Origin of the sequence: Paenibacillus sp. S25 (genome assembly GCF_019454085.1) — a bacterium.
In the GTDB taxonomy this organism is placed as follows: Bacteria; Bacillota; Bacilli; order Paenibacillales; family Paenibacillaceae; genus Paenibacillus; species Paenibacillus polymyxa_B.
In genome coordinates this window covers 418,187-533,529 of sequence record NZ_CP073683.1, presented here as the reverse complement: position 1 = coordinate 533,529, position 115,343 = coordinate 418,187, and the positions used below count along the sequence as shown (strand labels likewise).

88 protein-coding genes, 21 tRNA genes, 6 rRNA genes, 1 pseudogene and 3 riboswitches (2 of these 119 running past the window's edge) are annotated in these 115,343 nt (G+C 47.9%); of the genes and pseudogenes, 34 read left to right on the top strand and 82 right to left on the bottom strand.

Annotated features, from left to right (window positions below; genetic code table 11):
* Positions 1-766 carry the 5' portion of a MerR family transcriptional regulator gene (locus KAI37_RS02360; RefSeq protein ID WP_220030651.1) on the bottom strand. The gene continues 56 nt to the left of window position 1, outside the view, so the window shows 766 of its 822 coding nt (coding positions 1-766); it begins with the start codon at positions 764-766; its stop codon lies off the left edge, out of view.
* 535 nt (positions 767-1,301) lie between these two features.
* Here KAI37_RS02360 and KAI37_RS02355 point away from each other — a divergent pair.
* Positions 1,302-2,258: an L-lactate dehydrogenase gene (locus KAI37_RS02355; protein ID WP_028541197.1), complete on the top strand. Its 957-nt coding sequence runs from the start codon at positions 1,302-1,304 to the stop codon at positions 2,256-2,258.
* A 61-nt stretch (positions 2,259-2,319) separates the two neighbouring features.
* Here the strand turns inward: KAI37_RS02355 and KAI37_RS02350 are convergent, their stop codons facing one another.
* The 5 genes from KAI37_RS02350 to KAI37_RS02330 are packed head-to-tail and all read right to left on the bottom strand — an operon-like array spanning position 2,320 to position 6,842.
* On the bottom strand, positions 2,320-3,048 hold the full coding sequence (locus KAI37_RS02350) for an ABC transporter permease (protein WP_220030650.1): 729 nt from the start codon (positions 3,046-3,048) through the stop codon (positions 2,320-2,322).
* A complete protein-coding gene (locus KAI37_RS02345; protein WP_220030649.1) occupies positions 3,048-3,764 on the bottom strand; it encodes an ABC transporter permease in 717 nt (238 codons plus the stop codon). Before KAI37_RS02345 ends, KAI37_RS02350 begins: the two co-directional genes overlap by 1 nt.
* Entirely contained in the window at positions 3,761-4,678 is a 918-nt protein-coding gene (locus KAI37_RS02340; protein ID WP_220030648.1) for an ABC transporter ATP-binding protein, read from the bottom strand. Before KAI37_RS02340 ends, KAI37_RS02345 begins: the two co-directional genes overlap by 4 nt.
* Before the next feature lie 59 nt (positions 4,679-4,737).
* Complete coding sequence (locus KAI37_RS02335) at positions 4,738-6,168, bottom strand: sensor histidine kinase (protein ID WP_220030647.1); 1,431 nt, start codon at positions 6,166-6,168, stop codon at positions 4,738-4,740.
* The gene (locus KAI37_RS02330) at positions 6,168-6,842 is read right to left on the bottom strand and encodes a response regulator transcription factor (protein WP_071639334.1); all 675 of its coding nucleotides are present in this window, start codon (positions 6,840-6,842) and stop codon (positions 6,168-6,170) included. Before KAI37_RS02330 ends, KAI37_RS02335 begins: the two co-directional genes overlap by 1 nt.
* A gap of 151 nt (positions 6,843-6,993) precedes the next feature.
* Between KAI37_RS02330 and KAI37_RS02325 the strand changes: the two genes are divergently transcribed.
* Positions 6,994-8,760 (top strand): alpha-glycosidase, encoded by a 1,767-nt coding sequence (locus tag KAI37_RS02325; protein ID WP_220030646.1) that lies wholly within the window; start codon positions 6,994-6,996, stop codon positions 8,758-8,760.
* 129 nt (positions 8,761-8,889) lie between these two features.
* Here the strand turns inward: KAI37_RS02325 and KAI37_RS02320 are convergent, their stop codons facing one another.
* Positions 8,890-9,042: a hypothetical protein gene (locus KAI37_RS02320; protein ID WP_179085964.1), complete on the bottom strand. Its 153-nt coding sequence runs from the start codon at positions 9,040-9,042 to the stop codon at positions 8,890-8,892.
* A gap of 219 nt (positions 9,043-9,261) precedes the next feature.
* Between KAI37_RS02320 and KAI37_RS02315 the strand changes: the two genes are divergently transcribed.
* Together KAI37_RS02315 and KAI37_RS02310 are read left to right on the top strand one after the other, a co-directional pair.
* Complete coding sequence (locus tag KAI37_RS02315; protein WP_220030645.1) at positions 9,262-10,719, top strand: alpha/beta hydrolase family protein; 1,458 nt, start codon at positions 9,262-9,264, stop codon at positions 10,717-10,719.
* Positions 10,720-10,758: 39 nt separating this feature from the next.
* Positions 10,759-11,151: a MerR family transcriptional regulator gene (locus KAI37_RS02310; RefSeq protein ID WP_220030644.1), complete on the top strand. Its 393-nt coding sequence runs from the start codon at positions 10,759-10,761 to the stop codon at positions 11,149-11,151.
* A 97-nt stretch (positions 11,152-11,248) separates the two neighbouring features.
* On the opposite strand, the gene KAI37_RS02305 is transcribed toward KAI37_RS02310, so the two are convergent.
* From KAI37_RS02305 to KAI37_RS02295, 3 genes are all read right to left on the bottom strand, one after another.
* On the bottom strand, positions 11,249-12,400 hold the full coding sequence (locus tag KAI37_RS02305; protein WP_071639330.1) for a response regulator: 1,152 nt from the start codon (positions 12,398-12,400) through the stop codon (positions 11,249-11,251).
* A gap of 156 nt (positions 12,401-12,556) precedes the next feature.
* Positions 12,557-15,700 carry an ATP-binding protein gene (locus KAI37_RS02300; protein WP_071639329.1) on the bottom strand — a complete coding sequence of 1,048 codons (3,144 nt, stop codon included), beginning with the start codon at positions 15,698-15,700 and terminating at the stop codon, positions 12,557-12,559.
* 162 nt (positions 15,701-15,862) lie between these two features.
* On the bottom strand, positions 15,863-19,279 hold the full coding sequence (locus tag KAI37_RS02295; protein WP_220030643.1) for an S-layer homology domain-containing protein: 3,417 nt from the start codon (positions 19,277-19,279) through the stop codon (positions 15,863-15,865).
* 275 nt (positions 19,280-19,554) lie between these two features.
* On the opposite strand from KAI37_RS02295, the gene KAI37_RS02290 reads away from it, so the two are divergent.
* A complete protein-coding gene (locus tag KAI37_RS02290; RefSeq protein ID WP_028541203.1) occupies positions 19,555-20,535 on the top strand; it encodes an aldo/keto reductase in 981 nt (326 codons plus the stop codon).
* A gap of 99 nt (positions 20,536-20,634) precedes the next feature.
* Positions 20,635-21,009, top strand: a complete 375-nt coding sequence (locus tag KAI37_RS02285) for a MerR family transcriptional regulator (RefSeq protein ID WP_025722906.1) — start codon at positions 20,635-20,637, stop codon at positions 21,007-21,009.
* On the opposite strand, the gene KAI37_RS02280 is transcribed toward KAI37_RS02285, so the two are convergent.
* Positions 21,006-21,671, bottom strand: a complete 666-nt coding sequence (locus tag KAI37_RS02280) for a methionine ABC transporter permease (protein ID WP_023986716.1) — start codon at positions 21,669-21,671, stop codon at positions 21,006-21,008. The genes KAI37_RS02285 and KAI37_RS02280 overlap by 4 nt on opposite strands.
* Positions 21,668-22,690, bottom strand: coding sequence for a methionine ABC transporter ATP-binding protein (locus KAI37_RS02275; RefSeq protein WP_220030642.1), 1,023 nt, complete (start codon positions 22,688-22,690; stop codon positions 21,668-21,670). The genes KAI37_RS02280 and KAI37_RS02275 overlap by 4 nt, the downstream gene beginning before the upstream one ends.
* A 262-nt stretch (positions 22,691-22,952) precedes the next feature.
* Between KAI37_RS02275 and pdaA the strand changes: the two genes are divergently transcribed.
* Both pdaA and KAI37_RS02265 read left to right on the top strand, forming a co-directional pair.
* Positions 22,953-23,750 carry a delta-lactam-biosynthetic de-N-acetylase gene (gene pdaA, locus KAI37_RS02270; RefSeq protein ID WP_071639324.1) on the top strand — a complete coding sequence of 266 codons (798 nt, stop codon included), beginning with the start codon at positions 22,953-22,955 and terminating at the stop codon, positions 23,748-23,750.
* Between the two features lie 163 nt (positions 23,751-23,913).
* On the top strand, positions 23,914-24,672 hold the full coding sequence (locus tag KAI37_RS02265; RefSeq protein ID WP_071639322.1) for an HAD-IIB family hydrolase: 759 nt from the start codon (positions 23,914-23,916) through the stop codon (positions 24,670-24,672).
* 69 nt (positions 24,673-24,741) lie between these two features.
* Here the strand turns inward: KAI37_RS02265 and KAI37_RS02260 are convergent, their stop codons facing one another.
* Entirely contained in the window at positions 24,742-26,439 is a 1,698-nt protein-coding gene (locus tag KAI37_RS02260; RefSeq protein ID WP_076294510.1) for a glycoside hydrolase family 13 protein, read from the bottom strand.
* A gap of 271 nt (positions 26,440-26,710) precedes the next feature.
* Here KAI37_RS02260 and KAI37_RS02255 point away from each other — a divergent pair, with 271 nt between their 5' ends.
* Positions 26,711-27,802, top strand: a complete 1,092-nt coding sequence (locus KAI37_RS02255; RefSeq protein WP_076294511.1) for a hypothetical protein — start codon at positions 26,711-26,713, stop codon at positions 27,800-27,802.
* A 223-nt stretch (positions 27,803-28,025) separates the two neighbouring features.
* Here KAI37_RS02255 and KAI37_RS02250 read toward each other — a convergent pair whose 3' ends face one another.
* From KAI37_RS02250 to KAI37_RS02225, 6 genes are all read right to left on the bottom strand, one after another.
* Complete coding sequence (locus KAI37_RS02250) at positions 28,026-28,814, bottom strand: SDR family oxidoreductase (RefSeq protein ID WP_076294512.1); 789 nt, start codon at positions 28,812-28,814, stop codon at positions 28,026-28,028.
* Between the two features lie 18 nt (positions 28,815-28,832).
* Complete coding sequence (locus KAI37_RS02245) at positions 28,833-29,990, bottom strand: SMP-30/gluconolactonase/LRE family protein (RefSeq protein WP_220030641.1); 1,158 nt, start codon at positions 29,988-29,990, stop codon at positions 28,833-28,835.
* A gap of 153 nt (positions 29,991-30,143) precedes the next feature.
* Positions 30,144-31,157, bottom strand: a complete 1,014-nt coding sequence (locus KAI37_RS02240; RefSeq protein WP_220030640.1) for a zinc-dependent alcohol dehydrogenase family protein — start codon at positions 31,155-31,157, stop codon at positions 30,144-30,146.
* 396 nt (positions 31,158-31,553) lie between these two features.
* Positions 31,554-32,615, bottom strand: coding sequence for an EAL domain-containing protein (locus tag KAI37_RS02235; RefSeq protein WP_071639313.1), 1,062 nt, complete (start codon positions 32,613-32,615; stop codon positions 31,554-31,556).
* A 275-nt stretch (positions 32,616-32,890) separates the two neighbouring features.
* Positions 32,891-34,993, bottom strand: a complete 2,103-nt coding sequence (locus KAI37_RS02230) for a bifunctional 2',3'-cyclic-nucleotide 2'-phosphodiesterase/3'-nucleotidase (RefSeq protein WP_220030639.1) — start codon at positions 34,991-34,993, stop codon at positions 32,891-32,893.
* A 220-nt stretch (positions 34,994-35,213) separates the two neighbouring features.
* Positions 35,214-35,648: a pyridoxamine 5'-phosphate oxidase family protein gene (locus KAI37_RS02225; protein WP_076294517.1), complete on the bottom strand. Its 435-nt coding sequence runs from the start codon at positions 35,646-35,648 to the stop codon at positions 35,214-35,216.
* 270 nt (positions 35,649-35,918) lie between these two features.
* Positions 35,919-36,028, top strand: a riboswitch (TPP riboswitch).
* Between the two features lie 191 nt (positions 36,029-36,219).
* On the opposite strand from KAI37_RS02225, the gene KAI37_RS02220 reads away from it, so the two are divergent.
* The 5 genes from KAI37_RS02220 to KAI37_RS02200 all read left to right on the top strand — a co-directional run bounded on the left by KAI37_RS02220 (position 36,220) and on the right by KAI37_RS02200 (position 40,656).
* Entirely contained in the window at positions 36,220-37,263 is a 1,044-nt protein-coding gene (locus KAI37_RS02220) for an ABC transporter substrate-binding protein (RefSeq protein WP_220030638.1), read from the top strand.
* A 496-nt stretch (positions 37,264-37,759) separates the two neighbouring features.
* Positions 37,760-38,053 (top strand): MTH1187 family thiamine-binding protein, encoded by a 294-nt coding sequence (locus KAI37_RS02215; protein WP_016818835.1) that lies wholly within the window; start codon positions 37,760-37,762, stop codon positions 38,051-38,053.
* Entirely contained in the window at positions 38,050-38,826 is a 777-nt protein-coding gene (locus KAI37_RS02210) for an ABC transporter permease (RefSeq protein WP_071639306.1), read from the top strand. Before KAI37_RS02215 ends, KAI37_RS02210 begins: the two co-directional genes overlap by 4 nt.
* Positions 38,827-38,870: 44 nt before the next feature.
* Positions 38,871-39,821, top strand: a complete 951-nt coding sequence (locus tag KAI37_RS02205) for an ABC transporter ATP-binding protein (RefSeq protein WP_220030637.1) — start codon at positions 38,871-38,873, stop codon at positions 39,819-39,821.
* Positions 39,814-40,656, top strand: coding sequence for a TatD family hydrolase (locus KAI37_RS02200; RefSeq protein ID WP_220030636.1), 843 nt, complete (start codon positions 39,814-39,816; stop codon positions 40,654-40,656). The genes KAI37_RS02205 and KAI37_RS02200 overlap by 8 nt, the downstream gene beginning before the upstream one ends.
* Before the next feature lie 103 nt (positions 40,657-40,759).
* Here the strand turns inward: KAI37_RS02200 and nfsA are convergent, their stop codons facing one another.
* The 5 genes from nfsA to KAI37_RS02175 form a co-directional block, all read right to left on the bottom strand.
* Complete coding sequence (gene nfsA, locus KAI37_RS02195) at positions 40,760-41,503, bottom strand: oxygen-insensitive NADPH nitroreductase (protein WP_220030635.1); 744 nt, start codon at positions 41,501-41,503, stop codon at positions 40,760-40,762.
* A gap of 285 nt (positions 41,504-41,788) precedes the next feature.
* Positions 41,789-44,245, bottom strand: a complete 2,457-nt coding sequence (locus tag KAI37_RS02190; RefSeq protein ID WP_220030634.1) for a heavy metal translocating P-type ATPase — start codon at positions 44,243-44,245, stop codon at positions 41,789-41,791.
* A gap of 112 nt (positions 44,246-44,357) precedes the next feature.
* Complete coding sequence (locus tag KAI37_RS02185; protein ID WP_013308457.1) at positions 44,358-44,558, bottom strand: copper ion binding protein; 201 nt, start codon at positions 44,556-44,558, stop codon at positions 44,358-44,360.
* A 55-nt stretch (positions 44,559-44,613) separates the two neighbouring features.
* Complete coding sequence (locus KAI37_RS02180) at positions 44,614-44,964, bottom strand: metal-sensitive transcriptional regulator (protein WP_220030633.1); 351 nt, start codon at positions 44,962-44,964, stop codon at positions 44,614-44,616.
* A 116-nt stretch (positions 44,965-45,080) separates the two neighbouring features.
* Positions 45,081-46,310 (bottom strand): multidrug effflux MFS transporter, encoded by a 1,230-nt coding sequence (locus tag KAI37_RS02175; RefSeq protein WP_071639294.1) that lies wholly within the window; start codon positions 46,308-46,310, stop codon positions 45,081-45,083.
* Between the two features lie 202 nt (positions 46,311-46,512).
* On the opposite strand from KAI37_RS02175, the gene KAI37_RS02170 reads away from it, so the two are divergent.
* The 5 genes from KAI37_RS02170 (at position 46,513) to KAI37_RS02150 (ending at position 53,600) form a co-directional block, all read left to right on the top strand.
* Positions 46,513-47,106, top strand: a complete 594-nt coding sequence (locus KAI37_RS02170) for a DUF5317 domain-containing protein (protein ID WP_220030632.1) — start codon at positions 46,513-46,515, stop codon at positions 47,104-47,106.
* A gap of 282 nt (positions 47,107-47,388) precedes the next feature.
* Complete coding sequence (locus tag KAI37_RS02165) at positions 47,389-49,239, top strand: bifunctional diguanylate cyclase/phosphohydrolase (RefSeq protein WP_071639290.1); 1,851 nt, start codon at positions 47,389-47,391, stop codon at positions 49,237-49,239.
* A 376-nt stretch (positions 49,240-49,615) separates the two neighbouring features.
* On the top strand, positions 49,616-51,334 hold the full coding sequence (locus KAI37_RS02160; RefSeq protein WP_220030631.1) for a copper resistance CopC/CopD family protein: 1,719 nt from the start codon (positions 49,616-49,618) through the stop codon (positions 51,332-51,334).
* 31 nt (positions 51,335-51,365) lie between these two features.
* The gene (locus KAI37_RS02155) at positions 51,366-52,115 is read left to right on the top strand and encodes a YcnI family copper-binding membrane protein (RefSeq protein WP_220030630.1); all 750 of its coding nucleotides are present in this window, start codon (positions 51,366-51,368) and stop codon (positions 52,113-52,115) included.
* Between the two features lie 237 nt (positions 52,116-52,352).
* The gene (locus KAI37_RS02150) at positions 52,353-53,600 is read left to right on the top strand and encodes a stalk domain-containing protein (RefSeq protein ID WP_220030629.1); all 1,248 of its coding nucleotides are present in this window, start codon (positions 52,353-52,355) and stop codon (positions 53,598-53,600) included.
* A gap of 81 nt (positions 53,601-53,681) precedes the next feature.
* Here KAI37_RS02150 and KAI37_RS02145 read toward each other — a convergent pair whose 3' ends face one another.
* A complete protein-coding gene (locus KAI37_RS02145) occupies positions 53,682-54,065 on the bottom strand; it encodes a winged helix-turn-helix transcriptional regulator (RefSeq protein ID WP_076294527.1) in 384 nt (127 codons plus the stop codon).
* A 189-nt stretch (positions 54,066-54,254) separates the two neighbouring features.
* On the opposite strand from KAI37_RS02145, the gene KAI37_RS02140 reads away from it, so the two are divergent.
* Positions 54,255-54,929, top strand: coding sequence for an NAD(P)H-dependent oxidoreductase (locus KAI37_RS02140; protein WP_220030628.1), 675 nt, complete (start codon positions 54,255-54,257; stop codon positions 54,927-54,929).
* Positions 54,930-55,033: 104 nt separating this feature from the next.
* Here KAI37_RS02140 and KAI37_RS02135 read toward each other — a convergent pair whose 3' ends face one another.
* Together KAI37_RS02135 and KAI37_RS02130 are read right to left on the bottom strand one after the other, a co-directional pair.
* The gene (locus tag KAI37_RS02135; RefSeq protein WP_029514679.1) at positions 55,034-55,414 is read right to left on the bottom strand and encodes a TIGR02328 family protein; all 381 of its coding nucleotides are present in this window, start codon (positions 55,412-55,414) and stop codon (positions 55,034-55,036) included.
* A 33-nt stretch (positions 55,415-55,447) separates the two neighbouring features.
* On the bottom strand, positions 55,448-56,704 hold the full coding sequence (locus KAI37_RS02130; RefSeq protein ID WP_220030627.1) for a DUF445 domain-containing protein: 1,257 nt from the start codon (positions 56,702-56,704) through the stop codon (positions 55,448-55,450).
* Between the two features lie 593 nt (positions 56,705-57,297).
* Here KAI37_RS02130 and KAI37_RS02125 point away from each other — a divergent pair.
* The 3 genes from KAI37_RS02125 to KAI37_RS02115 all read left to right on the top strand — a co-directional run bounded on the left by KAI37_RS02125 (position 57,298) and on the right by KAI37_RS02115 (position 62,771).
* Positions 57,298-58,179, top strand: a complete 882-nt coding sequence (locus KAI37_RS02125; RefSeq protein ID WP_071639278.1) for an AraC family transcriptional regulator — start codon at positions 57,298-57,300, stop codon at positions 58,177-58,179.
* 50 nt (positions 58,180-58,229) lie between these two features.
* A riboswitch (cyclic di-GMP riboswitch) is annotated at positions 58,230-58,310 on the top strand.
* Between the two features lie 190 nt (positions 58,311-58,500).
* On the top strand, positions 58,501-61,995 hold the full coding sequence (locus tag KAI37_RS02120; RefSeq protein WP_220030626.1) for an LPXTG cell wall anchor domain-containing protein: 3,495 nt from the start codon (positions 58,501-58,503) through the stop codon (positions 61,993-61,995).
* A 110-nt stretch (positions 61,996-62,105) separates the two neighbouring features.
* Positions 62,106-62,771: a class D sortase gene (locus KAI37_RS02115; protein WP_071639275.1), complete on the top strand. Its 666-nt coding sequence runs from the start codon at positions 62,106-62,108 to the stop codon at positions 62,769-62,771.
* 90 nt (positions 62,772-62,861) lie between these two features.
* On the opposite strand, the gene KAI37_RS02110 is transcribed toward KAI37_RS02115, so the two are convergent.
* A complete protein-coding gene (locus KAI37_RS02110) occupies positions 62,862-63,329 on the bottom strand; it encodes a cupin domain-containing protein (protein WP_220030625.1) in 468 nt (155 codons plus the stop codon).
* A 327-nt stretch (positions 63,330-63,656) separates the two neighbouring features.
* Here KAI37_RS02110 and KAI37_RS02105 point away from each other — a divergent pair, with 327 nt between their 5' ends.
* The 4 genes from KAI37_RS02105 to KAI37_RS02090 all read left to right on the top strand — a co-directional run bounded on the left by KAI37_RS02105 (position 63,657) and on the right by KAI37_RS02090 (position 66,663).
* Entirely contained in the window at positions 63,657-64,394 is a 738-nt protein-coding gene (locus KAI37_RS02105; RefSeq protein ID WP_275955751.1) for an amino acid ABC transporter ATP-binding protein, read from the top strand.
* A gap of 42 nt (positions 64,395-64,436) precedes the next feature.
* A complete protein-coding gene (locus KAI37_RS02100) occupies positions 64,437-65,267 on the top strand; it encodes a transporter substrate-binding domain-containing protein (RefSeq protein ID WP_220030624.1) in 831 nt (276 codons plus the stop codon).
* Between the two features lie 71 nt (positions 65,268-65,338).
* Entirely contained in the window at positions 65,339-65,998 is a 660-nt protein-coding gene (locus KAI37_RS02095; protein WP_023986681.1) for an amino acid ABC transporter permease, read from the top strand.
* A 14-nt stretch (positions 65,999-66,012) separates the two neighbouring features.
* Positions 66,013-66,663, top strand: coding sequence for an amino acid ABC transporter permease (locus KAI37_RS02090; protein WP_071639273.1), 651 nt, complete (start codon positions 66,013-66,015; stop codon positions 66,661-66,663).
* Positions 66,664-66,690: 27 nt separating this feature from the next.
* Here KAI37_RS02090 and KAI37_RS02085 read toward each other — a convergent pair whose 3' ends face one another.
* The 8 genes and pseudogenes from KAI37_RS02085 to KAI37_RS02055 form a co-directional block, all read right to left on the bottom strand.
* Entirely contained in the window at positions 66,691-67,446 is a 756-nt protein-coding gene (locus KAI37_RS02085) for a LysR family transcriptional regulator substrate-binding protein (protein ID WP_258383034.1), read from the bottom strand.
* A gap of 6 nt (positions 67,447-67,452) precedes the next feature.
* A pseudogene (locus tag KAI37_RS26240) lies at positions 67,453-67,533 on the bottom strand (LysR family transcriptional regulator); the annotation flags it as partial.
* A 161-nt stretch (positions 67,534-67,694) separates the two neighbouring features.
* The gene (opp4A, locus tag KAI37_RS02080; RefSeq protein WP_220030623.1) at positions 67,695-69,515 is read right to left on the bottom strand and encodes an oligopeptide ABC transporter substrate-binding protein; all 1,821 of its coding nucleotides are present in this window, start codon (positions 69,513-69,515) and stop codon (positions 67,695-67,697) included.
* 42 nt (positions 69,516-69,557) lie between these two features.
* Positions 69,558-70,466: an ABC transporter permease gene (locus KAI37_RS02075; protein ID WP_220030622.1), complete on the bottom strand. Its 909-nt coding sequence runs from the start codon at positions 70,464-70,466 to the stop codon at positions 69,558-69,560.
* A 28-nt stretch (positions 70,467-70,494) separates the two neighbouring features.
* Positions 70,495-71,463: an oligopeptide ABC transporter permease gene (gene opp4B / locus KAI37_RS02070; protein WP_104497429.1), complete on the bottom strand. Its 969-nt coding sequence runs from the start codon at positions 71,461-71,463 to the stop codon at positions 70,495-70,497.
* 12 nt (positions 71,464-71,475) lie between these two features.
* Complete coding sequence (locus KAI37_RS02065) at positions 71,476-72,402, bottom strand: ABC transporter ATP-binding protein (RefSeq protein ID WP_220030621.1); 927 nt, start codon at positions 72,400-72,402, stop codon at positions 71,476-71,478.
* Positions 72,380-73,411, bottom strand: coding sequence for an ABC transporter ATP-binding protein (locus KAI37_RS02060; protein WP_071639262.1), 1,032 nt, complete (start codon positions 73,409-73,411; stop codon positions 72,380-72,382). Before KAI37_RS02060 ends, KAI37_RS02065 begins: the two co-directional genes overlap by 23 nt.
* Positions 73,412-73,736: 325 nt before the next feature.
* The gene (locus tag KAI37_RS02055; protein ID WP_220030620.1) at positions 73,737-75,326 is read right to left on the bottom strand and encodes a DUF6359 domain-containing protein; all 1,590 of its coding nucleotides are present in this window, start codon (positions 75,324-75,326) and stop codon (positions 73,737-73,739) included.
* A gap of 214 nt (positions 75,327-75,540) precedes the next feature.
* Positions 75,541-75,656: riboswitch (glycine riboswitch) on the top strand.
* 212 nt (positions 75,657-75,868) lie between these two features.
* On the opposite strand from KAI37_RS02055, the gene sdaAB reads away from it, so the two are divergent.
* Positions 75,869-76,558, top strand: coding sequence for an L-serine ammonia-lyase, iron-sulfur-dependent subunit beta (gene sdaAB, locus KAI37_RS02050; RefSeq protein WP_013308430.1), 690 nt, complete (start codon positions 75,869-75,871; stop codon positions 76,556-76,558).
* A complete protein-coding gene (sdaAA, locus tag KAI37_RS02045) occupies positions 76,548-77,447 on the top strand; it encodes an L-serine ammonia-lyase, iron-sulfur-dependent, subunit alpha (RefSeq protein WP_071639258.1) in 900 nt (299 codons plus the stop codon). The genes sdaAB and sdaAA overlap by 11 nt, the downstream gene beginning before the upstream one ends.
* A gap of 72 nt (positions 77,448-77,519) precedes the next feature.
* Here the strand turns inward: sdaAA and KAI37_RS02040 are convergent, their stop codons facing one another.
* From KAI37_RS02040 to KAI37_RS02015, 6 genes are all read right to left on the bottom strand, one after another.
* On the bottom strand, positions 77,520-79,856 hold the full coding sequence (locus KAI37_RS02040) for an Ig-like domain-containing protein (protein ID WP_220030619.1): 2,337 nt from the start codon (positions 79,854-79,856) through the stop codon (positions 77,520-77,522).
* Between the two features lie 215 nt (positions 79,857-80,071).
* Complete coding sequence (locus tag KAI37_RS02035; RefSeq protein WP_071639254.1) at positions 80,072-81,232, bottom strand: serine hydrolase domain-containing protein; 1,161 nt, start codon at positions 81,230-81,232, stop codon at positions 80,072-80,074.
* Positions 81,233-81,396: 164 nt separating this feature from the next.
* Positions 81,397-81,858 carry a pyridoxamine 5'-phosphate oxidase family protein gene (locus KAI37_RS02030; RefSeq protein WP_220030618.1) on the bottom strand — a complete coding sequence of 154 codons (462 nt, stop codon included), beginning with the start codon at positions 81,856-81,858 and terminating at the stop codon, positions 81,397-81,399.
* A 55-nt stretch (positions 81,859-81,913) separates the two neighbouring features.
* Positions 81,914-82,153, bottom strand: a complete 240-nt coding sequence (locus KAI37_RS02025; RefSeq protein ID WP_220030617.1) for a non-oxidative hydroxyarylic acid decarboxylases subunit D — start codon at positions 82,151-82,153, stop codon at positions 81,914-81,916.
* A gap of 40 nt (positions 82,154-82,193) precedes the next feature.
* Positions 82,194-83,612, bottom strand: a complete 1,419-nt coding sequence (locus tag KAI37_RS02020; protein WP_071639249.1) for a non-oxidative hydroxyarylic acid decarboxylases subunit C — start codon at positions 83,610-83,612, stop codon at positions 82,194-82,196.
* 28 nt (positions 83,613-83,640) lie between these two features.
* Positions 83,641-84,231, bottom strand: a complete 591-nt coding sequence (locus KAI37_RS02015; RefSeq protein ID WP_025723836.1) for a flavin prenyltransferase UbiX — start codon at positions 84,229-84,231, stop codon at positions 83,641-83,643.
* Positions 84,232-84,391: 160 nt separating this feature from the next.
* Between KAI37_RS02015 and KAI37_RS02010 the strand changes: the two genes are divergently transcribed.
* Positions 84,392-85,321, top strand: a complete 930-nt coding sequence (locus KAI37_RS02010) for a LysR family transcriptional regulator (RefSeq protein WP_220030616.1) — start codon at positions 84,392-84,394, stop codon at positions 85,319-85,321.
* Positions 85,322-85,370: 49 nt separating this feature from the next.
* On the opposite strand, the gene KAI37_RS02005 is transcribed toward KAI37_RS02010, so the two are convergent.
* The 5 genes from KAI37_RS02005 to KAI37_RS01985 form a co-directional block, all read right to left on the bottom strand.
* Entirely contained in the window at positions 85,371-86,555 is a 1,185-nt protein-coding gene (locus tag KAI37_RS02005; protein WP_071639245.1) for a response regulator, read from the bottom strand.
* Complete coding sequence (locus KAI37_RS02000) at positions 86,536-88,332, bottom strand: sensor histidine kinase (RefSeq protein WP_076294530.1); 1,797 nt, start codon at positions 88,330-88,332, stop codon at positions 86,536-86,538. The genes KAI37_RS02005 and KAI37_RS02000 overlap by 20 nt, the downstream gene beginning before the upstream one ends.
* Before the next feature lie 30 nt (positions 88,333-88,362).
* Positions 88,363-89,196 (bottom strand): carbohydrate ABC transporter permease, encoded by an 834-nt coding sequence (locus KAI37_RS01995; RefSeq protein ID WP_372238716.1) that lies wholly within the window; start codon positions 89,194-89,196, stop codon positions 88,363-88,365.
* 5 nt (positions 89,197-89,201) lie between these two features.
* A complete protein-coding gene (locus tag KAI37_RS01990) occupies positions 89,202-90,092 on the bottom strand; it encodes a carbohydrate ABC transporter permease (RefSeq protein WP_076294531.1) in 891 nt (296 codons plus the stop codon).
* A gap of 228 nt (positions 90,093-90,320) precedes the next feature.
* Positions 90,321-91,652, bottom strand: a complete 1,332-nt coding sequence (locus KAI37_RS01985) for an extracellular solute-binding protein (protein WP_076294532.1) — start codon at positions 91,650-91,652, stop codon at positions 90,321-90,323.
* A 294-nt stretch (positions 91,653-91,946) separates the two neighbouring features.
* On the opposite strand from KAI37_RS01985, the gene KAI37_RS01980 reads away from it, so the two are divergent.
* On the top strand, positions 91,947-92,105 hold the full coding sequence (locus tag KAI37_RS01980) for a hypothetical protein (protein WP_179085965.1): 159 nt from the start codon (positions 91,947-91,949) through the stop codon (positions 92,103-92,105).
* A gap of 175 nt (positions 92,106-92,280) precedes the next feature.
* Here the strand turns inward: KAI37_RS01980 and rrf (KAI37_RS01975) are convergent.
* From rrf (KAI37_RS01975) to KAI37_RS01955, 5 genes are all read right to left on the bottom strand, one after another.
* Positions 92,281-92,397, bottom strand: a 5S ribosomal RNA gene (rrf, locus tag KAI37_RS01975).
* Between the two features lie 151 nt (positions 92,398-92,548).
* Positions 92,549-95,479: ribosomal RNA gene (locus tag KAI37_RS01970) — 23S ribosomal RNA — on the bottom strand.
* Positions 95,480-95,832: 353 nt separating this feature from the next.
* A 16S ribosomal RNA gene (locus tag KAI37_RS01965) occupies positions 95,833-97,388 on the bottom strand.
* Together the 16S, 23S and 5S rRNA genes form the textbook arrangement of a ribosomal RNA operon.
* 167 nt (positions 97,389-97,555) lie before the next feature.
* A complete protein-coding gene (locus KAI37_RS01960) occupies positions 97,556-97,717 on the bottom strand; it encodes a hypothetical protein (protein ID WP_220030615.1) in 162 nt (53 codons plus the stop codon).
* A 244-nt stretch (positions 97,718-97,961) separates the two neighbouring features.
* Positions 97,962-98,702, bottom strand: coding sequence for a Crp/Fnr family transcriptional regulator (locus KAI37_RS01955; protein WP_025718906.1), 741 nt, complete (start codon positions 98,700-98,702; stop codon positions 97,962-97,964).
* 299 nt (positions 98,703-99,001) lie between these two features.
* Here KAI37_RS01955 and KAI37_RS01950 point away from each other — a divergent pair, with 299 nt between their 5' ends.
* The 3 genes from KAI37_RS01950 (at position 99,002) to KAI37_RS01940 (ending at position 101,344) form a co-directional block, all read left to right on the top strand.
* Positions 99,002-99,451, top strand: a complete 450-nt coding sequence (locus KAI37_RS01950; protein ID WP_071639239.1) for a GAF domain-containing protein — start codon at positions 99,002-99,004, stop codon at positions 99,449-99,451.
* Positions 99,452-99,594: 143 nt separating this feature from the next.
* Complete coding sequence (locus KAI37_RS01945) at positions 99,595-100,248, top strand: response regulator (protein WP_016818376.1); 654 nt, start codon at positions 99,595-99,597, stop codon at positions 100,246-100,248.
* On the top strand, positions 100,241-101,344 hold the full coding sequence (locus KAI37_RS01940; protein ID WP_076294821.1) for a PAS domain-containing sensor histidine kinase: 1,104 nt from the start codon (positions 100,241-100,243) through the stop codon (positions 101,342-101,344). The genes KAI37_RS01945 and KAI37_RS01940 overlap by 8 nt, the downstream gene beginning before the upstream one ends.
* A gap of 201 nt (positions 101,345-101,545) precedes the next feature.
* Here the strand turns inward: KAI37_RS01940 and KAI37_RS01935 are convergent.
* The 30 genes from KAI37_RS01935 to KAI37_RS01790 all read right to left on the bottom strand — a co-directional run.
* Positions 101,546-101,616: transfer RNA gene (locus KAI37_RS01935), tRNA-Gly, on the bottom strand.
* A gap of 9 nt (positions 101,617-101,625) precedes the next feature.
* Positions 101,626-101,699: transfer RNA gene (locus KAI37_RS01930), tRNA-Pro, on the bottom strand.
* Between the two features lie 22 nt (positions 101,700-101,721).
* Positions 101,722-101,798 (bottom strand) — tRNA-Arg (locus tag KAI37_RS01925).
* Between the two features lie 26 nt (positions 101,799-101,824).
* A tRNA-Cys gene (locus KAI37_RS01920) sits at positions 101,825-101,896 on the bottom strand.
* A gap of 10 nt (positions 101,897-101,906) precedes the next feature.
* A tRNA-Gly gene (locus KAI37_RS01915) sits at positions 101,907-101,981 on the bottom strand.
* Between the two features lie 6 nt (positions 101,982-101,987).
* Positions 101,988-102,075, bottom strand: a tRNA-Leu gene (locus KAI37_RS01910).
* A gap of 14 nt (positions 102,076-102,089) precedes the next feature.
* Positions 102,090-102,165 (bottom strand) — tRNA-Lys (locus KAI37_RS01905).
* A gap of 4 nt (positions 102,166-102,169) precedes the next feature.
* Positions 102,170-102,244 (bottom strand) — tRNA-Gln (locus KAI37_RS01900).
* A 17-nt stretch (positions 102,245-102,261) separates the two neighbouring features.
* Positions 102,262-102,334: transfer RNA gene (locus tag KAI37_RS01895), tRNA-His, on the bottom strand.
* A 19-nt stretch (positions 102,335-102,353) separates the two neighbouring features.
* A tRNA-Tyr gene (locus tag KAI37_RS01890) sits at positions 102,354-102,439 on the bottom strand.
* 4 nt (positions 102,440-102,443) lie between these two features.
* Positions 102,444-102,519: transfer RNA gene (locus KAI37_RS01885), tRNA-Thr, on the bottom strand.
* Positions 102,520-102,545: 26 nt separating this feature from the next.
* Positions 102,546-102,618: transfer RNA gene (locus KAI37_RS01880), tRNA-Phe, on the bottom strand.
* A gap of 66 nt (positions 102,619-102,684) precedes the next feature.
* A tRNA-Asp gene (locus KAI37_RS01875) sits at positions 102,685-102,761 on the bottom strand.
* Between the two features lie 25 nt (positions 102,762-102,786).
* Positions 102,787-102,860 (bottom strand) — tRNA-Met (locus KAI37_RS01870).
* A 30-nt stretch (positions 102,861-102,890) separates the two neighbouring features.
* Positions 102,891-102,966 (bottom strand) — tRNA-Val (locus KAI37_RS01865).
* Between the two features lie 6 nt (positions 102,967-102,972).
* Positions 102,973-103,044: transfer RNA gene (locus KAI37_RS01860), tRNA-Glu, on the bottom strand.
* Positions 103,045-103,076: 32 nt separating this feature from the next.
* A tRNA-Ser gene (locus KAI37_RS01855) sits at positions 103,077-103,168 on the bottom strand.
* Positions 103,169-103,171: 3 nt separating this feature from the next.
* Positions 103,172-103,245 (bottom strand) — tRNA-Met (locus tag KAI37_RS01850).
* 34 nt (positions 103,246-103,279) lie between these two features.
* Positions 103,280-103,355 (bottom strand) — tRNA-Asn (locus KAI37_RS01845).
* Positions 103,356-103,359: 4 nt separating this feature from the next.
* Positions 103,360-103,435 (bottom strand) — tRNA-Ala (locus KAI37_RS01840).
* A 22-nt stretch (positions 103,436-103,457) separates the two neighbouring features.
* Positions 103,458-103,534: transfer RNA gene (locus tag KAI37_RS01835), tRNA-Ile, on the bottom strand.
* A gap of 36 nt (positions 103,535-103,570) precedes the next feature.
* Positions 103,571-103,687 (bottom strand): 5S ribosomal RNA (rrf, locus tag KAI37_RS01830).
* 152 nt (positions 103,688-103,839) lie between these two features.
* Positions 103,840-106,770: ribosomal RNA gene (locus KAI37_RS01825) — 23S ribosomal RNA — on the bottom strand.
* Positions 106,771-107,123: 353 nt separating this feature from the next.
* Positions 107,124-108,679: ribosomal RNA gene (locus tag KAI37_RS01820) — 16S ribosomal RNA — on the bottom strand.
* A 393-nt stretch (positions 108,680-109,072) separates the two neighbouring features.
* On the bottom strand, positions 109,073-110,683 hold the full coding sequence (locus KAI37_RS01815; protein WP_076293886.1) for an FAD-dependent oxidoreductase: 1,611 nt from the start codon (positions 110,681-110,683) through the stop codon (positions 109,073-109,075).
* Between the two features lie 25 nt (positions 110,684-110,708).
* Positions 110,709-111,671, bottom strand: a complete 963-nt coding sequence (locus tag KAI37_RS01810; RefSeq protein WP_104496347.1) for an ROK family protein — start codon at positions 111,669-111,671, stop codon at positions 110,709-110,711.
* 129 nt (positions 111,672-111,800) lie between these two features.
* Positions 111,801-112,640: a MurR/RpiR family transcriptional regulator gene (locus tag KAI37_RS01805; RefSeq protein ID WP_071639232.1), complete on the bottom strand. Its 840-nt coding sequence runs from the start codon at positions 112,638-112,640 to the stop codon at positions 111,801-111,803.
* On the bottom strand, positions 112,618-113,337 hold the full coding sequence (locus KAI37_RS01800) for an N-acetylmannosamine-6-phosphate 2-epimerase (protein ID WP_076293883.1): 720 nt from the start codon (positions 113,335-113,337) through the stop codon (positions 112,618-112,620). The genes KAI37_RS01805 and KAI37_RS01800 overlap by 23 nt, the downstream gene beginning before the upstream one ends.
* A 5-nt stretch (positions 113,338-113,342) precedes the next feature.
* Positions 113,343-114,881 (bottom strand): DUF4127 family protein, encoded by a 1,539-nt coding sequence (locus tag KAI37_RS01795; protein WP_220030614.1) that lies wholly within the window; start codon positions 114,879-114,881, stop codon positions 113,343-113,345.
* A gap of 100 nt (positions 114,882-114,981) precedes the next feature.
* Positions 114,982-115,343: the final stretch of a protein O-GlcNAcase gene (locus KAI37_RS01790; RefSeq protein WP_076293881.1), read on the bottom strand. The gene runs 1,465 nt beyond the window's last position; only the last 362 of its 1,827 coding nucleotides appear in the window; the start codon falls outside the window, past its right edge; its stop codon occupies positions 114,982-114,984.

Below are 115,343 nucleotides of genomic sequence, written 5' to 3'. Positions count from 1 at the left end.
GCGATTTTCGTTGCCTGCCCTGGTAGGTACGCAAATTCGTAATTAACTGCCGGTCCCGTTCCTCGTCGATCCTTTCTTTCATCCAGCGTTTTTGGTCCTCCAGTTGGTTAGACAGATTGATATTCTTTTCCACCAAACGGCTGTGCTCTGCTTCCAGCTCCTCCAAACGGCTCCGCATTTCCAACAAAGCGTTTTGCACCATGTCCTGCATCTGTGCCAGTTCTTGCGGCTCTACGGACTCCTGCGATTGTACGGATACAGGCGCTTGTTCCAATCTATACTCAATGGTAGATTCCAAAGTCTGGAACTCCTCCTGCGACTGTAGCTGCATGGGTTCCTCTGACAGTTCCTGAGCATTCATTTCACCCTGTAACTCTGTCAGTTCAACCGTAGCAGCAGCTTGCGCCTGCATGACCGTCTCTCCCCTACCCTCAGCTGCCGCCATTATTTCTTCCCAAGTTGCGGTCAGTGACTCCGCATCCGAGATGGGTGGCAAGCGGAATTCCTCACCCTCCATTTGAAAGGGGGCGGTCACTCTCTCAAGCACCACCTGAACCGCCTGCTCCATCGTCATATGCTGCTCACGCAATGCCCTCCGCATCACTTTCAAGCACTCAACATCCTCAGCACTGAACATTCTCGATTGATTCGCGGAACGCTGAAACACATACCCTTGCTCCTCCAGCGCCGCTGCATATTTACGAAGGGTACTCGCCCCGATTCCCAACTGCTTTGCTGCTTCCGTCGTCGATTTGCTTTCTTCCATTTAATCATTACCTCCCCGGATGGTATGGAAAGAAATTAGCTTGTATATGTAGAATTCGCGAAAACCATTGGAAACCCTTTGGCAAAAATGTTCTAATATTGCAGACTACTAAGAACCTTTGTCATAACGGAATTTTGTAGAAATACAAGAAACGACATTGCAGAGAATACTTCTGTTTCATGTACCCTTCAGACTCTTTAAAGAGCGTCACATAAATGTCACACTTTTATGATTTCTATGGCACCATTCCTTCCATCAACATAGTCCATGTTATAATTTATACAGCGGTCACCTTAAATATAAATTGAAATGTCCTCTCCTACCTTCCAGTAAAAGTATTGATAATTTACGTTCATTCTACAATTAATCCTAGAAAGACACCTCTATTCACAGTTCATTTTTAATTTTCCAGAATGGAGACAAAAAAATGGATATTTTCAAAAGATCAGCAATATGTTATGTTATGTAACGTAAAATGGATTTCAGGCATAATTTGTAGCATATTAACGTTCGCTGGAACGAGGAGGCAACATAGATGAAGGGGAAGGCAAGGAAAGTAGCTATTGTCGGCGCGGGAATGGTCGGTTCGAGCTGTGCCTACTCAATGGTTAATCAGTCCATTTGTGATGAGATCATGATGATTGACCGCACGTATGATCGGGCTTTGGCCCATGCACTGGATCTGTCCCATTGTATGGATTTTACGTCCACACGTACCAAGGTACGTGCAGGCACGTATGCAGACTGTACGGATATGGACGTTGTGATTATAACGGCTGGAGCCAACCCTAAACCGGGTCAAGACCGCCTATCTGTGCTGGATGACGCAGTGCTTATTACCAGAGAGATTGTAACAGCGATTATGGAGGGTGGTTTCGACGGTATATTCGTCATTGCCGCTAATCCTGTCGACATTGTAACGTATATGGTACAAAGTATATCCGGTCTGCCGCGCAACAAGGTGATCGGCACGGGCACCTCCATTGACTCATCCCGACTCAAGACGTTGCTTTCTGAAGTATTTTCCATAGATCCACGTAGCGTACAAGGGTATGCTCTTGGGGAGCATGGCGAGTCCCAATTCGTCGCTTGGTCACACGTCACGATTGGTGGTAAGCCGCTCTTGCACATTTTGCGTCAGCACAAGGAACGATTCAGCCACGTCGATCTGGATGACATTGCCCGTAAGACCAGGGATGCAGGCTGGGAGATCTTCACCCGCAAAGGCGCCACTTATTTTGGTATTGCCAATGCGCTGGCGTATATTACACGTTCCATTTTAAATGATGATGGTAAAATTATAGCGGTCTCTGCTGTATTGGACGGCGAGTACGGGCACACCGATGTCTGCACGGGCGTTCCGGCGATTATCGGCAGCAGAGGAATTCAAGAGGTCATCGAACTGGAGCTAAGTCCGGAAGAACAAGCGAAGTTCGACGCCTCTTGCCACTTTATCAGCAATAATATCCGTGCCATTTCAGGCTTAGTGTAAACCAATAAAACTCCTTACCCTCATTGAGGATAAGGAGTTTTTGCAATCCCGGTATTTCGCCCTATATCTCTTTATAACGAAATACTGTCAGTCCCGCCAACGTAAATACGAGAAAGCTACCCATTATAACCGTCAACAGTGTGTCCGTTGGCACCATGAACGCCCCGAAGTTGTCTCTTCCACTCGGCATCATCGCCAATAAAGGCTGTGTCCATGGATAGTACGGACCGTAGGTTTGAGAATTGGCGACCAGAATATTCGGCACGGTGAAGACGAAATTCAACGCAAGCGGTGCGGCAAAGCTGGACCACAGGAAGGACACCATCAACTGCAACGCAGCCAGCGGCAGGCAGGCTACCCAACCGGCGAGCAAACTTTGAGCGATCACGGCCCATGGAATCGGTCCGTTCATGTCCTGCACAACTCCAACACCCAGCAACGCTCCTCCGAACAGTAGCTGGGTCAATCCGACCAAGGCCATAATGATTGTCAGCTTGGCCGCATACAGACTCGTGCGGGACAATGGCAATGACATCAGCTGCTTCCAACCGCCGCCCCCATGCTCGAATCGGCAGACCAGAGATGCAAATACGGCGGTCAGCATCGGCATGAACAGCAGCGCCTGAACTGTAAGCATGGCAGACAACAACACCTGCCAATTCCCTCCCGGGTTTGCCAGCAAACCAATCAAGACGGCAATCGCCGGGCTGACGAGCGCAAGGAGCCAGACGGGCGATTTCGCCATTTTCATACGTTCAACAGAAAGCAGCCGTACATATCCTCCGAACATTACGCCCCATCCTTTCGGCTAAAATGGGCCGCTGTCAGCAGGCTGAGAAGCACACCCGTTCCGCACCCGACGGACGCAAACATCCACGCTTGAGGTGCAACCCATGCGAATTGAGGCCAGGCCAACGGAAACCATTCGGACAGCTGTGAAGCAAACAAGCTGCCGATGCCTAACGTAATGCCCAGTGTTACAGGCAGAGCCTGATTATGGAACGTGACCGTTAACCACAACAATAATACGAGCATAGGCAGCGTGCCGCCTAAAGGCCAAAATCCAAGCCGCAGTAATTCTCCAATCGGCGCCGGCTCTCCCCCGAAGCCGAGTAGCATGCCCAGTCCCCACGTCCCTACCGTCAGGAGTACACAGGACACACACAGCATCCCGATCGCCAGCGTCAGCTTGGCCATATAGACGCTAAATTTGGAAATCGGCAAGGCCAATAGCTGCTTCCAGGAATTAGACATATGCTCCACATTCGCCAACATGGAAGCGACCATGGTGGCTCCTAACACCAGCGCAAGGGGGACAAACATAGCGATGTTATCCATCAAGGATTCCCACAAATGGCCCTTGTATCGCGGAATCAGATAGTCATAGCGGAGTCCAAAGTTCAGCGCTTGCATCGCCACCAGCCCAAGGGGACCGAGAAACACCAGGAACCAGATTCCCTTTCTGCGTGCTTTGAGCAGATCCGCCGTGAGCGCCCGCAGCATCATAAGGAAGTTCCTCCTTTGCCCACCACTTGCATGAACATATCCTCCAGCGATTTGCGGCGTTCCTCTACACGGTATACGGCATGCGTATTTTCGACCAATCTTCTGACCAGCAGTGCAACAGCCGCATCATTCATGTTCTCGAAATCCAGCGCCGAGCCGTCCTTCACCGAATGATACCCCTGCTCACGCGCAATCAATTGGGCTGCTTCCGGTTCCGACACTACGATCCGAATTCCGCCGGCGGATTCCTGACGGAGATTATGAATTGTGTTTTGAAAGACCAGCTCTCCTTCACGGATAATACCCACAGTATTCGCCATATGCTCTACCTCGCTCAACAGATGGCTGGATACCAGCACGGTGATCCCCCGTTGCTTGGGCATCACCTGAATCAATGTGCGCATTTCCTGAATACCCTCCGGGTCCAAACCATTCGTAGGCTCATCCAAAATGAGCACTTCGGGATTCCCAAGCAGGGCTGCTGCAATACCCAGTCTCTGCTTCATGCCCAGGGAGTAGCCTTTGACTGGACGTTTGGCATGCTTGGTCAGTCGGACGACCTCCAACACTTCCGCAATGTTTTGCTTGGGTACATTCAAAATACGGCGAATGGCCTCCAGATTTTCAATTGCGTTCAAATGACCATAATACGAAGGATACTCCACCAACGAGCCGACTTTACGCAAGATATCGAGCCTATGTCTGCGAATATCTTTGCCGAATATACGGATCGTTCCTCGAGTTGGGCGAATAAGTCCAAGCAGCATGCGGATCGTTGTCGTTTTCCCCGCTCCATTGGGACCCAGAAATCCGTAAATATCTCCCCGAGCTATTTTCAGGTCCAGCTGATTAACCGCCGCGCGGCCTTTGTATATTTTGCTGAGACTGTTCGTTTCAATAATGTATTCGTTCAAGTTCCTCACCTCGACACCTATCGTAACGTGCCAAGTTTAAAGCCAAGGGAACTCTGAGTTTAAGTTTTGTTTAAAAAACGGATTCGGGTCCCGGCTGATGAACTGAAAATCTCCCTCTCCAAATTCATTTCGCGAGCCAGCAGTTCTGTAATCGCCAAACCGATCCCGGCCCCTTTTTCACTGGAATGTTGCTCCATACCGGGCCCTTTATCTGTGATAACCAATGCCTCTGTCCCATTATCTTTCTGTACTTGAACACCGATAAATCGGCCTGAGGCAGCATGGCGAACTACATTTTGAAAGAGATTGTCCAGCAGACGACGGAAGCCTTGCTCATCGACATTCCACACCATACTATGTTCGGGCAGGTCAATATCCACTTCAAAGCCCTCCTTTTCCCACACCGGATACCAGCTGGCTACACACTCCCGCACTAGCCGCAGGATATCACGCGGTGTGTTATTCATAGTGTATTTCCCACTAGCTAGCAGATTATAGGTGAGCAGATTATCGATCAGACTCCCAAGGTCTTTTAGCTTGTTTTCCATCAGTGTAATCGACTGTTTCCCTCTGCTGCTCAGATTTTCACCATCTAGTGTATACAGATGGCTACGCACGACCGTAAGCGGTGTCCGAATATCGTGTGACAGATCCGCGACCAGTCTCTTCCGCAGCTCTTCCTCCTGACGCTCACGTCCCCGACTCTCTGCCAACTGCTCGACCATCTGATTAAATGCTTCTTCCAGCTTGCCAATTTCATCCGGGCGTCCAGTGGCAACAAGAATAGGCAAGCCATCCTCTCCTCGCTGCGACATGGCGGCCTGAAGCTGCAACAGTCTACGCCGAATGCCTCCAAAAAACAGAAGAGATACGAATATAAAAGCGCCCAGAATCAATACGATAAAAAAGAGATAGTACATGAACATGCTACTATCTGTAGGTGGCTGTTCAAAGAACGAGCGAGGTACTTTTAATACCATATAGCCCTGATTCACGTCATTTTTGCCCCCGCCAATAAAGGCTACTACCGTAAACGGCCCCTCATAGCTTGCTTGCTTCATAAAAGCTATAGCCTGCGCAGCGTTCCATTGTTTTGGCATGTTAGGTTGTGTCGGTAGCTCCAACCTTGTTTTACCTGCGGCATCCACCCAAAACATTTGTGAGTTAGGGAACATATCTTGTTGTATTTTGCGCAGATGGGCTGAGATTTGCTCTGGTGTGGCTCCCTTCAAAGCTACAGCTTCGCGATGCCAGCTATTTTCGGTATGGGTAGTAGAGGGATAGTAAGTGTTTTTAGGCTTGAGCTCCGTCCCCCAATTCAATAACACGCTATATATCAAGGCTGTAGCAGGCAACACAATGGGCAACAGCATCATAGCAACCACAATAATGACCAGATAACGGAACAACAGTGAACTGCGAAACCGACCTCCCTGACCCGGCCTAGAGCTGGGGTGTAGCCTCCTCCAATCCTTGCGCGTCCTGCTCATTATGCTTTCACCCGATATCCTACACCACGGATCGTCTCAATGATGCGGGGTGTCGCGGGATCAATCTCCAGCTTTTCGCGAAGGTGTCGGATGTGAACCATTAAAGTTTTGTCTCCGTCGATATATGGATCTCCCCACACCGCTTCATACATTTGCTCTTTTGTCATAATTTGGCCCAAATGCCGCAGCAAATAAGCAAAAATGTGATATTGCTTGCCTGTCAGTGTAATTTCCTCCCCGGTATCACGGTTCACAATACGGTTATCAGGAGAGAACACAGAGAGATGCCCCAGTTGTAAGGATTCTTCGGGCACGGTTCCCGATCGGCGCAGCAAAATCTCCATACGTGCTATGAGCTCGTCCGGGTGAAAGGGCTTGGTTACATAATCGTCGGCGAAATCCAGTCCTTGCAGCTTATCGTCAATGGATGTACGGGCAGACAACATGAGAATGGGAAGCTCCGGGTACTCCTTCTTGAGCCGCTTACCCATGGTAAATCCATCCAGACCGGGTAACATCACATCCAAAATCACAAGTTGGCACGTACGGGCTGCCTCCACAGCCCCATCCCCGCTGCGAAGCCATACTACAGCGTAATTCCGCTCTTCCAAATACTGATGCGTCCAAGCACCAATATCCTGGTCATCTTCGATGTATAACACATTTGTTTTCATCATGGGCACCTACTTATCGTTTTTCTTTTATGTAATGGGCATTATAGCATTTATGGTACATGACCCACTTAAAAAGGTTAATAACTACCTTATACGACATACGCTTCACATTTTCAAATTTGAATGCTCGTGAAAAAAGGAGGCCTACCCGATGCTGCTGGAAGCGATATACCATCACCCGAAACGCAATTGGGCTTTTGGTTATAATGATGAAACGATATTTCTACGGCTACGTGCGAAGAAAAATGACCTGAATACCGTTCATGCTCTCACCGGAGATAAATACGATTGGGACCGCACCCGACAACTTGTCCCGATGTCCAAATTCGCTACCGATGGCAGGTTTGATTACTATGAATGCAGCGTAAAACCTACTCACCGTCGGCTGAAATATGGATTTTTGCTAGAAGACGGTGAGGAACGTATTTGGATGAACGAGGACGACTTCACCACCCAGGAACCCCAGAACGCAGACAGTCTGTTCCAATATCCGTTTTTGAACCCGATTGATATTCTGAAGCCACCTGCATGGGTGAAGGATGCTGTATTTTATCAGATTTTCCCGGAACGTTTTGCGAACGGTGACCCCTCCATCAGCCCAGAAAGTGCAGAGACATGGGGCGGAACGCCACAAAGAGACAATTTTTTCGGTGGCGATCTACAGGGGATTCTGGATCACCTGGATCACTTGAACGAGCTAGGGATTAACGCCATATATATGACCCCTGTGTTCAAGGCAACGACCAATCATAAATATGATACCGAGGATTATATGGAGGTGGACCCGCATTTCGGTGACAAAAAGACATTGAAAAAACTGGTCGATGCCTGCCACGAACGAGGAATTCGGGTGCTGCTTGATGCGGTGTTCAACCATTCAGGCCGTACTTTTAAACCGTTCGTTGACGTGCAGGAAAAAGGCGAAGCCTCGCCTTACAGGGACTGGTTCCATGTACATAGCTTTCCCTTGGAAGTGGCGGATGACATACCGACCTACGATACATTCGGGCTGGAACCGATGATGCCCAAGCTGAACACCGAACATCCTGAGGTGAAAAAGTACCTGCTGGAGGTGGCAAAGCATTGGATCGAAGAAATCCGCATCGACGGTTGGCGGTTGGATGTGGCAGACGAGGTGGATCACGCCTTTTGGCGGGAATTCCGCACTACGGTCAAGCAGGCCAATCCGGATGCGTACATTTTGGGTGAAATGTGGAATGAATCGTCTGAATGGCTTCAGGGGGACCAATTCGATGCAACGATGAATTATCCGTTCACCTACGCGGTGAATGATTTTTTCGTCAAGAAAGTGACCGATGCCCAAAGCTTTGCCTTCGCCATCGGACGACAGCTGGCCCGCTATCCGCAGCAAGCATCCGAGGTTGCCTTCAATCTGCTGGATAGCCACGACACACCACGCCTGCTGACACTGTGCGGGGATGACAAGCGGCTGATGCGACTGGCCGCCCTGTTCCAGTTCACGTACATGGGCGCACCCTGCATCTATTACGGCGATGAGATCGGTCTGGATGGAGATGCCGATCCAGGCTGCCGCAAGTGCATGGAGTGGGACACCGACAAGCAGGACCGCGAGCTGTTCGACTTTTACCGCGAGCTGATTGCGCTTCGTAAGGGGCACCCTGTCCTCCGTGATCAGGGAAGCATCACCTTTCTGGATGCACAGCCAGAGGGCACCTCACTTGCCTACGAGCGCCGCAGCGAGGAAGAAGTAATGCTCGTGCTGCTCAATCGTTCCGATGAGGATCACGTTTTTGAACTGGACATTCCTGAGCAGGAATGGGAATTAGCCTTTGGCGAAAGCCAGTGGTCCATAGGAGCAAAGGGGTTGCATGCCAAGCTTCCACCCTACGGATACGCTGTGCTAAAGGCAGCCCTGCTCAGTAGAAGAAAGGCATAAGCCTCTATAGGCGGATGCTGATGAAAGTACCTGTTGAATACGGTAAAAAAGCGAGACCACCAGGAACAAGATAGTTAACTTGTTCCCGGTGGTCTTTTTACGTCGAATATGAGCTTCTATTCAAATCGATTATTTGTTTTTAATATCTGTTCTTACTACCCCAACATCCGAAGCATTGATCGAAATGGGGTTACCGCCTTGTCCTGTCTGAGCTGAAGAAGATTGTCTGACGACCACCGAAATTCTTTTATTCTTAAAGCCAGTTCGTCTCGTTCTTCCCAATGCAATACCTCCTTAAATATATACGTGAGTTCCTTAAACCTCTCAATTACGTCTCAAATGCGAAGAGATATGCTATATGAATATGCCGCTGTAGAAAATAAGTATCGGCGAATATCAGATCTTAGAGTAAAGAGGCTGTGGTTTGGAGAATGCTTATGCTTGACCTTGTAGTATACTTCAACGTTTATGCTTGATCTAAAGGATGGAGGATCTTACATCATGAGGACAATAGAGATTGCGTTACTACTGGTCAGCTTGGCTGCCGCAGGCGTTATGATTTTCGAAAAAAAAGAAAGGCGACTCGATATAGCGATACTGTCATCTCTCGTATTCGTCGTGCTGCTGCTTGGAACGATGGATCATTTTCGTATGCAGATGCTTCCAACCTATCTTGTTGCTTTGATACTCAGCATTGGATTCATGCTCAGAATGATCAAGCCCCAATCTAAAGTACGTCTCCAAACACTATTTAAAAAATATGTTGAAAAGGGGTTGCTAGCCATGGTTGTAATGGCTTTGACTGCTGGATCTATGATTTTGACGCATGTATTGCCTACTTTCTCGCTCCCTGAACCGACGGGGAAATATGCCATCGGCACAATTTCAAGGCATTTGACCGATCCAAGCCGCGACGAAATCCTCAGTGAAGCACCGGGCGACAAACGTGAATTGATGGTGAATGTCTGGTACCCCGTCGATCCCGATGTGGCAAAGCAAAAACCCAAAGAGTCTTACCCTGCTGAACTGGGAGAAGCCATCAGTCTTGTGTTCGGGATACCGAAGCAACTGTTCAGTTACCTCACAAAGATTCCTACACATGTCGTTCAAGGTGCAGAGATATCAACAACTGAAGCAAAATATCCGGTGCTGCTGTTTTCGCCCGGTGTTCGATCTACCCGTTTTCAGAGCATGACGGCTGTAGAAGAGCTGGTGAGCCATGGCTATATTGTAGTGGGCATGGATCATCCCTACTCTTCAGCCAACGTTTCCTTTCCAGATGGACGTAACATCTCCTACACGCCGGAGCCTGAATTCACGACATCGGCTGAACTGTATGAGAATAACGTAAAAGGTGTCGGCATTCGCGCAGCGGATTCCCGATTTGTACTTGACACGCTTACGAGATGGAATACACAAGATCCTAACCAATTGTTCGAAGGTAGGCTGGATCTGGAGCATGTCGGTATATTCGGACATTCCTATGGGGGCGCGACGACAGCGGAAACTCTGGCGCAGGACAAACGTTTTAAAGCTGGCGTTAGTCTGGAAGGCGGCTTCTGGGGTACAGTGGCTCATAGCGGGTTGCAGCAGCCCTTCATGTATATGATGACAGGGACCACGGCCGAGAGTTTAAAACCCTCGGTTACTCAAAAAGATAAAGTCTTTTATTCAGAGTTTGCTCCCGATCTCAACGCTGTCATGACGAAAAGCCAAAATGATACCTACTATTTGACGGTAGATCAATTTTTTCATCAAAGCTTTACAGACTTAGCCCTCATTTCTCCGTCCCTTTTTGCTAAACATATAGACCCTGTGCATAATATTGATATTACAAGATCGTATGTACGAGCTTTTTTTGATCAATATATTAAAGGTAAGCAGCAGCCCCTTCTGAATGGCCCCTCACCGGAATACCCCGAGGTGTCGTTCGATCCAAACTATACAAAAAGGAAATGATCTTTTCGCAGAAATATGAAGAATACCGGAGGTTGAAGTATGGAGGGAATGACGCGTGGTGAGCTGTCCAAACGAACCGGATTGAGTATGGCGACCATTCGCTATTACGAGAGTAGTGGTATTTTACCAGCGCCCCAGCGGGCTACAAATGGGTATCGCACATATACAGAGGATTATTTGGTGAAAATTAAGTTTATTAAAGATGCCAAATCGCTGGGGTATTCTCTCAAGGAAATACAAGAAACTCTCCAACTACTCAGTCAGGAGATGGATGCAGACACATTAAAGAAAATTGTTTACGATAAGATCGTTGAGATTGAGGCCCAAATAAGCACCCTGCATACTCTGCAAACGATGCTAAGGGGTTTACTCCAAACCGATCAGGAAGATATCCAGAATTACTTAAAATCATTTCATATTAACGGTAAATAAATATACGTGCCCCTTCTCTTCATTTTATAAAAAAAATGCTCCAAGAGGATATTCCCTTGAAGCAGTTTCTGAGCGCTACCTGAGCCAGTACAGCAGTTTACGCAGGTAGCGTCTGTGTTTTCAATTGCACGTACAACTGGTGCGTCACCTGCTGCGGCTCAATACCCAACTCATCTTCCAGTATACGGACGAAGCTTTCATAATGCTTTTGAGCAGCGGTATAATCGCCCAGTTGGGCATAGGCGGTCAGCAGCAGACCGCAGATATCGTCTGAGTACGGCTCCCGTTGCTGTAGGCTGAGTAAGCGCTGAACAGACTGCCGGGTACGACCTGAGCGAAGCTCTTCTCTCGCCAACTCAGAAGCACATGCCAGATACATACTGCGCAGCTTCTCCCTTTTTGCATACGCCCACGGGTAATCGTGCTCTTCCAGATAGTTGCCACGGTATAGAGCCAACAGGCTCTCAATACGCGGCGTACCGCCGCTACCGGATGCAGCCCATTCGGATATTCCTCGCTCGAATAGCTCCGCATCTGTAATCCAGCCATTGCGGTTCAAGCGGTAGCGATCCAGATTATATTCCAGCTTCGTATCTTGCATCCGTTCTTTCAACGCCTTGCGGATTTGATAAACGGACGTGTGCAGGTGAACAACAGCCTTGTCCAAATGATACTCAGGCCACAGCGCATCTAGCAATTGTTCTTTGCTCACCCATTCCCCTTCATGGTGTAGTAAAAAAGAAAATAGCTCCTGTGACTTTAATGTGCGCCATTTGAATGGTTTCGCTCCTACGGCTTTCTGTCCATCCTCCAAAATTTCAAGCTTTTGAAAACAACGTACCTTGGGGGATTGCTCTGCTGTAACTCCCAAGCTGGAAGAACGGGGATCAGCCAGCGTGGCTGCAATCCGATCTAACGTTTTGGATAGCCGCCGGGCATGAACGGGCTTTAACAAGTAATCCAGTGCTTGCAGCTCGAACGCTTCAATAGCATATTCCGAGTACGCGGTCACAAAGACGATATGAATCTGGGAATCCAGCTGTTGAATCCACTCGGCGGCCTCCAGACCGTTCATCTCTGGCATTCCGATATCTATAAAAACAATATCCGCACGTTCTGCCGCCAGATGATCCAGCCCCGCTTGTGCAGACGTATATTTGCCCATTACCGTTAACCGTCCATCCGCCTCCAGCAAACGTTCCAAGTAGGTTAATGCCGACCTCTCATCATCAATCAAAATCGCCTTCATTTGTGTCCGTACTCCCTTCCTGCTGCACCCATCCATCATGATGCTCTATTTACATGCTATCTGCTTTATCCTTACGATTTTTAATTCCTTATATTTTATATATCGTATCATCGCGGACGGGACATTAGCTTTTCCGACAAATGTACTGTACTTTTTTTATTCATCGGTATTCCGGGGTGAGATCGTTTCCGGCACACGGAAGCTTACCGTCGTCCCTTGCATAGGATTACTTTCAATCCGCAATCCTTCTCCATACATATGGATAAGACGGCGATGGATATTCCGCAGTCCCACGCTGGAAGATACATGATCCTCCGACAACAACTGTTCCAGTCGCTCGGACGGAATCCCTACGCCGTCATCGGTCACGCTGACTACAAAATCGGTTCCATCCTCCTGCACAATCACTCGCACGGTTCCACCTGTTGCCCGTTGCATTACACCATGTCGTATCGCATTTTCCACGATGGGCTGAATGCTTAATGGCGGGATAAGCGACCGGATGTTCCTTCCTACCTCTACGGTCACCTGCAAACGTTCTTCAAATCGTGCTTTTTCCAGTGCCACATACGATTCTACCAATTCCAGCTCCTTGGATAACGGCACCGTATTCTCCCTGTTCTGAAAATCAAAACTGCCCCGCAAATACTGACTCAGCTCCATGAGCAGCTCCGCTGCTTTATCCGGGTCTACGGCTACGGTCGATACAATAACATTCAATGCATTGTACAGAAAATGCGGCTTGATTTGTGCCTGTAAAAAGGCCATTTCCGAACGCACCGCTTCCTCCGCCGAATGACGCATGTTCAACAGCGTGCGCACACGCGCCTTTAATTCCTCAGCATCAACAGGCTTACGTAGAAAATCATTCGCTCCCGCCATAAAACCTGCGCGGATATCGCCGGGCAGGTCGCGTGCCGTCAGCAGCAACACTGGTAGCTCGGACAGGGAATATCGTTCCCGTATCCGTCGGCACAGCTCAATACCGGACATTTCCGGCATCATCCAATCCGTAATGACCAAGTCAAATCGAGTACGGCCATTCAGTATGTGAAGTGCCTCCTCGGCATGATCCACAGCCACTACGCTACAACCTGTGGTATATAATAGCTCCTCCAGCACCCGAAGATTGACCTCATCATCATCCACAGCCAGCACTTTGTAAGGAACAGTCTGAACTTGCTCTTGGGCATCCTCTTCATGCGGAATCACATTCTGACCCGACGTCACGCCCGGCTGCAATATAACCGCAGACGAAACATCTTTTTGAGCTTCATGTGCCAACGTTCCGGTCTGCGCTAATGGCAGTGTAAAATAAAAGGTCGAACCCTTACCCAATCTAGATTCTATCCGAATATGACCACCATGCAGCTCCACCAGACGACGGACTATGCCTAATCCAAGCCCTGTTCCACTGTATCCTTCATCCTCAGCATTCGCCCCTCGGTTAAAAGGTTCAAATATATGCGAAAGATGCTCTTGGGCAATACCGGACCCGGTGTCCTTCACACTGATTTCCATTTCGCGGTTCCCCGCTTTGGCAGAGATTACGATTTCGCCTTCCTCCGTAAATTTCACCGCATTACCCAACAAATTGTACAAAATTTGAATCAACCGATCCTCATCCGCATCCACCTTGGGCAACGAACTGGGCCATTCTTTGACAAATTGAAGCTTTTTCTTACCCACCGTATGACCCAATACCTCCAGCACGGAATTTACAGCTGCCTGTACATTAACAGGCCGACGATTTAAGGCTAATCTGCCATTTTTCAAATTAGAAAAATCCAGAATATCGTTAATTAAATAAGAAAGTCTGCGTCCTACATTCGCAATCAAGACCAAGTTGTGCTTTTGCGGCTCATTGAATTGTGTCCCATAGCGGTCTAGCATGGATTGAGCGATATTAATAATTCCATGCAGAGGAGTGCGCAGCTCATGTGACGTGTTGGCCAGAAATTCGTCTTTTAACCCATCCAGTGTTAGCAACCGTCGTGACAGGTTCTCAACCTCCATAAACGAATGTACAAAACGTTTGGCCAGCAGAAGCGTTTGAGCCAATACGAATATGAGCATTTCATAGGCTGTCACCCCACGTACATCTCCCCAGCCCAAAATATACACAAAACTAGTCACTACAATCATAAGAATGCTCATAATACTAATGACTAGCAGTGCAGCGTCATCCGTCCGTTGAAGAAGTCCTCGAATCAAGATCAGTAATACATATCCCACACTGACTACACCAAAAAGAAGAATAAACGCTTCAAAGGATGAGAGTATCAGTGTAGGCAACAACAGCCCCATACCCAACATCAGTGCGGTTGTAATATTATAGAGGCGCAGCACGATCCGATTCATAACAATCTGCGTCGAAAGATGAACATAGCGGATCAAAAAATAGTAGAACAGCGTTGAAGAGAACGACTGTATTTTCAGTATCCATTCATAAGGTAAATCCGGTATTCCCCAAACCAGCAGCTTTTCTCCATGAGTCAGAATATAAAATAAAGCCGCGATGCAAAAACATCCTAAGTAAAGCAATGCCTTCTCCTTTTTACGTAAAAGGTATAGCATGATAAAAAATACGGTAGGAATAAAAAATCCAGCTACCAGTACGGTGTCCTCTGCCATCGCAACTTCCCGGCTATGCGCAATACTCTCGTAATCCCCAAATAACAGTGGATAAATGATTCCACCGGAGGAATAGCTATAATTAGCCACATGCACGGTAATATCAGCTGAATGTCCATCTACCGCTGCAAATCCAACATAGGGGGCATTGCCCTGCTTGCCCTTGTCGGCAGAAACAGAGGGAATGCCACTTGCTCCCACGTTTTCTCCATCAATCCATACTTGACTGGCGTTGCGAATGTTTTGCATATAGATGCCATACAGATTTTCCGCTTTTTCAGGCAACAGCACACGAATATGATAGGTTCCATATCCGGTCGCCTGTCCCTCAGGCATCCACTGATTCCATCTACCAGGCACATCTACAATCTTGGTAGAAGATCCCTTTTCCATCCCCAACTCTGAAGAACTCTGATGATTTACCCAATCCTTATCTTGCATTTCACGAAAGGATGAAGGTTGCACAAGCTGATTGGGGTAAAATTCCCACTCCCCTCCCAGCTGTACAGGGCCTTCCTTTTCGGGGTTCCAATTACGCAAATCAATAACACCGTTGTGAGCTTTCCAATGACTGTTCCCGGATAAAACACCCGACACTAACGGATACACCGGCAACGCAACCGCAAGCAGAAGTATAATAAAAAATAAAACCCCCTGTTTTTTCATAAATCCTCCGCTCTTTTCAATATCGTCTATCTTTTAGTATCGGTTATTCTAACCAGCTGTATTAGAAGCGCTGCCCATGCAAAAAGGGACGCCCGCCGCAGACAAAAATCTGTGCGGAATCGTCCCCTTCTAGACACCCTTTTACTCCCTATATTCCCCTTATTAAGGAATCATACCTTCATCATTACCACCGCCAGGAATCGAGCCTGAATCGTCTCCGCTGTTATCGCTCGGTGGCGTTGCTCCACCACTGCTGTCGCCACTTCCTGTTCCGCTGCTGTCGCTTGGCGGCGTTGCTCCACCGTTGCTGTCGCCGCTTCCTGTTCCGCTGCTATCGCTTGGTGGCGTTGCTCCACCGTTACTGTCGCCGCTTCCTGTTCCGCTGCTATCGCTTGGCGGCGTTGCTTCACCACTGCTGTCGCTGCTTCCTGTTCCGCCGCTATCGCTTGGTGGTGTTTCTCGACCGTTGCTGTCACTGCTTCCTGTTCCGCTGTTTTGTTGCTGGCTGGCTACAAAATCTTTATACTCCTGAATCGCATCTTCCAGATTCATATAATTTTTCTTAATTTCCGGCATAGGATAATACTGGTCCAGACGATTGAATGCATCCACTACTCTGTGAAAGTAGACCGTCGTAGGATCTGTACCATTTGCTGTGAGCAGATTGTTCGCAATTGTCTTGAGCTCATTGATATCATAATCAGTTACTATCCATTTGGATTGGTAGTTCGAAAACGCTGTAATCAAATCCGTGTTAGCCTGGTCTACCTGCAGCTGTGTGCTATCCGGAGTATTAAGCACAAGGTTTGCCTGATTAATTTGCCCTTGAAGTTCTTCGTTATCTTGTTCGGTATAATGACGACCGAACGTCTGAACTTCATTATTAGCTAAATTTATGTTGAAATTTAACAACGTGGTATCCACCGCTATTGGTACAGCATACTGGCTCTTTACCTGTTGCAATTCCTCGTATACGGGAACAACGTCTTGTAATTTAAAGCTGGACAAACCCAAGAAGATGGAGGCATGCTCTGAAGCAGAAGACAAGGCTTGCTGGGCTTCAGCGCTTAATGCGCCTGAATTTTGCACCAAAACTTCATTGATCGATGTCTGCATTTCAATGATTTCGTGTCTCAATTGTAGCCTTTTCTCGTTATACTTTTCAATATAGGTCCCTTTAGCCTGGCTTAATTGATTATAAGAGATCACCAATTGCTCCTCAGGGGTAAACGGCATCATGAGTGCAAAGTGCGCTTGTACTGTTTGTTGATCTAAAAGCTGCATTTCCGTATTCAAGTAATTACGAGCCACAGGGTCAGACAGCAGTTTAAGTTGAACATCTTGAAGCAGCTGCTGCAGTTTTTCCCGAGTTGTAGCAGGCACTGGCGCAGTGAATTCCGCAAGTCTTTGACTCAGTTCCATGTTCAAGTTCAATACATCCAGCTGCGTCATAGCGGTGTGCATCTTCTCTGTATATTCCTGAATGAGGTTGTCTAGTTCAGCATTTTGAGAACCACTCTGATCGTAGATAACCTGCGCTTCTTGTAAAGTATTTTTAAGCACTGAGAAGTCCGCTGCTTGCAGTGCCAAGAATGATTCTGTGGCACCTTCTATTTTTTGTGTCCATTCGTCCAACTGCTCAGTTGTAGATAATGGATTCACATATACATTTAATCCTTCTCTCACTAAGGACTTGTAACGTGCTTTGTCTGTTTTCAAATTCTCCACGCGATCCGTTACATCAAGAAAATGCACATAGGCATCTCTGAGTTTTACTGATGCATTGTAGACTTCAATTACTCGACGCAAGCTTTTTACTTCCCGATCCACAATATTTTGAGGCGCATTCCCTTCCAACACATTGTTGCCAAATTGAATAGCTTGACTTAGTGATTCATCCCAAAGAGGCGGGAATTCGTCGCCAACCATTCGGTTTTGTTCAAGGGTAGTCGAAGCTACCTGAATCAGTCTAACTAATTCCTGTGTTCCAATCACCGGTTCTGTGACTGAAGCTGTGTACACAGAAACATTCTGTTTCAATGTGCTGAGCGCTTGATCTACTTCTGACTGTGTAGCTGCTGTATTGTTCAGTACCAGCGTAGCTTGATTGATTGCTATGGACAGGCTTTCCTTCGCTACGGCCGTGTAAAGCGCCTGATCCGGTCCACCCTCACCTGCACGCTCCAGCAGTTCTTTGGCTGCATGGACTTCTGTCTCCAGCTGACTGCGGTCTACGCTAACAATGTCGCTGTCGTGTTTTTTCTTATCTTTGCTATCTGTGTCTGTGACAACCGATCCAGCAGAGGTTGAGTTCTTCGTACCATTTACGAGACTAACAGCCTCTTTCATCGCATCATAGTTAATGATAACATCCTGCGGCTGTTTTTGTTCCGGCAGGTTAAGCTGGTTGATTGTAGCTCCCTTAGTCAGCGTAATAAAGGGAACGCCCACATATTGTGATGCATCCAGCAAACCAATACTACCGCTAACCAACAGCTTGCCCAGTCCCTGTTGCAATGAAACACGGCTAATCGCGGCACTTCCCTCGGTCACGATCGATGCATCATTTTTCAGCGTCAGGTTGTCGATCTTCGTCGTCCCGGTTGCGGTCAGCTTGGCATCCTTGGAGCCAAGCTCCACACCGGACCATGCCGTATTTTCCAAAATGGCCGATACAGGCTGAGTTCCTGAGCCTTTGATTTCCAGGACGCCTGTGGAGGACATGTTCTTCAAGGTTACTGAGCCATTAACGATTAGGCGTCCCTCAAAAGATACACCCTTACCGTCAAAAACGCCGCCGTCTGCGTTAATTTCCAGCTTATTTACACCTGTCAGTGTACGCAAATTACGGTTAAGGTCGAATTTTGCCCCTTTTAATACAGCTTTGTTATTTTCACCGAACAAACCTTGCAAAGACCCTTCTAACTGGTAAGGGATATTTCCGATTCGAACGGTATTGCCCTCTGATTTCACTTCTCCTACCGGATGATCCAGCAGGCTGACGAATACTTCTGCACCACTCTCCCGGTTCAATGGATTTTTCAAATCCGTTGCAGAAGCATCCTCTGATAACAGACCGTAAGAGCGGGCAACCTGAACTGCATTTTGCTGTGCATTCGCTGTGCTGGCATCCTGTAAGTCCATTGCACGTACTAGTGACACGATCAGTTCTTCCTTGGTAATGGCATCCCCCGGACGGAACAGTTCCCCGTTGCCTGTCATATACCCGGCTGCACGTACAGCCTCAATATAGGGAGCACCCCATGCATCGGACGATACATCCATAAAAGAAGTCTGCGGCTGATTGTTAACTTCCAACTGGAACAGACTGCACAAAATTTTAGCCGCTTCTGCGCGGGTCAAATTCTTTTGTGCCATAAAATCGCCCTGCTTACCGCCTGTCATCAAACCCAAGGTGCGGGCTTGTGCTACAAATCCAGTTTCGCTTTGCGTATCTGCTGTCGCTGCATAAGCAGTCTGGACGCCGCCCACCCAAGGCAGAGATACGATGGAGCCTGAAGCAATACCCAATACCATCGCAGATGCAATCCATTTATTTCGATTTACAAGTTTCAACATTTCCACTCCTAGACGCTATTTATTGGCATATATCCTGTTTCATCAAAGTCTTTAGTCATGTTTAGTTCTACGGATTATGCAACCAAGGAACTATGCTAAGAGAATTATACGAAACGTCACTGAACCGATTCTGAACAATTAGACCTATACGAAGGAATCACGCAACAAAATCGCTTGACTTGGAGTGAACTCCAAATGTAATAATATCCGGTGTAAGTAGCTGGAGTAGACTACATTTGAAGAAAACAATATCTAGGAAAGCGAGGTATAATCAAATGGACTATGTGAAACTTGGAAATACCGGCTTGGATGTATCCCGGCTTTGTCTTGGGTGTATGGGCTTTGGGGTTGCAGAACGGTGGATTCACCCATGGATACTAGATGAAGAGCGCAGTCGTCCCATTATAAAAAATGCCCTGGAGCTAGGTATTAATTTTTTTGATACCGCGAATGTATATTCAGATGGAACTAGCGAAGAAATTGTTGGACGGGCTTTAAAGGATTATGCAAATCGAGATGAAATTGTCCTCGCGACAAAGGTTCATTTCCGTATGCATCAAGGCCCGAATGGTGCGGGACTTTCCCGAAAGGCTATCATGAGTGAAATAGATAAGAGCCTTAAGCGACTGGGGACAGATTATGTGGATCTGTACCAAATCCATCGCTGGGATTACAATACCCCTATTGAAGAGACGATGGAAGCATTACATGATGTTGTGAAGGCCGGGAAGGCAAGATATATTGGTGCTTCTGCCATGTACGCATGGCAGTTTCTAAAGGCGTTACATGTCGCTGAAAAGAATGGATGGACCCGATTTGTATCAATGCAGAATCATTTAAATCTCTTATATCGCGAAGAGGAGAGAGAGATGCTGCCGCTTTGTAAGGAAGAAAAAATCGGTGTGATTCCATACAGCCCGCTTGCAGGTGGGAGATTGACACGTGATGTGCAAGAAACAACACATCGTTCCGAAACCGATCAAGTTGCGAAATCTAAATACGATGCGACTGCAGATACCGATCGATTGATCGTGGAGCAGGTTGCGGCAATCGCGGAAAAACGTGGAGTTCCCCGCGTTCAAATCGCACTTGCCTGGTTGCTACAGAAAGAACCGGTAACAGCTCCCATTATCGGTGCTACGAAAACGTCTCATCTTGAAGATGCAGTAGCTGCTCTTTCGATTACATTAACACCTGAAGAAATTGCATTACTGGAAGAGCCGTATGTTCCTCATCCGGTAGTTGGCGCTCAGTAAATATGGATGAAATGACAGTTTCGAAATAAGAAACGACAAGAACGCCCTATCCATTTACATAGGGCGTTTCTTGATCAGAAATCAGGAGGTGAAGTCTGCATGTTGATCGCAGAAGTAAGCAAAAAATTTGAACTATCTCAGGATACACTCCGCTATTATGAACGCATCGGACTTATTCCGCGTGTGAACCGTAATAAAAGTGGCATCAGGGATTACACGGAAGAAGATTGCAGATGGGTTGAATATATTAAATGTATGCGAGGCGTAGGACTTCCCATTGAAATTTTGATTGAGTATGTTAGGTTATTCCAACAGGGTGATGAAACGATGAATGCTAGAAAAGAACTCTTAATAGAGCAGCGCAAGCAGCTCATCGCAAAAATGAAAGATATGGAAAATGTGTTGGAACGCATGGATTATAAAATTACAAGCTATGAACAGACAATAGGTGAAAAAGAAAAACATCTAATTTAGCCCCTGCGTGCTTTACGAGACAATAGGTTGCCCAAGGACTGAACACCTTGTACAAACAAGACTAGAATGATGACGGTAATCAGCATAACCAGCGTATCGAAACGTTGATAGCCATACGCGATCGCCAGATCGCCAATTCCGCCTCCGCCGACCGCACCAGCCATAGCAGTAGCACCAATCAGACCAATAGATGCCGTCGTTAACGACAAAATTAGAGAACTGAATGCCTCAGGAAGCAAAAAGTATCGAATGACCTGGAATGGAGTCGCCCCCATCGCATCTGCTGCCTCCAGTATCCCCGGATTTACCTCCAACAGCGAGTTTTCGACCAGCCTGCCGATATATGGCGCAATATATACAATCAAGGGGACAATTGCCGCACTGGTCCCAATGGATGTATTTACAATCAGACGAGTTAACGGAATGATCGCAATCAGCAAGATAATAAAGGGTAAGGAACGAACAATGTTTATGATTGGATTCAAAATATTGTGCAGCCATTTGTTCTCGAGAATTCCGCCCGGACGGGTGATGACGAGTAAAATACCGATAGGGATACCGATCAGGGCGCCAATGAATAATGATATGCTGACCATGAGCACGGATTCATACAAAGCTTCCCACAGTTGATCCCAGGTTATCGTGGTTCCTGTAATCATCATAGACTCTCTACCTCCTGAATATGGACTCCTTTGCTCTTGATAAAATCAACAGCCTGCTGAACGGCATGCTGCTCACCGCGCAGCTGGAGTGTCATATAGCCAATCGTCGTTTCTTGAATTTCCGTCATGTTGGCAAACAAAATGTTCACATGGATATCATGCTTTCGAATCAATTCATGAACCACTGGGTCGGAAGCTGCCTGTCCGATAAATTCCAGCTTGTAGATGCGTTGCGACTCTTGTTGCTCGAACGTCTGCAGTACACTGTCCGGCACTTGATCGTGAATAACTGTGCGTACAAAGCTTTGCGTCGTCGGGTGCTGCGGCTGCCCGAATACCTCCAGGACATTGCCCTGCTCGATGATTTCCCCTTTTTCCATTACGGCTACCTTGTTGCATATTCGCTGAATTACCGACATCTCATGGGTGATAATCAAAATGGTGATCTTGTATTCCTTGTTGATTTTGCGAAGCAAGTCGAGAATAGACTGTGTGGTCTGCGGATCAAGCGCCGAGGTTGCCTCATCACAGAGCAAAATGGATGGGTTGCTCGCAAGCGCCCGTGCAATCCCGACACGCTGCTTTTGTCCGCCGGAAAGCTCGTTGGGATAGCTGTTCGCCTTGTCCGACAATCCTATGAACGCCAAAAGCTCTTTTACACGCCCCTCTATTTCCCGTTTGTTGCGCTTAAGCAGCACCAACGGAATTGCAATGTTGTCGAACACCGTTTTTGATTCCAGCAGATTAAAATGCTGAAAAATCATTCCGATCTTCTTCCTTACCTTCCGCAGCCCAGAGGTCGAATAGGTATTTAACTGCTCCCCCTCAACAAGAACCTCTCCGCTGGTTACTTTCTCGAGACGATTGACCAAACGAATCAGCGTACTTTTCCCTGCACCACTGAATCCGATAAACCCGAAGATATCTCCTTTATCCACTTTGATATTTATATTTTTTAACGCTTCAATACTTAGGCCTTTTCTCACGTAGGTTTTGGATACATTCCTAAGTTCAATCATGAGTCCTAACTCCTTCCGTTCTCACAAGTATGTAAGATGTTCTGAGCTGATTGCTTTTCTTTGGCATGAACGATCGAATTAAATCCGAGTATTCTAGTAAGTTTTATAAAGTATACTACTTCGATTTAATATTCATGTCAATATGTGTTTTGAGTCTGGTTAGTTCATGTCCTTGCATAAATCAGCATGATATTGCAGATGGTATGAAATATGCCGAAGCATACACACCTTACCCGAACGGGACGGAAGCGGAGGAACATAGATGAAGCGAATATTTACCTTGTGGCTATGCGTTGCAGTTATGGGGATGTTGGCAGTTACGGCGGAACCCGCATGGGCCACTCAGACTGTTGACGGACAGCCTTATCATTTTGGGTTTAAAAAAAGTAAGGGAGGGGAGCTACCTTCTATCGCACAAGAAGGCTTTATGCACCTGATCGAAAGACAAGGTGGCATCTTTCTGGGAGATACGACTAAAAAAGAATTATTTCTCACTTTCGACAACGGCTATGAGAATGGATATACTCCGAAAGTGCTGGATGTATTGAAGGCCAAAAAGGTCCCAGCCGCCTTTTTTGTGACAGGGCATTTTGTAAAAGACCAGCCTGCTTTGATGCGACGCATGTCAAGTGAGGGTCATATTATCGGAAACCATTCATGGAGCCATCCTGATATGAGCACCATTTCTTCGGCAGAGATCCGGTCTGAGCTGGATCGGGTACGAAATGCATCGGCAGAGCTAACCGGGCAAAAAGAAATGAAATATGTCCGGCCGCCTCGCGGCATTTTTAGTGAAAAAGCATTAGCTTCCTGTCGAGAGGCCGGATATACGAGCGTATTCTGGTCTGTAGCTTATAAGGACTGGGACACAAATATTCAGCAAGGAACAGACTATGCCTATCGCCAAGTCATGAGCCAGCTCCACCCTGGTGCGGTCATTCTGCTCCATTCCGTATCCAAGGACAATGCCGAGGCGCTTGCTTCTATCATCGACGAGGCTCGCAAGCAAGGGTATGAGTTTAAAAGTCTAGACGACCTTAAGGTGAAACATTATCACTAAATAGTAACTGAATTTAATGAGAGCCGATACGTTATCAGCCCGATCTCACACCTGCCCATGGTAGCCAGTGTGAATCGGGCTTTTTAGTTTACGACCAAGGAAGGTAATGGATATAATGACTGTAAGAAATGAATTGGAAAGCACTATTTTTTGGAGGTACATCATGCATTTTGTATTTGATCTGGATGGAACGATTTGCTTCAAGGGGCAGTGTGTGTCGGATAAGATCGCAAGCTGTCTGGAACAATTGTCCCAAGCGGGACATGAAGTCATTTTTGCCTCGGCACGGCCGATTCGCGACATGTTACCCGTACTTCCTAAACGCTTTCACACCTATGCTCTGATTGGTGGCAACGGCTCTATGATCTCCCAACAAGGCAATATAACTCACGTGGAATCCTTTTTACCGGAAGTGAAGAATGCCCTGCTCGCAATACTGGAGGAACACCAAACCACCTACCTGATTGACAGCGAGTGGGATTATGCATATACGGGTGCAGCTGATCATCCTATACTCAACAATGTGGATATCAGCAAGTTGGCGCAAAAGCTGCCTTTGGCTTCCCTGAAATCCATCGTAAAAATGCTCATTTTAACTGCTGACGATATGGATGAGCTGGCCGCCAAGCTTCTGCCGCTCGGCGTAGTCATCCATCAACACCGTAATGAACAAGTGCTGGACATCAGCCCGCAAAATATCCATAAATGGAACGCGCTTCAGAAGCTTGGTGTGCAGCCCCGTCAATTTATCGCCTTCGGCAATGATGCGAATGATATTCCGATGTTCAGGGAGGCACACCATGCCGTCATGATTCATCACCATGCTGAACTGGCTGCCTTCGCGACTGAATCGATCCCTAATGAGGGAAAAAATCTAGAAGACCGGATTATCGACAAAATACTTGAGTTGGCTGCAATTTAGCCAAACGCCAAGAAAGGGAAGGTCTCTATGAGCCGTTCCTTCCCTTTACCATTCTACAGATAGCAACGCCTATTGCACGCTTAGCTTATACACTCTAGCTTCATATGGGCGCAGCTTCAAGGCATGCAGTTGTTCCCCTTGTACCGGCTCGTAGTTGGACAGCAGCAGCTCCGCCTTAGCGACAGGAAAGTCCTCCTCGGGCCAGTGGTACACCGGATCACGATCAAAGAAATTCAAAATGACCAGCAAACGCTCTTTTCCCAACATACGAGTGAATACATACAGCTCCGTATCTAGTGGCAACAGTAGCTTGTATTCGCCATAGACTATGACCTCATGTTGTTTGCGCAGAGCAATTAACTTGCGATAATAATGGAAAACCGAGTCCGGATTATTTCTTTCTGCCTCTGCATTAATGTGTGTGTAGTTATCGTTAATCTTCATCCACGGCTCTCCATCGGTAAATCCGGCCGCAGGACCAGCATCCCACTGCATAGGAGTGCGTGCATTATCCCGGCTTTTTCGCCAGATCGCCGCCATAATCTGTTCCTCCGGTTCACCGATCTTCCGTTGCTGCTCATAATAATTCAACGTTTCCACATCCCGGTAATCATCAATTGACGGGAATGCGATATTCGTCATGCCAATTTCCTCACCTTGATAAATATAAGGTGTACCCTCTAACATATGTGTGAAGGTTGCCAGCATTTTGGCTGACTCCACGCGATATTGTCCATCATTAGCAAATCGCGAGAGGGCCCGCGGCTGATCATGATTGTTCAGATAATTGGCATTCCATCCTTCCTCATGAAGCACTGTCTGCCAGCTGCTCATTATTTTTTTCAGCTCCACCAATGTCCACGGCTTTGATTTCCATTTTTCCGTCCCTAGCCCTTGTGCATCAATAAACATGTGTTCAAACTGGAAAACCATATTCAGCTCATGCCGTTGGTCACCCACATAATCAAGCGCCTGTTCCGGTCCTAAACCGGACGTTTCGCCGACCGTCATTAAGGGATAACGCTCCAGCACCTTTTCATTCAGTACCCTAAGAAGCACATGTACCTGCTCCAAATTGGAAAAAAGCTGATATGCCCTCACCAAGGTTCGTTTGTCAGGATTATCGGCATCCGGCAGCCCTTCGGCTTTGACAATATGGGCAATGGCGTCAAAGCGGAAGCCATCGACTCCCTTTTTCAACCACCATTCCACCATGCGGTAGAGTTCGCCCACCATCTCTTCATTTTCCCAGTTCAGATCCGGCTGATGCTCGGAATACAGATGCATGTAATATTCGTCTGTAAGCTTGTCATATTTCCACACTGAACCGGAAAAATACGATTCCCAGTTGTTCGGATATCCGCCATTTTTGCCTGTTCGCCATATGTAGTAGTCCCGCTTCGGATTATCCTTGGACGAGCGTGACTCCGTAAACCACGGATGCTCATCCGATGTATGGTTTAATACCAAATCCATCATGATTTTGATGCCTCGTTCATGCGCCTGGTGAAGCAGTTCGTCAAAATCCTCCATTGTTCCAAACTCATCCATAATGGCATAATAATCACTAATATCATATCCGTTATCGTGATTGGGCGATTTATATACCGGACAAATCCAGATTACATCAATCCCCAGTTCACACAAATAATCCAGCCTGGACAAAATACCTCGCAAGTCTCCTTTACCGTCTCCGTCAGAATCCTGAAAACTGATCGGGTAAATCTGATATACAACGGCTTCCTTCCACCATATTTTTCTAGGCATGTTTCCCTCCTGTAGCTTCTCTGTACATCCAATAGCTTATGCTCTTAACATACACGCAATACCTGTTTGCGAATCGTTGGTGAAGGGGAACAACAGTCTTGTAAGCTTGCTTCCGCGCATTAACAGAGCCGCTATAACCTATGGAGATTTATTTTAAAAAATATTTTGCAAAACAGGTTGTATAAGTGAACCTGGCGTTACCTATATTTATGAACTGCCCATATACATGTACTCAAAACGGTGCCACTTTTGAATAAAAGGAGGAATTTACATGAACCATCGACCCAAGGAGCCAAAGGATCTGATTGTGGAAACTGCTGTGATCCCGCCCAACATCCATGTGGATGTGGAGTCAGCCACTGAGGGGGGAACACGCCGCCTGATGCTTAGCGATAACCCGGAGACGCTTACCCATGTGACGGTACCTACCGAGCAAGCCACCCTGTGGCATGATGTGGTTCGCACCACAACGCGGACGGTCAAGCATCGCATTTTCGGCTGGCATTATAACAAACTCGACAGCGCTGCTAAACTGGGCATCACCGTAGAGAACAGAAGCGCTGCTGGACTGGAAGTACGTCATATTGAACGTGCCCTTAAGATTGTGCCTGAGGACGGCAACTGGATTATAGATGTCGGGCAGTCTATTGCCAAAAGTTGTTTGGCGGGTACGATGGAACGTCTGAAGCCAGCAGACCGTCATAAATTCGGCAAAGGCACCGCCCTGCTGGAGGAATTTGAGCTGCCCGAAGGATCGCTGGCCGGATTCATCTATGACCTCACAGTAGAATTTGCTGAAGGTCACGGCACGCTGGATTATGTGATTCGCACCGTGATCAGCAAGGATACGCAGACCGATCTGCGCCAGATTCATACGGATGCGCTTCCTCCCGTACCTCCACCACAGGCGCATCCACGAGGGGTGTGGTCCTTTTGCGAAACGAATGCGCGGATGCCAGAGTACGTGGTGGGGCAGAGCGCCAACTATCGGGCGTGTGCCACCAAAAAGCTGAACGGCGAGACTCCTGCCGATCTGCTGTTTACCGGGGAACGCAGCGAGCTGGGGCCTGCGCTAGATAATCGCGGACAATTCGGAACCATATACAACGCGACGATTCCCATCATTAATGACAGTGACGAGGACCGTACGGTCCGCATCTACGCCAATCCGCGTGGGGGCGCGTTCGCCGGGTCTGTGCGTGTGGATGATCGTGTTTATGGTATCCCTCTGCTACGAGATAATACCAAGGTATGCCGATTGGCTGATATCAGCGTCCCTCCCGGCAGATCCAGCTATGATTTCAGCTTCATGGTCGCCGGCAGTGCAACTACGCCGCTAGGTCTGTACGTCATCACACTATAGCTGTGCTCACGATGACTGAATGAGCGAACGTGGAGCCAAAATTTTCACAGGGTATGGTCTGCTCTATAGTAAATGGAGCTGTCCCAAAGCTGGTTTTAAACTTTATTGGACAGTCATGCTTCTTCATTAGTATAAAAAAAGCGCGAGTGCAAGGGTTATTTCCCCCTGTAGCTCGCGCTTTTTGGTTCATGCTTACCCGGTTTGTGTCAGAATAAATATCGCTCTATTTGAACCGCTGGACCTGCCTCGAAGGCATAATGGTCAACTCTGGAATATTGACATGCTCCGGCTGCTCTAGTGCATAAAGGGCAGCTTCTGCAACATCATCGGGATGCAGCGGCAAAACGCTCGAAGCAAACGCCCGAATTTCCTGCTCGGGATATCCGGCCACCTGCGAAAATTCCGTCGCCACCGCCCCGGGGTGAATCGCAGTTACACGAATTCCTTGTGTACTGGTCTCCAAACGCAATGCAGAGGCTATGGCGCTAACGCCGTACTTGGTAGCGCTGTATAGTCCCCCTCCGGCAACCACTTCCTTCGCTGCAATAGAGGAGACAATGACAACATCCCCCTTGGCCTGTTCCCTCATTGGCTGAAGTCCGTACTTCAGTGTCAGGACAAGACCGTGCACATTCGTCTTGTAAAGCTCCTCCCATCTTTCCAGTTCCACTTCTGCCAGTGGGCTTCGATACCCGAAGCCGGCATTCGCAACGATAATGTCAAGCCGCCCCCAGCGTTCAAGAATGGCGTGGACCGCCTGCTGTACGTCTTCAGCTTTTTGGATATCGGCAGGTATTGCCATGACCTCGTACAATTCCTCTTGGTGCAAGTCACGAACCAATTCATCCAATCGCTCCTGACGGCGTGCCAATACAGCTACATACGCGCCTCGCTTTGCCAGTTTTTTTGCAATCGATGCCCCAATGCCGCTGCTTGCGCCTGTTACCAAAGCTACTTTCCCGGCCAGGCTTTCCTTCGCTTTCCAGGATAATTTCAACTCATCCAATATCATGTTAAACCCTCCCCAAGCTTATTTGGTTAAAAGCACGCGATGAACACCCTGGCTGCCTCCAGGAGCTGTACCTATATATAAATATCCGTCATGGTTTACAGCCGTGGTTACCCCATAAAGCGAGCCTTCAGGATCATGCCAGCTTCCGATGAGTTTACCCTGCGTATTAAGCTCCACAGCAAGCCCATGCTTCACAGGTGCGCTTGCACCGCTGAGCAGCGATTGAGGCAATTTGGCCATCATTCCAGCCAGCCACGGGCTTCCATGCATCTGATCTACAAAGGGAATACGTGTGGTGAAGAGACCGACCCAGAAATGGCCTTGATCATCACGCGTAATGTTATCTGGAAAACCGGCGAGATTATCCGCAAAAATATCCGAAGTCCCCTTCTTCGGCCCTTTGAGCCAGTATCGGGTCAATTGGTAGTGATACGACTCTGCCACAAGTACAAAATCTTCGTCCGCAGACAAGGCAACTCCGTTCGCAAAATAAAGGCCTTCCAACAGAACTGTCGTCTGCTTGGTCGCCGGATCATATTTCAGCAAACGTCCATGCGGCTTGTTCTCGGCGATTTCTTTGAAGACTACACTGCCATAATTCGAGGTGTCAGAAAAATAAACGGTACCATCTTTGGCAATATCCAGCTCGTTGGCCAAATAGATCGGTGTGCCGTCGACTTGATTGGTCAACACCGTCACGTTTCCGGAAGGATCTACCGACAGCAGCCCCTTCTTAACATCCGTAACGATCAGATCTCCACTTGCGTCAAACATAAGTCCATTGGGCGTTCCTTTGGTATCTGCATATAGCTGGGCCTTTTGCGGATTGCCCTTAGTATCAAAGGCAACCTTATAAATTTTCCCGTCGGAGTCTCCCGTATATAAATTTCCTTTCATGTCAAAGGTGATAAATTCCGGAAACTTAGGGGCATCTGTAACAAGCTCTGCGGAGCTGAGTTTGTTGTTTTGTTGCCATGGACCCGCTTGTTCAAAAGAGGGGGCCGAAGGTGCAAGCCATTTTGCAGGCTGGACAGGGGAAGGGATGAGCATAAAAATAAACACTCCCAGAAGGATTACCGCCAGCAGCGATAATCCGGTTCTGCGTACCCATTTACGGGGTTTCTTAGTCTTTCTTCCTTGAGAATCTTTGACAGATAAATCAGGTTTACTGGGCATTAGAGTGCCTCCTATGTGATGTGAATAATATTTCAGCATTTTGCATAATTCGATTCCCAACGCTCGAAAGTACACTATATAGACGAACTAAACCGTTTCGATCTATATATTGCTGATTTGAAATCGCTCTTGGGATTTATGCAAAATGCTCATTTATATTTGAACGACGATTTTACCGAAATACTGTTTTCCTTCAGCCAAAAGTGCGAAGGCTTCGCCAATTCGGCTGAGCGGGAATACCCGGTCGATGACAGGATGTAAACGATGGCGGGAAATGGCACGATTCATGTTTTCGAAATGTTCCCGGTTACCGACTTGGCTGCCGCGAATCGTCGCAGCCTTCTGCAAAATGCTGGTGACATCGAACTCAGGAATGGTCAAGCCCGATAAGAATCCGACCATGCTCACAGTCCCTCCGGTACGAAGTACATTGATGGATTGCGCCATTGTTGCCGCTCCCCCTACATCCAGGACATGGTCGACTCCGCCGCCTGTCAGCTCCAGAGCCACCTTATCCCACTCGGGAACTTCCGAATAGTTGATTGTCTGCCATGCGCCGAGAGCCTTTGCCCGTTCCAGCTTGTCATTGCTGCTCGATGTGATAATTACCCGTGCTCCTGCCATCAGAGAGAATTGAAGCCCAAAGATGGAAACACCGCCTGTTCCTTGCAAGAGCACCGTATCCCCCGCTCGCAGCCCGCCGGATTCCATCAGCATGCTCCATGCGGTTAATGCCGCAATCGGCAAGGTGGAAGCCTCCTCCCAAGAAAGGTGATCCGGAATAGCGACGACCCCTTCTTCATGCAGAACGATATATTCAGCCGCCACTCCACTGAGCGGGCCTCCCAGACTGTCCTTTAAGACCTCCGCTCTCGTGCTCCCGCCAATGAATTTCTGTTGTAAATTTGCCGCTACCCTTTGTCCAACCTGAAATTTTGTCACCCCTTCGCCCACAGCTACAATTTCACCCGCTCCATCGGATAACGGAATGAAGGGAAATTGAATGCCGATCGGCATTACTCCGTTAATAATTACCAAATCCCGGTAATTCAGAGATGCTGCCCTTATGCGGATCAGAACTTCCAGCCGTCCCGGCACCGGTATGTCAAGTTCCGTCAAGGTTAACTCTTCAAAGCCAAAACCGTTTTTCAGTTGCACTGCTTTCATTTGGGTTGTCCTCCCTGTAATGTTAGACTTTTTACCTAGTATGGATACGATGTATTATGAAAGAAACACTGTTTCTTATACAATACACTGTATCCAATTGTCTTCAAGACGTCAATCTTTACTTTAAAAATAAAACGGTCATAAACTGCTTCCGGGCTTTTAACGTTTCTTACCAAGTAAAATTGGAGACTGGGTGGCTTCGATTGTCCAGAACTTGCTCAGGTGGGCAAGCATGACCAAAAAACGCGAGTTGCAGGGGTGAAATAACCTCTGCAACTCGCGTTTTTTACATTAATGGTGATAAAGCGCTGTCCAATAGAATTGAAATTTGCTTATGCCACAGCCTTATTTAAGCTCCAATTTTTATAAACTACGTCTACTTAAATTTGTTCCTGACTATATTACACTACTAAGTATAAAATTGGAGGGCGGACCAGGCTCCGGCTTGCCAAACAAATAACCCTGAGCCAGTGATACACCTGCTTCACGACAAAATTGAAAATCCTCCATCCGCTCTACTCCTTCAGCTAACACTTGGCCTCCAAAACGAAAAGCCGATTCTACAATCCCTGTAATTTGCCGCTTCTGATCACTATTACTATGACAGCCGTCAATTATACTGCGGTCAATTTTAACATAATCCGGCTGAAGGCAATTCATAAGTTCGGTCGTAGAATAACCTGCCCCCACATCGTCCAGGGCTACCGAAACTCCTCGATTGCGATATTGATCAAAGATATGATGCAGAAAATTAAGGTCGTCTATCTCTTCCGTTTCTACGACCTCAAATACAAAATCCTTCGTACTCATGGATAACCGATCAATCGTCTCAAAGGTGTGATTCAAGCAATAAGCCGGATTATAAATGGTGGAAGGAAGAAAGTTAATAAAACGTTTAATTCCCGCCGGAAGGCATGTTGCACTTTTTTCAATAGCGGAAATACGAGCCGAGCGATCCAGATGAGCATGCAAGCCAGCTTCACGGGCGATTTCAAACAGCCGGAAAGGCTGAAAAGGTCTCTCTGCATGTGACGGACGCAGCAAAAACTCAAACCCGATAATATCCAGCTTGTGGTCAACAATAGGCTGCATATGGCTGGAAAAACTTTGATCCTTAATAATACTCACGATATCTGGATGTTGCAGTCTGGCTTGCAATTGACTAAATAAAAGCCAGTCCTCATATCCTTCGATATGATGCAAACCCGTTACCACAACTTGCATATGGTTCAGGTATTCCTGCGGCAGACGAGCCAGTCCGTTAACCAGCTGTTCCAGCTCTGAACGGCTGTCAAAGCGAAACTCTATGCTGCCCTCACGCCCATGTTCCTGCTTCAGTTGTTCCGATAGCATACCCAAACCATCTAATGCTGGAGTAAGCGACACCCTGGAATGCCTAATTATGAGCAATCCTTGATCCTTAATAGGTAATATGATGCTGCAATTGCTGCATGCCATAATGGTCCTCCTCGGAACAATTTTCCGGTTTTTTCACCATTATATCACAAATAACTAGAACAAAAGCACTATATAATTACGTGTTTTTACAAAAAAGTAGCTTATTCTTAACGACAACTTAGGACTTAAGTACATATTCGACAAAAATCAGAAAACTTTTTACAATCATGATAAATTCGGGGCTGTTGTTTTTGGCATCAAAAAAAGCAGCAAATCTCTTGGTTAAAGAGACTTGCTGCTTCATTCTGATATTGAGTGGAAACTAAAATCCGAAGTTATTTGGACGCCTTCGGCTTCGTTGTTTTAGCTGGTTTAACAGCTGCAGGTTTGGTCGTTTTAACAGCTGGTTTTGCTGTCGCTTTCGCGGGAGCCACAGCTTCCTTTACAGGAGTCGTTGTTGCACTAGGCTTAGCGCCAGCTTTTAAACTGTATTTGGCAAAGCCGTCTGCCGCGCTGCTCAAGTATGAAATTTGTTGATTTCCTGCCAGCACGTCTTTGGCATCAGGAGAGGACTCGAAAGTAACCTTTGCCTGACCAAAAGGAGCAAGAGACCAATTGCCATCCGCCGATGGATTAATCGTTCCGTTCGTACGGATATAGTCAATAATGACCTGGCGACTTTCATCCGGTGCTGCCATCACAATTCGTTTGCCATCTGGGTTGGCCAGTTTGGATGAGGAAGCACGATAGTTATTGGTGGCTACGATAAATTTCTGCGCAGGATCAATAGCCTTCCCATTGTATTGCAGATCCTTGATACGATGAGCTGAAGAATCAATAATAGTTCCCTTGGCATCATATCGTGCAGGCTGGGTTACATCAATCTGGTAATTCACACCGTCAATGACATCAAAATTGTAGGTTGGGAAATCTTTGTTGATCAGCGATTGCTCCTCAGTTTGCTTTGGATCAATGCGGTTGAACTGACCTGCAGACCACTCCAGCCACTCCTGAATTTCAGCACCGGTCACTTCTACAGCATGAACCGTGTTCGGATACACATACAGATCGGACACGTTTTTAATCGCTATCGTACCTTCAGGAATGTTGGTGTAATACTCGGCTCCGTTTCGACCACCGGCCTTGAATGGAGCGCCTGCCGACAATACGGGAAGTTTTTCGTATTCAGTTCCTTTAAGATGGTTTTGAACATACCATTTCTGTGCATTCGTTACGATTTGAATAGAAGGGTCGTCCTGCACTAATGCAAAATAACTGTTAATCGGTGCAGTCGTTGTTCCAACAGGTTGACGAATATAGTCCAGTGTTCCTTTATGCTCTTCCCTGATCGAATCTGTCAGTTTGTAGTCAGGAGTAAACTGCACAGCCTGGTTTGTGGTACTCACAACCGGACGCACTTGAGACTGGGAGTTGATTACGTTCCACTCGTTTTTTTTCTTTTCCAGGCTCAGATCAATAATCCCCAGATCCTTGCCCCATGAAGAAGCTTCCACGGCCGGTACGCCATTAATGGTTCCCTTATCCAGATCTACACCCTTCATATCTTTAAAATCAGGGCCAGGGAAAGATTTATGAGCATGCCCAAACAGAATAGCGTTAATTCCGTCCACCTGGCTCAAATATTTAACGGCATTCTCCATCATTGGCGTTTGTGGCACATCCTCATAACCTGTATGCGCAAGAACGACAATAATGTCGGCACCTTCCGTTTTCATTTGAGGAATAAACTTTTTCGCCGTTTCAACAATATCCTTCGTAACGACTTTATCCTTTAAATTGGCTTCATCCCACTGCATAATTTGAGGTGTGACCAAGCCGATTACGCCCACTCTAAGGATATGCTCTTGGCCCTTCTCGTCCGTTACCGTTTTATCAAGAATTCGATAAGGGGTAAAATAATTTTTAGTAGCTTGCCCCCCCTTATCAACATAAACATTCGCATTTACGTAAGGAAAATCGGCTCCCTTGAGCGACTTCTCCAGAAAGTCGAGGCCGTAGTTGAATTCGTGGTTGCCCACTGTCGCCGCATCATAGCCCATCAGGTTCATCATCTTGTAGACCGGATGGACACCGCCTTCTTTCTCGAAGGTTTTATTTCTGGCCATATAATCGCCTAATGGATTGCCCTGTAACAAATCACCGTTATCGAACAGCATGCTGTTTCTCGTTTCACTACGCGCCTGTTGGATCAAACCGGCTGTGCTAATCAGGCCATATTCGTTGGTTTCTTTGTCCGAATAGTAATCATAGTTCATCAGGGACGCATGAATATCCGTTGTTTCCATAATCCGCAAATTCACTGTAGCGCTATCGCGAGAATTGCTAGCTGCCCAGGATGGAGCGGCTGAAAACACCAGCATACTACAAGCTACAACTGCTGCTGTAAACCCTTTAAACCAATTTTTACGAAATAACAAAATATACCCCTCCTCATTAAGGTGTATGCCTCATATACATACTTTTGCACATATATGTAAGCCTTGAACCCACCATTTCTATTTTAATCCAACGCCAGGCAAAAGAGTAGTCATTTACTTAAATTATTTATGAAAAAATAATTAATTTTCTCAAAAAATAAAAACCAGCAAACCTCCTTAAAAACTCGGAGATTCACTGGTTTGTCGATTTATATTCTTATTATTTATTCCACACTTGGCGCTCAGTTTGCTGACCCACATACTCAATGCGTGTCGGATTCACGTCCAGAATGACATAATCGGGATCATCCGGTCCGGAAAACCATTCCTTCAAGGAATCGTTCCACACTTGTTTGCGCAGCCCCTCATCAGCTGTAATCTGGACGGTAGCCTCCACTTCTACGACTTCCTTCGTACCGCCAACTTCATAACCCAGCAGCAGATAAGCATTCGGATTGTTTTTTAGCTCATCCACTTTATGTGTTTTTCGATCTGTCGCCAGATGAATGTTCATTCCATCGTTAAAAAGGGCCATATAGCGTACTTTCGGTTTGCCACCCTCTACCGTACCTAACGAGCAAAATTTGTTGTTATCCAAAGCCTTCACAATGGCTTGTTCCAGTTGGTTGCGATCCAATGTTTCCGTTTTACCCACAGTACAACAACTCCTTTTCACGAATTAGAATTCTCTACGGCCACGCCATTGGGCACCAGCCCATCTGAACCTACTTGCGTAGCTGTTCTGAAAATAACATGACCCGATCGAATCGGATTGATTCATGCTCATTTTCAGATCAAAGCTCACAGTAAAAGTGTACCCTGTCGTTCGGCAAATGAACCGTCATCTCTCCCTTCATGCTGGACAGACCCGCATTCAAGGCATATAATCGTCGTAGTAAACCCGAATAAATGAACCCATTAAACCATACAATGCCAGGGGTGCTGGAATCGGCCGGCTGAGAGTGTGTCCCAAGACACTGACCCTTACAACCTGATCTGGGTAATGCCAGCGTAGGAATGCTTAAGCAAGATGTGCCTTTTTTACATAGGACCATCCCTTACTTTGGTATATACAAGCGCAAGCGTCCCGGAAACTCGGGGCGCTTTTTTTATTGAAGATTATGTTGTTGGAAAGATCGCGTCCGGCAGATGTTATTTTTAGAAAATGGGGAACTTAAGCTGTCTGATTGGACGGATAACGGGTAATTAAAGGAGAGAACACAACGATGAAGCGCATGAAAATGTTAAGCCTGGGACTGATCAGTCTGTGGCTCATGGCCCTGACCCTGACCGCTTGCGGTGGAAGTGCCCCCACATCCCAAGAAGCGGCTCCCGCTACCGACACCCAAACGTCTACTCCGGCAAAGGGGCTCAAAGATGTTAAAGTCGTGCTCGACTGGACACCCAATACGAATCATACGGGACTCTATGTCGCTAAGGACAAAGGATTTTACGAAAAAGCGGGTTTGAATGTCCAAATTGTTCAACCTGGTTCAGGCGGAGCCGATCAAATGGTTGCTTCTAATGCTGCACCTTTTGGTATTAGCTACCAAGAAGGCGTCACACAAGCTCGTACGCAAGGTGTGCCGCTTGTATCCATCGCTGCGGTGATTCAGCATAATACCTCAGGCTTCGCAGCCCCAGTAGATCGCGGAATTAAGAGCCCGAAAGATTTTGAAGGTAAAAAATACGGCGGTTGGGGCTCTCCCGTAGAAGAAGCGGTCATGAAATCCATCATGGATTCAAACAAAGGCGATGTGAGCAAAGTGAAGATCGTCAACATGGGCAATGCAGACTATTTTACAGCCGTGAAGCGGGATATTGACTTTGCTTGGATTTTCTATGCATGGACCGGAATCGAAGCCGAGCTTCGAGGTGAGCCATTGGATATGCTGTATGTAAAAGATTATTCCAAAAGCCTTGATTACTATACGCCTGTAATTGTAAGCAACGAACAGACGATAAAAAATGATCCAGAGCTGGTCAAAGCGTTCATGGACGCTACCGCACAAGGCTATGAATACACTATCGCCCATCCAGAAGAAGCCGCGGACATCTTAAGCAAAGCTGTACCAGAGCTGGATAAAAAACTGGTGCTCGCCAGCCAAAAATGGCTAAGCCCGCGTTATCAGGACGATGCCGCGCAATGGGGCGTGCAAAAAGCAGAGGTATGGCAAAACTATTCGGACTGGATGTACGAACGCAAGCTGCTCAGCAAGCCTTTGGAAGTCGATAAAGCCTTCACAAATGACTTCTTGCCCAAGCGCTGACCATTTGTTAAAACGCAAAATAAGACCGAACTAGAGAAGTGAACGAAGCGCCACTAGGCAGTCGGATGGTGCCTCCCATCGCTGTTGTACCCAGAATTCTTTTATGAATATCCAGAGGTTGAAATCTGGGTACAAAGGCGAACGCTAACGCTTGTACAGCACCATTCCGCCCACTTCGTTCTCGTTCCACTTGGTTTATTCTTTAGTTTTTCATATTATCTAAGCGCTAAGTAGGTGCGCTTGTGTGTTAATAATGCCACACAAACCAGCTTTAAAAACAGGGTGCTTTTAAGGCGGTTGGCAGCGGAGCGGTTCATTTGAATCTGGAGAAGCGCAGCGTTCGCCTTTGCCGTTGGATTCTTAACTTTTAAAATTTATTCAAAGAATCCCATGGCAACAGCGATCGTAAGATCAAATGAAACGCGGAGCGGTCTCAAACGCCTTAAACCACCCTATGTTCTCTAAAACACTCCAAATAAAGGACAGGTGAATTTGCATGGCTAACACACTGCTCAGTATTCAAGTAATCCCTAAAACTCCTAATAATGAGGACTCTTACCCGTATGTAGATAAGGCGATTGAGGTCATTCAGCGCTCCGGCGTCAAACATCAAGTGAATCCATTGGATACGACCATGGAGGGCGAGCTCGACGAGTTGCTGAAAGTGGTCAAAGAAATGCACGAGGCTTTGACGGAAGCGGGCAGTCCCAGCGTCATTTCACAGATCAAAATCGCACATAACCCACAAGGCATCAGCATGAACAAGCTGACCGAGAAATATCGCCCATGAATCCGAAAGGCAAGAACGCATCCTGGTGGAAAAGCGTATGGCCGCCCCTTGTGGCGGTCCTCTTCTTTTTAGCGGCCTGGCAGGGGGCGGTTTCCTATTTGCATGTTGAATCCTGGCTGCTGCCTGCTCCATCCCTCATCGTACAAGAGGGCATGGCACAAACGGCGCTGCTTGGTGCCCATACATGGGCTACGATTCGTCTGACACTTGCGGGATTCGCTATAGGGACAGCAACGGGACTGTTGATCGCCATCGTTCTTCATACAATTCCTTTTCTCAAATCCGCCCTGTATCCGCTGCTTATTCTGAGTCAAAACATTCCGATCATCGCTCTAGGGCCGCTGCTCATGGTGTGGTTTGGTTTTGGCGTGCTGCCCAAGCTGATGGTCATTACCCTAGTATGCTTTTTTCCCGTGGCTGTAGCGGCCATGGACGGGCTGACTCGAACAGACCGTACGATGATGAACTATATGCGGATGTCGGGTGCAAGCCGCATGGCTATTTTTATGAAGCTGGAGCTGCCACATTCCCTGCCGCAAGTCTTTTCTGGCGTTAAAATTGCTGCTACCTATAGTGTGATGGGTGCGATCATTGCGGAATGGATCGGAGCTAGTGAAGGAATTGGATATTATATGCTGCTGCAAAAATCAGCCTATCGCACGGACCTCATTTTTGCCGCCATCGGCATTATTGTTGCACTCAGCTTACTCATGTTTGTGGTTATTTTACTACTGGAGAAATGGCTGGTTCGCTGGAAACCCGATCAAGAGTAGCTTCCTCCTTGAATTACATACAGCAAAGAAAGGACGTGGCGCGTATGAGTCTGCATCCGATTGAATTATCATCACACAACGTGGCTAATGAACAACGAACCGGGGAACAGCAGAGACGATCAACTGCTCCTCCTGCTTTGGAATTGGACGGGATCAGCCTCGCCTTCCGCGAAAAGCGAAGCTTACTGCCCGTACTGCAGGATGTATCCCTCACAGTCAAGCCAGGAGAATTCGTTTCCCTCATCGGTCCGTCAGGCAGCGGCAAAAGCACGCTGTTTCACATCATCGGCGGGCTACTCAAACCACAGCAGGGACATATCCGTATGCACGGACGGGACATGACTGGTGAACGTGGGCATATCAGCTATATGCCGCAGCAGCCCGCCCTTTTCCCGTGGCGTACCACGCTGGACAACGTACTGCTTGGGCAGGAAAATGCTCCACGTAAAAATACAGCAGTACCCCCTCAGTACGCCAGTGAACGCGAGCGTCGTAAAGAAGCCTTGCAATGGCTCGAACAGGTTGGACTTGGTAAGTTCGTCAAGGCGTATCCACATACGCTGTCTGGTGGAATGCAACAGCGCGCAGCCTTTCTTCGCGCACTGCTCAGCCCGCAGGAATTAATGCTGCTGGATGAGCCGTTCAGCGCACTCGATGCGCTGACACGTGCAGACATGCAGCAATGGTTATTACGGATGTGGGAAAAGAACCGCCGTTCTGTGCTGTTTATTACCCACAGCATTGAAGAAGCGTTGCTGCTCTCCGACCGCATCTATGTGCTGTCGGCGCGACCCGCTTCAGTGGTGCATGTCGTAGATGTTCCTTTTCCCCGCCCGCGTAGGGAAGAAATCACCCTCGATCCGCTCTTTATTGAATGGAAGCGGACCATGACCAGCTGGATGCGCGAGGAAAAACATAAACTGGACGGCGACATGGACACCACTGAAAGTGTCCGTAAAACTACCTCAGACGACGGGGTAAATCATTATGAATAATCTAAATAGGCTCTCTGCATTGAAATTGAACGCTTCCGCAACCGCTCCATTGATCGACGCGCATATTCATTTAGACAGCTACCCGCCCGAACAACAGGAATTACTGCTCGCTTCACTTGCCAATAGCAGCGTCCAAGCCGTGATAGCCGTGTCGATGCATCTGGGCTCCAGCCGAGCCAATCTGCAGTTAGCCAAGCGTTACCCCGGGCTGGTACGACCAGCCTTTGGCTTTCATCCCGAACAGGCTCTCCCACCGCAAGCTGAGCTTAACCTCTTGTTCGACTGGATGGGCGAACATGTACAGCAAATGGTCGCCGTGGGTGAAGTCGGCTTGCCCTATTACAATCGGCTGGAAGCCTCACAGAGCGGTTCACCTTTTGACCTCGCTCCCTACATAGTGCTACTAGAGCGCTTTATCCAGTTTGCAAGCAAGCATAACAAACCCATTGTCCTGCACGCCGTTTATGAGGACGCAGACATCGCCTGTGAACTTTTGGAACGTCATGGCATCACACAGGCGCATTTTCACTGGTTCAAGGGCTCTGCCGCCACGACCGAACGTATGGCCCGGAACGGCTATTATGTCTCCTTCACACCGGATCTCCTGTACGAAGAAGATATCTGCAGTTTGGCAAGACAGTATCCGTCTGATCAGATCATGGCAGAGACAGATGGTCCCTGGCCGTTCGAGGGACCTTTTACTGGACAAGAGACACATCCCCGGATGACTGCCGACGTCATTCGTGCGTACAGCAAGCTGACCCATCAAGATGAATCTGCCGTCCGTCAATTATTTTATGAAAACACGAGACGCTTTTACTCACTATCTGATTGATAAAGGCATACCAGCAAAGAACCTCCTTATTTACGCGGGACTTCATCATGCGTAAATAAGGAGGTTCTTTTATTTTGCAGATTTTTTTGTCACTTCTCAGCTTTTATTGCTTCAAGAAACCCTTATGTTCCAAAAATGGCTTCAACTGCAAGCGTGCTGGCTCGGTCAGTCTCGCAGCCATTTGCTCAGACCATGGCGTAGAACGTTGACCGCCTGTACGTTCCTTCAAATATTCCGCAGATGTGTGATCGTATACCTCTACAGCTTTCATCGTCTGGTTTTTATCGTAACCGTTCATATGCATAACACCGGACAGTGGAAGACGTGGACGCAAGCCCGTTTCCTGATCCGGTACACCAATACACATACCGAACACTGGATACACCAGCTCTGGCAACCCTAACAACTCAGATACCTCTGCTATTTTAGTACGAATACCGCCGATGTAGACGATGCCCAGGCCCAGTGATTCAGCGGCTACCGCTGCATTTTGTGCAGCTAACGCGGCATCAATGGTCGCAACCGTATAATTTTCGACGGAACCTTCATAGGAAGGCTGACCTGGCTGATGGTGGAGCGTGACCTGCTTCAAACGATACAGGTCTGCGCACCATACCAGAAACGCAGGGCATTGCTCAACGTAAGCCTGCCCTCCTGCCAACTCGGCAAGTTTTGTCTTTAAAGAAGGCTCGGTAACGGCAATAACGGTATATGCCTGCACATTGCTGGACGAGGATGCCATTTGGCCAGCTGCCACAATAGCTGCGAGCTGCTCGTCGGTAATGGGGTCTGACTTGAATTTTCGCACAGACCGGTGGTTCATCAACAAGGAAATCGTATCATTCATGACTGCTTCACTCCTAATCCATAATATAAGCTCTTTATCTACTTCAAGCTGTGAGTATACGAAGAAGTTCTTGCATGCTTGCATGGCACTCCTACAAATATTATGGAACTTTCGCGAATGATAAGCAACCTGACGTGATGAAAGTTGAATGGTCTAAAAAAACAAACGCAACAAAAAGCAAGCACGCAGAAAACCAATTGTGCGTACTTGCTCTATACTCTGATAATAACTTTATCTCGCAACAGATGTCCGACAGTACGCTATCCTGCTAATACCTCCATACATTTACAGCTTCACCCGTTGGAGACGCAGTGCATTCAGCACAACCGAAACAGAGCTAAATGCCATGGCTGCTCCCGCCAACCATGGGGCAAGGAAGCCCAAAGCGGCAATCGGAATACCGATCACGTTATAGCCGAGCGCCCAAAACAGATTTTGCCGTATGTTTGTCATGGTCCGGCGGCTCATCTCGATCGCATCAGGAATGCTGTTCAGGTTGCCACGCATGAGGGTAATATCCGCCGCCTCCATTGCCACATCCGTTCCCGTGCCCATCGCCATCCCAATATTAGCGGTAGCCAGCGCAGGCGCATCGTTAATACCATCCCCAACCATAGCTACGATCATGCCCTGCTCCTGAAGCCGTTTCACTTCTTCAGCCTTTCCTTCAGGCAGCACCTCCGCTAGCACTCGTTCAATTCCAGCCTCGGCGGCAACAGCCCGCGCAGTCCGTTCATTGTCACCCGTAATCATGATGACTTCAATGTTCATCCCGCGCAGACGGGTAACTGCCTCCCGTGACGTTTCTTTAATCGTATCCGCCACGGCCACCAGTCCTGCATAGGCACCATCCACAGCAACAAGCATCGCAGTTTTCCCTGCGCTTTCCAGCTCATTCATATGCTGCTCAGCTGAGTCATCTATCGCGATACCTTCCCTGCTCATCAATCGGCGTGTACCCGCCAATACCTGCTTACCTTCCACATGCGCTTTCACGCCATAACCCGGAATATTTTCAAAATCTGTCGGTCCTACCAGCTCAATGCCTCGATCTGCAATCCCCTTTACAATGGCTTCCGCCAGCGGATGCTCCGATCTTTTTTCTGCCGCACCGAGCAACCGCAGCAAATCCTTTTCAGCCAAGCCGCTTGCTCCAACCATAACATCCGTCAGCTCTGGCTTGCCATTCGTAACTGTACCTGTCTTATCCAACACCACTGCGTTGACTGAACGGGTCATCTCCAAATGCTCGCCGCCCTTGAACAGAATACCGTATTCAGCCGCACGTCCCGATCCTGCCATAATGGACGTTGGGGTTGCCAATCCGAGCGCACAAGGGCAAGCAATGACGAGAACTGCAATCATTTTCTCCAGTGAGCCTGCAAAATCAGTCGGCGTCACAAGGAAAAACCAGACGATAAAGGCCAACACAGCGATAGCAACAACAATGGGGACAAAAATACCGGAAATCTGATCTGCAATCCGCTGAATCGGGGCCTTGGAGTTTTGCGCATCTTCCACGACCTTAATAATGCGGGACAACGCCGTATCACCACCTACACGCTCAGCCTGAATACGTAGTACCCCGTTTTTATTGAGCGTCGCCCCTGTAACTGCGGAACCCGCTTCTTTTTCAACCGGAAGACTCTCACCACTTAACATGGATTCGTCCACTGCCGAACGTCCGTCCACGACCACACCATCGACAGGAATTTTCTCGCCGGGCCGTACAATAAAGATATCCTTCACACGTACCTGTTCGATCGGTATATCAAGCTCTTGTCCATCACGTACTACACGTGCCGTCGTAGCCTGTAGACTCATCAGGCTCTTGATCGCCTCGGACGAACGCCCTTTGGCTACCGCTTCAAACCATTTACCAACTAAAATAAGCGTAATTAGCACCGCGCTTGTCTCGTAATACAGCTCTGGCATGGTCATAACAGGCATTCCCGCCATTCCCTCCATGACATCAGACGGACGCAGAGTAAGGTACAAGCTGTAAAAATAAGCCGCAGACGTACCCAGTGCAACTAACACATCCATATTCGAACTGCCGTTACGAAGCGCTTTGTACGCGCCCACATAAAACTGCCAACCAATGACGAACTGAATCGGCGTTGTCAGCACTAGTTGGAACCATGGATTCAAAAACAGTTCTGGCACATAAATCCATGATGTAAAGGAAAAATGAGCCACCATCGCCCACAACAACGGAAATGACAGCACTGCGGACACAATCCACTTCCATTTTTTACGATGGATATCCTTACTGCGCACATCGGCGATATTGTCCTCAGCGCTCTGCGGGATCGCTCCGTAGCCTAGCTGTTCAATCTTGCTCACCAGATCACCAACCGCAATACTCCCCGCTGCATATTCCACATGAGCTGTTTCCAGCGCCAAATTTACCGTGGCACCTGTTACACCAGGCATCCGATTCAATCCCTTTTCAATCCGGGTTGCACAGGCCGCGCAAGTCATGCCCGTTACATTCAGATTGGCTTCTTCACTTACAGTTCCAAACCCAAGAGAAGCAATTTTATCGCGAAACTCAGGGATCTCCACCTGCTTGGGATCATAGGATATCGACGCCTGCTCCAAAGCCAAATTTACATTAGCCTGTGCTACACCGTCTATTCGATTTAAACCTTTCTCAATACGGCTTGCGCAAGCGGCACAGGACATCCCCGTAATATGAAGCGTTGTCTGCTTGTCACCGTCGGTCGCACGGTTTTCCATGGTAACCCTCCTCCTATACCCCAGTGGGGTATATCATATCCAAAAAGAAAAAGCTTCTAATATGGAAGCTTCTCCTTCGAAACAAGTCTGTCACACATAAAGCATCTTCAGCTTAAACAACATCATAGCCTTGGTCTTCAATGGCTGTTTTCAGAGCTTCAACGTTCAGCTTGGACTCGTCATATTCTACATTCACTTGTTTCGTTTCGAGGCTGACCTTGCCGGTAGCGCCCACTTTCTCCAAAGCCCCTTCTACTGCTTTCACGCAATGATTGCAGCTCATGCCTTCTACGTTCAATGTAACTTGTGCCATTTTCTTTTCCTCCTCAGGGGTACTTCCATACCCATAATGTGTATGAATACTACTCTTAACGGATTAGCTTCTTGACCGTAACCAGCAGCTCGTCAATCACTTCCTGCTCTCCTGCCTGCATGCGCTCAATGACACAGCTTTTCATGTGCCCTTCCAGCAGCAGCTTACCGACACCATTCAGCGCGGACTGGACAGCCGCAATCTGGTTCAGTACATCGTCACAGTAGGTATCCTTGTCAATCAAGCCCTTAATTCCGCGAACCTGACCTTCAATACGGTTCAACCGGGATACGAGGCTGTTCTTGAACTCTGCCGAATGATGACTTTTTCTAACTGTCTTTTCCCCGTCTGTTCCACAGTGATTCTCATGGACTTCAGTGTGGGAAACAGGTTGCTCCTCAGCCATACATCAGCCTCCTGTGTGGTGTATATATGCATTTATGCATTTGTTATATCCCTATCATAATATACCCCCATGGGGTATGTCAACATTCTGGAAAAATGTCACTTTTTCGCCCTATTTTAAGCCTTAGCGCGTGCTTCCTTAGCAAGTACAACAAAGCTTAATAGCGCACCAACCTCGGCTATAGCTATAACGACAGCCATCGGTACGGGGGTTGTTCCACTCCCCAAGCCTACTAGCGGTGAAGCGATGGAGCCAAGTAATAGAGGCAGCAAACCAAGCATGGCGGACGCACTGCCTGCGGAGCGCTGTTGACTCTGCATTGCCAATGAAGTCGTCGTTGTACTCACAATCCCTACGCAGGAAACGACAAAAAACAGAGGAACTAAAACAGCAAACAATTGGCCCCCGGTAAAAGCTACAGTAAGCAAGCTGATTCCGGCTACAGCCGCAATTACCAGACCCGACAAGAGTAACTGTCGTTCGCTGAAGCGACCCACGAGTCTACCCGTCAACTGCGAAAACAGTACAATCCCCAAACCATTCACTGCAAAAATGATGCTATACGTCTGAGGAGAAACCCCGAAAATATCCTGAAGCACAAATGGTGAGCCAGCGATATACGCGAACATCGCTCCTGTAATCAGCGCCTGCGAGAAGGCATAGCCCATAAAGCGTCGATCGGCAAACAAGTGACCGAGTGTTCCTAGCGTCTGCTTCAAGCCACCGGATGAGCGGCGATTAGTCGGCAACGTTTCAGGCAAACCCAATACGACGGCAATCAGCATAGCCACGCCGACTACACAAAGCACCATGAATACACCACGCCAGGAAACAAAGTTCAAAATGACACCGCCCAGTACTGGTGCAGCAATGGGGGCCACGCCGTTCACCAGCATAAGTAGTGAGAAAAAACGTGTCAACTCTTTGCCCGAGTATAGATCACGGGCTACAGCTCTGGAAATCACGATCCCCGCCGACCCCGTAAGCCCTTGAATAAAGCGAAGCGCAATGAGCATACCGATATTCGGCGCAAACACGCATAACAGCGAAGCAGCAGCGTACAGAATGAGCGAGATCACCAGCGGTCCTCTGCGACCCCTTACATCGCTAAGCGGACCAGCAACGATCTGGCCAACAGCCAGTCCCAACAGACAGGCGGTCAAACTAAGCTGCGCCAGCGAAGTGGTCGTATGCAAATTGTCGGCTAATGTAGGCAGCGACGGCAAATACATATCTATGGACAACGGCCCGAAAGCACTCAATGCACCCAGGACAAAGGCGATCCATAATATTCGCGATTTGGTCATATCTGCGGCAACCATAACAGTATTCGATAACCGGTTCATAATAATAATCATCCTTTTCACAAAAATATAAACAATTACTTCAGTACATCATAATATCACTCATTTCGTCTGGCTTCGAATAATTACACGCTAATCCGCAATTTTTTTTCAAAACTGCTATATATCAGGCAGGAATTTACCAATTTCAGGTCGAATTATACGGTAACCAAAACAAAAAATTTGTGGAATCTGGAGAATGATAATGGTCTATGATGGAGTGCTATTAGGTCTCATTGTAGGTCTGTTCAGAGGAGGCTGGCGGCAAGGTCTGATCCGTTTCAGTCAAATTCGCCTTATAGCCGGCTGGATGTTCCCCGTGCTGCTGCTGGTGCAATTCATTATTTTTTATTTCCAGGAAAAGTGGGCTTGGTTGGCAGCCATTAACGGGTATCTATTTATGGGAGTCTACGTGGTTGGATTGATATTTCTCTGGTTGAACAGACATCATAAGGGATTCAAGCTTATTATAATCGGCGTAGTGATGAATTTTATCGTTATGGCGGTGAATGGCGGCAGGATGCCGGTCTCGTTGAGCGCTTCGGAGGTGCTGGGTCCCTATTATACAAATATGCTTAAATCCGGAAGTGTCATCTCGAAACATTACATGATGGATGCGAGCACGCGTCTATCATTGCTTGGTGACATTATTCCTCTCTCCAAGCCCTATCCCCGCACGCAGGTAATTAGTATTGGAGATGTTGTCATGAACTTCGGGATGTTCCTGTTTATCCAAAGCATTATGGTCGTGAAGAGAACTAAGGATAAGCAGCAAGAAACCAATCCCCGCCACGCTTAGTGCACACCTTATTCCAAGGAAGGGAGGGAACCCTATGAAAAACTTGAAATACTCCCGTGTGATTATCAATGCTATTATCGTAGCTTCTGTCATAATTGCTTTGACTTCCGGTTACAAAATCGGGGGCTAGTCACCGATAAGAAAAAAAGGAAGCACAGGCTCAACAAAACAGGCTGGACTCCGGCCTGTTTTTTCATGTGAAATTTTCGATTACAAAATTGTAAATTATCCCATTCACCCCTGGTAGCTTTGACATCAAGATACGACAAGGCAGGAGAAGAAATGATGAGTATAATAAAAAAGCTGCAAGAACGGGTTACCGCGACGGGAATATATGTGTTTTTCATATGTTTGGCAGGCGTGATCGTCCTCCTGTATACGAACCAATGGTCCTTTTTGCAGTATACGACAACAGAGTGGGTCACGATCTATTCCCTGTTGGGAGCAGTTCTGATTCTGGAGCATTTTACATTCCAGCTACCACCGGCCAGTAACAAACAGTCCATGGATTCCTCCGTGTATCTGGCTTGTATTTTTGTGCATAGCACCGAAATTGCTATTCTGATTTTGTTGTTAAATGTAATCATTGCCATGTTCCGGCACACAGAGCTGTCCTGGTGGAAGCATACCGTCAATTTTTCCATTTACGCCCTTTCCATTTTCCTGTCTTCAACAGTATTTGAACTAAGCGGCGGAACGCAGGGAGCTTTAAACCAAGATCATTTCGCTTCCTACCTGCTGGCGTTGATTTGCTACTTTGCGGTGAATACCATCACACTGGGCATCTACTTTTATATCGCATACAAAGGGTCCTTCAATGAGCTTAAACAGGCTTTTTTGGCCGAATCCCTGCTCGTATACTTATGTACACTCATTCTGTCTTTGGTATTGACTACACTGATTTATAACAACGGCATTTTAGGACTTTTGCTGTTCCTTGGGCTAAGCATGCTCCTGTCTCACGCATTCAAGCAAATGTTCACGCTGTATCGGGAAATCGAAGAAAAAGCGAACATGGATCGCAGAACAGGGCTATACAATCACAGCTACTTTGAAAATACACTTGAAGCTGAATTGAATATATCCCGATCCGAGAATACTCCTCTCAGTCTGGCGCTGATTGATATTGATGATTTCAAAAAATACAATGATCATTTCGGTCATCTTAAAGGCGATCAGCTACTGGGATTTCTCGGTGAGTTTCTTAAGAAGGAAACCTCCGGCACCCACATCACCGTATCCCGCTACGGTGGAGAAGAATTTACTCTGCTTATGCCCGATCATACCGCTGAACAAGCATATGAAACAGTCAATGCTATTCGAAAAAGATTAAATGATTCTCGTTATGAGGGTGTTGAAATTTTTCCACACGGCTGTCTGTCCTTCTCCGCAGGTATTGCACAAAGCCGCATTGATATCTACGACAAATCACAGCTGGTCGATCTGGCGGATAAAGCCCTGTACTACGCCAAGAAACAGGGCAAAAACATCGTTCATACGCACGGAAGTTTAAATGAAGTGGAGCGCGAGGTCGATCTGGGGCAGGATATTCGTGATCTTGAGCAGCAGCTTAATTTGTTCTTGTACAAGGATATTAACACTTTCAAGCATTCCAAGCGGGTATTCAGATATGCAGCAGACATGAGCGATGTGCTTCAGCTCGGACCGGAGGATAAGCGGCGTTTCATACTAGGTGCCCTCATTCATGACATTGGTAAACTGGAGATCCCCTGGAATATCCTCAATAAAAAAGAGAAGCTGTCCGGTGAGGAATGGCAGATGGTGCAAGCGCATGTCATGTGGGGCAAACGTATTGTCGAAGCCAACGAACGATTCATAGATTTGGTTCCTTTTGTGGAGCTGCATCATGAACGTTATGACGGAGGAGGCTATCCGTTTGGCTTTAAGGGCGAGCAAATTCCACGTTTATGTCGGATGCTGACGATCATCGACTCTTTTGACGCGATGACAACTGAGCGCCCCTATCAACCCACCAAAACGTTCGAGGAGGCCATTGAAGAACTACGTGCTTGCTCGGGTAGCCAATTCGATCCCAAACTAACGGCTATTTTTATCCATTATATTCAACATAAGCAATCTGCTTTCACGGATCTCATGGAAACAGGGCTCTAGTTCCTTCATAGGCTCTTCCTCTTTGCCCCTAGCGTGGTTGAAATCGTCCTGAATTCAACCACGCTAGGGGTTTTCATATGATTGGCATTTTGTATAATGCTTATTATTTCAAATTTCATATAAATGTCATATTTCGCTCCATCTATTCACGCTATATGCACTATGATTAAGGTAGGAATGGGTTTGTCCGTCAGGATTTTGCAAAATTCGATTCCAGTCGCTCCAAAGTGCAATATCTAGACGAACTAGGCCATTTCGATCTATATATTGTTCATTGGAAGTCGCTTATTGGATTTTTGCAAAATCCTCCTGTATAAAATGTTACAAATGGGGATATCCTCGCTTCAAGTAATCGAGAGAAGGTGACTTCACAGGCATGTTGTACCTGTCCAGACCAGCCCGCGTGGCTTGTCTTTTATTGCTGTGTCTCCCCCTTCTGATCCTGTTTCCTCACTCTTCGTGGGCTCATGCATTTGTCATTGAATCCAGTCCGACCGAAAATCAGGTTTTGGACAAGTCGCCTTCTCAGGTGACCATCACCTTCAATGAAGATTTGCAATCTGCCTTCATGTCGATCAAAGTGACCGACGAAACAGGCAAGCGGGTCGATACAGGAAAAGCACAGCTTGACCCGAATCACAAAGCCACCATGGAAATCCAATTGATTCCAGGGATGAAAAATGGAATTTACTCTGTCAATTGGAGAGCTTTATCCGCAGATGGACATCCGGTTAATGGAGTCATTCCATTTCAAGTAGGCAGCAGTTCCAATGCGCCTACCCATCAAGCTACCGCACCTGAAGGCTCAGGGACATCACGAATCGACTTAATCGCTGTCCGTTGGTTTCTTTACATAGGACTATCGCTGCTTTTTGGAGCAATTTGTTTCCGGCTGTTCATCTTACCGAGCATAGACCAAGACAAGAATCGAAGTGAACAGCATAAGCAAAATCAGCGGCCCTTTGAAACATTGCCTCGCTGGACTAAGCTGCTATGGAGCGGCTACGGCATAACGTCTGCCGCCATTCTGTTCAGCCTGCCCCTTCAGGCTTCATGGGATGCCGGGGTTTCCATCAGAGAGGGCTTCTCACTCCCGATTCTGGGAGAAGCTCTCCAGTTTACTGGAGCCGGGCAAATCTGGTTTATCCAGATGATTCTCGTGCTGCTCCTAAGCGTAACGCTGATTTACGCGCTGGATTATAGCATTTCGAATCGTCAGCGCCGTCTTTGGGGCTACAGCTCAGCTCTCTTAACGCTATGCCTCATGCTGTCCAAAGCCTTTGTCGGCCATCCGGCAGCGGCTACGCATCCAGCTCCAGCCATTGCGGCGGACTTCGTCCATCTCGCGGCAGCAACCTTTTGGATCGGCTCACTTGCCGTCATGGTCGTGTGCCTGCCGGTTGCCGGAGCAGAGTTGCCCGTATCCGAGCGGGCAACTCTGCGACAAGCCACCTTGCGCCGCTTCGCCGGCTGGGGCATTGCGATGGTGGCAGCGTTACTCGCCACCGGTATATATGGAGCCGTGCTGTACATTCCGGCTCCCTCCATGCTGCTGAACACGTCCTATGGACTCGTTCTGCTCGGCAAAGCAGCGCTGCTGCTAGTCATGCTGGCCTTCGCGGCCAGCCAATTCCGCAGCGCACGGCAAGCGGCGCCCAGCAAGCAAGCCGCCCGGGGATTGCGTGCTGAAGTGTCCGTCGGCATGCTCGTGATGCTGTTGACCGCGGTGCTCACTCACCTGTCACCCGGCCAGGCACCTGCTGTACCGTTTGAGGAGACTCGCACTACGGGCGGATACAACGTTACGCTCGCAGTCAGTCCCAATGCTGTGGGCAGCAATGAATTTAAGGTATCCGTTCAGGATAGCAAGGGTGCTGCCGCTTCAGGAATCCAGCAGGTCACATTAACGCTCACTCCAGCAGACCCTGACCAAGATCAACAGGAGTTTGTTCTGCCCGTGAAGCAGCAACAGCCATTCCGCAGTCAGGAATTGATAACCTCCGAAGGAACATGGACGGTAAAAGTACATGCTCTGACGGCTTCACTCGATGCCGTTGATGCTGAATTCACCCTGCATGTAGGCGGTAAAAAATAATTATTTTATACTTAAAAGGAGCGAAATGAATATGAATACAACGATTCAAACAGCAAAATCCAGATTTTCCAGGTTTGCAACCTCTGTGGGTCTAATTGCGGCGGGTGCCTTACTTTTTGCAGGCATGGCCAGTGCACATGTGACAGTTAAGCCTTCTATTTCACAACCTAATGCGTGGGAAACGTACACATTGAAAGTACCCGTGGAAAAAGACATTCCAACCATCAAAGTCGCCTTGAAAATTCCGAAAGAGGTCGTTTTCAAACAATACGAGCCTGTACCGGACTGGAAGGTAGCCACCGAAAAAGACAGCTCTGGCAAAGTAACCACCGTAACCTGGACGACTGAAAAAGACGGCATTCAAGCGGGTCAGTATCAGCGTTTCAGCTTTGTAGCGCAAAATGCAGACCAGAATACCGCAGCAGCCTGGGATGCCTTCCAATATTATAGCGACGGAAGTATCGTGGAATGGACAGGCGACGAAGGAAGTAACAACCCTCATTCCATTACCGAAATCACGGCGGATGCCACGTCCGCAATTCCTGCCCCTGCCGCAGACAACGGACACGATTCGGCAGGTACGGCAGCAGGTCACGCGAGCACAGATACGACTAAAGATAGCAGCAGCCCCACACCTGCTTCGAACAATGCTGTAGAAGCTGCACCTGCCGCTTCTGTTCCAGCCAGCTCTGCTGCACAAACGACAGCACTCATCCTCTCTATCATTGCAGTCGTTCTTGGTGCCGCAGCTGTCGGCATTGCACTCAAGCGTCGCAAGTAATCTGGGTTACGTATAAAGTTAAGATCGTTTTAAAAAGAAAAAGCTGACACCTAGTTAAAGGGGTCAGCTTTTTTTGTATGAAAGAAAACGATTAATATTCAGCTTTAATACATACTCAGATTCATCTCATCCTATTATTTCACATTCACCTTTCTATCTTTTTTTTGGTAAAATGGTAGATACCTCACGATTCTAACATGATAGCATTGCAATCTATTGAGCATAGGAGATCATAGGATGAAAATCGTAAATAAGGCTCTGTTATCTAGTGCTATTTTTCTGAGTACCGCAGCGGGCTTCTATAGCCCTTTGGCACAAGCCGAGACCGGTAAGATCAGCATTATGCTGGACGGATATCCATTACCGTTCCCCGTACAACCTGCCATGATGAACGGCACGACCATGGTTCCCTTTCGCGCTATTTCTGAGGCTCTTGGCATTACAGTGAAATGGGATCAAGCCAGCCAAAGCATCACTGCTACCAAGGCGCAAGGCTCTGCTACCAAGCAGGTGGTTCTAAAGATGGGTAGCCGCAATGCCACAGTGGACGGACAAACGGTTCAACTAACAGCCGCTCCGCAAACCGTGCACGGCAGCACCATGATTCCGCTGGGCTTTTTCGGGCAGCAGTTTGGAGCCACGGTGAACTGGAACCAGGGAACACGGACGGTCTCCATTACATCGCCACGTGAAGCTATGTATACAGTAGGCTTCTATGCGCTTTCTTCCTTTGACCAAAAATCCAAAATACCGGATTTTAACGCAGTTGCCTTCGGCTGGAGTCGAATTGATACGAACGGACAATTTACGACAAACGGCAAGGAATACAAATGGCCTCAAGCCGCTGGAACCGTAACACCGGAGTCCATTGTACAAGAGGCAGATAGCCAGGGGACTTCCCCTTACCTGATGGTCTATTCCGGAGATGGCAATCACGAGCTGACCAAGGTTTTGGAAAATGCGCAGCTTCAAGAACAAACCATTTCCCAAATCGTCAGCACCGCCACCGACAAACAATTTAAAGGCATTACGCTAGACCTGGAAGGATTGGGCTGGAGCGGCGATAAAGCCAAAGCGCGTTCAGACTACAACACCTTTATTAAAAAGCTATCGGCCAAAGCGCATCAGGCCGGGCTCAAGCTCACCGTCGTTCTGCATCCGCTGAACAGCTCTTACTCTGGCTATGACTACAAAACGCTGGGCAATCTGGCGGACGATCTGATCATCATGGCCTATGATTACGGACAAAAGGCTACGCCTGAGCCTTTGGATAAAGTGGATGAAGCCATACAACTGGCCTTGAAGGAAACCTCGCGGGACAAGCTCATTTTGGGGATTTCGATGGGTAGTGAAAAAGATAGCACCGTTAACGCCAAGATCGGTTTAGCCAAACGTTATGACCTCAAAGGAATCGCTATCTGGCGCTTGGGCATCATTGGAGAAACGGCTTGGGCGCAGATGAACGAAGCCATCGAGTTTAAATAAGTGTATCAGACCTTATTCTGCCCGCTAATGATTTCTTATGCGTCTTCTATGAAATCATGTGGCGGGCTTTCTTCATGCCCTTTAACAAAAGTGCTTGCCTGATTTGGAAGTTGTCGTCACAGGCTCGCAACCCTGTTCTCCATAGAAGATCCCCCAGTCTCTCATAAAATCCAGCAACGGCCTTAACGTATCTCCCAACGGGGTAAGCGAGTATTCCACACGCGGTGGGTTCTCATTATAAATTTCACGGTGCACAATTCCATCTTTCTCCAGTTCGCGCAACTGCAAGGTTAGCATCCGCTGGGTAATATTAGGCAAGGTCCGTCGAATTTCGTTATAGCGCCGCGGTCCTGTGGTCAAATGATACAAGATGACTCCCTTCCATTTGCCGCCTATAACCCCGACGGTTTTCGCTACCGGACATCCAAAATTAACGCTAACTGCATGCTCCATCTCCTGTGCCATGTATACCCCTTCTTTCTGTAGAATGTGTAGACCAATAGCCCCAGATGTATGACAAGGAACAAATATGTGCGTACTTGTTCCCTGCAAAAACTTTCTATATGATAACTATATATTCGATATTAGCTCTCATTATAGTAGCAGAAAACCCATAGAGTACCAACTAAACCCATACCAAAAGGAGTACATTTTATGTCTAATACATCAGCTAAAAAACAAGAAATTCTGGACGCCTTTCTGTTCAGGCACGCCACGAAAGAATTCGATCCCAATCGCATCATATCAGAAGAGGATTTTCAGTTCATTCTCGAAACCGGGCGACTTTCTCCAAGCTCCGTTGGTTTTGAACCATGGCAGTTTGTAGTTGTACAAAATCAGGCATTGAGAGAAAAGTTGGCTGCAGTTTCCAGCGGCGGTCAAAAGCAGATTCCTGCGGCTAGCCACGTCGTCCTGATTTTGGCGCGCAAGGATGTTCGTTATGATTCTCCTTACGTGGAGTATATGTATAAAGAGGTTAAAGGTATGTCTGAGGAGGACTTTGCTTCACTGCCAGGCCGCTATAAGATTTTCCAGGGTGAAAATCAACGCTTACTGGAAAACGAACGTACGTTATTTGACTGGGCTTCCAAGCAAACCTACATTGCCTTAGGCAATATGATGACAGCGGCGGCTCAGATCGGTATTGATTCCTGTCCAATTGAGGGCTTTAACTACGATCAGGTGCATGCCATTTTGGAGGAAGAAGGACTGCTGGAGAACGGGCTGCTCGATATTTCAGTCATTGCTGCCTTCGGTTATCGCGTTCATGAACCCAAACGGGAAAAATCCAGACAACCGCTGGAAAAGGTCACCCGCTGGATTCTATAATCTAATTTCCCGAGTCTCTTCCCAAACACTGAACATTGAAGCATCAAAAAAGCGGGCTTGCGGTATGTTCATCTGAATGATGAACATACCGCAGCCCGTCTTTTTTAGGTCACTTCAATCTCTATCAAAATACCCTTGGAAGCCAGGTTATCCAGGCACTCCTTCATATACTCATCGTCATGTTCCACATATGCACCCGCGCCTGCCAGTTCCTCACCCAACTCCGCCTCCCAAGGCTCACACTGCTTACCGCGATACAACGGCTGTTCCCATAGTGGATCAACGTTATACCCTCTGCTTTTCATTTCGTCCATAATGAGCCTATGATAGCGCACCAGCAGCATTGGGTGATAATCGAACACATAATTCACGGTGGCGTGTGGCTTGCCCCACCCATTCCCGCGCAGGGCACAGCACTCGCGATGTTGCCCCAGCAGTTGCGGACGGGGTAATTTGTCGATTAAATGTTCATGCCAAAGCCTCATGCTTCCACAACCCTATCTGTAGCTTTTTCTGGTCTATTGGATTAGCATACGGATACCTGTCAGCACAATGCCGATCAGGAAGCCTGTAACTGCGCCGTTAATACGTATCCACTGCAAATCCTGTCCCAGTTTGTCCTCCATCAGTGCAATCAGGGATTTGTTATCCATTTTGTCTACATTTTCGCGTACCAAGTTACCAATTCGACTATGGTTGGCTTCCACCAGTCCAGTAATACCTTCCACAATTCGCACATTGATCTTGTCCAGCAGCTCGGTATTCCCTCTTAAATCAGTCAGCATCCGATCCAATAGCGGTAAAATATAGGTCTGCACATAGCTTCCGTCTTCCATGTAGTCCAATAAGCGTATACGCAGTTCTTCCATTTTGCCCAGCACTGACGCATCGCCTTCCCAGGCTTCAACAAGGCTATCCTTCCAGCCGTTCAACCCTTCCTGAACCGTTTCTTTCGTCGCCAATCGGGTCACCTGTGTTCTCAAACCATCCAGCACAGCCTGACGGCGCGGGTGCTCTTCTCTTTGCAGTTCTGCTACCTGATCCAGCAGGAAATGACGAATCATTTCACCCATACGCTCTTCGTTCAGATAGCCGAGGAATGCGTTCAAGGCAAACTGCATCAGCCCGCTCACCTGCAAACCGCTAACAGCCTGCATCCCTAAGGTGCCCAGCGTATAACCCGTTTCGGGTCGCAAAAGCCAGGACTCGGCTTGCTCCAGCGTGTAATCCAGTGCGCGGCGATCATAGCCCTTCTCGCTGGTTTGACGAGCAAGTGCCTCCAGCAGCGGTCCGGCGTCAAAGTCAGTCACCTGCCGCTTGAGCTCTGCCACGATGACCGGAGCCAATTCCGCGAGTGGGAGCGACTGGACGAGACGCTTGGCAAGAACATCTATGGATGCCGCCGCCTCTGGGGTGCGCATTCCTTTTTCCACACCGCCCAGCACCAAATCGGCCAAACGAATATCTGCAATTTTAGACGCAATGCTGTCTTTGTTTAGCAGGTTATTTTCCACGGTACTCACCAATGCATTCGTGAGCTTGTCCCTATTTTTAGGAAGCAGCGCCGTATGTGGTATCGGAATGCCTAGCGGATGACGGAACAAAGCAGTGACAGCGAACCAGTCTGCCAGTCCACCTACAAGTCCTGCCTCAAAAGCTCCGGCTAACAAACGAGCCCAGCCATATTGCTGGAAGGGCAATGTGGCTGCAAAGCCTGCCCCTAGAATAACGAGCGACCAAGCCGCTGCGGTTTTCGTATTTTTTGGTTTTCCCATCCTGTAATCCTCCAAACTGACTATCGAGTAAGTAAAGCACTATACCTGTATTACCCATCATATCATTGCCCGTGTCATTTCCAAAGTTGAAAGCACTTTTGATGAAACGCGCAAGGGCACTTTTTGCGTAATTTTTTATGCATATATCTCTCTTTTTTACATTCATGTTTGTGAACAAAATCACAGTGGTGGGCCCAAACTCTTATTTTCAATAATAAGCCTTACGAACCATTTTATCAGAACCAAGTCCCATTTTTTTTAAACCGAAAGGAGAAGTGAACAAGAAAGTTGAATGGGCATAAGATACCTTTTTTCAGTACCATTTTGGTATTTGACCTCAGAAAGGATTTGAATCCATGATAACCCCAGATTCTTTCAACAGCATTCGACTTTTTCATATGGATTATCAGGTTAAATATCCATAAAAAGCGAGACTCCCATAAAGCTCACACACATAATTTGATATATAGACATATTTGTTGTGATAAAATAAACTTTTATAAATAGGAAATCATGTTTAATCAGCCATTATATATTGGTAAATCAAACCAAGATATGCTAGATAAAATTGCTTTTTTGTAAAGGAATTGAATATGACAACAGACCAAAAAAACAACTTGGGCCTCTGGAATAGCGATCCGGTCGTAATTGTACGTACTCCCTCCGCTTTTGCCAAGCAATCCCTTTTATATATTCAGGAATTAGGCTACTTCCAAAAAACCTCTGCTTTTACGATGGAAAGGAAAGAACTTGCCTCTTTTTTGCTTGTCTTTACGTTGTCTGGTAAGGGAGAATTACTGTACCGGGACAAGAAATATATCTTAAAACCTCAAGATTTGTTCTTTATTAATTGCGAGGAATATGTTCAATACAGTACCTCCGGTCATGAATCCTGGGAGTTTATCAGCCTGTACCTGTATGGCAACCTGATCGAAAATTTTTACGAACAATTTGCCAAGCATAATAAACCGGTCATTTCCATGCATAATCCGTATATTATATTGGATAAGCTCCATGCCCTGATTTGCGGGCAGTCTGACAGAAGTCTTTCCGCTGAGCTACTAACGTCCAGGCTCATTGGTGAAATACTGACGTTCATTTTGCAGCATCCCTATGATCATCCACATGTGAATGCTGAAACCCTCAGCGAAGTACGCCGGGTACAGCAATATTTGGATCAGTCCTACTGTGAGCGAATAACACTGGACTCGCTGGCAGATATGTTTGAATTAAACAAGTTTAATCTGGCTAAAAATTTCAAAAAGCAGATCGGTTTCTCTCCGATTGATTATCTCATTAATGTCCGTATCACAGCCGCTCAAAGCTGGCTTAAAACCAGTGACATGTCCATTGTGGATATCGCAAGGTACGTAGGGATTCCCAATACGAGCCATTTTATTAACCTATTCAAGGAGCATGTAGGAGAAACACCTCATTCCTTCCGCAAAAAATGGGGAAACCGTTCCAAGTTGTAAATGAGAGGTTACATGAAATCAGTTTGATAGATGATAGACGCACAAGCTATTCAAGTTAATGGCAAAACTGTCGAAAGGCAGTGACGCAAAACTATAGGGCCTTCCTATCCAGATGGCAGCCAGCTACCAGATGAACGAGCTTTTTATTATGTCTTTTTTACATAGATCCATCACAAATTGCTATGCCTCTCTCGAAGAAAGCCCTGATCACTATGATCAGGGCTTTTTTTCTATTGGGATAGTCATGTCAGCCTAGCATGCTGAATATACTAATTTCAAAGCATTACCCATATTACGATGAATAGGAGAATCACTTGGAGCATGAGAACAAAAATAAATGTAATGATCATTGCCTTATTGCTCATTGTCCAAAGCTTTTTCAGCGCAACTCTGGCTTACGCAGATGCTCCAGCTACAGAACTGCCGCAGAGTGCTGTATCTGATCCTACACATACCGTTACAGATGCTGTATACGTTGTCCCAAACCTTGAACCTCCTGGGGAGATTCCTTCAAACACGGTCCCCTTCGTTCAAGGAGCAGTCAGTTCAAAATCTCAACATGATGCAGCTCCACAGAGCATACTAACGAAGTTGAGTCTGACCGACGAAACAGGTCGTGTCATTGATGCGGTATATAGCCCCGGCAGCCAATTCGACATCGGATCAGCCATCCAACTAGGATATGAATGGGAGCTTCCTGACAATACCTATAAGTCAGGGGACACCTTCACCTTTCATTTACCAGAACAGTTTGTCATCTACTCTGATATCTCATCTCCGTTAGTCACTACCGACGGAACCGTGGGATACTTCACAGTAGATCGTCAGGGCAAGGTTATCATGACCTTTAACCAATATGTAGAGAATCACTCCAATGTCAGCGGTAAACTACAAGTTAAAACCGAGTTTACAAAAGAAACGGTGAAAGGCAGTACAGAAATCATCATTGCGATTCCGATCAAAGGCGGGGTGCAAACGGTCATCGTGAATGTCAAACCCCAGTCAGGGCCGCCCCTAAGCAAACAAGGGAAAATAGCTGGCACAAACCAGATCGACTGGACCATTGATGTGAATAAACAGCTAAACACCGTAAAACATGCCCTCATCTCCGATCCCATTCCTTCAGGGCTGGAACTCAGAAGAGACTCTATCCGGCTCTATCATCTACAAATCAATATCGACGGCTCAACCGTTGTTCGAGACCTAGTAAATGCGAGTGAATATGCCATTGAAGCAGATCAAGCCGGGACAGGGTTTGTGATTCGTTTTCAAGACGATAGCATGAACACGGCCTATCAGATTCAATATTCCACGCGTATTATTGGCGACGAAACACGTTTTTCCAACACAGCGACACTTTCAGGAGATGCAATAGAGAACGTTGCTGCTACCGCTACTGTTCAGGTAGAACGTGGTGAAGAATTCTTGTCCAAAAAGGTTGAAAAATATGATCATGCCACACAAACACTCTCGTGGGCCATAAGATATAACTTCGGCGAGACAAAAATCCCCGAAGCCAAAGCTCTTTTAATTGATCATTTCAACAAAACTCAAGAGTTGCTGCCCGGTTCTTTGAAAGTATTTAAGGGAAACACACTGGAGGAACTCCCATCGTGGGCGTATACTGTCATCCCAGTTGATTATCCGGACCGCAACGGCTTCAAACTTCAATTCAACTTCGACGTAGATTCAGCCTATACCATCCGATACCAGACTCAAGCCAGAGGCCGTGTCTATGAAAATGAAAAAGTTATAAACATCATAACCTCAGATGGAACCCAGAAGATCGTATCGACGGAAATCATAAGTGGAGTTATGACTAAAATGTATGACACACCCAATTACAACACCAAAATCATACCTTGGGTGATTACCATCAATACGGACTTGTACACCATGAAAAATATTGTCATTCAGGATGTGTTTCCAAACGGGGGCTTGGCCTTGTTACCGGACACCATGAAAATTCAAAGTGTTGACGGAACAACGGAGCTACGTGCGCCCACGGATTATGAGCTGGTTCCGCTATCACAGGACTATAAACAAGGATTTACGCTCATTTTTCATAAAACCATTCAGAAAGCTTATACGATCAAGTATTCAACCACCTATAATAATGACTGGAAAACGGATACGACGAAGCCTGAGTTTCGTAATAAATCCCTTATAGAATACCAGTTTGAAAACGGAGAAAGATCATCGCAAGACGTGGAGTGCCCAATCTGGCCGGACTTTATGACACAACGAAACGGTGCCAAGCAAGGAAGCTATAATGCGACCTTCAAGCTCATTACCTGGGACATTAAAGCTAACTACAATCGCAAGATTCTGAATCACGCGGAAGTGAGAGACCCCTTGTTGCAAGGTCAGAAGTTACTGCCCGCCTCCGTAAAGGTATACGATATGACCCTGCTGGGATGGTGGGATGGCGTACAAAAAGGGGCTGAAATCCCGGCAGATCAATACACCATTATTCCCCCCTCCGAGCAAAATGGTAATGAATTGCGTATCCAGTTCAAAAATAAGATACAGACTCCCTACTGGATTACCTTTCAAACTTCATTGGAAGGAGAACTGATTGAAAAGGAAATCCATAATCAAGCCCTTCTACTGGATGGACAAAAAACAGTCTCCGAATGGGCAGCGCAAGTCACGGTACCTCATGGCGGAGAATATGTCTCTAAAGTCGGTACACAAAATGGAAATAAGATCGATTGGAGCATCCGCATCAATGAAGGACAGTCCCATGTATCCAACGCTAAAATTATAGATCAGCCTAGCAACAATCAAATCCTAATTGAGGATTCCTTTCATTTGTACTCTACAATCATCGCTGCCAACGGAAATACCACCAAAGGCACCGAGTTGATTAGAAACCAAGATTACAAGCTGTATATCAAGACAGACGCTCAAGGCCAGCAAACTTTTGAAGTTTCTTTTGCCAAGGATATTTCCACTGCTTTTATACTTGAATACCAATCATTCATTCATGCTGAAGACAAAGCCAAGGTGAGTAATAAGGTTGCCTTTGAGGGGGAGCGCTTGACGACAGAGATGCGGGAAACCAGCCAGGAAATCATCGTGCGAACGTCTTCCGGCTCCGGTTCTGGCGGAGGTGTGACCGAAAGTCTTGAGCTGACCAAGGTAGATCAAGATATGCCTGACAAGGTACTGCCTGGCGCACAGTTTGCGCTCTATGATAAAGGTCAAAAAAGAGCCCCGCTCATTCAGACTACCAATGCGGAAGGCAAAATCATCTTTTCCTCCTTGCTTCATGACGATTACATCTTGGAAGAATTGGCAGCACCGGAGGGCTATAAAGTCACCGAGGGCAAGCTCGAGATCAAAATAGACGCAACACTGCGACAAAGTTCTGGTGTAAAGAGGGTTGTGATCACCAATCGTAAAGAAAAGAAAAACGACCCTTCACCCCCGTCCGGAGGCTCAGGTAAAAAACATGACAAAGATCCAGAAATACCCGATAATCCGTCTATAACCGTTCCTCCGTCATTGCCAAAGTCTCCGGAGGACATAGTCCCTCCACAGGAGGAACCTGCGCCTATACCGCCGGAGCCGGAGCCACCAGCCGTCATACCTCATCAAGATCCTCCTCCTCCGGTGAATTCGAAAGACGATCCCGAACCTAAGATCCGTCTCAAGGTTCCGGGAAAAGAACCTGAAGAGCCAGAGGATACACCTGCGTTACATCAATTGCCCCAAACAGGTGAAAGCAGCCCCGTTCCGTTCTATTTGACAGGCATAGCGATGGTTATATGGGGCGTATTTTTGAAATTCAGACGAACAAACAAAAAATAAAACCGATCACCTGCCCTGATCTCCCGACTCATTCCCGATTGGAATGAGTCGGGAATGGGGCATTTTTCAAAAAATATGTATAATCCGTATATTGCTTAGGGGAGGCGAGATTGCTGAGTCTGCGTAAACTTTCCTACGTATTTATTGTGTTAGGCTTACTTTTTATTTTGTTTCCTAAAGCGATGGAATGGAATGAGGATCGGGAACAAAGCAAGCTATTAAAAGCAGCCGAGCCACCATCAGGAAAAGGCGATGCGCTATCGACTCCCAGTCTTACAGACAGCTATGCTCGCTTGTCCACTCGTCTTACAGAAGTTCCGGTTAGTGAAGCACGACAAAATACTTCCCCATCCCCTGCTTCCATGGCAAGCGCTAATGAACAAACTCCCATAGCCACTATTAGTATAAGTCGTATTGCTTTAAAGCTCCCTGTATTGGAAGGCGCAACGAGGATAAATATGAGACACGCGGCTGTACATATGCCGGAAACGGGGACGCTGGGACAAGCGGGGAATGCCGCCATTGCTGCTCATCGAGCCCGTACCTCTGGACGTTTATTTAATCGTCTAAATGAATTGAAGATCGGGGATAAGATTGTTGTAAACACTCAGGGTAGCCAATATGTATATAGCGTTTATAGCCTGAAGGTGGTCGATCCTACGGACGTGTCTGTTCTGAAAAGCTTCAAAAAACAAAAGCTGCTTACACTGATTACATGTGATCCTCTCGTAAACCCCACCCATCGTCTCATTGTTCAGGCCAAACTAAGCACCTAAAGCTATTTTAAAGATCCTATTTCTATGAGTAAACATAAATCAGGCGGGCCATTCCTGTTCATTACAGAAATACACCCGCCAATGCTCACATCATAATTCAGTTGGATTCTTGGCAATCAGCTTGAAATCATCAAAGTGGAATCCTGGTGCAACCACACAGGTTACCAGCACGGGCTCATCCCCAAGCGGACGTGCCGTTTGCCATACTGCTCCTGGGACGAGTGCTTGTGGATGCTGTCCTGCCTCCACATCCGCACCGACGATAATCACAGTTTCTTCACCAGGCTCTTCTCCGCTTCCACCCAATTTCAACTCTACAGGGCTTCCGCTATGATATAACCACAGCTCATCAGAATGGACCACATGCCACTCGGAGAACTCGCCCGGATGCAGCAAGAAATACGTAGACGAAGCTGCAAAGCGCGGACCGGAATACACATCCGGCAGTACAGGCTTCGGAATTTGGAAATGGGCCTTCCACATCTCTTTGTACCAGCCGCCTTCTGGATGGGGCTCCATGCCCAATGCCGTTACTAGCGGTGAAATAGCTTTCGTCATTGTCTAACCTTCCTTTACCCTAAATTCCTTCTTCCCTACTGTAAAACATAGCGTTGCTTTTGTCACGTTTCTCCCTTGGCATGTCGAGGATCAATAGTTTATGTCAAATTTAATAACATAAAATTACGGATATTCATTCATTCCCAACATATAAATAACAGTTTACTAGCAAAAAACACACCAAAATACATTACACGTAAAGTTTAGTGACATAAAATCTTGTTTTTTATTGTAAGCTTATAGTATCATGAGAGAAATTTTTAAATTCTAATAGAGCTTGATCATGTCAATCCGTCTACTAAGCTATGTATCCAAGCCTAAAAAGGGGTGAGCTCTCTGATCCAGTTTCGCAATGTCAACAAGCATTACGGTCACTTCCATGTACTCAAAGACATTAATCTTCAGATTAAGGAGGGCGAGGTCGTCGTAATCATCGGTCCCTCCGGCTCGGGTAAAAGCACCTTGCTTCGCTGCATCAATCGTCTGGAAGCGATATCGGATGGGGAGCTGATCGTTAACGAGATCCCGGTACACGACAAAAAGATTGATATTAATGCCTTCCGTCGCAATATCGGGATGGTGTTCCAACATTTCAATCTGTATCCCCACAAAAAGGTGATTGAAAACATTGTACTGGCACCTATGAAGGTACTGGGCATCTCGAAAGAAGAAGCGACCCAAACAGCCATCACCTATCTTAAGCGCGTCGGAATCGAAGAAAAGGCACAGAGCTACCCCGCCCAATTGTCCGGTGGACAGCAGCAGCGGGTCGCGATCGCCCGCGGGCTCGCGATGAATCCAAAAATTATGTTGTTTGACGAGCCTACTTCAGCTCTTGATCCCGAAACGATCGGGGAGGTACTGGATGTTATGCGCTCGCTAGCCCATCAGGGCATCACAATGGTCATTGTCACTCATGAAATGGGCTTTGCACGTGAAGTGGCGGACCGCGTGATTTTTATGGACAAAGGACAGATTTTGGAAGACAGCCAACCTGCCGAATTTTTTCAGAATCCGGGTGAAGAACGGGCTCGTCTGTTCCTGAGCCGTCTGATTCATCATTAAACAGACTACCAATGCAGCGTAAATCGAAAGGGGAATGTTCTGATGAGAAAAAGATTTCAATGGAGTACTTTGGTGCTGGTAGCTTTATCTTGTCTGCTCGTCTTGGCAGGCTGTGGAGGCAAAGAAGGAGCAGCAACGTCGGGGAATGAGCCGGCAGCAGTCAACGGGCTGAAAGCGATCAAACAGCGTGGCAAACTGGTCGTTGGTGTGAAATATGATACCAAGCTGTTCGGACTGAAAGACCCGGCTAGCGGAAAAGTAGAAGGCTTTGATATCGACATCGCCAAGGCTGTAGCCAAACATATTTTTGGCGATGAAACCAAGCTTGAACTAAAAGAAGTCACGTCCAAAACACGAATCACCTTATTGCAAAACGGGGACATTGACGCCATTATCGCGACGATGACCATTTCGGATGAACGTAAAAAGCAGGTCGATTTCAGCGATGTCTATTTTAACGCCGGGCAATCTCTGCTCGTGAAAAAGGGGAGCCCCATCACCGGGCTGGAGTCTCTGACCTCGAATACCAAGGTGCTCGCCGTGAAAGGCTCTACCTCCGCCAAAAATATCCGTGAAAAAGCACCTGAAGCAACGATATTGGAATTCGAAAACTATCAGGATGCTTTCAACGCCCTCAAAGCAGGTAAAGGAGAAGCCTTGACTACTGATAACTCTATTCTGCTCGGCATGCAGCAGCAAGACCCGAATTATACTCTTGTAGGCGGGAACTTCACAGAGGAACCTTACGGCATTGCAGTAAAGAAGGGGCAAACCGAACTGCTACAAGCTATTAATGATACGCTCAAGGAACTGAAAAGCAACGGTGAATACGATAAGCTCCACGAGCAATGGCTTGGGGTTAAACCCGAATAGTATTCTTGTGAAGGAGCCGCGATTGCGAGCTCCTTCCTTTCTTAAGTCTGGATAAGGAGGTAAATTCGCAGATGCTTACTTTTGATATCAACGTACTTTTCGATCATAGCGACCGTTTCAGAGAAGGCTTGCTTCATACCGTTCAAGCTAGTGTCATTGCCTTGATCGGAAGCTTTATTCTGGGGGCTATTATTGCCATCCTCCGAATTGCGCCTTTTAAATGGCTGAACTGGATCGGTACCGTCTATGTAGAGGTCATCCGCAATATCCCATTGCTGATCGTCGTACTGTTTTTTTATCTCGGACTTCCTACTTTGGGCATCCCTTTGGACGGATTCGTATCTGGAACGCTCGGATTGACTGTATACACAGCCTCCTTTATTGCTGAAGCCATACGTGCCGGCATTCAATCTGTGCCCAAGGGGCAATTTGAAGCGGCAAGGTCCTCCGGGTTGAGTTACAACCAGACGATGATCAGCATTATTTTACCGCAAGCCATCAAAATTGTACTGCCTGCGATCGGCAACCAATTCATTAATCTGGTCAAAAACTCTTCCGTGCTGGCTATTGTGGCCGGACTGGACCTAATGTATTACTCGGATCTCATTAACTCGGATACCTTCCTGCCCATCACAGTCTACGCCATCACGGCGCTGTTGTATCTTATCTTGACGGTTCCGCTTAGCTTTCTTGTACTATACATGGAACGGCGTCTGTCCAAAACATCCTAAGGAGGGAAGCCCGTATGGATTTCGGTGGATTGTTTGTGTGGCCTAATGTGCGTTTTATACTGGAGGGCTTCCTGCTCACGCTGGAGGTTGCTATTTACTCTATCGTGTTCAGCTTCGCTCTCGGTATCTTATTCGGCATCCTGCGCTATACCCGCTTACCTGTCATTTCACAGGTTGCAGCCTTTATCATTGATCTCATTCGCAACCTTCCATTATTGCTCATTATTTTCTTCATCGGTATGGTTTTACCATCCATCGGAATTTCGATTTCCCTCAAGTGGGCAGCCATTACAGGCCTGTCGATCTTCGAGGGAGCCATGATCGCCGAGATTGTGCGCAGCGGCCTGAATTCGGTCCATAAAGGACAGGTGGAAGCCGCACGTTCCTCCGGTCTAAGCTACTCTCAAACCTTGTGGCATATCATTCTGCCCCAAGCGCTTCGTCGCATGGTGCCTCCGATGGTCAGCCAGTTCATTTCCCTATTCAAGGATACCTCACTGGCTGTCATTATCAGTTTGCCGGAGCTGACGCATAACATTCAGATTGTCGGTGGGCAAAATCAATCCTTTGTCATTCCAGCCCTGCTGTTCGCAGCTTTCCTGTACTTTGCTGTCAATTACAGTATGTCACTGATTGCACGCAGGCTGGAAGTTCGTACACATTAAAGCTCCTGATACTCATTAGGGTTGCCACTAGTTGGAACGCACTGTTAGTACAGCTTGTATCTTTTCAATCAATCGCTTCAACGCTTCTCCCTGATAACGGCCAGACTGATAAATCAACTCTAGTTGACCCTGGATCACGCCGCACAAAATAGGTACAGTGCAAAATTGTGAGCGATCCAATTCTGCCGCAAGGGACTCCGTCTGTAGGGTTACAGCAAGTCCCTCCTGCACCCAGCGCAGGATTGAAGGTATGGAATTTGTCTCCAAGACGATTGCAAAGGGATACCCGCGATCACGGAAGCACTTCTCAATCAGCTTCCTGCCGGAATGACACTCTGGCTGCATCGCCCAGGGTACATGCCTCAATTCGTCCAGTGTAATGGAAGAACGGTTGGAAAACACATGCTCTACGGGAACAACAAGACAGTAGTTCTCTGTACGAAGAGGAAGCTGGACAAGCCTTTCATCCGTACCCGAATGCAGCGTAATGCCAACATCCACTCGGTTATCCAGCAGCTGTTCTGTTACATCAAATGATGGATGGATGTGCAGGCTGACTTTAGGAAATGACTGATGAAAATGGATAAGCATTTCTTGTAATGGTTCCTCCAGCTCCGGTAATGCAATGCCAATCCGCAAACTCCCGCGTTGCTCGGTGCGCAACTCCTCAATGGAAGCCTTCGCTTGCTGTAAATCCTTGAGCGCATGTGCACTGTGTTGCAGCAACAATTTCCCGGCATCTGTCATTTTAATTTTCTTGCCTGCACGGTCAAAAAGTGTCATGCCCAATTCCTCTTCCAACGCCTTAATTTGCAAGCTAAGCGTGGGTTGGGAGATTCCGATCTTTTCCGAAGCTTTCGTAAAGTGCAGTTCCTCGCATACGGCAATGAAGTATTGAAGCTGACGTATTTCCGTCTTCCTTCTCTCCCTTCGAGAATCCCCAGAATGATCGCACTAAAAGGTCAAAAGAAGCGCAAAATCGGATCCATCCGGTTCGCGCTTCTTCTTCAGGTTATTGCGCTTTTTTGAGATTATTGGGCTACTTCTGCTTTTTCCGCAGTCAACGTAATATTCGCAAACGTGTCTGCATCATACTCCTTGCCACGGGAAATATCGTAATTAGCTACCCGATTATTCACTGCCTCCAGCGAATAACGGAATAACGTCGGTACAATGGGCGCCTCCTCGCTCATATACGCCTGCCACTGATTGTATATATCTTTACGATAATTGTCGTCAAAGGCTTTCACAGACACCCCTTCCTGCAACAGCTTATCATTCTCTTCACTGGTAAAGCGCGAGTAGTTAAAGCTGGCTCCGCGTCCATACAGCCCACTAGGGTTTACATCTGTACCTGTACTCCATGCGCCGCCAAAAATATCAATGCCGGGGTCATCCTTCTGCACACGATCATAGAAAGAATTGAACTCAAGCAGACGACCGTCCACCAGCTCGACATGAAGTCCGACATCCTTCCAGTTTTGCAAATAAAACTTTGCCAGCGATTCAGCTGTCGCATCTCCGCTCATTGCCGCATAATGGAGCACCAGTTCCTTGCCCTTGGGGTCCTCACGGTATCCATCTCCATTGGTGTCCACATATCCTGCCTCGTCCAGCAGCTTTTTCGCCTTGTCTGGATCATATGTGATGCCCTTCGCATTCACATCATGATATCCCTTAAAGGCAGGCGGAATCAGGGATGTTGCTGGAATCCGAAGTCCATGATAGAGCTGCTTGCCGACCTGCTCATTATTCAGCGCATAGCCAAGGGCCTGACGCAATGACTTGTTCGCCAGCTTGGCGTTCGGGTCCATGATATTTAGATTCTTGGCCTGATCGAATTTGCCCATCTTAAAGCCCACATAGCTATAAGATAATTCCTCCTGACCGAGAAACTGTACATTTTTCGGATTGCTGGCCTCATTGTAACGGGTGGTTGGATAGCTGGCCCAGTCAACTTCTCCACTTTTCAGCGCCTCGGTAATGACATTCGGGTTCACCACCTTCAGATGAAGTCCATCCAACTTGGGCTCACCGTGGAAATAATCTTCATTTTTGACGAATTCCACAGATTCACCTGTGACCATTGATTTAATTTTGAACGGTCCATAGCCAATCGGATTTTTGCGGACAGGATCAGATCCGGCCATATCTTTCACGGGAATATTCTGAAACACCTTTTTCTCCAGTGGTGTAGACCACAGCCCCGATTTCACCGAAGGATTAGGTTCCTTAAAACGAATGGTAACCTCTTTCTCATTCAGCACCTTGATACCGGAAATGGTTTTGGCTTTACCTGCGTGATAATCTTCCATGCCCACAATGTTGGTCATAAAGCTATCATAACGCGGACCTTCGTAGTCTTTATGACCGATCACTTCATAGGAAAAAGCATAGTCCTCCGCCGTTACGGGATTACCATCCGTCCAGTTCAGTTTGGGATCAATTTTGACAGTCACCGCCTTATTGTCTGGGGAAAAGGAAATCGTCGCCGCCCCTTTATCGTCAATATTTAGATTGGAGTCAATCGAAAACATAGAAGGGTAGAAAAACTGGAAGACTTCAAAATCAGGATTGCCTTCATAAAATACAGGATTCAGAATACCTTCAAAAGGGGTATCAGACACGAGTGCATAATTGATGATGCCACCCTTAATCGGGGCCTTATCGTTCTTGATCGCCTTCGCCAGCGCTGTCGTATTCACCTGCTTGCTGTCGGACCCTGAGCCGCCTGTACCGTCAGACGATTTCCCTCCATTTGAAGCGGAAGGCGAGCCGCTGCATGCGGCCAGTGAAAGCACCAAAATTGCAGATAGAACAGGCAGAATTCCTTTTTTCCAGCGTTTAACCATTGTAAATCCCTCCTTGTCATTGTCCTTATCCTTGAACTTCGTTTAACCCAGTCGTTGTCTAGCATCCGTGGCGCGTTTAAGCGCCTGACCAATAAAGTTAATCGCCAGCATTAACACCAAAATAAGCAGTGAGGCAGGCAACCACATCCACCAGCTATTCTGCAAAACATCCGGGTCATTCGCATAACTCACCAGTGTACCCAAGCTTGGCGTAGATTCCGGTAAGCCAAAGCCGAGATAAGAAAGCCCGGTCTCAATCCCGATATTTCCCGCGAGGCTGAGGGTCAGATTGACGATCACGACCGAGCTAAGATTAGGAAGCACGCCAAACCAGATGATTTTACAATTGGGTGTGCCAAGGGTTTTGGAAGCCTGCACATAATCCAGTTCGCGCTCCGACAACACCTTGGCCCGGATCAGACGTGCTTTTCCAATCCATAAAAAGGCGGTCATAATGAAAATAAAGGACCCTATGCCGCTTTTGGGTACAATGCTGACAAACACGATGACCAGCATCAAAAATGGAAGTACCAGAATAAAATCAATGATCCGCATGATGATGTTATCGACCAGCCCCCCATAAAAACCAGCCAGCAAACCTAACGTTAAGCCAATAGCGGCGGATAACAATGTAATCGTAAAGCCGATGGTGAAGGAATTGCGGGCTCCAATGACCAGCTGACCGAAAATATCCCTGCCCGCTCGGTCTGTACCCAGCCAATGCACTGAGCCGGGAGCTTCACGGATTGCGCCCAAATCCACCGTCGTGACTACATCCTGATTTACAAACAGAACAGAGGCATATATAAAGATCAAGAACAGAATTACAAAGCCAATAGAAACCAAGGCCATTTTGTCACGCACCAGCTCACGACGTAGTACAGACCAACTGGATGGTGATTTACGAATGATTTCCGGCGTGAAGACCTCCTCCACCTGTATAGACACCATAATCCCTCCCTTTCTCTAGACTTGTTCGCTATTCAATTCGAATGCGGGGATCAACTTTACTTAGGATGACATCAGATAGAAGGGTCCCTAATAGCGCCAAGAAGCCAGAGATCATGACCAGCGCGTTCACGACTGAAAAATCCCGTTGAGTGATGGACTGGAGAAATAATTGGCCCAACCCCGGATAACCGAAAATAGATTCAAGGAAAATATTTCCTGCAATTACTCCCGTCAGGTCATAGCCCAAAAAGGCAGCAATCGGCAATAGAGAGTTTTTGAAAATATGGCGAGAATAAATTTTACCTTCGGGCACCCCTTTGGAACGCGCGGTTTTCACAAAATCCTTCAGTCGTGTGTCAATGACCTCATTGCGCAAATACTGAATCGTAGCCGTTGTGCTGAGCAATGCGCCTGTAACCGCCGGTAAAATGAGATGATACGACTTGTTCACGTAATATGACCATGTCCCCGGCTCCACGCCTACATCCACACTGCCGCTGGTTGGAAACCAGCCAAGCCTGAATCCGAATACGTATAGCAGCAACAACGCGAGTATAAATAGAGGTGTCGCAAAGCTGAGATAGGTATAGCCCACTACGGTTTTGTCCAGCAGACTATGCTGATAACGACCGCTGAGTACGCCGAGCGGAATGGCGATCAGATACGTCAGAACCAGAATTACTACGCCCAGAAAAAACGTGTTTCCCAGACGGCTGCCAATCAGATCGGTAACGCTAATTTTATGTACATAAGATTTGCCTAGATCCCCGTGAGCAAGCTGGACGAGCCAGTTCCCATACTGCACCCACACCGGGTCATTCAGTCCCAGTCTTTGTCGCTGTTCTTCCAGTGCGGCCGGATTCAGATTGGGTGTCGATGTAATAAGTCCTGTCAGGGCATCCCCCGGCATAGCCTTAGCCAGGAAAAATATAAGCACGCTCAGTGCAAAAAGTTGAGGGATCATAACCAGCAGCCGACGCAGTGTAAATTTCCACATTTCTGTACCCCCTTATGGTAGCGCGACTTGATGGGATGGACTTACTGATTTTAGTGCAAACGGCTTTCCACTCGCGTCTAGATGTTTGGGCAGCTCTGTTTTGTAGGAGGATAAAAGCATTCGCCTTTTCTTGGCATTTTCCAGCCGTTTTGTAGGATCAATATTGGGAATGGTTGCAATGAGGCGCTGGGTATACAGATGCTGTGGACGCTCATAAATGTCTTGCTCGCTCCCCTGCTCCACTAGACGGCCTCGGTACATAATACCGATTTGGTCACACATATGGCGGATAATACCTAGGTCATGACTGATGAACAAATACGTCAAATTAAATTCCCGTTGCACATCCTTCATAAAATTAAGCACCTGTGCCTGCACAGAAACGTCCAGCGCCGACACTGGCTCATCAGCAATGATCAGCTTGGGGTTTAATGTCAGCGCACGCGCGATCCCGATCCGCTGCCGTTGCCCCCCGGAAAATTCATGCGGATATTTGTAGGCTGCATCGGCGTTCAAGCCGACCTTTTCCAGCAACGTCTGTACTTTCCTCCGTTCTTCCTCACTGCTCAGCCTTTCAAAATTTCGCAGCGGTTCAGCAATGACATCCAATACGCGTTTGCGCGGGTTGAGCGAAGAGTAGGGGTCCTGAAAAATCATCTGAATGTCTCTACGCAGCGGATGACGGTTGTTACGGCTCAGAGCCGCAAGGTCCTTTCCCTTAAAAAGAATCCGTCCGCTCGTCAGCTTATTTAGACCGATAATCGTCCTGCCTGTCGTCGTTTTTCCACAGCCGGATTCTCCCACCAGCCCGTATGTCTGGCCTGCCTCAATGCTGATCGACACGCCATCCACTGCTTTCACCTGATCGATAACACGCTGGAAGAAACCACCGCGCACCGGATAGTGGACCCTCAAATCATTTAACTCCAGTAGTGCCATGAGCAGCTTCCCCCTTTGCCTCGTGTTCAAAATGAAAATGCTGGTAACATGTACAACGGACCCAATGTCCAGCGGAAATTTCATTTAGTTGGGGATGGTCTTCATGCACTCTCTGCTGAATCCAGGGAATACGCGGGGCAAAGCGACAGCTATTGCGGGGGATATCTTGTAATGAGGGAACAATGCCGCCGATGACATGCAGTGATTCCCCCTTGGTATGCGATCCCGGCATGGAAGCAAGCAAAGAACGCGTATACGGATGCTGTGGATGCCTGAATAATTCAAAAACATCAGCGCTCTCCACGATTTCTCCGGCATACATGACCACCACGCGGTCGGCTACTTCTGCCACAACACCAAGATCGTGCGTAATCAGGATAATTCCACTTCCGGTCTCCTGTTGAAGCTGTTTGAGCAAGTCGAGAATTTGCGATTGGATCGTTACATCGAGCGCGGTAGTTGGTTCATCTGCAATAATAAGAGAAGGTCGGCAAGCTATGGCAATTGCGATCATCACACGCTGTCGCATCCCTCCTGACAGTTCATGCGGATACTGCTCATACACACGCACAGGATTCGGTATATCTACGTTTTCCAGCAGCTCCAGCACACGTTCCCTTTTTTGCTTCGTAGATAGTGACGTATGATAATCAAGATTTTCCTCAATCTGCTTGCCAATGCTCATCAACGGGTTGAGTGCTGTCAGTGGGTCCTGAAAGATCATGCCAATGCCCGCTCCGCGGATTTTATTCATTTGCCCTGAAGAAAGACGGTTCAGGTCCGTACCTTTAAAAAGGACCTCTCCCTCTACACGTGTGCGTTCCATGTCATGCAGTTGTGCGATCGAAAGCGCCAGTGCGCTTTTGCCACAGCCGGATTCTCCGACTACAGCCAGCACTTCATTGGGGTTGACCGTCAGATCCAGATGGTCGACTGCGGGGTGATATTGATCCTTGATGCGAAAAGATACGGATAATCCTTTAATTTCCAACACGGGTTCGGTATTCAATGCGCGCTTCCTCCATTCTCCATGGTCTTGTCCCGCTTATTCTCACCATGTTTGATGTTTAAAACCTCTCATGAACATTACATACCGTTTTTGTCGGAATAATTTGAATACATCCTATCACCAGTATATGGATATATCAATTAAGATTATGCTATCAACATCATTTAAAAAATCTATGATCCAGCAGTAGCGCGGCCTTTCTGGCACAAAATGTAATGAAATAACCAACCACAGGTTAATTTTCATTACAAAAAAAGTCGTTTGATCCCTCCGCAGGGATCAAACGACTAACTAATACCAGCTCACATTGAGCTTCTGGCGATAATTATGAAGCCGCTCCATAGGAGCCAGACTTGAACGTTCTAGGATCGTACCATTTGTAACCTGCTGCCGGAGCAGACCAAGGCTCAGGCTGCGGTTCCGTGGAAGCCGCAGGCTCCTCGAATGGCAGAAGCTTCGTGGGTTGATCCAGAGTCAAACCTTCCACATCGGACAATTTCATGTAGTCCTGCTTCCATGCAAGCCATTGGACCGTTTGCACCAGGAAGGTGGAATCATCCACTTCTTTAAAACCATCATATGTCTTCTTCGACTGTCCGTTTTCCTCACGCACATATTTCGGTGTAGCATCTTCTACAGGGGAAGAATCACCGATGAACGCTGCCTTGCCTTGACCTACCTTGGAGATAGCGGCATAAGGTCCTTCCGCACGGCCCCCGCCGTTATAAACTCCCTGGTCTACCGCATTCCCCCATTTTTTTGTGCCTGAAGGGATATAAGCAATGCCTTTAGCCTTGGTAGGATCAATAATAGCCAGCGTAGATCCTGCATGCATTGCAATCGAGCGCACACCCTTGGTAATGCCGAAAGATTGATCTGCGGCTACAATGTCGGTAGCATTCACGTCACCGAGCGCATTGTAACGGAAACGAACGCCAAAGTTGGTCGCCAGCCAATCGGAGCTTGTTAATCCTTGCATCGCCGGTGATGCAGCTTCTTCTGCAGTCATGCCTTTGGCCGGATTAGTATAGGCTCCACGACGGTAGCCATTCATAACCTCGGAGGAATCCCAACGGTTTTTGTTACGGTCCGCATTATAATGATCGGAGATGAAGAAAACGCTCCCCCCGTTATTCACGTATTGCAGCAGGGCAGCCTGCTCGGATGCCTTAAAGGCAACATTCGCTTCACCAATAATGAACACATCATATTGGCGCAACTTGTCATATGTTATGGCCTGCTCTCCATAAGTAAAAGGAATGGGACGGTTCAATTGGTCTACCGTAAAGCCTACATTACGCAGTCCATTGGCAAAGTCGGAGAAGGCGCCTTCAATGACCCAATCTGCTGCACCAGCGGTCTGTGCGTGCGTATTATCGAACAGCACCTTTTTGCCTTTTCCATCCGGCAATGTAGTACCGGGTTGACCCGGGTTGCCAGGTTCACCTGGTTCACCCGGCTCGCTTCCGTTCACCAGTTCAACAGCGCTTGGGCTTTTCACTCCACCAAAATTATTGTAGGCGCCGAGTGTACCCGTCACACGAATTTTGCTGCCGATCAGCTCAGGATGGCCTGATAGCCCATATTGCCCTCTGTACGCTGAAGTCAGCTGTACATCCAACAGATTAGACGTATTACGTTCATTTGCCTGATCGGCAATCAGTACGTTAAAATCATTCGCAAACGGGGAAGAAAAATTAGCCGTTTTCGATCCGGTAGCATGTCCGACGATGTAACCTTCCACCGTCACCGTACCTTCACTGCCTTGGCGCTGAAGTGCTTCGGCTACTGTCAATGCTCCCTCTGCCTTGACCTGACCGAATGGAACGAAGATCCCGATCAGCAGTGATACGATCGCTGCTAGATGCAGCATCCCTTTTAAGCGTGAACCTGTGAATCGCAAGCCTTTTACCATACGTCAATATCCCTCCTATGATTTCCATAAATATACTTGTCCTTTATCAGATTAGCCGCCAATCTTCTAATTCCTTCCTGGTTTCATCCATAATTATGTAAATTTTAATCTTTTTTATTGGGAACGCACCTGTTTATGTAAAAATTAAACCTGTGATTGACACCGAGCACGCCATACATTACGCTAAGAAAGACATGTAGAACGGTATACGCGAATGAAGATGACGGGAGAGTCTGTCCAGGGAGCCTACACTCTGGCGGCACCGAAGGAGCAAGGCGTCAGCACCCGGCTGACGGATAATCTCTCAGGTCCATGTATCGTCATCTGACGCAACTCTGGAGAGAGCGCAAGCCACCCAAGGGGTAAAGGCGGTAAGAACACCGCACGAAACTCTCAGGTAACGAGGACAGAGATAAGGGAAACTTCCTTATCCTGTCCTTTTTTGTGCTCACATTGTGCGTCAGCATTAGGAACCGTCATAACCGCGCAAAGACGCGGAAATACCATATAGTATGGTATTAGAACATACAGGGGGCCACACCATGCGTTTCAAAGATGTATTTTCCATTATCGGTCCGGCCATGACCGGACCTTCCAGCTCACACACCGCAGGCGCGGTACGGCTCGCACGCGTTGCACGGCACTGGCTCGGGACGCAGCCTGACCGTGCCCGTATGACACTGTACGGCTCCTTTGCCGATACGTATAAAGGACACGGTACAGACCTGGCGCTCATCGCAGGGCTGCTTAATTACGATACGGACGATCACCGGATTCCGGATGCCGAGCAATGGGCGGAGCAAGCCGGGATGGCCGTGGAATTCGCCGTCAGCGGACTCCCCGCGCCTCATCCGAACACTGTCCGTTTCGAGCTGTGGAAGGGCGAGGATCAGCGCACACTGTTGGGCTCCTCCATCGGCGGCGGCAGCATCCATGTCCAGCAGCTTAACGAATTCCGGGTCAATCTGACCGGGGAGCTGCCTACGCTGGTGCTTCTCCACTCGGATAAGCCCGGTACATTGGGCGCGATAACTTCAGCGCTGGGCGCGGCCCACATTAACATTGCCTATATGCACGTAGATCGCAAAGGCCGGGATGGTGAAGCACTCACCGCCATTGAAACGGACAGTTCTGCTCCAGCTGAACTGATTGCGGAACTGCGTTCTTTACCTCATATGTATGAAATTAAGATGATTAATTTGAAAAAAGGAGCTGAATCCGATGCGGTTTAGCCATCTGCATGAAATCAGCGCTTTATGCGCTGAAGAATCCACCACAATTGGCCGCTTGATGATTCAAGAGCAGGTACAAGAGACGAATACAACGGAGGAAGAAATCTTTCGCCAAATGTCTGATTATTATGAAGTCATGAAGGAAGCCGTTCATCGCGGTCAGACACAAGACACCGTATCCCGCAGTGGATTGACGGGCGGTGACGGCAAGCGCCTAGCCGAGTATCTGCGGGCAGGAGAAACCTGCTCCGGTGATGCCTCCGCGCTCGCCATGGCTTATGCCCTCTCCGTGTCGGAGGTTAATGCATCCATGGGTCGCATTGTCGCCACGCCTACCGCAGGCTCATGCGGGGTTATCCCTGGTGTGTTCATCAGTGCGCAGGAGCGGTTCGGCTGGGATGATGAGCATATGGTGAACGGTCTGTTCGCCGCTGGAGCCATTGGCTACGTGATCGCCAACAACTCCTTCATTTCTGGCGCGGAGGGAGGCTGTCAGGCTGAGATTGGCTCAGCTATCGGGATGGCCGCTGGCGCTATGGTCGAGCTGCGCGGTGGTACGCCTGAACAGGCTGTTCACGCCGTGGGTCTCGCTCTTAAGAACACGCTCGGCCTGATTTGCGACCCCGTCGCCGGACTCGTGGAGATTCCGTGCATCGTGCGCAATGGGCTGGGAGCCGTGACTGCGCTTGCCGCAGCGGACATGGCTTTGGCGGGTGTGCGCAGCGCTATTCCGTCTGACGAAGTCATCGACGTGATGCTTGAAGTCGGCAGTGCGATGCCGTCGAAGCACCGCGAGACCGCCAAAGGCGGCTTGGCCCAGACGCCGACTGGCAAGCGTTTGACCGAATCACTTACACGCAACACACCGACCAAGAAGGATAAGTCATAATTTATAAGCGGTAGCCTCCTTAAAATAAAAGAGCAAGCATATCGTCCTTGGACGTATGCTTGCTCTTTTGTTTTACTGAACGGTTACCTGTACCTTCGTCATTTTACCTGCATATTTCACAGTAATTACAGCTTTGCCCTTGCCCTGTGCCTTAATGTTACCGTCTTTGACGGTCGCAACAACAATTCTGGACGAGGACCAGACAGCCGGTTTGGAAACATCCTTCTCCGACTCATCCTTATACGTGGCTGTAGCCGTAACCTTGGCCAGCTGTCCTGCCTTCAAATTCAAAGCAACTTCGTCTGTTTGCAGGTATTTAAGCGTATCAACATCCACGGGCACGCTGATCACCTTCCCACCGAACTTCGCCTGAATGTTAGCTTTACCGTAGCTGACTGCGGTAACCTGACCCTTTTTAACAGTGGCTACCTTGTAATTAGACGTTTTCCATTCAGCTTGGGCCGTAACGTCCTTTTCTTTACCATCATTCGATTTAACCACAATCGCGATGGTTTTTTGATCTCCAGATTTGAGCGATAGCGCGATTGCATCCGCTTCAATCTTTTGCGCTACGTCCACTTCTACCGTAAACGTAATGTTTTGCTTGCCATATGAAGCAGTCACCGTTGCCTTGCCGCTACCATTCGCTTTGATCAAGCCTTCGCTAACTTCAACCACTTTTACATTGCTAGTTGTCCAGGTGGCGTCCTTGGTTACATCTGTTTTTGTACCGCCACTCTTAACTCCTGTTACTTTCAGCTGCTTCGTTTCCTGAGCACCAAGCGCAATTACACGCGAGTCAGTTTCCAGACGGTCTACAAGGCCTACTTGTACGTTAATCGTCAGTTTTTTGCCATTATAGGTCGCTGTAATAACCGCTTTACCAGCGGATTTACCCGTAATCGTTCCTTTGGACACAGAAGCAATATCTTCTGCGCTTGAAGCCCATTCTGCATCCTGTGTTACATCTTCCTTACGCCCATCCGCATAAGTAGCCGTCAAAGTTGCAGTATAGTCCTCATCAATATCAATCGTTGCCGTTTTGGAGGAAAGAGACAGATCACCGGGTACATTTACGGATACCGTAGCTGTAACTGTTTTGCCACCATAAGAAGCGGTGATCGTAGCCTCACCTGTTTTATAACCCGTGACTTCTCCCGCACTGACAAAAGCGATATCTTCATTGCTGGACTTCCACTCTGCCTTACTTGTGATATCTTCTTCCGTACCTGTTACATACGTTGCGGTCAGCTTGAGCTTTTTGGATTCCTTGGCATTCAGGCTCAGCTTGTCCTCACTCAAATCCAGATATCTGGAGGTTTCAACATCTGTCTTGATCGAAACGGTCTTATCTCCATACTTAGCGGTCACCGTAGCCGAACCCGCTCCAATCGCCATAATCGTTCCCTTATTCACAGTCGCAATTTTTTCATCGCTTGATGTCCAAGTAGCTTTATCTGTGATATCCGTTACCGTCCCATCCGGATAAACGGCAGAAACTTGTATTTTTTTAGATTCATCCAGACGGAGAAAAATATTGGATTCGCTGGCTTTCAGCTTGTTCGTTTGATCAACATCCACCGAAATCGTAGCGGACATCGTGCCATATTTACCTGTAATTGTCGCCTTTCCCGCGCTATAGCCGGTAATGGTGCCTTTCAGTACATCCGCCACAGCTGCATTGCTGGAGCTCCACTCAGCGGACTCTGTCACGTCCTGTACCGATCCATCCGGGAATGTCGCTGAAAGTTTAACCTTCTCAGTATCCTTCAGCAAAAGAGAAACCTCTGATGAACTGACATCGAGACGTTTAACCTGCTCCACCTGCACAGCAATGGTTACGGTCTGTTGACCATATACGCCCTTAATATTGGCTGTACCTGCTCCCTGAGCGGTAACCAATCCGTTAACTACTGTTGCTACCTTTTGATTATCCGAGGTCCAAGTAGCGTCACCCGAAACCTGAGCTGTTGTATTATCACTGTATGTCGCTGTCAAATCAACCTGTCCTGTACCGCTTGAACGCAAGTTCAGGCTTTGTACACTGGATGTCAGCGCCTTAACCTTTTTCGTTACATGTACCTGAACCGATTGCACCTTCTCTTTATAGGTCGCAACCACGGTGGCTTCCCCTTCAGCCTTAGCCGAAACTGTACCATTATACACGGTAGCAATAGCTGTATTATCACTTTTCCAATCCGTGCTTACGGTTACATTCGAGGTTGTCCCATCGCTAAAAACAGCAGTAGCCGTCAACGCAGCCGTATCTCCCTGCTGCAAAGTTACCTCGTTAGAGGAAAGGACTATCTTGGAAAGCACCGCATCCGCAGCAGATGCAAACCCTGCATATGATGTAAAACTTGAAATCAGGATGACCAACGCCAGAAAACCGGACCATCTATTCTTCAAAATCTAATTCCCTCCCATTTCAAAACTTAAATTAAGGATTTCGCAAAATCCTTACACCTACGTTTTATGTCGTCATATGGAAAAGAATAGTTTAGGCTTCGAAGGAAATTTGGTCCTTATTAACTAGATCGTTTTTGATAAAGATTAGACATTACAATTTGTGTAGCTTCAGAGCCATAGTAAAGGGTTTTCTCAACAGATCCACAATCTCGCATTTACAAACAGCTATAAGCTGCTGCACGAACTCTCAAATGATGGTATTCTTCCATACTAGGAGACAACTGATGCATATAAACGACGGAGAATTGTTCGCTTGGATCTATAGAAACCCAAGTGCCGGCTGCTCCCGTCCAGCCAAATTCTCCAATAGAACTATTTGCATGCCCAGCCGCTTTATCAATTAACGTGCGCACGCCCAGTCCGTAACCATAACCTGTATGATATGAATTGGTAAAATCTAATAATTGATCTGCATTCAGATGATTGGTGCGCATTAAATCAATGGTTTTTCTCCCTAATAGCCTCACGCCATCTACCATACCTCCATTCGACAGCATTTGTGAAAATGTAAGGTACTCCTTAACTGTCGAATACAGACCTGCGCCCCCACTTTCATATATAGCATCTGGCTGATGATATTCATCCAAGAAACCCTCTATTTTCTCTAGTTCTCCGGCGTCTGTCCGTTGGTAAAAGGAGGCCATTCGCGATTCAATATCTCCACGATATCGGTAACCTGTATTGTTCATTCCAAGCGGATCAAATATTTCATCCTTTAGGAATTGCCCTAATGATTTACCTGAAATCACTTCAATAAGACCTGCAACCAGGTCATGTCCATATCCGTATAACCAGCGTGTTCCCGGCTCAAAAGAAAGCGGAATCTCAGAAAGCGCTTTAATTTCTGTGCGCAGATCATATTTCCCCTGCTTTTCCTTTAACGTTGTAAGGACCCTTTGCATTGCCCGTCCTGTCTCTGAAGGCTCGGAAGCGTAAGGAAGACCCACACTCATATTGAATATATGCTTAATTAAAATGGGTTTCTCCGCCTTATCCACGTAAGTGTATCCGTTAGGAGCGGTTTTGAATACATGCGCATTACGATATTCGGGAAAATATTCATACAAAGGCTCATTCAACAAAAATTGCCCACGTTCGTACAGCATAAGTGCAGCCGCACAGACAACAACCTTTGTCATGGAAAACAATCGATACACTGTATCCTCAGTGATTGGCTTTCGGGCTTCCAGATCAGCATATCCATGATACCCTTCATACAACACTTTACCATTCTGGGCAATGGCACAACCGCAACCTGCCGGCCCATTTGCTACGAATTGTTTCAATAGTTGGTCTACCTTGTCAAAACGAGACATATTCATCCCTCCTATTTTTCCTTCAAAAGAAATAAACTTCCCCTCGCACTCTAATTTCCTGTTCCAACAAGCTCAGCACGATCCCTTGTAAGCGCTTATTCCCCGCATTTATTTTAACGGTAAACTTGGTAAATACATAGATTATTTGTCATAATCAGATGGCTTTACATTAACAATTCAGCCACCGTTTCCTTCCAGCGATGGATCACCGATTCCGGTTCCTTGAGACGGACCGTGACACCTGTCAAGATATCCGCATATTGGGCCGAATCTTCTCTGGCTGCAAAAACATGAGCCGCAAATCGCTCACGTACATGCTTGGCTCCGGGCAAAGCAGGCAGATGTTCCAGCGACAACCGCACATAATGCGCCTTCCCCTTGGTAAACACCGCAAGCGTCGCCTTCCCGGTACGAATCATGTTGCCCGTCGTGGTCGTGCCTGGCCATAGTGCCAGACGCAAATTCCTCTCGTCCAGCGCTACAACTTCACCCACACTAATCATCGCTATGTGCGGCCACTGATCTTCCGTGACCGTCAGCAGCATCATTGCTTCATGCTGCTTGTCCTCCAATACCTTACCGTCTAGTAGCGTGAACAGTTCCTTACCGATCCTTGGTGTCTGCATGAGTTATAATCCCCTTTACACTTGGCCTATAACTTCAAAGTACCATAATTTACGGCTACTTACGAACGACCTGTATCCGCTCTGGAATAGGAGGAACATGAGCAGCATTCGGAATATCTTGGGGGTTTACCTTGAACGCCGATTTATACTTTGCTGGATCAGTAATGCTATCCGGTTCTGAGGTGCGCCATGTGAACATGCATACAGGACACAATAAGACCTCCCAGGCGCCTTTAACTGGCGAGCGGGTAACAACCTCCGAACGATTAGATTCACAACGGGGACAAATATGCATCTGTCAGCACTCCTTTAAACTTTCTTTATTTTTAAAATAGTTAGCGAAGCATCTGGCTCAATTGTTTCTCCCATTCCGCTACACCCAGCGGGGAATCAAGCGACTGCGAGTAGTGGCCTCTAATATCCGGTGCCACAGGTGTCGTCGCATCCAATATCATTTTGTGCGTCATACCTGCCGGATCAGAACCGGGGTCAAGCGGTAAAATAGACAAGCCTGGGACTATGACAGTATCATGCTTCGGATGCAGTTTGGTGGATAAAGCCCACATGACCTGCGGCAGATTGAACGGATCGACCTCCTCATCCACCACAATCACCAGCTTGCAATACCCCAATCCATGCGGAGTCGTTAACGCACGCATTCCCACAGCCTTTGCAAAGCCGCCATACCGGGTTTTCGTGGAAATAATAGCGACCAGCCCATGCGTATACATAGCATTAACGGCTACGATTTCATTAGGAAAAGCATCCTTAAGTTGCTGAAACAACGGTACACTTGTATTCACACCGATCATATAATCCGTTTCCGTCCAAGGCATCCCGATGTACAGATGCTCAAAGATAGGCTGTTTGCGGTGATATACACGATTAATCTGAATGACTGGCATCGCGCGACCGCCGGAATAGTGACCTGTGAATTCACCGAATGGACCTTCATACTCACGTTCACCTGCTAACACTTCGCCTTCCAAAATGACCTCAGCTCCCCAAGGCAGATCCAAATCTGCATCCTTCGCTTTGACCACACGGTAAGGCTCACCCTGAATGGCGCCCGCCATCTCATATTCGGATTGATCGTACAGCAGCGGCGTAGAAGCAGCCGTTGTTATAACAGGCTCACATCCGAGGGCAATAGCGACCTTCAGATTTTCGCCGCGCTCCTCAGCCTGACGGATATGGATCGCAATATCATGCTGTGGTACAGGCTGGATGCCCAAACGGTTCTTGCCTTTTACCTGCATCCGGTACAAACCGACATTTTGCTTACCGTAGGTGTCCGGGTCATCCAGATCGCGTGAAACTAGAATTGCTTTATCCAGGTAAAATCCTCCGTCCCCCTGATTCAAACGAAATAACGGCAAAATATCAAACAAATTAATATCCTCTGTAATCTCGACTTCATGGAAAGGAGCAGTTTCTTCCCGCTTCACGGGCACCGGAAATTGTTCATAGCGTCTGGCAAATTCAAAAAACTGCTCCTTGAGCGGCGTGTTTTTTGGCATTCCCATCATGAGGGCATGATTGGGCCAGGAGCCCATCACATTCATTGCAATACGAGCATCCGTATATCCATAGATGTTGTTGAAAAAGAGAGCAGGCGTCTTATCTCCAAGATTGTTTAATGCTCTGTTAGCTGCTGCGAGGTCCGGCTCCGGCTTTACCTCATCGCTGATCGTGAGTAATTGTCCCTCCTTTTCCAAGGTGTGTAGAAAATCGCGAAAGTCTTTATAAGCCATCATTCATTCTCCTTCGTCTTTCGATTTCTCAATTCTGGTGCAGTCTGGAGTCAGTCTGCTTCATTCCATCCCAACGTTTGGCTGCGGTTGTGACAATACCGAACTGATCCAATGCGCGAAAAACAATATGATCCACTAATTCCTCGATACTTGCAGGATGATTATAAAAGGCAGGCATCGGCGGCAGGATCATCACGCCCATACGTGACAGCTCCAGCATATTTTCCAGATGGATACTGCTTAATGGTGTTTCTCTGGTCATGAGCAGCAGCTTCTTTCGCTCCTTCAGCATCACATCCGCTGATCGGGTAAGCAGGTTGTCCGCCATACCTATACGAATAGAGGCAAGGGTCTTCATGCTGCAAGGAGCGACGACCATGCCGTCTACTCGAAAGGAGCCGCTGGAAATACGCGCAGCCTGATCCTTATACGAGTAGACTGCATCCGCCATTGCCTCCACTTCCTTCACCGTATAGCCTGTCTCATAGGGAATGTTCGCAATAGCCCACGGAGATAGCACCAGATGGCTTTGGACTCCAGCCTCTCGTAATTGTTGCAATATACGTATACCGAAGATCGATCCTGTCGCTCCCGATATTCCTACAATGATTTTCTTCATATGTCCCCTCCTTCCACCCCATCGTTTTATGTTCACCCATGCATTACTGTCAAAAATTATACGCCTGTTCCTTGCACACGAAAAATATATATAATATATGTAATACATACTTTAAAAGTATCCAAATTGAAGCGTTGTTTAGAAATAAGGAGGAATCCCAATGGACATGAAGCATCTGCATTACTTTTGCGTCATCGTGGAGGAAGGGCAAATCACCAAGGCCGCCAGAACGCTCAACATGGCCCAGCCTCCGCTGAGTCAACAACTCAAAAATATGGAGGACGAGCTTGGCGTAAAGCTGATTTACCGTGAAGGAAAGAAGTGGGAGGTTACCGAGGCAGGATATACACTGTATACACGCGCCAAGCGATTATTGGCTGAAATGGAGGACACCTGTAGAGAAATTGGGGAGTTTGAAAACAAAGTAACCGGCACACTTTCCATAGGCACGTCATCCGCCTGTATGTCTCTGATTACTGAACAACTCAGTCGCTTTCATCAGGATTTTCCAGAGGTATACGTTAAAATAGGACACGGAGACACACATCATCTGGAAGAACTGCTGCACCAAAATAAAGTTGATCTGGCCCTGCTGCTGCTTCCGGTAGATGATAAATCGTACCATACGATTGAACTGGAGGGCGTTTCTTTTGTTGCGGTTCTTCCGTGTGAATGGGCAGATCGCCATCCCAGTGGGGAAATTACATTACAGGAAGCTGCCAGCTATGACCTCTTGTTGGGACGCCGAACAGAAGGACACGGACTATACGAAACCGTCATCCGCAAATTTCAGGAACACCATCTTATTCCGCACGTCGTACTGGACTGTCCTGAAATTTCGACCATTCTCTCGCTCGTTTCCACAGGCATGGGAATTACCATTATTCCAGACGCTGGCTTGGGACAAGAATACGGGGACAGATTTCGCATACTCTCCATTAAGGAGCCATTCCCCTTCACACAGCCTGCCGTCGTATGGCGCAAGGATCGTTATTTATCCAATGCAGCTCGCAAATTTGTTGAACTGCTACAAGCTGGAGACACGAAAAGGACTGTTTCAGGAGTAGATGCTCTACCACTCTACTCCTGAAACAGTCTGATGCTTGAAGAAATTCCTTCATTCGGTCGTTGATACCGCCTTATTTTACTCCCTGATGTCGATACTCGGTTGGAGTCATTCCACATTTGCGCCGGAATACCTGTGTAAAATGCCGCATATCCTGATAACCGATCCGCTCTGAAATATCAGCCAGCCGCAGATGAGGATCACTGAGCAGCCGTTTCGCCTCCTCCATACGCAAGCAAATGACGTAATCCTTGTAGCCTTGTCCTGTCTTTTGCTTGAATAACTGGCTGAAATACACCGGATTCAAAAATACGATTGAAGCCACCTTCTCCAGCGACAGCTCCTCTGTAAAGTGAGCCCGAATGTATTGCAATGCCACATCTACCGTATGCATGCCTTTGCGGAGACATTCTCCTGTATCCGCTGCTGCGGCTGCAATCTCCTCTGGCGTACGTCTTAGTCGCGCCACCTCTTCAGGTATGGAGGCAAAATTGTGATGAACACCCGAACGTGTAATTTGTAGGGGCACCTTCACATAACGCTTCAAATGGGATTCGAGCAACGTCTCTAGCCGTGCGGCCTCTGCCTCATCCCTTAGCCTTGCAATGCCCAGCAGACTATGGCGGTCTAGACTGACGACAAAGCCGCTGCCTCCTGCCTCAATGAGCTCGGACAGTACATTTTCAATCATAAAATGCTCCAGATGCGTCTGCTTGTGATCAGGTTCCATGCGAACCATGAAGAGATGGAATTCCGGATAATTTTCGACAAAAGGCTGTATATCCAGCTTTCCCGTATCCAGTCCAAGGGCATAGCGTTGGAAAACGGCTTCACGCAAATAAACCATATTGGATTTGAGAAGCCTACCCTCGTTCGCCTGCTGCGAGGCCACAAGCGCTTCGGCTGCCAGCATTTCAATACATTCCAACAGCTTTTTTTTGCCAATCGGCTTTAACAGGTAGTCTTTGGCACCCAGCTTTACTGCTCTTTGTGCATATTGGAAGTCGGAATGGGCCGAGATGACAACCCACTGCAGATGAGGATGCTTTCGTTTAGAAATACGCATGAATTCCAGACCATCCATACCGGGCATCAGGATATCAGTTAATACAATATCTACAGGATGCTCCGCCAGAATGCCTGCTGCCTCCTCGGTGGAAGCAGCGAGATGAATGCCGCAGGTTGGTAGAGCTTGGCCAATGGTACGCCGAATCCCCTGCCGAATCATACTTTCATCGTCAGCTATCAGAATATTCATGTTTCTCCTCCTTCTGTGGCAGAGGCACACTTACAGTGGCTGTTGTTCCGGCCCCAGGTGCGCTAGAGATCCGTAGGCCGTACTCTTCTCCGAACATGTGCCATAGCCGTAAATTTAGGTTTTGCAGGCCGATGCCTCCCGCCTGCCCGCTGCCCGCCTGTTTGCCGGGTTCTGCCAAAGCGACCTGGACCACCTCCCATCGTTCGTACTCCATCCCTGCACCGTTGTCGATGATGTGCAGGCTCAATACACCGTCATATTCCTCCGCTCTGACGAGCAGCTTGCCACCTGTATCCGCATGAAGAGGCTCCAGTCCGTGCTTCACTGCATTTTCAATCAAGGGCTGTAAGGTCATTTTCGGCAAGCGGATATCCATCCATCGTTCATCAATGCTAATGTCTACAGATACCCTGCCCTCCAGCCGAGCTTGAATAATCGTGAGATAGTGGCCAACCTGCTCCACTTCTTCACGAAGGCTTACATCGGCCCCCTCTTCCCAATGGCTGCTGTAACGGAACATATGGGATAAGGAGAGGACTACCTCTCCGAGCTGATCTTGTCCCTTTTCATCCAGCATCCAATAGATCATATCGAGCGTATTATACAGAAAATGTGGATTGACCTGCGTCTGTAGCGCGTGCAGCTCCGCATTTTTTTCGCTGACCGATGATATACGCACCAGCTCGATTAGCTCTGCAATTCGTCTTACCATATGGTTGAAAGAGGTAGCTAGCTGATTGATTTCTTCATAGGATTCGATGTTTACCGTATGACGGAAATTCCCTGTCTCTACTCGCTTCATTTCCCGAATGACTCGCTTGAGTGGAAGGGAAATGCCCCTGGAGACGATGGACGCAATTAACGCCGACACAATAATAAGTATAGGTGCCACGATAAATAAGTACCTTTGATTTTGCACCAACTCCACGTTCAGATCCTCACTAGGTGTCACACTAATCACAGACCAGTCGGCAAACGGCAACTTGGAAGCGATTACAACTTTTTCATTACTTCGATTTACAATAACATCCTCCTCCGGTACCTGCTGCTCTAGATTTTGCAAATCCGGTGGCGGATCAGAGGAAGTAGCCGACACAATTCGATTTTCATGACCTAACAAATATACCTGACTATTGGTGCCCAGCCGCAAATTGTGGAGAGCGGACAAAACAGATCGCGGCTCAGCCTCAAACAGGACAATACCAATCGGCTTGTGCTCATCCAGATCATAGAGCTGCCTTCCGAATGCAAACACAGGTCTGGTTTCCACCTGATCAATGACAGAGTGAGGATACACGCCCAGCCATGCAATTTTGCCCGCCGACTTTCGAATTTCCTTATACCATTCCGTATGTTCGTAATGAGTATCAATGACATTCATATAATTTCCATAGTTATATACCTTGCCTGTGTCTGTGATGACATGGATGCCAATCAGATCCTCACGCGAATAATAGATAGCCCCCAGAATATTTGTAATCGTACGTTCGTTAATGTAATTGACAGCAGGTAAGTCACTGCTATCCGTCGTCAACAGACGAACCAAATCCATATTGTTGCTGATCGATTTGGAGAGACTGTTATAGCTGCCGAGTAACAATTCGAACAGGCCTGCCGTCTGGGATACATTTTTACGCGCCAGCTCGCTGACCTTATCATGGAACTGCACCGTAGTACGGTTGTAAAATAATAAACTGACCGCCAGCACAATGCCGGACATGCTCAATAGGAACAGAACAAACAAGCGGTATTGAATGGATTGAAAACGGCGCATCATACCTCCGTGCGCTCCTTTCGCATCGGCCGCCTATCCTTTAACCGCTCCCGCAACCATGCCCTTGGTGATATTTTCGGACAGAACAAAATAAATAATAATGACCGGTAAGGCACCCATGACTAGAAAAGCACCAATATTACCGTAGTTCACAGAATACTGGCTGACGAACGTATATACGCCGAAAGGGAGAGTTTTGAGCTTCTCGGACGAGATAAAGGTGGCAGCCATAATGTATTCATTCCAGATGTTAATGAAAGTTAAAATACATACCGTCATGATAGGCGGAATCGAGATGGGTAAGATTACACTGCGGAAAATACGATAAATGCTCGCTCCGTCAATGTAAGCGGATTCTTCAATTTCGTGGGGAATGGACCGCATAAAGCCGGATAGGATGAAGACCGCAATCGGTGTCTGAAAAGCAATGTAGGGTAAAATCAGTGAGAAATACGTATTCAGAATATGGACGTTTTTAAACATCACCATCAGCGGCAGCAGTGTAGCTTGCATCGGGATCATCATCCCGATCAGAAACAAAGTCAGCACAACAACCCCAAAGCGCCAACGAAAACGTGTAATCGCATAAGCAGTCATTGAGCTTAATAAAATGACGAAAATCATCGTAACCCCGGTCACCAGCACACTGTTTCCTAAATAACGCAAGTAGCTCCCTGATTCATAGGCTTCCTGATAGTTGTGCCACTGAGGCACTTGAGGGAGTGCAAAGAAGCTTGAGCTCAATATCTCTTCATTCGTCTTCAACGAATAGGTCAGCAGCCAAAAGAGTGGATACAGCTGCGTGACAATTAAGATTGCCAATAAGGTAAAGACTCCCGTTTTTTTCAAGGCATTCAACAGTTCCATCTCCTTTAGCTTACCTTATTTTCGATTCGTTTGAAAACAAAATTTATCACAATTGTAAATGACAAGCAAATCACTACGAGAATTGAAGCCAATGCGCTGCCATATCCGTATTTCATCGATAAAAAGGACATATTGTACATATACGTAGATACTGTATCCGTTGCATGAGCTGGTCCTCCACCCGTCATCACCCAGATCAAATCAAACGATTGCAGGGAGCCGATAAATGCTAATACAATTGATATCTTAAAAATAGGTACGATGAGCGGTAGCGTAATATAGCGGTCTGCTTTGAATCCTTCAGCTCCATCAATTTTGGCTGCTTCGTACAGCTCATTCGGTATATTTTGCACCCCGGTAAACTGGATAAGCAAATGATAGCCAAAATACTGCCACAACGATACAAAATAGAGGGCGTACATCGCTATCTGCGGTTCCGTCAGCCATGAGCGTGTCCAGCTTTCCAGCCCAATCGCCAGCAAAATACCGTTCAGCATTCCACCCATCGAGGCTGGATTATAGATCGTCTTCCACAGCTGCCCGATAATGACTACCGACAGAATAACCGGCAGAAAATACATCGTAACCAGCGTATTGGCCTTACGCACATAGCGATTAAGCAAGATCGCCAGCAACAGACAGAACGGAATTTCCAACATGGAAAACACAGCAAACATCATAGTCCGTTTCACGGACGGCCAGAACACTGAATCTGTTGTAAAAATCCGCTCAAAATTAGCCAGCCCCACGAACTTTGCCTCGGCGATGCCGTTCCAATCCAGCAATCCACAATACACCGACACCAAAATCGGAACAAATACCATACAGGTATACAACAACAGGCAGGGTAGCACGAAAACGGCAATGGTACGTGCTGGCACCTTCAGTACATTCATGCTCTAATCTCCTTTGTGTTGATTCTGAACATCTTCTGAGGATGCACAACCTACATAATTTCCAATCAGGGAAGGAGCATGCTGCTCCCTCCCTAGTGTCAGCTACTTCAGGATTTTGCAAAATTCAATTCCAGTCGCTCCAAAGTGCAATATCTAGACGAACTAGACCATTTCGATCTATATATTGTTCATTGGAAGTCGCTTATTGGATTTTTGCAAAATCCTCACTTATTTATTCGCTTCAAAAGTGTTCTGATGTTCCTTGGCAACTTGTGCAGAGTCTTCTTTTTGCACGAACAGGTTTTGAATGCTACTCAGATGCGCCTGCGCAATAGCCGGATTCATCGTATTATCAAAAGCGAGATCGCCCCCTTTTACATTCTTAAACAGTTCATTAAGACTAATCGCTAACTCGGAGTAGCCCGCTTCCTTCAGATCACCTTTCATTTTCTGACCACTGCCAATCGCATTTTTCAGATCAAACTGGATTTTGGGCATCTCCGATATAAAATAGTGCAGAAAATCCTTCGTCTCCTGTAAATGTTCACTGTTCGCAGAAACCGCAAATGCGCTGCCCGGCGCAATTACATACTCATTCACATCACCCTTGCCATTTACCGTAGGGAATTGAAACGCTCCTACCTTACCCGCTACCGAAGAAGCATCAATAGACCCCGTTTCCCATGTACCCATGATATACATCGCGGCTTTTCCTGTTTTGAAAATATTACCGCCTGCATTGTAGTCAATAGATGTAGCTCCATCCGGGAAAGCTCCTGCCTGCACCAATTCCTGAAATGCATCCACCGCTTCCACAAAAGCTGGGTCGTTAAACGTCTTTTTACCGTCCAGTACATCATTGAGAAAATTAGGCCCTTCATTCGTACGCAACAAAATATTCATAAAAAGGAGGGAACCCGTCCATGAATCCTTTTCCCCAATAGCAATCGGAGTAATTCCCTTCGCCTTCAACGTCTTGACCGTCGTAATCAGCTCGTCAAAGGTGGTTGGCAACTTCTGAATTCCCGCCTGCTTGAACAGTTCTTTATTGTAAAACACCACTTCTATATTGTTACCGTCCGGAAAAGCATAGAGCTTATCGTCGAAGCTATAGTAATTAAGAAGTCCATTCTGAAACGTATCTTTTAACCCCTCTTTATCAGCCACATCGTTTAATGGAGCCAGCAGCCCGGCATCTACGAATGGCTTCATCTGTGCAGCTGGGTTTACAATCGTGATATCAGGTACTTCCTTCGCCGCTGCCTGTGTTTTCAGCTTGAGCTTTTGTTGATCTGTATTTAGCGAATCCAATTCAATTTTGACATGAGGATGATCCTGCTCGTATTGACCTACAATTTGCTTAATCATTTTGTACGAAGGGGTGCTCGGATCAGGATTAATGTTCTGAAAGGTAATCGTAACATCTTTCGTTGTGGTGCCTCTGCTCTGCTCTCCTGAATTTCCCGGACTTGCGCTTTGTCCGTTATTACAAGCTGCCAGCGTCAATGCCAAGGCGCTCGCCATCACAATGGCAAACGCTTTCATTTTTGTTCTGCTCATGGTCTTTTTCCTCCTCTTGTTGAAGCATTGCGCAATTTGCCCTCCTTATTGGTGGACACTCAATGCCCGCTTGTTCTTTTCATTATGTTCCATAGAAAAGACGTGAACAATGCGTGAACTTAAGGAGAAGGGTTTGTTTTTTCAAGCCCTCATTTGCGTGCTTCAAAATTCATTCATATCATAACTTGCAATTTATCTAGAACACAGGCATAATATGAATAAGATCATTTCTTGATAATGATTATCATTATTAAATGATAAATACACATAGACTTTAAAGGAGGCAGGACCGCAGTGAAAGAAGCTTTTAGTAAAACCTCCCTGCATATTGATGATTATTTGGATCTTCTCAATCTTGCCGTACAAGTCGGAGATACAAAGTGGCAAAAAGAAATTACCCGTAAACTTCAAACCTTGAGTGTCCTTCAGACAGAACAGGTTGAAATAGATTAACTTCCCCAGTTAATACTGTCCTCAGTTAAAAATGCTGAATAGGCACCACTATAGGACAACCAGGATACCGTAAAACTTTTGACCGAATCCACGATAATGATCTTTCATGTGAATGATAAATGAATCGGTTATAAGAAAAAGAGCACAGCCCGTTAAGGCTGTGCTCTTTTATCGTGCTTGGCGACGTCCTACTCTCCCAGGACCCTGCGGTCCAAGTACCATCGGCGCTGGAGGGCTTAACGGTCGTGTTCGGGATGGGTACGTGTGGAACCCCTCCGCTATCGCCACCAAACATGAATTTACTTCGTAAATTCTACCGTACGGTTATTCGGTTCATCACTTATCGTGTGAATGAATAGCCATGCGCTTGTCGTATGTCACTTGTACATACCTTCAAGGTTACACCCTGAAAACTGGATCCGAAACTCATTTGCGTTTTATTTTAGGATAAGCCCTCGACCGATTAGTATTGGTCAGCTCCATGCATTACTGCACTTCCACCCCCAACCTATCTACCTCGTCGTCTTCAAGGGGTCTTACTAATTGGGAAATCTCATCTTGAGGGGGGCTTCACGCTTAGATGCTTTCAGCGCTTATCCCTTCCGTACATAGCTACCCAGCGGTGCTCCTGGCGGAACAACTGGTACACCAGCGGTACGTCCATCCCGGTCCTCTCGTACTAAGGACAGCTCCTCTCAAATTTCCTACGCCCACGACAGATAGGGACCGAACTGTCTCACGACGTTCTGAACCCAGCTCGCGTACCGCTTTAATGGGCGAACAGCCCAACCCTTGGGACCTACTTCAGCCCCAGGATGCGATGAGCCGACATCGAGGTGCCAAACCTCCCCGTCGATGTGGACTCTTGGGGGAGATAAGCCTGTTATCCCCAGGGTAGCTTTTATCCGTTGAGCGATGGCCCTTCCATGCGGTACCACCGGATCACTAAGCCCGACTTTCGTCCCTGCTCGACTTGTAGGTCTCGCAGTCAAGCTCCCTTCTGCCTTTGCACTCTTCGAATGATTTCCAACCATTCTGAGGGAACCTTGGGGCGCCTCCGTTACTCTTTAGGAGGCGACCGCCCCAGTCAAACTGCCCACCTGACACTGTCCTCGCACCGGATTACGGTACCAAGTTAGAACCTAGATACGATCAGGGTGGTATCCCAAGGATGCCTCCCTTCAAGCTGGCGCTCAAAGTTCAACGGCTCCCACCTATCCTGTACAGATCGTACCCAAATTCAATATCAAGCTGCAGTAAAGCTCCATGGGGTCTTTCCGTCTTGTCGCGGGTAACCTGCATCTTCACAGGTATTAAAATTTCACCGGATCTCTCGTTGAGACAGCGCCCAAGTCGTTACGCCATTCGTGCGGGTCAGAATTTACCTGACAAGGAATTTCGCTACCTTAGGACCGTTATAGTTACGGCCGCCGTTTACTGGGGCTTCGGTTCATAGCTTCGCCCCGAAGGGCTTACCACTCCCCTTAACCTTCCAGCACCGGGCAGGCGTCAGCCCGTATACTTCGCCTTGCGGCTTCGCACAGACCTGTGTTTTTGCTAAACAGTCGCTTGGGCCTTTTCACTGCGGCCCCCTCGGGCTATTCACCCTACCGAGGCACCCCTTCTCCCGAAGTTACGGGGTCATTTTGCCGAGTTCCTTAACGAGAGTTCTTCCGCGCGCCTTAGAATTCTCTTCTCGCCTACCTGTGTCGGTTTGCGGTACGGGCACCTTCTCCTGGCTAGAGGCTTTTCTTGGCAGTCTGAGATCATGACCTTCGCTACTACAATTTTCGCTCCCCATCACAGCCCAGCCTTAACGATGTGCGGATTTGCCTACACACCAGCCTCACTGCTTAGACGGACATCCATCAGTCCGCGTCACTACCCTACTGCGTCACCCCATCGCTCATAACGGATTACGGTGGTACAGGAATTTCGACCTGTTGTCCTTCGACTACGCCTATCGGCCTCGCCTTAGGTCCCGACTTACCCTGAGCGGACGAACCTTCCTCAGGAACCCTTAGGCTTTCGGCGGATCTGATTCTCACAGATCTTTTCGTTACTCATACCGGCATTCTCACTTGAATGCAGTCCAGCGCTCCTTACGGTACACCTTCAACCCGCATTCAACGCTCCCCTACCCCTGATGCATAAGCATCAAGCCATAGCTTCGGTGGTGTGTTTAGCCCCGTTACATTTTCGGCGCAGAGTCACTCGACCAGTGAGCTATTACGCACTCTTTCAATGGTGGCTGCTTCTAAGCCAACATCCTGGTTGTCTGTGCAACTCCACATCCTTTCCCACTTAACACACACTTGGGGACCTTAGCTGATGGTCTGGGCTGTTTCCCTTTCGACAATGGATCTTAGCACTCACTGTCTGACTCCCGGAACTAAATCTATGGCATTCGGAGTTTGACTGAGCTTGGTAACCCTTGCGGGCCCCGCACCCAATCAGTGCTCTACCTCCACGATTCTTCTTTCCGAGGCTAGCCCTAAAGCTATTTCGGGGAGAACCAGCTATCTCCGGGTTCGATTGGAATTTCTCCGCTACCCCCACCTCATCCCCGCATTTTTCAACATGCGTGGGTTCGGGCCTCCAGTGCGTGTTACCGCACCTTCACCCTGGACAGGGGTAGATCACCCGGTTTCGGGTCTACGTCCACGTACTCAAGTCGCCCTATTCAGACTCGCTTTCGCTGCGGCTTCAGCTCTTCACCTTAACCTTGCACGGGAACGTAACTCGCCGGTTCATTCTACAAAAGGCACGCCATCACCCATAGATCGGGCTCTGACTTCTTGTAAGCACACGGTTTCAGGATCTATTTCACTCCCCTTCCGGGGTGCTTTTCACCTTTCCCTCACGGTACTGCTTCACTATCGGTCGCCAGGGAGTATTTAGCCTTGGCAGATGGTCCTGCCGGATTCATACGGGGTTTCACGTGCCCCGCACTACTCGGGATCCGTCTCGGAGAGAACAAGTTTTGAATTACAGGGCTTTTACCTTCTCTGGCGGGCCTTTCCAGACCTCTTCATCTAACCGGTTCCTTTGTAACTCCATGTGAGACGTCCCACAACCCCAAGGAGCAAGCTCCTTGGTTTGGGCTAATCCGCGTTCGCTCGCCGCTACTGACGGAATCACTATTGTTTTCTCTTCCTCAGGGTACTTAGATGTTTCAGTTCCCCTGGTCTGCCTCTATTCTGCCTATGTATTCAGCAGAAAGTGACTGTCGATGAAGACAGCCGGGTTTCCCCATTCGGACATCCCCGGATCAAAGCTTGCTTACAGCTCCCCGAGGCCTTATCGTTGTTCGCCACGTCCTTCGTCGGCTCCTGGCGCCTAGGCATCCTCCGTGTGCTCTTTGTAGCTTAACCTAGTATTTACATGGTAAATACGATTTGCTTTGAATCTCGGTTCAACACTTACGTGTGAATGAAATTCAACGCAGCTACCTTTATTTCACTTGTTTACACAAGATCAGCTTAAAGGAATATTCTAAAACGCAATTTCGTTTCGGTATCCAGTTTTCAAGGTGCAATTCGCTTCATCGAAGCGAAACCCGATGAATATTTCGGTTCTACACGGATGTGTGAATGAAACATTCGTCGAAGCTTGAGAGTTTGAGCTCTCAAAACTGAGCAACGAGTGAGTAACAGGCCTAAACCTGAGTTTTGAAGCTTACGCTTCATATTTGAATGTTTCCATTGCAGGAAACGATTCTCCATAGAAAGGAGGTGATCCAGCCGCACCTTCCGATACGGCTACCTTGTTACGACTTCACCCCAATCATCTACCCCACCTTCGGCGGCTGGCTCCCTTGCGGGTTACCCCACCGACTTCGGGTGTTGTAAACTCTCGTGGTGTGACGGGCGGTGTGTACAAGACCCGGGAACGTATTCACCGCGGCATGCTGATCCGCGATTACTAGCAATTCCGACTTCATGTAGGCGAGTTGCAGCCTACAATCCGAACTGAGACCGGCTTTTCTAGGATTGGCTCCACCTCGCGATTTCGCTTCCCGTTGTACCGGCCATTGTAGTACGTGTGTAGCCCAGGTCATAAGGGGCATGATGATTTGACGTCATCCCCACCTTCCTCCGGTTTGTCACCGGCAGTCTGCTTAGAGTGCCCAGCTTGACCTGCTGGCAACTAAGCATAAGGGTTGCGCTCGTTGCGGGACTTAACCCAACATCTCACGACACGAGCTGACGACAACCATGCACCACCTGTCTCCTCTGTCCCGAAGGAAAGGTCTATCTCTAGACCGGTCAGAGGGATGTCAAGACCTGGTAAGGTTCTTCGCGTTGCTTCGAATTAAACCACATACTCCACTGCTTGTGCGGGTCCCCGTCAATTCCTTTGAGTTTCAGTCTTGCGACCGTACTCCCCAGGCGGAATGCTTAATGTGTTAACTTCGGCACCAAGGGTATCGAAACCCCTAACACCTAGCATTCATCGTTTACGGCGTGGACTACCAGGGTATCTAATCCTGTTTGCTCCCCACGCTTTCGCGCCTCAGCGTCAGTTACAGCCCAGAGAGTCGCCTTCGCCACTGGTGTTCCTCCACATATCTACGCATTTCACCGCTACACGTGGAATTCCACTCTCCTCTTCTGCACTCAAGCTCCCCAGTTTCCAGTGCGACCCGAAGTTGAGCCTCGGGATTAAACACCAGACTTAAAGAGCCGCCTGCGCGCGCTTTACGCCCAATAATTCCGGACAACGCTTGCCCCCTACGTATTACCGCGGCTGCTGGCACGTAGTTAGCCGGGGCTTTCTTCTCAGGTACCGTCACTCTTGTAGCAGTTACTCTACAAGACGTTCTTCCCTGGCAACAGAGCTTTACGATCCGAAAACCTTCATCACTCACGCGGCGTTGCTCCGTCAGGCTTTCGCCCATTGCGGAAGATTCCCTACTGCTGCCTCCCGTAGGAGTCTGGGCCGTGTCTCAGTCCCAGTGTGGCCGATCACCCTCTCAGGTCGGCTACGCATCGTCGCCTTGGTAGGCCTTTACCCCACCAACTAGCTAATGCGCCGCAGGCCCATCCACAAGTGACAGATTGCTCCGTCTTTCCTCCTTCTCCCATGCAGGAAAAGGATGTATCGGGTATTAGCTACCGTTTCCGGTAGTTATCCCTGTCTTGTGGGCAGGTTGCCTACGTGTTACTCACCCGTCCGCCGCTAGGTTAATTAGAAGCAAGCTTCTAATTAACCCCGCTCGACTTGCATGTATTAGGCACGCCGCCAGCGTTCGTCCTGAGCCAGGATCAAACTCTCCATTAAAGACCAACCGAAGTTGGTTTATAGAAAGAGCGATAAGCTCATTTTGAAACTGACGAGATAAAATATCTCTTGTTTGATTTTGCGAACAAAATCGTTTTACTCACTCGTTGTTCAGTTTTCAAAGATCAAATATTTCTCTTTCGCTGCGTTTTTCAGCAGCTATAAGATCATATCATGTTCGTTTCAAAAATGCAAGGGTTATTTTTTTCTTTTTTTGAAGATCGTTTCACCCAAGCTTTTCGCTTTTGAAACTGCTGTTTTGTTGTCAGCTCAAATAATATATCATTTTCAGCAAAAGAAAGCAACTTGTAAATAATTCCTTTTTCCAAACGTATAATCCCTTCCACCTTTTAGTCAACCATTATTAGCTCCAACGTTATTTCAGAACAGCTAGTTCATAAAATGTCATGTGTTCAGTTTCATTTACTATAAATACATTATTGGTAATTAGCCGCTATACCGTTGATTAGTCTTTTTTGTAATCTATGTTGTTCGTTACCCCATGTGCTAGATTGTTAGAAGACATGCAGCAAGGCGAAGTCTCTTGGACCCCGCCTAATGGTATTCATAATATTAGAGGCGACAAATTTCATGGGCACATTGGCCGTACGAAGGACAGCAGCACATGCCACGTAATACCTTGAGATCGTGAATGACAATCTTTCCATCCCTTGTATCTAAAGTTCCTTGCTCTTTCAGCGCGCTCAGCATCCGGTTCACACTCTCTCGGGTCGCTCCAATCATCTCACCTAATTCGGAGTGACTTAGCTTCATATTTAGTAAAATGCCATCCTTCACAGCCACGCCACATGTATTGCTAGCACGGATCAATGTAGACGCTAGTGCTCCAGTTTTACCATACAACAGTAAGTCCCGAAAACGCGATTGCATAATGCGTTGCTTCATCGCCATCCACTGGATGAACTGAAGTGCCATTTCCCCATTTTTGGACAAGAGCGACTCCAAATCCTTAACAAGCACGACGCCTAACTCACACACATCGGCTGTTTCCGCAGTGCAGCTATACTCTTCTCCATCTATCCCGCTAAATTCCCCAATTAAGTCGCCTTGATGCTGAATGGTCAGAATCAGTTCTTTACCATCTTCTGTCGATTTTCGAAGTTTAACATGACCTGAATGTATATAATAAAGCTGCTCTGCATCATCGCCCTCTCGGAAAAGCATAACGCCTGCCTTTACCTTCTTCCAGGACATAATATCTTTTAGCAGATCAAAATGTTCTTCTGTCAAATAAATCTGAATTCCCGTGCGTTCCGCTTCGTCCCCAAACCGTTCCATACAAGTGGCTTGCATGTTAGCGTCCTCCTCGTGTTTACCTGATATCTATATCATAATGTTTTAATGCCTGGGTTGTTATCGGGAGAACACCTGATTTTATACCTTCCTACTCCCTGATTTGCTGTGATAAATATCACTCCAGATGTAAGCTAACACCCCATTTATCGGCCTTTTCCCTACTCCTTACCCGACCTGATGAAAAGTCAGTGTTTCCTGCGCCTATAGATCAGGGGGTTCCCTGATCTACTTTTGTAACTGCCGGAACTACAATGAATTAGAGATATAGTTTGGTTATGAAAAAGGATGTGTCTTCTATGCTACAAATAACGGATGAAATGCGAAAAGAACTGAACCAATTGAGAGATACTACTTATGGTGATCTCACTGCCCTTGCATTTATGTCCAAGTCGGGTGGTAAGTTGCATTGGTATTACGCCTCCGGTAGCCGAAGCAATCGCTATCGCCTTATTTCTTTTAAGATTGGTCATGGTATTGCCGGGATGGCTGTTCGCTTGGGACGTACCGTGACTGTAAGTGCTTTGCTATCAGGTAGTATACGTATGCGTCAGGAATGTGCACTAATGCTGGCCGAGCAGCTTCACTCTGCTGTTGCTATTCCCTTTTCCAGCACAGGGGATCTGCCCAACGGTGTGCTGCTTCTTGGTAATCGTGATGTGAGGATGTTCACAGAGTCTGATGTAGCCGAGGCCACTCAAGTCGCTCAACGCCTTAGCCAACTATGTGCTTACCCTCTTATTCCATAGATCAACAATGTTTCTGTAGATAATGAAACTCATAAAATACTTGATATGACTGTCCCTAACTATCTTTGTTGATTGAAATCCCTAAAATTTGCTATGATTATGACAAAACGCACGGTTTTTTTACCGTTCGAGGGGATGACAAATTGATTCGCATACTAGTAGTGGATGATCACGTTGTCGTACGTTCTGGCCTCATGGCCCTATTGGACGGCAAAAACGGTATCAAGGTAGTAGGAGATGCAGCAGACGGGGATGAGGCAATCCGCAAGGCAGTGGAGCTACAACCTAATGTCGTGCTCATGGATTTTAGCATGCCACCTGGCAAAGATGGTCTCACGGCAACCACTGAATTAAAAAAACAGTTGCCCGATACAGAAGTCCTTATTTTAACGATGCATGATGATGAAGAATATCTGTTCCGGGCCATTCAGGCTGGAGCATCCGGATATATTTTAAAAAGCGCACCTCACGAGGAGTTGCTCGCTGCCATCCAGTCTGTAGCCGAGGGTAGTGCCTATTTGTACCCGAATGCAACCAAACGACTGATGAGTGAATATCTGGACAAAATCAAACAGGAAGGCATAGCCGGACCCTATGAATCCTTATCTGAGCGGGAAAAGGAGATTCTATCGTGGGTAGCCAAAGGATATGCCAACAAGGAAATTGCCGAGCACCTTGTGATTAGCGTCAAAACCGTAGAGTCCCATAAAAGTAACCTTATGGAGAAGCTTAACTTGAAAACACGACCTGAGCTAGTCAAATTCGCACTAAAAAAGGGGCTGCTCCATTATGAATGAACCTTCTAATCCTTTACTGCAGCATGCCTTTGGTGAATCAACCGATACACTGCTGAATGATCTGGAAATTTATATACCAGAGTCCCCTTTTCTCCATGCACTGCGTAACTCACTCCACCAACTATCCAATCTTAAATTTGCTCTAGATACGTCTTCCATCGTTGCTTTGACCGATCATCGAGGTATTATTCAGTACGTGAACGACAAGTTCTGTGAGATTTCGCAATATAGTCGTGAAGAGCTGATCGGTCAGGATCATCGTCTCATTAATTCAGGCTATCATACCCCTGCCTTCATGAAAAACCTGTGGACTACAATCCGTTCAGGTGAGGTATGGCAAGGAGAAATACGTAATCGAGCTAAAGATAACAGCTACTACTGGGTGAATACTACGATCGTTCCGTTTATGGACGAGGAAGGTAAACCCTATCAGTACTTAGCGATCCGCAATGAGGTCACTAAACTGAAGCAGGTAGAAGCAGAACTCCAGTCTATGATGACGCAAGTCATGCAAATACAGGAAGAAGAACGTAAACGCTTTTCAAGAGAGCTACATGATGGGATAGGGCAAAGCTTATTTTCACTTATTATTCAGTTAGACAGCCAACTTGCCGAACAACCTAGTGCTGCTCTGGAGAGTCTTCGTTCGCAGGTGACCGACATCATCAAAGATGTTCGTGGTCTAGCGTGGGAACTTCGTCCCTCAGTTCTGGATGATTTGGGTGTCGTACCAGCTATAAGAACCTATATTGAAAACTTCTGTTCTCATTACGGGATTGAGGTGCATTTTCAATGCACTCTACGTAAACGCCTTGATATTCGCAAGGAAATAGCAATTTATCGGATTGTACAGGAGGCATTAACGAATGTAGCCAAATACGCAGATGTAGCGGAGGCATATGTCGACGTTGAGGATCAAGATGAAATGATACAAGTGACCATTCGGGATGAGGGCATTGGATTCTCTGGAAAGTCCCAAGGAGAAGGAGTTGGATTGTTTAGTATGGAAGAACGAGCTAGAGGGGTAGGGGGATTTATGAGCATGACCTCTGCTCCAGATGAGGGAACCTCCATCCAGCTGACCATTCCCGTGTAAAAACTGTCCACTAGATCGGTTATCGGTGTATACCAGTTGTATGGATCAGAACGATATACACCGATACCGAGATTATGAATAATCAACACATTGTGGGTACATGAGAATAAATACAAAAAAAGAGAGAGCTCTGTCCCCAGACAGGCTCTCTTTATTTATAAGGTGTCACCACTGAGGCAACAAGAATCCGCTATAGCAAAAAGCGGGTGATGGGAATCGAACCCACGCTACCAGCTTGGAAGGCTGGAGTTCTACCATTGAACTACACCCGCAAATCAGTATCGGGATGACACGATTTGAACATGCGACCCCCTGGTCCCAAACCAGGTGCTCTACCAAGCTGAGCTACATCCCGACATTATACTTTTTTTAAGAAATGGCGCGCCCTGAGAGATTCGAACTCCCGGCCTTTTGATTCGTAGTCAAACGCTCTATCCAGCTGAGCTAAGGGCGCATATTTAAATCCATAATGAGCAGTCAAGGCGCCACCCAGATTTGAACTGGGGAATGAAGCTTTTGCAGAGCTTTGCCTTACCACTTGGCTATGGCGCCGTATGGATAATGGAGCGGACGACGGGAATCGAACCCGCGACCCTCGCCTTGGCAAGGCGATGCTCTACCGCTGAGCCACGTCCGCAAAATATGGTGCGGTCGAGAGGACTCGAACCTCCACGGGGGGTTAGCCCACACGGACCTGAACCGTGCGCGTCTGCCAATTCCGCCACGACCGCAAAATAACTATAAATGGTGAGCCATGAAGGACTCGAACCTTCGACACCCTGATTAAAAGTCAGGTGCTCTACCAACTGAGCTAATGGCTCTTAATGGCTGGGGATATAGGATTTGAACCTATGCATGACGGAGTCAAAGTCCGTTGCCTTACCGCTTGGCTAATCCCCAATAAATTAAGAATAAAGGGCGGCCGATGGGGCTTGAACCCACGAATGCCGGAGTCACAGTCCGGTGCGTTAACCACTTCGCCACGACCGCCATATGATTATGAAAAGACTGGTGGAGGATGATGGATTCGAACCACCGAACCCGTAAGGGAGCAGATTTACAGTCTGATGCGTTTGGCCACTTCGCTAATCCTCCAAAATGGTGCCGGCGAGAGGACTTGAACCCCCAACCTACTGATTACAAGTCAGTTGCTCTACCAGTTGAGCTACACCGGCACATTACTCATTTCCCACTTGAAAGGTGGCTCGGGACGGAATCGAACCGCCGACACGAGGATTTTCAGTCCTCTGCTCTACCGACTGAGCTACCGAGCCATAATTTGTTTTATTACTACACCATATAATCCGCACTATATATGCTAACTATATATGAGGTTAAAATGGCGGAACTGACGGGATTCGAACCCGCGATCTCCTGCGTGACAGGCAGGCATGTTAGGCCTCTACACCACAGTTCCAGAGGCATTTCCAATAGGAAATTAATTGCGGGGGCAGGATTTGAACCTACGACCTTCGGGTTATGAGCCCGACGAGCTACCGAACTGCTCCACCCCGCGACATTAAAAGGGATTTATCAAATTTTCTTATGGTGGAGGCTGAGGGGTTCGAACCCCCGACCCTCTGCTTGTAAGGCAGATGCTCTCCCAGCTGAGCTAAGCCTCCATATTATGACCCGTAGGGGATTCGAACCCCTGTTACCTCCGTGAAAGGGAGGTGTCTTAACCCCTTGACCAACGGGCCTTACAAAATAAGTTCTGATTCCAATAAATTTATGGCGGAGAGAGAGGGATTCGAACCCTCGCACCGCTTTCGCAGTCTAACCCCTTAGCAGAGGGTCCCCTTATAGCCACTTGGGTATCTCTCCGAGTAGCGGCAGAGGGGATCGAACCCCCGACCTCACGGGTATGAACCGTACGCTCTAGCCAGCTGAGCTACGCCGCCACCTTATATATAAAATTCAGAAATATTCAAAACATGGCTCCCCGAACAGGACTCGAACCTGTGACAACTCGATTAACAGTCGAGTGCTCTACCAACTGAGCTATCAGGGAATATTGGTGGAGCCAAGCGGGATCGAACCGCTGACCTCCTGCGTGCAAGGCAGGCGCTCTCCCAGCTGAGCTATGGCCCCAATCTTTTTGTTATTCTAGAAGTGGTGGGCCTTAGTGGACTCGAACCACCGACCTCACCCTTATCAGGGGTGCGCTCTAACCAGCTGAGCTAAAGGCCCTAACATGTAAAACTTCATCATCCTTTAAAGGATATCGCTTGGCGACGTCCTACTCTCCCAGGACCCTGCGGTCCAAGTACCATCGGCGCTGGAGGGCTTAACGGTCGTGTTCGGGATGGGTACGTGTGGAACCCCTCCGCTATCGCCACCAAACATGAATTTACATCGTAAATTCTACCGTACGGTTATTCGATTCATCACTTATCGTGTGAATGAATAGCCATGCGCTTGTTGTATGTCACTTGTACATACTTTCAAGGTTACACCCTGAAAACTGGATCCGAAACTCATTTGCGTTTTATTCTTAGGATAAGCCCTCGACCGATTAGTATTGGTCAGCTCCATGCATTACTGCACTTCCACCCCCAACCTATCTACCTCGTCGTCTTCAAGGGGTCTTACTAATTGGGAAATCTCATCTTGAGGGGGGCTTCACGCTTAGATGCTTTCAGCGCTTATCCCTTCCGTACATAGCTACCCAGCGGTGCTCCTGGCGGAACAACTGGTACACCAGCGGTACGTCCATCCCGGTCCTCTCGTACTAAGGACAGCTCCTCTCAAATTTCCTACGCCCACGACAGATAGGGACCGAACTGTCTCACGACGTTCTGAACCCAGCTCGCGTACCGCTTTAATGGGCGAACAGCCCAACCCTTGGGACCTACTTCAGCCCCAGGATGCGATGAGCCGACATCGAGGTGCCAAACCTCCCCGTCGATGTGGACTCTTGGGGGAGATAAGCCTGTTATCCCCAGGGTAGCTTTTATCCGTTGAGCGATGGCCCTTCCATGCGGTACCACCGGATCACTAAGCCCGACTTTCGTCCCTGCTCGACTTGTAGGTCTCGCAGTCAAGCTCCCTTCTGCCTTTGCACTCTTCGAATGATTTCCAACCATTCTGAGGGAACCTTGGGGCGCCTCCGTTACTCTTTAGGAGGCGACCGCCCCAGTCAAACTGCCCACCTGACACTGTCCTCGCACCGGATTACGGTACCAAGTTAGAACCTAGATACGATCAGGGTGGTATCCCAAGGATGCCTCCTCTCAAGCTGGCGCTCAAGATTCAACGGCTCCCACCTATCCTGTACAGATCGTACCCAAATTCAATATCAAGCTGCAGTAAAGCTCCATGGGGTCTTTCCGTCTTGTCGCGGGTAACCTGCATCTTCACAGGTATTAAAATTTCACCGGATCTCTCGTTGAGACAGCGCCCAAGTCGTTACGCCATTCGTGCGGGTCAGAATTTACCTGACAAGGAATTTCGCTACCTTAGGACCGTTATAGTTACGGCCGCCGTTTACTGGGGCTTCGGTTCATAGCTTCGCCCCGAAGGGCTTACCACTCCCCTTAACCTTCCAGCACCGGGCAGGCGTCAGCCCGTATACTTCGCCTTGCGGCTTCGCACAGACCTGTGTTTTTGCTAAACAGTCGCTTGGGCCTTTTCACTGCGGCCCCCTCGGGCTATTCACCCTACCGAGGCACCCCTTCTCCCGAAGTTACGGGGTCATTTTGCCGAGTTCCTTAACGAGAGTTCTTCCGCGCGCCTTAGAATTCTCTTCTCGCCTACCTGTGTCGGTTTGCGGTACGGGCACCTTCTCCTGGCTAGAGGCTTTTCTTGGCAGTCTGAGATCATGACCTTCGCTACTACAATTTTCGCTCCCCATCACAGCCCAGCCTTAACGATGTGCGGATTTGCCTACACACCAGCCTCACTGCTTAGACGGACATCCATCAGTCCGCGTCACTACCCTACTGCGTCACCCCATCGCTCATAACGGATTACGGTGGTACAGGAATTTCGACCTGTTGTCCTTCGACTACGCCTATCGGCCTCGCCTTAGGTCCCGACTTACCCTGAGCGGACGAACCTTCCTCAGGAACCCTTAGGCTTTCGGCGGATCTGATTCTCACAGATCTTTTCGTTACTCATACCGGCATTCTCACTTGAATGCAGTCCAGCGCTCCTTACGGTACACCTTCAACCCGCATTCAACGCTCCCCTACCCCTGATGCATAAGCATCAAGCCATAGCTTCGGTGGTGTGTTTAGCCCCGTTACATTTTCGGCGCAGAGTCACTCGACCAGTGAGCTATTACGCACTCTTTCAATGGTGGCTGCTTCTAAGCCAACATCCTGGTTGTCTGTGCAACTCCACATCCTTTCCCACTTAACACACACTTGGGGACCTTAGCTGATGGTCTGGGCTGTTTCCCTTTCGACAATGGATCTTAGCACTCACTGTCTGACTCCCGGAACTAAATCTATGGCATTCGGAGTTTGACTGAGCTTGGTAACCCTTGCGGGCCCCGCACCCAATCAGTGCTCTACCTCCACGATTCTTCTTTCCGAGGCTAGCCCTAAAGCTATTTCGGGGAGAACCAGCTATCTCCGGGTTCGATTGGAATTTCTCCGCTACCCCCACCTCATCCCCGCATTTTTCAACATGCGTGGGTTCGGGCCTCCAGTGCGTGTTACCGCACCTTCACCCTGGACAGGGGTAGATCACCCGGTTTCGGGTCTACGTCCACGTACTCAAGTCGCCCTATTCAGACTCGCTTTCGCTGCGGCTTCAGCTCTTCACCTTAACCTTGCACGGGAACGTAACTCGCCGGTTCATTCTACAAAAGGCACGCCATCACCCATAGATCGGGCTCTGACTTCTTGTAAGCACACGGTTTCAGGATCTATTTCACTCCCCTTCCGGGGTGCTTTTCACCTTTCCCTCACGGTACTGCTTCACTATCGGTCGCCAGGGAGTATTTAGCCTTGGCAGATGGTCCTGCCGGATTCATACGGGGTTTCACGTGCCCCGCACTACTCGGGATCCGTCTCGGAGAGAACAAGTTTTGAATTACAGGGCTTTTACCTTCTCTGGCGGGCCTTTCCAGACCTCTTCATCTAACCGGTTCCTTTGTAACTCCATGTGAGACGTCCCACAACCCCAAGGAGCAAGCTCCTTGGTTTGGGCTAATCCGCGTTCGCTCGCCGCTACTGACGGAATCACTATTGTTTTCTCTTCCTCAGGGTACTTAGATGTTTCAGTTCCCCTGGTCTGCCTCTATTCTGCCTATGTATTCAGCAGAAAGTGACTGTCGATGAAGACAGCCGGGTTTCCCCATTCGGACATCCCCGGATCAAAGCTTGCTTACAGCTCCCCGAGGCCTTATCGTTGTTCGCCACGTCCTTCGTCGGCTCCTGGCGCCTAGGCATCCTCCGTGTGCTCTTTGTAGCTTAACCTAGTATTTACATCGTAAATACGATTTGCTTTGAATTTCGGTTCAACACTTACGTGTGAATGAAATTCAACGCAGCTACCTTTATTTCACTTGTTTACACAAGATCAGCTTAAAGGAATATTCTAAAACGCAATTTCGTTTCGGTATCCAGTTTTCAAGGTGCAATTCGCTTCTTCGAAGCGAAACCCGATGAATATTTCGGTTCCACACGGATGTGTGAATGAAACATTCGTCGAAGCTTGAGAGTTTGAGCTCTCAAAACTGAGCAACGAGTGAGTAACAGGCCTAAACCTGAGTTTTGAAGCTTACGCTTCATATTTGAATGTTTCCATTGCAGGAAACGATTCTCCATAGAAAGGAGGTGATCCAGCCGCACCTTCCGATACGGCTACCTTGTTACGACTTCACCCCAATCATCTACCCCACCTTCGGCGGCTGGCTCCCTTGCGGGTTACCCCACCGACTTCGGGTGTTGTAAACTCTCGTGGTGTGACGGGCGGTGTGTACAAGACCCGGGAACGTATTCACCGCGGCATGCTGATCCGCGATTACTAGCAATTCCGACTTCATGTAGGCGAGTTGCAGCCTACAATCCGAACTGAGACCGGCTTTTCTAGGATTGGCTCCACCTCGCGATTTCGCTTCCCGTTGTACCGGCCATTGTAGTACGTGTGTAGCCCAGGTCATAAGGGGCATGATGATTTGACGTCATCCCCACCTTCCTCCGGTTTGTCACCGGCAGTCTGCTTAGAGTGCCCAGCTTGACCTGCTGGCAACTAAGCATAAGGGTTGCGCTCGTTGCGGGACTTAACCCAACATCTCACGACACGAGCTGACGACAACCATGCACCACCTGTCTCCTCTGTCCCGAAGGAAAGGTCTATCTCTAGACCGGTCAGAGGGATGTCAAGACCTGGTAAGGTTCTTCGCGTTGCTTCGAATTAAACCACATACTCCACTGCTTGTGCGGGTCCCCGTCAATTCCTTTGAGTTTCAGTCTTGCGACCGTACTCCCCAGGCGGAATGCTTAATGTGTTAACTTCGGCACCAAGGGTATCGAAACCCCTAACACCTAGCATTCATCGTTTACGGCGTGGACTACCAGGGTATCTAATCCTGTTTGCTCCCCACGCTTTCGCGCCTCAGCGTCAGTTACAGCCCAGAGAGTCGCCTTCGCCACTGGTGTTCCTCCACATATCTACGCATTTCACCGCTACACGTGGAATTCCACTCTCCTCTTCTGCACTCAAGCTCCCCAGTTTCCAGTGCGACCCGAAGTTGAGCCTCGGGATTAAACACCAGACTTAAAGAGCCGCCTGCGCGCGCTTTACGCCCAATAATTCCGGACAACGCTTGCCCCCTACGTATTACCGCGGCTGCTGGCACGTAGTTAGCCGGGGCTTTCTTCTCAGGTACCGTCACTCTTGTAGCAGTTACTCTACAAGACGTTCTTCCCTGGCAACAGAGCTTTACGATCCGAAAACCTTCATCACTCACGCGGCGTTGCTCCGTCAGGCTTTCGCCCATTGCGGAAGATTCCCTACTGCTGCCTCCCGTAGGAGTCTGGGCCGTGTCTCAGTCCCAGTGTGGCCGATCACCCTCTCAGGTCGGCTACGCATCGTCGCCTTGGTAGGCCTTTACCCCACCAACTAGCTAATGCGCCGCAGGCCCATCCACAAGTGACAGATTGCTCCGTCTTTCCTCCTTCTCCCATGCAGGAAAAGGATGTATCGGGTATTAGCTACCGTTTCCGGTAGTTATCCCTGTCTTGTGGGCAGGTTGCCTACGTGTTACTCACCCGTCCGCCGCTAGGTTGATTAGAAGCAAGCTTCTAATCAACCCCGCTCGACTTGCATGTATTAGGCACGCCGCCAGCGTTCGTCCTGAGCCAGGATCAAACTCTCCATTAAAGACCAACCGAAGCTGGTTTATAGAAAGAGCGATAAGCTCATTTTGAAACTGACGAGATAAAAATATCTCTTGTTGATTTTGCGAACAAAATCGTTTTACTCACTCGTTGTTCAGTTTTCAAAGATCAAACATTTCTCTTTCGCTGCGTTTTTCAGCAGCTATAAGATCATATCATGTTCGTTTCAAAAATGCAAGGGTTATTTTTTTCTTTTTTTTGAAGATCGTTTCACCCAAGCTTTTCGCTTTTGAAACTGCTGTTTTGTTGTCAGCTCAAATAATATATCATAAAGCCAAGCAACTTAGCAAGCACTTTTTTTGTTTTTTTTATTTTAGAATAAATCCGTTCATCTTCCAGCTCATTTAAATCAGTCAAGGGGCTAGTTGCCCCTTCATTAGCTGATGACTCCCTCTGGCTCGAATACCTCTGCAGGCCAGTGCAGTTCCACACCTTGGCGAAGAAGAACATTTTGAAAACACCCAAGATGCTCTGCTGATCGGCTCACTTCAATGGGATATACTTCGTTGGAGACACAGTAAGCCGCTAGGCTTCCCGCTGATTCTCCTATATTCCATTCTGTAGGATGCAATCGATAGCAGCCATTGGCTATTTGGGTCATCCCTATATTTTTGCAGGCAGGAAGTAAATTGCGCACTCTCACCGGAATAAGTGATCCCAATGGAATTTCATAGGGATAGTTAGGGATGTAGAATGTTCGCTGAGATACCGTAGTTGGATGAAGATCCAAATGATAGCTGCCTACACCTACACTGTCTATATATCGCTTGGGTCCCTCTTCTCCCCGAAGCTCACGACTTACATCAAACTCAGATATCATATACTTGGCCTGAATTCGGCGTGACTCGCGAATATAAGCCGTTTTAGCCAGACCGTCAGATGTGCCGAGAATATCACCTCGTGGTCGAATTCCCGGATAGCCGAACCCTCCATCTAATCGGGGGGCTTCGGTTTGAAGCCAATATATTAATGAATGAGTCAACTCACGCGCTCCTTCTCGATGTTTTGCCTGCTCCTGAGCGGTGACACCGATCAATGGTCCTAGGTAATAATCATTTTGCGCCCAGTTTAAAAGAGTTACCTCACCATCATTTAGCGGTTCGCTCCATATCGAGGGATCTACAATACGACGATAATCCCATAAGGATACAATGCCCTGATCGTTAGGAAACAATGTGAACTGTTTTAATTTACTGGTATCATCCGCGTCAGTAGCAAACCAGCTCAAAATCGGAAAACGGGAAAAGGAAGGAATATAATTTCTCCAGAAATCATATTGTTGCGGCCGCTCTATAATGAAGCTTTCCTGGGGAATATAGTCTACGGCAGCCACATGTGTGATAGATTGCATATCAAAAGGGTTAGCACACTCCAGTGCATGAGGTTCACCCGTAGCAGCCCGCGACTCCGCTCCACTCGTATGCTCCACGCCCGCCATTGGAAGGAGATCACCACACTCTGTCGCATCCAGATAAAACATTCCGTGCAGCACTCTAAATCCACACTTATGATCAGCGCTATTCGAGGTACGGACAGTTACAGAAGTAATACAGTCCCCATCCGTCTGAACGGCAATAGGCACGGTGTGATAGTATACATGAACACGCCCCGTATTCAAATAGGGAGCGAGCATATCTTCAAGCACCCGCAGAGCTACCCGTGGTTCATGGGCCAGACGGCTTACCCAACCGTTCCCAGGGTTAAGAATGGGATTATTCCGTGCTTCTTCGGTTAACGGATAGTTCTGACGGTAATAGTCACGCACACGATTACGGAACTCACGGTATGTTGCTGTGCAGCCAAATTGTTCGATCCATCGATGCTCATCTGGGGGAACCGCCTGTGAAGTTAACTGCCCCCCTAACCAATCCGTCTCCTCCGTCACGATGACTCTCATGCCAGCCTTCGCCGCCGCAAGAGCTGCCGATGTCCCCCCCAGACCTCCGCCAATCACAACAATGTCGGTATCAAGCCGTTTTTGCGTCATGGTTCGTTCCCCTTTCATTCTTGTACTAGGACTCGGTCATTTCAAATGCAAGCCGTGCAGCGCCGATGATTCCAGCGCGATTGCCCAACAATGCCCGACTTACTTCCGTTTGAACTCCAAGTTGGTGCAGATGCTTTTCCAGCATGGGCCACCAGACCTCTCCCGCGTCCGCTACTCCTCCACCTACAATGATCACCTCAGGATCAAGAGGCACCGAGATATTAGATAGAAGCACAGCTAAATCTGCGGTGTAATCATCCAGCACTTGGATTGCTTCCTGGTTACCGTAAGCGGCCTCTTTCACAATCTCGTTCCCTGAGCGGTACAATTTACCGACGTGTTCCCTACCTCGGCGTAACAGGGCCCTCCCCGATACATATTGCTCGGCGCACCCTTTTTTTCCACAATTGCAGGGATGTCCCCCCGGGAATAAAATACTGTGCCCCCAATCACCGCCGCTCCAATGAGCCCCTCTGCACAAGAGGCCATTTTCCATATATGCACCTCCGACACCTGTTCCCAACGTGAGCATCACCAAGCGTCGCTTGCCCTTCCCCGCTCCCTGCCACGCTTCTCCAAGTAAAGCGGCGTTCGCATCATTATCAGCAACCGCTCGTAAAGCCAGTTTTTCTCTAGCCCACGTTACTAAGGATGTACCTTGCCAGCCAGGTAGGTTATCTGTGGCATACACAACTTCGCCGCTCTCCACATTTACTCGGCCAGCAGTAGCAATACCTAGAGCGCCTACATCTATATGAGCACCGATGCTGGTATCTCCAAAAGAACGCAACAGTCCGAGCACAGATTCTGACACCCGCGACAACACCCATTCACGTCCACGGGAAGCGTCCGTATCCAGCCGGATTTCATCAAGCACAGATCCGTCCCGTGCCACTATGGCGGCCTTCACCGATGTGCCCCCAATGTCGATTCCAATGACTCTGTTCACAGCAGCTGCCACCACACCAACCTCCTTGTTGCCCCTCATAAAAGCTTACTAGCTCTTTGTACAAACCTTCTATTAATAGCAATACATGAAATAGCCATTCATAAGCACCACAAACACAAGTCATTGAACTGTCGGAGCGCACAGTTTTCAATTCACAACTGAAAAATCTCAATAACTTCGTTCAATAACCGCCCTCGCTGTTTTTTCCTTCATCTGTTTGCTGTGACTCGTGTGCTTGCGAGCAAGCCCTTCGCAGATGAGGTCAATCACGAATAGTTGTGAGATTTTAGCGCCGATTGAACCACCTTCTATCGGGGCTTCCTTGCCTGCGGTCAGTAACACGATATCTGCAATGGAGGTAATGGGTGATTTCGCATAATTCGTAATTGCGATAACAGTTGCACCGTTTTGCTTGGCTTTGTGCAGCATATCGTTCGTATCCAGCGTACTTCCTGATACACTGATGCCGATAGCGACATCACCCGGGTTCATGGATACCGCCATCATCGACTGAATATGTCCGTCTGCCACAGCCTCGGCGCGGCGCCCAATCCGTAAGAAACGATTTTTAGCATCCTGCGCGGAAATTCCCGAAGCGCCTACGCCGAAAAATTGAACATAGCCCGCTTGATCGAGACACGCAATCGCACGACCAAGCTCTGAATGGTCCAGCAGTCCCATACTGGAGTGCAAAATATTGAGCATGTTGTGATATACCGTACGCGTAATATCTTGTTCGTCATCTGGGTCGATATTCTCCTCGCCCATATCGGTTTTACGATAAGTCTGGTTTTGTGCCAGGGACAGTCGGAAATCCTGATAACCTTTGAAACCAATTTTCCGACAAAAGCGCATCACCGTCGTTTCGCCTGTACCTGCAAAATCCGCCAGCTCCGTCACGGAGAAATATATGATATCTGCGGGATGCTCCAGTACGCACAAGGCGACTTTCTGCTCCGATTTCGTTAATGAAGGATAATACGTGTTAATTCGGTCGTTCATCTCCATAGATGCATTTCACTGCCTTCCTTGCGGCATCGGCAAACCGCTGCGTAATCAATTGGGGTCTGGTAATCGCCGAGCCTACAACCACTGCATGTGCTCCCATTCGGAATGCTTCCTCAACCTGCGCTGGATCATAGATTTTGCCCTCTGCAATTAAAGGAACAGGAACCAGTTCCGACGCTCTCCGAACCAGCTCCAGATCAGGACCCTCAATCTGAGTAGAGTACGGCGTATACCCGGATAACGTGGTGGATACGCAGTCTGCGCCAAGGGAAGCCGCATGAAGCGCCTCCTCCAGTGTCGATATGTCTGCCATGGAAGTGACTCCCTGCTCATGGGCATAATCTAGGAGCCTCTTCAGCTTGCCTCCCGCCGGGCGCGGTCGTAATGTGGCATCCAGCGCAATGATATCCGCGCCTGCCTCTACCAGTTCTTCCATTTCACGAAGGGTAGGCGTAATGTAAATATCAGAATCATCATAATCCCGCTTAATCAAGCCAATCACTGGTAGAGAAATCGCCTGTTTAATCGCACGTACATCCGATGCGCCATTGGCGCGAATCGCTACAGCTCCGCCCTGCTGTGCGGCACGCGCCATTTTGACCATAGAATCTGCTCCATGTAACGGTTCGCCTGGTAGCGCCTGACAGGATACGATCAATCCGTGCTGAACTTTGGATAATACACCTTCCATTCCCATAGGAATCACCCTCTCTTCTCGGCATGATGCCGTACGGTTAATCCGACTTCAAAGGTGCGGTTCCACGGCATGTAGCAATCTATAATTTCCACGCAGCCTTCCGGCCCGTTCACATATTCATTGAGTGCCTGCTCCAGCCGTCCGCGAATAACCGCAGCTACCGAGCCTCTCGGTCCATCGAGCATAAACTTGGTAAAACCCATCTGCTCCACAATTCCGTTATTCATAGCCGTACGTACCACAGCGCAATAACAGGCATCCTCGGCGTAGCGCAGCGACAGAAAATCCAAATGTTCCTCCGTAGAGCCATAGTGGGTATACAGCATGGACTGAGCAATGACGGTGCCCAGCGTGTTAGAACTGGTATTCCAGCCTGCATAACCTGCCAGCTTAAAAAGCAGTCCTTTTTGCTTTAATAGTCTAAGTAGCTTGAGATCTGCGCCGTTGGCGTAGCCCACATCAGCAACTGCAACATTTTGACCTGCATATTGCAGCATATAAGAGCCGTACTCAACCAGCTCTACTACATTCCGTTGTACATCATATCCGGTCATTGCACGCTGCTGGGATGAAGCCTCTGCCATCGTGTCACCGGGTGTGTTAGCCAACAAAATCAAATCAGCCTCCGTTGCTGAGGAAGCTATCAGCCCACCTGCCGCCATAATCTGATATTTTAAGGTTTCGTAAAAATAGCGATCTTCAAAAAGCGGAACTACGAATGCCCCCTGCAAAGCAGACAATCGGGGATATACCAGTGGGACTACATTATTCATCTTGTTAACCCAACGAGCCAGCAACGTACAACCCACTTCATCTGCCCCCGGGTACATGTATACATTCAAATCCAGCCCAAGCTCAGAAATACGACTTCTTAGCCGCTGCTGATCCTTGGCGGTATAGCCGTAGGGAGCCGAATCATCCTGTGGGATAATCATAAAATCAATGATACCTTCTGCTACGAGATCCAGTGCAACTTCATTAGCCTCCAAATTCACATGGCGACGCCCCAGGTAATCATCCAGTATTTCCATTGGCAAACGCTCGTTAATATCAGCTAATTCGAGCAACTCTTCTGTGGTAGCGATCCCCAGCTCCTGACGATGCTCAATGAAGCCCTTTCGGAATATCTCACGCCCCCAATCGGCATAGTAATTCGGTTCTTCATCAGCCAAAGAGTATTGTGGACAACGCATAATAAGTTGAAATGCATAGAGAGTCAGTTGCGGATATAATTGCTTTAGCCTGCGAAGCCGATTCACTCTATCTCTGACCTGCTCGCTCGACATACCGTGTAGTCGAGAAGGGACGATTCCTCCGTACAGTAACGTATCCATCGCTACAATGGCTCCATCAGCAGTAGCCGCGCGTTCTTCGAGCCATGCCCATAGTCTGGTCGTATCTCCAGGTGTTTTCTTTTGTCCCATCCATTCTAATGGGGGTCGCTCCATTTCCAAGTCGGTGCCCTGTGCCAGTAAATAAGGAAATTGATAATTACAGGGCCGCTCATCCAGCGGTATAAAAAGTAATCGGGTGTTTGACTTCACCGTACGTTCCACCTCTCCTGAAAATTACCGTTATCCTAACGGCAAATGATTATTTTCAGGGCAGCTATGCTGCCTTGGTTTCTTAATCCATCGCAAATACTCACAAGATCAGTCGATATTTGCCTTGTTCGTCCTGATCGACATAACCCCACTGCGCGGCAGCACGGATCGCCGGATTGCTACCCAGCCGAGCCTCCGCTTCTAAGCAAGCAGTGATACCGCGTCGCAGTTCTCCTGCGATTTCGTCCGTCAGAGGCGACGGCTCTTGCCCGTCAACTGCTTCGCTCGGCATGCTGCTTCCCCTTGAATGTGCATCGTCCTGTCGCTCGCCACTGAGCGCAGCTTGGCGCAGCACATGCCACAGGCCTGCGTCCAGCTCGGCACGTTCCAGCCACGGCGCGGCCTGGGACACGAAACCTGCCGCCGGATCATCGGCAGGCACGTTCCGTAGGACGCTCACCG

Coding starts and splice junctions, on each gene's coding strand:
- KAI37_RS02355 (WP_028541197.1), top strand. CDS start 1,302: ATGAAGGGGAAGGCAAGGAAAGTAGCTATTGTCGGCGCGGGAATGGTC.
- KAI37_RS02350 (WP_220030650.1), bottom strand. CDS start 3,048: ATGTTCGGAGGATATGTACGGCTGCTTTCTGTTGAACGTATGAAAATG.
- KAI37_RS02345 (WP_220030649.1), bottom strand. CDS start 3,764: ATGATGCTGCGGGCGCTCACGGCGGATCTGCTCAAAGCACGCAGAAAG.
- KAI37_RS02335 (WP_220030647.1), bottom strand. CDS start 6,168: ATGAGCAGGACGCGCAAGGATTGGAGGAGGCTACACCCCAGCTCTAGG.
- KAI37_RS02330 (WP_071639334.1), bottom strand. CDS start 6,842: ATGAAAACAAATGTGTTATACATCGAAGATGACCAGGATATTGGTGCT.
- KAI37_RS02325 (WP_220030646.1), top strand. CDS start 6,994: ATGCTGCTGGAAGCGATATACCATCACCCGAAACGCAATTGGGCTTTT.
- KAI37_RS02315 (WP_220030645.1), top strand. CDS start 9,262: ATGAGGACAATAGAGATTGCGTTACTACTGGTCAGCTTGGCTGCCGCA.
- KAI37_RS02310 (WP_220030644.1), top strand. CDS start 10,759: ATGGAGGGAATGACGCGTGGTGAGCTGTCCAAACGAACCGGATTGAGT.
- KAI37_RS02305 (WP_071639330.1), bottom strand. CDS start 12,400: ATGAAGGCGATTTTGATTGATGATGAGAGGTCGGCATTAACCTACTTG.
- KAI37_RS02300 (WP_071639329.1), bottom strand. CDS start 15,700: ATGAAAAAACAGGGGGTTTTATTTTTTATTATACTTCTGCTTGCGGTT.
- KAI37_RS02295 (WP_220030643.1), bottom strand. CDS start 19,279: ATGTTGAAACTTGTAAATCGAAATAAATGGATTGCATCTGCGATGGTA.
- KAI37_RS02290 (WP_028541203.1), top strand. CDS start 19,555: ATGGACTATGTGAAACTTGGAAATACCGGCTTGGATGTATCCCGGCTT.
- KAI37_RS02285 (WP_025722906.1), top strand. CDS start 20,635: ATGTTGATCGCAGAAGTAAGCAAAAAATTTGAACTATCTCAGGATACA.
- KAI37_RS02280 (WP_023986716.1), bottom strand. CDS start 21,671: ATGATGATTACAGGAACCACGATAACCTGGGATCAACTGTGGGAAGCT.
- KAI37_RS02275 (WP_220030642.1), bottom strand. CDS start 22,690: ATGATTGAACTTAGGAATGTATCCAAAACCTACGTGAGAAAAGGCCTA.
- pdaA (WP_071639324.1), top strand. CDS start 22,953: ATGAAGCGAATATTTACCTTGTGGCTATGCGTTGCAGTTATGGGGATG.
- KAI37_RS02265 (WP_071639322.1), top strand. CDS start 23,914: ATGCATTTTGTATTTGATCTGGATGGAACGATTTGCTTCAAGGGGCAG.
- KAI37_RS02260 (WP_076294510.1), bottom strand. CDS start 26,439: ATGCCTAGAAAAATATGGTGGAAGGAAGCCGTTGTATATCAGATTTAC.
- KAI37_RS02255 (WP_076294511.1), top strand. CDS start 26,711: ATGAACCATCGACCCAAGGAGCCAAAGGATCTGATTGTGGAAACTGCT.
- KAI37_RS02250 (WP_076294512.1), bottom strand. CDS start 28,814: ATGATATTGGATGAGTTGAAATTATCCTGGAAAGCGAAGGAAAGCCTG.
- KAI37_RS02245 (WP_220030641.1), bottom strand. CDS start 29,990: ATGCCCAGTAAACCTGATTTATCTGTCAAAGATTCTCAAGGAAGAAAG.
- KAI37_RS02240 (WP_220030640.1), bottom strand. CDS start 31,157: ATGAAAGCAGTGCAACTGAAAAACGGTTTTGGCTTTGAAGAGTTAACC.
- KAI37_RS02235 (WP_071639313.1), bottom strand. CDS start 32,615: ATGGCATGCAGCAATTGCAGCATCATATTACCTATTAAGGATCAAGGA.
- KAI37_RS02220 (WP_220030638.1), top strand. CDS start 36,220: ATGAAGCGCATGAAAATGTTAAGCCTGGGACTGATCAGTCTGTGGCTC.
- KAI37_RS02215 (WP_016818835.1), top strand. CDS start 37,760: ATGGCTAACACACTGCTCAGTATTCAAGTAATCCCTAAAACTCCTAAT.
- KAI37_RS02210 (WP_071639306.1), top strand. CDS start 38,050: ATGAATCCGAAAGGCAAGAACGCATCCTGGTGGAAAAGCGTATGGCCG.
- KAI37_RS02205 (WP_220030637.1), top strand. CDS start 38,871: ATGAGTCTGCATCCGATTGAATTATCATCACACAACGTGGCTAATGAA.
- KAI37_RS02200 (WP_220030636.1), top strand. CDS start 39,814: ATGAATAATCTAAATAGGCTCTCTGCATTGAAATTGAACGCTTCCGCA.
- nfsA (WP_220030635.1), bottom strand. CDS start 41,503: ATGAATGATACGATTTCCTTGTTGATGAACCACCGGTCTGTGCGAAAA.
- KAI37_RS02190 (WP_220030634.1), bottom strand. CDS start 44,245: ATGGAAAACCGTGCGACCGACGGTGACAAGCAGACAACGCTTCATATT.
- KAI37_RS02185 (WP_013308457.1), bottom strand. CDS start 44,558: ATGGCACAAGTTACATTGAACGTAGAAGGCATGAGCTGCAATCATTGC.
- KAI37_RS02180 (WP_220030633.1), bottom strand. CDS start 44,964: ATGGCTGAGGAGCAACCTGTTTCCCACACTGAAGTCCATGAGAATCAC.
- KAI37_RS02175 (WP_071639294.1), bottom strand. CDS start 46,310: ATGAACCGGTTATCGAATACTGTTATGGTTGCCGCAGATATGACCAAA.
- KAI37_RS02170 (WP_220030632.1), top strand. CDS start 46,513: ATGGTCTATGATGGAGTGCTATTAGGTCTCATTGTAGGTCTGTTCAGA.
- KAI37_RS02165 (WP_071639290.1), top strand. CDS start 47,389: ATGATGAGTATAATAAAAAAGCTGCAAGAACGGGTTACCGCGACGGGA.
- KAI37_RS02160 (WP_220030631.1), top strand. CDS start 49,616: ATGTTGTACCTGTCCAGACCAGCCCGCGTGGCTTGTCTTTTATTGCTG.
- KAI37_RS02155 (WP_220030630.1), top strand. CDS start 51,366: ATGAATACAACGATTCAAACAGCAAAATCCAGATTTTCCAGGTTTGCA.
- KAI37_RS02150 (WP_220030629.1), top strand. CDS start 52,353: ATGAAAATCGTAAATAAGGCTCTGTTATCTAGTGCTATTTTTCTGAGT.
- KAI37_RS02145 (WP_076294527.1), bottom strand. CDS start 54,065: ATGGCACAGGAGATGGAGCATGCAGTTAGCGTTAATTTTGGATGTCCG.
- KAI37_RS02140 (WP_220030628.1), top strand. CDS start 54,255: ATGTCTAATACATCAGCTAAAAAACAAGAAATTCTGGACGCCTTTCTG.
- KAI37_RS02135 (WP_029514679.1), bottom strand. CDS start 55,414: ATGAGGCTTTGGCATGAACATTTAATCGACAAATTACCCCGTCCGCAA.
- KAI37_RS02130 (WP_220030627.1), bottom strand. CDS start 56,704: ATGGGAAAACCAAAAAATACGAAAACCGCAGCGGCTTGGTCGCTCGTT.
- KAI37_RS02125 (WP_071639278.1), top strand. CDS start 57,298: ATGACAACAGACCAAAAAAACAACTTGGGCCTCTGGAATAGCGATCCG.
- KAI37_RS02120 (WP_220030626.1), top strand. CDS start 58,501: ATGAGAACAAAAATAAATGTAATGATCATTGCCTTATTGCTCATTGTC.
- KAI37_RS02110 (WP_220030625.1), bottom strand. CDS start 63,329: ATGACGAAAGCTATTTCACCGCTAGTAACGGCATTGGGCATGGAGCCC.
- KAI37_RS02100 (WP_220030624.1), top strand. CDS start 64,437: ATGAGAAAAAGATTTCAATGGAGTACTTTGGTGCTGGTAGCTTTATCT.
- KAI37_RS02095 (WP_023986681.1), top strand. CDS start 65,339: ATGCTTACTTTTGATATCAACGTACTTTTCGATCATAGCGACCGTTTC.
- KAI37_RS02090 (WP_071639273.1), top strand. CDS start 66,013: ATGGATTTCGGTGGATTGTTTGTGTGGCCTAATGTGCGTTTTATACTG.
- KAI37_RS02085 (WP_258383034.1), bottom strand. CDS start 67,446: ATGACACTTTTTGACCGTGCAGGCAAGAAAATTAAAATGACAGATGCC.
- opp4A (WP_220030623.1), bottom strand. CDS start 69,515: ATGGTTAAACGCTGGAAAAAAGGAATTCTGCCTGTTCTATCTGCAATT.
- KAI37_RS02075 (WP_220030622.1), bottom strand. CDS start 70,466: ATGGTGTCTATACAGGTGGAGGAGGTCTTCACGCCGGAAATCATTCGT.
- opp4B (WP_104497429.1), bottom strand. CDS start 71,463: ATGTGGAAATTTACACTGCGTCGGCTGCTGGTTATGATCCCTCAACTT.
- KAI37_RS02065 (WP_220030621.1), bottom strand. CDS start 72,402: ATGGCACTACTGGAGTTAAATGATTTGAGGGTCCACTATCCGGTGCGC.
- KAI37_RS02055 (WP_220030620.1), bottom strand. CDS start 75,326: ATGGTAAAAGGCTTGCGATTCACAGGTTCACGCTTAAAAGGGATGCTG.
- sdaAB (WP_013308430.1), top strand. CDS start 75,869: ATGCGTTTCAAAGATGTATTTTCCATTATCGGTCCGGCCATGACCGGA.
- sdaAA (WP_071639258.1), top strand. CDS start 76,548: ATGCGGTTTAGCCATCTGCATGAAATCAGCGCTTTATGCGCTGAAGAA.
- KAI37_RS02035 (WP_071639254.1), bottom strand. CDS start 81,232: ATGTCTCGTTTTGACAAGGTAGACCAACTATTGAAACAATTCGTAGCA.
- KAI37_RS02030 (WP_220030618.1), bottom strand. CDS start 81,858: ATGCAGACACCAAGGATCGGTAAGGAACTGTTCACGCTACTAGACGGT.
- KAI37_RS02025 (WP_220030617.1), bottom strand. CDS start 82,153: ATGCATATTTGTCCCCGTTGTGAATCTAATCGTTCGGAGGTTGTTACC.
- KAI37_RS02020 (WP_071639249.1), bottom strand. CDS start 83,612: ATGGCTTATAAAGACTTTCGCGATTTTCTACACACCTTGGAAAAGGAG.
- KAI37_RS02015 (WP_025723836.1), bottom strand. CDS start 84,231: ATGAAGAAAATCATTGTAGGAATATCGGGAGCGACAGGATCGATCTTC.
- KAI37_RS02010 (WP_220030616.1), top strand. CDS start 84,392: ATGGACATGAAGCATCTGCATTACTTTTGCGTCATCGTGGAGGAAGGG.
- KAI37_RS02005 (WP_071639245.1), bottom strand. CDS start 86,555: ATGAATATTCTGATAGCTGACGATGAAAGTATGATTCGGCAGGGGATT.
- KAI37_RS02000 (WP_076294530.1), bottom strand. CDS start 88,332: ATGATGCGCCGTTTTCAATCCATTCAATACCGCTTGTTTGTTCTGTTC.
- KAI37_RS01995 (WP_372238716.1), bottom strand. CDS start 89,196: ATGGAACTGTTGAATGCCTTGAAAAAAACGGGAGTCTTTACCTTATTG.
- KAI37_RS01990 (WP_076294531.1), bottom strand. CDS start 90,092: ATGAATGTACTGAAGGTGCCAGCACGTACCATTGCCGTTTTCGTGCTA.
- KAI37_RS01985 (WP_076294532.1), bottom strand. CDS start 91,652: ATGAGCAGAACAAAAATGAAAGCGTTTGCCATTGTGATGGCGAGCGCC.
- KAI37_RS01955 (WP_025718906.1), bottom strand. CDS start 98,702: ATGCAAGCCACTTGTATGGAACGGTTTGGGGACGAAGCGGAACGCACG.
- KAI37_RS01950 (WP_071639239.1), top strand. CDS start 99,002: ATGCTACAAATAACGGATGAAATGCGAAAAGAACTGAACCAATTGAGA.
- KAI37_RS01940 (WP_076294821.1), top strand. CDS start 100,241: ATGAATGAACCTTCTAATCCTTTACTGCAGCATGCCTTTGGTGAATCA.
- KAI37_RS01815 (WP_076293886.1), bottom strand. CDS start 110,683: ATGACGCAAAAACGGCTTGATACCGACATTGTTGTGATTGGCGGAGGT.
- KAI37_RS01810 (WP_104496347.1), bottom strand. CDS start 111,671: ATGAGGGGCAACAAGGAGGTTGGTGTGGTGGCAGCTGCTGTGAACAGA.
- KAI37_RS01805 (WP_071639232.1), bottom strand. CDS start 112,640: ATGGAGATGAACGACCGAATTAACACGTATTATCCTTCATTAACGAAA.
- KAI37_RS01800 (WP_076293883.1), bottom strand. CDS start 113,337: ATGGGAATGGAAGGTGTATTATCCAAAGTTCAGCACGGATTGATCGTA.